Raw genomic sequence first — 97,152 nt, 5'->3', positions numbered from 1 at the left:
TGCCCAATGCCCAATGCCCAATGCCCAATGCCCAATGCCCAATGCCCAATGCCCAATGCCCAATGCCCAATGCCCAATGCCCAATGCCCAATGCCTCAGATTCTTTTCTATTCTGGTAATTTATATTGCCCAACAATACGCTTGGCAAACTCTGGAACGTGCGCTTCTAATTTCTCTGGATGATTCCGCTTCACATACAAATAATTCCGAGTAAAGTGAGAATCAATGGAAAACCGCGCATATTCTAAACCCTTGGGGCCGATTTTTTCAATTACCACACCCATCAGTTTTGCTGCCCACATGGGGAGAGTAACGCCTTTATCGTAAGCAGGAATACTTTGCTGTACAGCTTCTTTCCGGTTGCCTTTAGACATCACTGGTTGAGTATCTAACTGGTCTTTCACTAAATCCAGCATTTCTTTACCTGTGTCATTTCTAACTACAATCCACTGCCAGCCAAAGGGTGCGCCCATGTAGCCAACAACTAAATCTGCTAGGGAGTTAACGTAATCAAAACAACTCATACAGGATGGGGCAAAGACATCTTTAAGTTGGTTAGTCTTTAAGCCAAAGAAAGGCACAGTTTCTGATGAGCCATCCTCATGTTTGAAGTGAACGCGGAAGTCTTGCATGAACTCATAATGCACAACTGTATCAGGCGATCGGCTGGTGGTTTCTAAGAATTTTTGCAGTCCGGCGCGGTTAACATTATCTACGCAGGGCGTACCCAAAACATACAGCTTTTCTAAACCAAGTTGCTTTTCTACGGCTCGTAATGCCTGGATTTGGCAACCAACACCAATTACCAACAGTCGCTTCATCCCCGATTTTTCCACCTGTTCCAATACAGAAAGATTCGGGGAAAGTGTTGGTTTATTTACCCGTGCTGCTAGTATTTCTTCTGGAGTCCGGGCGATGATGGGCATGGGTTGAAAGCGGTCTTCTTTGGTATTTTGCACGCAGACGACACCTTCAACTAAGCCGCGATTGAGCATTTCAATGGCAATGCTGCTAACAATACCCGTCCATTGTGCGCCTGCGATCGCCTGCTGTTTCCGCGCCGCTATCATGTCTTGGTGAACACCAAAGTAGAGTTCATCAGAGTTGTCGAGATGGCGCGATCGCGTGTGCGTTTCTGCTTCAAGTTCGCCTATTTGCTGATTAATAAAAGCGCAGGCTTCCTTGACATAGTGAATATAGTATGTATCGCATAGTCCGCACTCGCTACAGAGTTCTTTAGCAGGGCGGCGGCTGGTAGGTTTAAGGGCTTTAGCTTTTTTGTGCTTGCTAGAATCAACTGAAGTCATATAAATTTTTTGTTTTATTTCAGGAATCGCTTTTATTACAATACCTTCATCGGCTATGAACTTCACGATGATCAAGGGTTTTCAAATGCCCAAAGTTTCAGTTACCGTGAAAATAATATTTGATTTGAATGATCGTACTTGCCTCAAGATAGAAGATATTTCTCCCAAAAGAGTTGTATTTTGGTAAGAAAGCCTATCTATGAGGTTGACAATGGAGGCAAAAAGTGAAACCTTCAACCGACGCGCACCGCTAATTACTGCTGGAATTTGTCTTGGTGTGGGTCTTGGAGGATTTCTTGATGGAATATTACTGCATCAGCTCCTCCAGTGGCATCATATGGTCAGTAGCATTCGACCTCTGACAAACACGGCGAATATAGATTTGAACATGGTATGGGATGGGTTATTTCATGCCTTGGATTGGGTATTCACCGTGGTAGGAATTGTGTTGCTATGGCGTGCAGGAGGGCGTGATGATGTTCCTTGGTCATTACAAACCTTTATTGGGTCAATACTGATTGGAACTGGGTTGTTTGACTTTGTTGAAGGTTTAATTGACCACCAAATTCTCGGTATCCATCATGTGAAACCAGGCCCAAATCAGTTAATTTGGGATTTAGGATTTCTTGCATTCGGTGCGCTACTTATTGTTATCGGCTCGATAGTGATAAAAAAAGAGTCAGTAGTCAATAGTCAGTAGTCATGGGGCATGGGGCATTGGGAAGAGGCAGAGGGGCAGGGAGCAGGAAGCAGAGGAGAAAGAGATAATTTTTATTCTCCCCCTTGCCCCTTGCCCCCTGTGCCTCCCCTACTTCCCCTACTTCCCCTACTCCCCACTCCCCACTCCCCACTCCCCCCTATGACAGATACTTTTGAAAAAACTAGTTGGAGTTGGCAGTTGTCTCAATTTCAACAACAAGCGGGAGAATGGTGGGAATACCAGTTTTACCGCTTTGAACAGGCTTTGCCCGAATTGCCTACTAGATGGTCGATTAGCCCAAGGCTTGGTGAGTTGCTGAAATTCCTGTTTTGGCTGGTAATAGGCTTATTTATAGCTTGGGTGGGTTGGCGATTATGGCGAGAATTCAGTCCTTATGTATATTCTTGGCTAAATAGAACTGGCAATCTCACTGATTTTCGCGTAAAAACTCGCTCTAGTGAGTCATCCATAGCCCTTTTGTTAGAGCGATCGCAAGAATATTACCGTCAGGGTAACTACCGTGAAGCTTGCCGTTGTGTCTATTTAGCAATGTTGCAGCAGTTGCATCAAAAAGCGATCGCACCCCACAAACTCAGCCGTACAGATGGAGAATATCTGCAATTACTGCGATCGTCTGTGACTCCCATCCAGCCTTATGAAACTTTAATTACCACTCACGAGCAATTATGTTTTGGTAATGGCGAAATTTTGCCAGACAATTATGAACAGTGTCGGCAAGCTTATCGGGAAATTTCCCCAGAATGAAAAAGGCGAATAGAATTCGCAGCTACACAAACAAGAGCTACAGCTACCTGGACTAAGAGAAAATTAAGGTTTTTTAACCCGCCTGCGCGGGTTAAGCCTGTGTAGACGCGGTTTCTAACCGCCCTTTTATACTTAAGTTGACTTTGTGAGAGTTGCGATCGCCTTTTCCACAGCTTGCAAGGCAGTGTTTACTTCCGCCTCTGTGACAATTAGTGGTGGCACAAACCGAACTACTTTTGGCCCGGCTGGTACAAGCAATACGCCCTCGTTGATAGCAGTATTCACGATATCGGCTGCGGTTAGCCCAATGTCGGCTCGCAACTCCAAACCGTTGATTAAACCCCAACCGCGAACTTCGCCAATGTGCTGAGGATATTTCGCTGCGATCGCTCTCAATCCAGTTCGCAATTGTTCACCCCTGTCTTCCACATTCTGCAAAATATTTTCCCGCTCTAATGTCTGGCAGACACTGAGTGCCACACCACACACAAAAGGATTCCCGCCAAAGGTGCTGGCGTGTTCCCCTGGTTGAAAAACATCACAGAATTTCTTACTCATCATTGCACCGATGGGAATACCGCCACCTAAGCCTTTGGCACTGGTGAAAATATCCGGTTCAACGCCGAGATGTTCGTAACCCCATAACTTGCCACTGCGCCCCATGCCAACTTGCACTTCATCGAAAATCAATAAAACGCCAGTTTCGTCGCAAATCTGCCGGAGCTTTTTGAAATAGGCAACATCTCCTGGACGCACACCGCCTTCTCCTTGCAATGGCTCAATCAGAATCGCCGCTACCCGATAATCGCCTTCATCCAACTCGCTAATCGCCACTTCCACAGCATTAATATCGTTGTAATTTACGTAGTGGAACCCAGGAACCAAGGGATCAAAATACTTTTGATACTTCGGTTGTGCCGTGGCGGTAACGGTCGCTAAAGTCCGTCCGTGGAAACTGGCATGGGCGGTTAAAATAATCGGTTTTTCAATGTCTAATACTGTGTGAGCATATTTCCGCGCCAGTTTAATAGCGGCTTCGTTAGCTTCAGCTCCAGAGTTGCAGAAAAATACGCGATCGGCACAGGAATGATCAACGATCCATTTTGCCAATTCACCTTGCTCAGGAATATAGTACAAATTAGAGACATGGTGGAGTTTCTGGATTTGGCGTGTCACCGCTTCTACCATAGCTGGATGGGCATGTCCTAAAGTGCAAGTGGCAATTCCGGCCACAAAGTCCAGATATTCTCGCCCCTGTGTATCCCAAACCCGGCATCCAGCACCCCGTTCTAGGGCTAAGGGAAACCGGGCGTAGGTAGACATGACAGCTTCATTAAAGCTATCTGCATCAAAGGGACTGGATGCTGACCCTGAATCTGGGGGGATGGTGGCTTGGTCAACGAGAGTTTGTAGGCTCACTACCGCTCCTCCTGAAAGTTTTTCATTATATAGTTATTTACTAGTTTCCTAGAAATCCCTAAAAATTACTTTTTATTTAGCACAACTCGTACTTCTTCTTAAGCTAACGCTTATATCACCTCGAACGCACGGCGGTGGTGAAAAAAAGTTTGTACTCAACACTTGAGCAAGAGTATGAGTGACAGGCAATTTACGTAGGCGCAGCCCAATCTAGGCATTGCAAGTCTTGGGAAGAGTCCAGGAGTTTTCTCACTGATGTTCAAGCCTGACTCGTCAAATGCTAGCCTGTGGTTTTGACGGCGCTAGGACAGATGACGAAATTTCCCTTGCTGTCTGCGGGAAAACTGCAAGGGAGCTAAAAGAGTTGGAAGTTATTGACGGTGATCTATACGAATTATGAATTAGTTATGATGCCTTAAATCTCTGGTTAGAATTATTTTTCTGTGATTTTCAGTTCATCAATATTCCAAAAAGTTTCCCCCAAGGCAGAAAACTTGATGGGATTGACACGTTCACGCACCGCCTGAAACGAGATTGGATTCACAAGGCAGAATATCGGCAACTGTTCAGCAACGATTTGCTGAAATCTGTCATAAATCGCCTTACGCTTGCTCTGGTCTAGTTCTTTGAATCCGGCGCCAAAAAGACTGTCAATTTCTCTCTCCCATTCAGAAACTACCCATCCTTGCAATGGGGGTTTTCCTGGTAGAGCACCTTGGTTGAACTGATGAAATGAGCCTTGACTAGTCCAAAATAAAGCTAGAAGATTAGGTTCAACATCTGCACCGGGAACACCAAACGCACCGACATAACAATCCCAATCTCGACGAGAGAGAAGCTTTTGCAATACTATGTTAAAACTGACTACCTGCATATCTGCTTTGATACCAATTTGACTGAAGTCTTGTTGGATTTGAACTGCGGCATCGATTCTTGATTGATCTTCCGATTTCACTAAGAGATTGAATTGCACCCGATTTCCATCTTGGTCTAACAGTTCTTTTTGAGAGTTGTAGCTAAAACCAGCCTCTAACAACATCTGCCTAGCTCTCTGGGGATTATAATCATAAACTTTTAACCCTGCTGCTGGGGACAAGTAATAGGGACTTTGAATAGCAATTGGCGAATGTTGTATTTCACCTAAACCGCGATAGATATTAGTTTTAATTCGGTTGCGGTCAATGGCATAGGCAACTGCTTGCCTAAAAACTAAGTTATTAAACCAGCGAGATTTGATCGGGTTTATAAAAGGCTTACCTTTGGAATTACGAGCTTGGTTGAGATTGAAACCCATAAGGCTAAAACCCTCAGTAGGACCACCATTGTAAATAATGAATTTTCCTCGCTTTTCCTCTTTCTTGAGTAACCCAAATACTGCTGGAGTCACATTCAAAGTATCCAGTTCCCCTGAGCGAAATCTTTGTAACTGATTTTCTGTAGAAGAAATAATTTGCCAGACAATGCGTTGAATATAAGGCTGAGGATGTCTTTGAACATCTTTGCGCCAATAATAGGGGTTGCGTCGTAAAATTACCCGTTCAGCAGGAGTATAGCTTTCTATTTGGTAAGGCCCATTGGAGATAATTTTTTGCGGATCAGTATTGGTTCCCCACATTGAGAGAAACTGAGGATTACCATTGGCATCATTGGATAGTACAGAAGCACGCAAGGCATGAGATGGCAAAATTGCTAGTTTTTCAGCGTATCTCAAAAAAGGGGCAAAAGGTTCCACAAAAGTAAACTCAACTCGCCGCTCATCTAGTTTCTGCACTGACGGGAAAGTTTCTGTGTTGCCAATACGCAAAAAATCTCTATATAAAGTGGGAATTTTTTTATTCAGATAAATGTCCCGATAGGTAAAGACGACATCATCTGCCGTGAGAGGTTCACCATCTGACCATTTCAACCCTGTTTTTAAGGTAAAAATAATTCGCTTTTGATCAGCAGATATTGACCAAGATTCTGCCAGTGCCGGCTCTAACTTGGTAGTTATAATATTCTCATCGAGCAATCCCTTATAAATTAAAGAAAAAACACTGTATGGAGAATCATTAATGGCAAAGTTAAAAGTAGTCGGGTCATTTAGCGAAACTAGAACTAATTGAGCTACCTGAGATGCTTTGCTTTTCATCTGTGTCGGGTGACAGCTTGTAAGCAAGAAACAACAAGATAGCAGCAAACCAATTACCAAATTCAGAGGTCGAACAACAGCAGCAATCATCTCTAGTTATCTACCTTGCAGCTACTATCTACACAGTACAGTATGGTGATTGCTCAGTACTAGAAAAATGTCAGTAGACCGAAAAATTCTGCGTTAGCGTTCGCGCAGCGTTCCGCAGGAAAGCTCACCGCTGGCGTAGCCTCTCGTAGAGAAGGTATCGCCTACAGTGAGCGCTCTGGTGTAGTGACCTGCAATAGCTGATTTTTACCAAAAAAACCGTATTCCTTAATACAGTTTTTTTTGATAATTACCTTGGGCTTGTATTATCAGTAAAGCTATAAATTAATGGAAGAAGCAATACCAACACTCTCTCCCAAACATGCTTCTGGGCATTAAAGCTTCATGTAAAGTTAAAGATGAATATTTTTAAGTCTTAGGAGTATTGACTAGAGTTTAGACTAGTCAGGAGTGCGAAACTAAATTTTCAAAAAATGAGGATATGGATTTAAGCTATTTCCAGCAACCTCAGCCAAGGTTTTTGGGTTTTATAGAATAAGCTTTCTGAGTTTCGCACCGATAACTAGACTAATCAATGCAAAGTAATCCAGCGCTGCTGAGTTAATAATAGACTTGCTGAAAGTATGAACAATCTTTGATATTAAACCGCAACAGGTGGTTTTTTACGTGGTGGTGTTGCTGTTTTTTTAACTATTGGATAGCGGTTTTTGCGTACACAGGTTTTTCCTAGAGTCCAGCCTGAAGACTTTCCACGAGGTTTGGGTGGACGGAAGTTAACGAATCAGCTTAATAGCCTGTTTGCTCTACTTTGGGTTTGTGCTTCAACTGTGCCAAATTGAGCCATAATCAGAATGATTAGTAATATTAATTTATCAACAAAAAATAAATGAGCCAAAATATTGCCACAATGCAAGCGCTGGTTTTAAGTAATATTAATGAACTCAGACTATGCCAAATTCCTTACCCAAAGACTGGAAACCATTCAGTCTTGATTAGAGTTTCTGCGGTGGGAATTTGTGGAACAGATTTTCACATTTTCTCTGGGATAGCTAATTACAATACAAATAAACAAGGTCATCCGATTGCGCTGACACAGCAACCTCAAGTCTTAGGGCATGAAATTGTGGGAGTAGTAGTAGAGGTAGGCAAGGAAGTTCGGGATTTAAGGATTGGAGATCGTGTGGTGATAGATCAAGGTTTGAATTGTTGGAGTCAACAGCAGTCCTTGTGTGAATATTGTACAAGTGAGGACTCTCATCAGTGCCAATATTATCGTGAACATGGGATTACAGGACTAGCTGGAGGGTTTGCCGAGTATATATCGATTCCGGCTGTGAATGCAATTTGCATTAAATCTGGTTTAGATGATGTACAGGCAGTATTAACTGAGCCATTAGGATGTATCATACACGCCGAAGCACGAGTTGCAAAGACGCGAACACGATATGGTTTAAGTAGCTTGGATAATTGGCGACAAGCACAATCAGTACTAATTTTTGGTGCAGGGCCAGCAGGATTGTTGTTCATTCAGTACTTACGAAATGTCCAGAAATACGAAGGTCTATTATTAGTAAGTGAACCAAATCCAATTAAGCAAAAATTAGCAGTAAAGTTTGGAGCAGAAGTTACTGATGCGATCGGAAATGATTTAGTAGAAATTGTGCAAGAAAAAACCAAGGGACGATTAATAGAGTATGCAATTGATGCGTGCGGTGCAGGGACAGTAATGGCATCATTATCGGGACTAATTCGCAAACAAGCTACTGTGCTGCTTTACGGTTATGGTCATGCAGGTGTGGATTTGAGTATTTTAAACAACTTGCAATTTCTGGAAGCAACACTGGTATGCTCAACAGGAGCATCAGGAGGATTTGATGCTGATTTACGTCCAACGACTTATCGTAAAGCTTTGGAGTTAATAACAACTAAGCAAATTGAAGTAGCATCTTGGATTACTCATCGTTATCCATCACTAGAATCTCTGAGTGCTGTGTTTAACGGCGAATATCGCGATCGCAATTACATCAAAGGCATTTTGACTCTTAAGGAATAGACGATGTTTTCAAAGAGTCTAGAAATCTGACAAAACCTGATTGTGATCGCACACTTAGTAGCAGTGCAAACACACAGCGATAGGTTACAACGCAAGCAGCAGAAACTGAGTTTAGTGTGGAAATTGTACCAGCAAGGATTTGAACGTGAAGATGTTCTAAAGACGGTCAACATTGGTCGGGATGCTTTCGTCATTGCCCCAAAATTCATCTCATCGCTCTATAAGTACAGATAAAGCGAGAGGCTTCTTTTGGAATTAGCTAAAAAGGACGAATGGTATAAAGTTAGTAGAAAACTAGAAAAAGTAGGCTAAAAATACTATTGTTACCTCATTCTCAACACTTGAGCAAAAATATCAACGTATCCAAAAGGAGTTAATGGCTGGGGCGATCGCTCTTGGCGGTGTTTTCATCATTGGCACTTTGTGGTATCGAATAATAGAGGGCTGGTCATGGGAAGACGCAGCTTACATGACAGTCATCACTTTAGCGACTGTAGGATATGGAGAGACGCACCCACTGGGTAGCCGAGGACGATTGTTTACAATTGCCCTGATTTTATTGGGTGTGGTGAATATCGGTTACATTGTCAACAGATTTACAGAAGCGATCATTCAAGGCTACTTTCATGAAGGAATTCGGCTACAGCAGCAGAGGCGGTTAATGGAATCCCTATCAGAACATTACATCATCTGTGGATTTAGTCGGACTGGTCGTCAAATTGCCAAGGAATTTCAGGCAGAAGATGTACTTTTTGTGGTGATTGATTCGGAGATGGAATCTGTGCAAAGGGCGCAGATGGAAGGTTACACGGCATACCAAGGTGACGCTACCCTAGATGATACACTCCTGAAAGTTGGTATTGAAAGAGCAACTTGTATCGTTGCAGCACTTCCTTCAGATGCCGAAAATTTATATATAGTATTATCAGCAAAAACACTGAATTCGGGAATTCGAGCGATCGCCCGGGCAAGTACAGAAGAAGCTTTGCAGAAGTTACAACGTGGTGGTGCAGATGAGGTGATATCACCCTATATTACTGGTGGGAAGCGGATGGCTGCGGCGGCACTCAGACCCCAAGTGTTGGACTTTGTAGACGGGATTTTGACAGGTGCAGACCGCCAATTGTATATGGAAGAATTTTTACTCGACCCGGCTTTTTGTCCTTTTGTGGGTCAAAGTTTGCAAAAGGCGAGATTGCGATCGCAAACTGGGGCATTAGTTCTGGCAATTCGCCGCCTTGATGGGACTTTAATCGGTGGTCCTACTGGTGATACAGTTTTAATGTCAGGAGATCGGCTAATTGGGATGGGTACAGCCGAACAGTTGCGTGACCTTAACCAAATTCTCGGCCCAATTGGTTCTCAGAAATTGCGTAAACCTAAGAATAATAACTGATAAGTACTTAGGCATTGATCAAAAGAATTTATTTTTTTTTATTTCACTTTGAGTAACGCTGAATTTCGTTAAAATTCACAACCATTAATTAAATTCTACATCAGAATAAACCTGGTATAATTACGGAGAGCCAGCCTAATTTTTTCGAGTTCACTGTTAACAAATTGTTCTGTGGTGAGGTTGGATTCCACCCAATACGGTTCAGTTAAGGTTTTTTGATGAAAATTCTAGATCACAAAGACGCGATAAATTGCTGTCAATAAGCAATCCTTCCTAGAAACGGCGATTTATCGCGTCTCTTGCCTTAACCGAACCGTATTGGGATTCGATCTGTATTCAGATAATCATAAATAAAACGCAAAAATTATCATGAACTTAGATTTACAGAGGTTCTTTGATGCCTGCGATCCCAGTAGAACATTAGTGCTAGCAAATTCAGCGGATGAACTCTACTATATTGACTTTGCTGCCGTGCGGGGTGGCAAGATTATTGATGCCCTGAAGCGAACTATCACCCGATTATCCCCTAATAAACCCACTTGCCAGTTATTTACTGGACATATTGGTTGTGGTAAATCTACTGAGTTATCGCGATTGAAAACGGAGTTGCAAAGTGAGGGATTTCATGTAGTTTACTTTGAGTCTACCGAAGACTTAGATGAAACAGATGTAGATATTACAGATATTATGCTGGCGATCGCCCGTCGGGTAGGTGAAAGTTTAGAGCAGGTTAACGTTACTTTGCAACCCCAAGGTTTTAAATCTTTCCTCGATGGCGTATGGGAGTTTTTGCAAACACCAGTAGTAGTGTCGGCTGAAACTGAGTTGCTAGGAGCTAAAATCAAGGGCAGCACTGAGGGTCAACTAGAATTTTCTCTCCCCGCAGGTATTGGCAAAATCACGGCGAAAACGAAAGATAGTCCCAAATTACGTTCTAAATTAAGGCAGTATTTGGAACCGCAAACGAATAGAATTTTGCAGTTTATTAACGAAGAGATTATCAAAGTTGCTACTGAGCAACTAAAGCAACGTGGTCAAAAAGGACTGGTGGTGATTATTGATAATTTGGATCGAATAGACAATCGACCCACTTCATCAGGGCGATCGCTACCAGAATATCTTTTTATTGAGCGGGGGGAACAGTTACGCAAACTAAATTGCCATTTGGTTTATACTTTACCGCTATCGTTGATTTTTTCTAATGAGTGCGAAGTGCTGAAAAACCGCTTGGGTGGTGGAGTTGAACCAAAAGTTTTGCCGATGATTCCAGTGCAATTCAGAGATGGATCTGAGTATTTTGAAGGAATGCAGCTATTGCAGCAGATGGTTCTGGCCAGAGCCTTTCCGGATATTCAGCCAGAGGAACGACTAGGATTAATTACAAAAGTTTTTGATTCTCCTGATACTTTATATCGGTTATGTAGCGTTAGTGGTGGTCATGTACGAAATTTGCTAGGAATGCTGTTTCGTTGTCTCCAGGAAGTAGATCCGCCAATTTCTCGGAGTATTCTAGAAACTGTAATTCGGGACGCCCGCGATCGCCTCACACTTTCCGTTGATGATCAAGAATGGGATTTGCTGTTTCAGGTAGTACAAGAGCAAAGAGTCAAGGGAGACAAAGAATACCAAACCCTGTTGCGTAGCCTGTTCGTTTTTGAATATCAGGATAGTCAAGGGCGCTGGTTTGCTCTCAATCCACTTTTGACAGAAACGGCAAAATTTAAGTTATGGCAGCAGCTAAGGAAATGAGATCATGGCTAAATCAGACCGACTAGAAAATATCTTGCCAGATAATGAGCGATCGCTGCGAACATTGGCACGCACACTCAAACTAACTCAAAGACGATTTTCCTTAATTTTGGTGCGGTGTAATTACACTAGCTTTCGAGAGCAGATACTCCAACGGTTACGCCGAGAATGCACTGTTGAATTTGCCGAATTAGTCCTACCGTCATCTACCACAAAACTTTATAGCAGCATCCTGCACCAAGTAGAAAATCAGCCGCCAGCCGCTTTGATGGTTTTGGGTTTAGAGTCAGTTCAAGCACTCGATGATCTACTTGTTGCTGCTAATAAGGCGCGAGATAAATTCAAGAGCGATTTTGCTTTCCCGATAATATTGTGGGTCACAGATAGAATACTGCATAAATTGGGGCGGTTGGCACCAGATTTCAATAGCTGGGCTAGTCCACCGATTCAATTTACCATTGCACCCGATGATATGGTGAATTCCTTACGCCAAAAGGCAGAGCAGGCCTTTACTGGTAATACTGACTTTACTTTAGATGGTTACGACCTAGAAGCTGTACAACAGGATTTAGCTAGCGATCAACAAGAATCAGATCCAGAACTCCAAGCTAGTTTGGCATTTATGTTGGGCTTGCTGGACTATAGAAATAATCGGCTAGATTTAGCGATCGCACATTATCAGCAAAGCTTGACTTATTGGCAACAAAATAACCATTTAGATCGCCAAGGAATATTACTACTGAATATCGCCTTAGCATATTACAGGCAAGCCGAACAGCAGCGCACAGAAAATCAAAATCAAACTTCTTGGAAAGAAACGAGAAATTATCTTCAGCAAAGCCTAGAGATTTTTGAACAGGCTCAACATCCCGAATTAGTTGCTAAACATATTAGTCAACTTGGGGAAGTTTTGCGCCGTTTAAAAGCTTGGGAAGAACTACATAAACTGGCTCACAAAGCACTGAAACTGCATCAAAACTATGAGATACCCAACCAAGTTGCTCAAGATTATGGCTTTTTAGCGGAAGTTGCCCTAGAACAGTCACGCTGGAATGATGCCTATGAACTGGCTCACAAAGCTCTAGAAATATTAGAGAAAATCCCTAACTTTCTACCACAAGAACAGGGACAATATCACTTTTTTTTAGCGAAAAGTCTGCGAAAGTTGGGGCAAATTCATGAAGCTGTTAATACTTTAGAAACAGCTAGTAATGAAAGTCAGCCTCAATATAATCCGCTGCTTTATATTCAGATTTTGGAAGATTTGCATAGCCTTTACTTTGAGCAAAAACAATACAAACAAGCATTTCATTTGAAGCAAAAGCAGCGTGAAATAGAGAGCCAATATGGGTTTCGAGCTTTTATCGGTGCGGGGCGTTTGCAGCCACGACGACAGGTAATTAGCCCAGACAACTCACCCAATCAACAATCAAAAGAGATAGCTGGGGAAGTTGTAGCAGCTTTTGGGCGACAGCAGGATATTAAAAGCCTACTGCATCGCATTGGGAGAACAGATTGTAAACTCACCATAATTTACGGACAATCGGGAGTGGGTAAAAGTTCGATTGTGCAGGCTGGGTTATTGCCAGTCCTGCAACTTACCCCATTTGATGGACGGGAAACTCTACCAATTTTAGTACAAGTTTATACTGCTTGGGAGAAGGAATGTGGCAGGCTTGTGGCAGAAAAACTGGAGGAAGTGAGATATCTCCGGTTGTCTGCACCAGTTGAAACATCAGCAGCGATTATCGAACAGTTACAGCAAAACGAAAATCGTAATCTGTTGACAGTCCTAATTTTTGACCAGTTTGAAGAGTTTTTCTTTACTTACAAAGACCAAGCTAGCAGACGACCATTTTATGATTTTTTGCGCGATTGTCTAAATATTTCCTATGTAAAAGTTATCTTATTACTCAGACAGGATTATCTATATTACTTATTAGAGTGGAGTCGCACCACAGAATTACCAATCATTGATGATGACATTCTAGATAAAAATATCCTGTACTACTTGGGTAATTTTTCACCATCAGTCGCTAAATCTGTCATTCAAAGCTTCACTGAAAACTCTCAATTTTACCTAGCACCTGATTTGATAGATGTGCTGGTAGAAGATTTAGCAAGAGAGTTGCGAGAAGTACGTCCTATTGAATTGCAAGTGATAGGGGCACAACTGCAAACAGAAAAAATTACAACATTAGAACAGTATAGAAAATACTGGTTAAAAGAAAAATTGGTAGAGCGATTTTTAGAAGAAGTCGTTAAAGATTGTGGCTTTGAAAATGAACGCGCTGCCCAGTTAGTATTGTATTTACTGACAAATGAAAATAACACCCGCCCTCTCAAGACTCGCGCTGAATTAGAAAAAGATTTAGCAACAGAGGCGCAAAATTTAGACTTAGTGCTAGAGATTTTAGTGGGTTCAGGGTTGGTGTTTCGGGTACTAGAAACTCCAGCTAACCGCTATCAATTGGTGCATGATTATTTAGTGCCTTTCATCCGCCAACAACGCAGCGCAGAATTGTTGGCAAAAATCAAAGAAGCAGAAGAACAGCAACAGCGCACTCAAGAAGAACTTAATAGGGTTCTGCAAAAGCAACTACGAGATGCACTGAGAGCTGGAATTGGACTGGCGGGATTAGCGGCCGTAGCTAGTGGGTTTGCGATCGTTTCCTTCTTGGCATTGATTAATGGCAATAATTCTGAGCTAAAGGCCATGAGTGCAGTTTCAGACGGGCGTTTAGCTGCTTATCAAGATATGAAGGCACTGATACAAGGCATTAAGGCAGGGAAGCAATTACAGTGGTGGAACTTTTGGAAATTTGGAATTAAAGATAATACTAGGAATCAGGTAGTTGCAGCTTTACAATCAGCAAGTTATGGAATTAGAGAGAGCAATACATTAGAAGGACATAGCGGTGCTGTTAACACTGTTAGTTTTAGTCCTGATGGCAAGTTTATTGCCTCAGGTAGTGATGACAAAACAATAATAGTGTGGCATTCTGATGGCAGAAAATTTGGAAAGCCTATTAAACACCCCAATAGCATTACTAGTCTTAGCTTCAGCCCAGATAGTAAAATGATTGTTGCTGGCACTAGGAATGGAATTGTGAAGCTCTGGAAAATTGACGGTACAGAAATTCCCACGAATATCAATACTTTTCAGAATAATAAAAAAGAGGTTAGTGCCAGTAAGGATAAAAAACAAAATCTTTCTGACCATGTAAATTCAATTCAACAAGCCCAAAATATTCAAGCTAAAGCCAGCGCAAATCCTAAGAATGATCATGAACCTATTACTAGTATCAGTTTTAGCCCTGACGGAAATATGATTGCTTGGCTTAATGAAGCCGGAACTCTAAAACTCTGGAATAATAATGATAAATTAATTAAAGAATTTAAAGATACTGAAGATGAAATAATAAGTTTCATTTTTAGTCGTGATCAAAAGAAAATTATTTCTATAAATAATATTAATGGGTTAGAAAATAGTGTAGAAGTATGGGATATTGATGCTAAAAGTAGTAAAAAAATTCAGTTCGATAACGATGTTATTGGTGTTAAGTTAAGCAATGATGCTAAAAGCATTAATCCTTTTCGATTAGGTAGCTTAAAGCTGTGGTATAGCAATATTAATTTGAGAGATAATATATTATTATTTAATAATATTAAATTTAGCCCTGAAACTCAAATTTTAGCTTCCTTTTTAACTTCTGATAGTAGCATTTCACTCTCTTCGCTAGGATATTTGCCAAAAAATCAGCTTATAGGAGTTGCATCACTCAATGGACATACACAAGGGGTCACTAGCTTAAGTTTGAGTCCAAATGGGAAAATGCTTGCTTCAGGGAGTAATGACTACACAGTAAAATTGTGGAATGTTGAAGGTAGGAAATTCCAAACCTCTGATGATAGTCTAGTTAAAACCATTAATTTTAGCCCCAACAGTCAAATAATTGCCTCCACTAGTGAGAAGAACAGGGTGCAACTTTGGCAACGTGATAGTAAAATCCTACTCACCACTCTCCCAGGTAGTAATTCGGCAGTTAGTTTTAGCAAAGATAGTCAGATACTTGCATCTGCAAGTGAAGACAGTATGGTTCAACTCCGGCGGCATGATGGTATTGTTGTAAACACTCTTGAGGGAAAGGTTATCGACGGAAGTTTTAGCCCCGATGGGAAAACTATTGCTCTCATTAGTAACGATAACTATAGTGTGAGATTATTTGGAAGTGATGGGAAGCTAATCTCAACTCTTACAGGACATAAGGATACGGTTTACAAAATCAGTTTCAGCCGCGATGGACAAACTATTGCTACGGCTAGTAAAGATAAAACTATCAAACTTTGGAAACAAAATGGTAAAGAGATAAAAACCCTGAAAGACCACACTGATTCTATTAAGAGTATGGGTTTAAGTCCTAATGGCAAAAGCCTCATCATTTTAGACGGGGATAACACTTTGAAATTCGTGCAACGAGATAACGAATCAATTCATACTATCCCAGGAAAGGGCAGTAGTTTGATAAAAATCGATTTCAGTCCTGATGGAGAAACACTAGCCATTCGCAATCTAGATAATAAAGAAAACATGGTGCAACTATGGAAGATTAATGGTATACCCTGGAAAATACTTTCAGAAAAAAACCAGGAGAGTATAAAAAAAATAGTTTTCAGCTCTGATAGTCAGACAATAGGTATCCAATATAGCACATACATACAAATATGGAAGATTGATGGCACTAAAATTGCAACTTTTGATACCCAAGATAGCATTTATGACAAGGTGAATGAGAACATAAGTAACATAGTTTTCAGTTCTGATCTTCAGATAATAGGAATTGAATATCAAACCCATATACAAATTCGAAGGATTGATAGTACTATAATTCAAACTATTGATACCTCAGACAGTATTTATAGTATAAATTCCCAAATCTTGGTTACTTATAGCGATAGGAATGGAATACGATTTTGGGGGGACGGCAAATTAATTACTATTCCCGATAACAACGAAATTATAGCCGAAAATTTCAGCTTCTCTTCTGATGGTAAGACCTTAGGAATCCATACTAATGAAAAGGAAGTAAAACTCTGGCAGATTGATGGTAAACAAATTAAATATTTACCAAATTTTAAAAAAGAGTCTGATATCAATCGCATCAGTGATATAAACTTTCTTTCTAACAGCGACATAATAGCTATTGTTGGGGTTCGTGATACTGTAAAACTCTGGCAAATTCCAAACAAGCCGGGTAGAGAAGTAGAGTTTCTAGAAACTTTTCCTAAACATCAGGATGTAATCGACAGTGTGAGTATTAGCCCTGATGGTAAGACGATCGCTTCAGCCAGTAAAGATAAAACTGTTAAAATCTGGAGACGCGATAGAACTCAGAGTAAAACTATACAAGAGAAGGATGAAGTCAATAGCGTTAGTTTTAGCCCAGATGGTAATATTATTGCCTCAGCTAGTGACACAACTATCAAACTTTGGCGGAGTGATGGTACACCAATCACAACAACACCTATACAGCATGACAGTAAAGTGAACCGTGTAATTTTTAGCCCAGATGGTAAGATGATTGCCTCAGCTAGTGATGATAAAAAGGTTAAGCTTTGGAAGTGGGATGGCACTTTTATTAATATCTATAAGACACTTTCAGAAACCGATAAGGTAAGTAGTATTAGTTTCAGTCATAATGGTAAGATGATTGTCTCAGGGACAGAGAACACAATCAAGCTTTGGAATGTTGAAGACGGTGAATTACTCAGTACTTACCAACGTTTTGGGAGAGGAGATGTGAGTTTTAGTCCTGATGGTAAAAGTATCGCTGCTGCTGGTAATGACACAGTTGCATTATGGGATTTTGATTTAGATGAACTCCTACAACGAGGTTGTAATTTGGCGCGGGATTATCTGAACAGTAACGAAAATACAAACGAGAGCGATCGCCATCTATGCGATGATATTCTCACTAATAAATCAAGCAATATTTCAACACTTGACCCTTGACTATTGATCAATTTCTTTCCACCCATGCATAGCTGCTATGCCTTTAGTAACCCATTCGATCACAATTGGGGGAGCTTCTGATATCAAAATGCTAGGATAAACTGCTGCACCCCAGTCGGGATGCACTAGCACACGGCATTGATTTTTAATCACTGGATAGTTGAGCAAAGCTTTGACAACTGCTGTGTCATCGTGGGGAATTGCTCCGGGATGGGACATTAAAGGATAGCCTGTACGAGGGTCGATCAGGTCAGTTAAATAGCCGCGATCGCGCAGATTAAATGCCAAATCGCAGCCAAATCTCATAAACTTTTCTCGTAAGCGTTCTTTCTCTGTCTCTACTTCTGCCGTCTTTTCAACTAGTTGATAACGCGATTGCTGTAAGACAATCACTACTCGTAAAAATGGCTGCCGTTTCCAATCTGGTAATATCCGTTCGCAGTTGGCACAGATATATTGACTGGGAGCATGAATTGAAATTTGAACCGCTTGTCCCGTTTCGGCAATTAAGTTAATGGGACAGGCTTGCTCCGAAGTGTAAACCTTGGGATAGTTCACTAAATTGATTCGGTTTATGCAAGTTTTTTAATTTAATCTCCGGTATAGATGATAGCTCTTAAAAGTTCCAAAAAATCATCAATTTTCTCTAATATGTCACTTTCTTTAGAAGCAGTTGTTAATAATTTGATAATTTTAATCCGAATTTTATCCTTTATTAACCTGTTCTAATGGGATTTGCGGCGATCGCTCGCTGTAGGCGTTGGCATAGATGCAGCGTGTGCTAGACAAGCGATGCCTATGGCGGGCTACGCCTACGCTCCTGAAATTTGGTCGATCAAAATCCCAAAAAATGACCCGAATTAATTGAGTTTTAAAGAATTCACTGGCACTTCATCCCAAGAATCGACTGTCCGCAATCGTGCTATCCAACCTGCTGCCTTTTGCGTCTCGGTCAAATTATTCTCAAAGGAATCATGACAATCTTTAGCTTGAGATTCATTACAACAGGCAATACAGGCATGAATCATCCCAGACGGATCAATTTGCTCATTTACCCAAATAGTCATGGAGTATTCCCTCAAACACTTTAGCGAAAAAAGCTATTCGTCATTTTAGAATATTATTAGAGTCGAAAATTAGAGAGCAAAATCAGTAACAAGTAGTGAACTAATCCCAATTATCGATTACTAATTTACATTACCCAGTTCCGCTTCATCTGCTAGGCACAGCACTAATTACATTATCAAGGCGATAAAGCTGTAAGTAGGGAGGCACAATTAAATATAAGATAAAACCTCTCCTTACCAAGGAGAGGGAAGCCGGAGGCAGGGTGAGGTTTTATATTTAATTTGACCCACTTACTTAGCACCTCCTTGTTTTGGCGATTATTTATCCTTGCCCAAAAGCTGATACGTTCGATAATCAGCGCCACCGCTAACAAGGAGAACCCCAGCAGAGTCCAGATGACCACGCCACCTGCTGTAAACAGATTGCTAATTTCCATCTACTCTTTTTTAACTCTTCAACAACGCTAGGTTAACAGATCGTTGTTTGAGCGAAGTTGATATCATTTCCCAAAAGGAATTGCTCTGCAAGTTTTAAAGTGTTAGCGGCAAGTACGGCTTGCCAAAGCTGCATAGATGTTTAATAGCGATTATCAAATTTATAAGATATACTGAATTTAAGATAAAAGTCTCGCTGCTCCTTTACAGGAGTCGTAACAGTGAGTAGGCTCGTTGCCCTATAACAGGGGTCGTAACAACGAGAAGTATCTAAGTAACTGTTCTAAAAAGGTAAAAGTCGATGCACATAAACGCCAAAGAAATACTTAATAAAGGCTCAACCAATGCCCAAGTTTCACCACGAGAAGAAATTGTATTGCTCGCACTCTACAACAAAGAACTCTATGGTCTGCAAATTCCGCAGGCTATGGAAGAGGCTAGCGGCGGTAACACTAAGATGGGGATTGGCACCCTTTACCCTGTTCTCCATTCTCTGGAAAAGAAAGGGCTTGTCGAATCCCGTTGGGGAGATGAAGGGCGTGAAGAACGAGGTGGAGCAAGACGACGCTATTACAAACTTACAGGTAGCGGCGTTGCGACTCTCGAAGCCGTCCAGTCTTTCCGCTCTAACCTACTTACTTGGCAGCCTGGTTAGTGAAACAGCAGGCACAGAAATTGAAGATAACGATTGGGAATTTACTATAAAAGAAATTCAACTCAAGACACAACACCTGGAGGCCATAACATCTTTAAAATCAGAGGAAATTATCAAAGTTGTGGAAGAGTTGATAGTTCAGAAAGTGGTGAACGATTTAGAAGACTCAGTAGAAAATCTAGAGAAGCTCTCTAAGTTAAAGAAAAGATTACGCAAGTATAAAAAATCTGATCCTGCTGAAACTTGGGCTAGTAGGTGGATAGCTTCCCCAATTGCTTACCTCTTCCCCCCAGAACGACGTGAAGAATGGCTAGGGGATTTGTACCAAGTCAATAGGGAGATGCTGCACAAAGACTATCCCCGTTGGCAGGTTAATCTTAATAATGTTTTGAAAACTGTCATCCTGGTAATTTCTGCTTTAAAAATAAGGCTGTCAGATTTCTTTTCACTAGGTAAAGTCAAGAGCTAGTAGAGAAAAATACATTCTCAAGGATGGCGTAAAGTAATTTATAGCGTTTCCTAATCACATGAGGTACATCATCACCCCCTCTTCGCTTGCGGGGAGGGGGTTGGGGGTGGGGTTCTTGTACCTCACTCAACCGAGAACCGCTATACCACTACGCCATTTCCCTTTTATCTATTTTGATCTCTTGGAGATGTCCATCGCGGTGCATCACAGGTTATTGAGAATTTCTTTTTAGCAGTAACTTTAACAAATATTAAGGAGTTCAGATTATTCCTACACCAGAACAAAAAACACAGTGCTATATATTGTGCTGCTGGTTTATTAAGCTTTACTTGCCTATTAATATCGTTCGTATAGATGAACGCACAAAAAATCTATTCTTCTTGGCAGGTGAGGAAAATATTATAGAGATATCCCTAATGGTAAATGGAGATATATAGGATGAGCAAGCCTAATTTTCATGCAATGAGTCAGAAAGAGTTACATGATTACGTTGTTGCTCATCGGGAAGATCAGCAAGCCTTCTACGCTTATGTGGATAAGCTGCATGTTGAAGGTAATTGGATTGAAATGCCACCGTTACAGTCAGAACAGGATTTAGAAAATTATCCTAAGTTCATTGAGCGTATTCGCAGCAGTTCTGAGCCACGAGATGGAGCAGTTTAACGTTGCATTCATTGCAGTTACAGCAGCTTTTGGGCTATCCTCAACTTGGCCGATCGCGATCGCGGATTCCTCTGAATTTCCTCTTCTTGTGCAATAATCGGCTTTTTTGTCAAGACTTTTAACAAAGGTAAATTTCTTAAACCATGCTTCACCGGGCGATCTTCCAAACTGTGAAAACTGATAATCACAATTCTGCCACCAGGGACAAGGGCATTTGGGGCTTTATCTAGAAAGGTTTCTAGGGATTTTAACTCGTCGTTGACGACAATTCGCAGAGCCTGAAAAACACGGGTAGCGGGATGAATTCTACCATAACGGTATTTCGGGGGAACTGAAGAAGCGATTGCTTCCGCCAATTCTGTAGTCGTGTGCAACGGACGACGTTCAACAATGCGTCTAGCAATGCGCCGCGATAATCGTTCTTCACCGTACTTAAAGAAAATATCTGCTAAATCCGCTTCATCCCAATTATTAATCACATCGGCAGCAGTTAGCGATCGCCCTCGATCCATTCGCATATCCAAATTTGCGGCTTGGCGAAAGCTGAAACCCCGTTCTGGCTGATCTAAATGGTAAGAACTCACCCCCAAATCAGCGATAATACCGTCGAAAGTGTTAGGGGTAAACTCGTAGGCAGCAAAGTTACTATGAATAAATTGTATGCGATCGCTATATTCAGCTAAGTTCTTCTGCGCTGCTGCTAAAGCATCTTCATCTTGGTCAACAGCCGTTACCCGCACATCCGCCGCAGCTTCTAAGATCAGGCGACTATGACCACCACCACCTACCGTCACATCTAAATAATGCCCGCCTGGACGCACCGCTAAACCCTCAATTACTTCTCGCCCCAAAACGGGAATATGGGAAAAAGCTAGTTCTTCTAAATCTAGCGGTATTTGTGAATCTGATTTCATCTTTAATTTTATTTTTGATGAAGAAATGGGATAGACTAATTTCTTATTCTTGCTGCTATAAATTTAATTATCTGATTTGTAATAATTCACTTTTTTAACGAACTACAAAGGCGTAGAGGACGCAGAGAAAATAAAGTAGGAAGATTCACGATTTAGGGATTCAACATAATTTTGCGAGCCGGAGACAACAAAGAGTTAATGACTGGTATTAGTATAAGCAGTTTTAACACCCTCACTTTAGCAAAAACAGGCGATGCCTGCGGTGGTAACAGAGCTTTGTCGTACCCCTACGGGGAAGCAAGCTACGCGCAGCGTCTGGTAAAGAAGTGCGGGCTATTCGGCATCGCCTTTGTCAAGTGAGATAAATTAAGCGATCGCTTCCTCAGAGGATGTTTGAAAAGTATTGGGCGAACAGAATAGAGCCTCCGGCACGCTGACGCAAACGCTACTACACAAACTTTCGTCTTCCTCCGTGGACTAAGAGAAAATCAAGTATTTTTAACCCAGGTCGGTGGGTAAAGTCTCGTGTAGCCAAGCCAGTGCGGTCTTGGGGGTTTCCCCCATGAGCAACTGGCGTGCGATTTCTAATCGCCGGCACTGGTATTAATTTAGACTTTTCAAACATCCTCTCAGCTTAATAGACAACAATCATTATGCCTACAGTATAGTAATCCAATGGTCAGATGAGGATAATTGCTACTTAGTACACTTACCGAAATTCTCTTGGCAGCAATTCCCCACTCATGGTAAGACTTATGAAGAAGCCGCTAAAAATGGACAGGAAGTGATTGAGTCTCTGATTAATGGTATGGAGAGCAAGGAAAACCTTTGCCAGAGCCAATAACTTTTCCTCAAAAACCTTTAAAAGTTGCTTAAATCTTTTTTAGATGCTTTGTACAAGTAAAGCGATCGCAGTTTTCATCTCTCCACAACGATTGCTTACCTATCTTGCTCAATTAGTTAGTTAACAATATCTACCATTAATCCACGCAAGGCTACAAAATTTGATGAATACTTTCTACAACCTGCCCAATAAAATCTACTGTATCACCAACCATTGATTCGTCGATATCCCAGCGATTACCTATGTTGAGGGTGGGATCTATATCTGCTTCATGAGCAATTTTGTTTCTGCGATCCACAATTAAAGTAAGTTGTTGCTTAATATTTTTAGGAGGTTTACTCATTTTACTAGCAACCTCATCCCACAATTTTTTATCCAAAATTTGCCTAATTGCATCAGCTATTTTATCAGGCTGCTGAAAGCTTTGATAACTTAGACGTTCTCGAATCTCATCTTCTAACCATGAATTATTGTTTAATCTATTCAAAATACTATTTGATATAGCTGGAATTAAACCAGAAATAGTATAAGACTGCTGTAAAAAGTTAGCTCCATAAACCTGCTGGATATCACTCTCTATCCAAGAGGCGATATCTATAGCTATTCTTCTATCCTCACAAGCGCTTCCCAAGGAAACTTTAAAACTGGAAAAGGCTGAAGATGCTGGTTCAGCACGTTGTCCTCGATGAATTTCCAGCATACCCAATGTGACAACCTCATGGATGTAATAATCCAAGGCACTAACAGTTAAAACTAGGGCAGCTCGTAAAATGTCTGAAAGATCCAGAGCAGCAGTAGCTTGAGCTTTAACAGAAGTATGAAGAGCAATCAGATCCCGAACACGCTGAATACTAATGCGAAATTGGTCAAGCGCTGATTGCATAACTTGATGAGAGTGCAATAATTTTATCTGCTAAATCAGAAAAAGTTGTTTTAAATTCCTCTTGCTTTCTTTGATTATTCTCGCGTACTATACCAGTTTGTCTTAATTGTTCCGTTGTCAGCGCATAAACAGGTGTACTGTGTTCCTGTGATAGAGCAATTAAACTGTTAAAATTAGAAATTTTTGTCAGAGTACAACTACCATTCATACCCAGTTCAGTATAGACTGCTTTAGGTAATAACAGATTATTTTTATCTAGAATTGGTACTAGTTTATCAAATACTGCATCCTCAATTTTTTCTATCCATGTTTGAAATGCTGCTGTTTCTTTACCCCTAATAATTCTATAGTTCTGAACTATAATTCCTAAAAAATTCAAGTTAAATTCTGGAAATGGATAAGTAGCTTCTTTTAATATAGGGTTTACGCTTGCCATCCTTGCCCAACTACACCACTTTGATAAAATTCTAGACAAAGAATCAATTGCCATAACAGAGAAAAAATCAGCCGTTGTAGGTACTAAGAAAAAGTCACTTGTCATCAGTAAGTTCTGATTGATTGCTCCTAAACTTGGACTCATATCAATCAGAATATAGTCAGCATTAAATTTATTAGCAGTTTTTTCTAAAAGATCAGAAATAGCACCTGGCAAGTTTTTGAGTGTCTGAATTGAGCCACTGAGTTCCTGTGCGATACCTAATGTTACTTCGTATTCAGCAAAGCCAACATGACCAGGTAATAAAAATAAACCTTCTTGTCCTTCTATCGGAATACAATCTACAGCTTCAATAGCCCGTGGCTGTGACTCAAAAGCAGGAGCCAAGCCAGTTTTGATATTTGAATGTGTGTTGTAGATGTTTTCTATTCTTGCTTCGTCATCTTCAGTTTCTTCTTTTAGAGCTATTCCTGTTAGATTACATTGAGGATCAGTATCTACAAGGATAACTCTCTTACCCTTTGAAGCAAGCATCCAACCTAAGTTAAAAGTCGTTGTGGTCTTACTGACACCACCTTTGTGATTGAACAAGGCAATCTTGTGAACCATCTTATTTTGCTTTTGATACTTCTGAAATCTTTTGAATACAGGTATCATTTCAGAACCTGTCTAACTTAAGTATAGCTTCTAAAAAGCTTACAGAACAGCAAGTCAATCGTGTTTTGAAGCAACTAGGCGAAATAGAGGAAGAATAATGAGCGATCGCTATAGTATGGTAATTCAATGGTCAGATGAGGATAATTGCTACTTAGTACAATTACCGGAATTCTCTTGGCAGCAATTCCACACTCATGGTAAGAGTTATGAAGAAGCCGCTAAACATGGGCAAGAAGTAATTGAATCTCTGATTGAATGGTATGGAGAGCAAGAAAAACCTTTGCCAGAGCCAATTACTTTTCCTCAGAAACCGTTAAAAGTGGCTTAAATCTTTTTAAGATACTCTGCACAAGTAAAGCGATATCTCCGATGGGCTACGCCTACGCACCTTACCCCAATTCCTCAACATCAGCACTTTCCCCTTCCGACTCAACAGGCTCAAACTTCACCTTGTTATATAAATCTTGTAGGGAAATCTCAAATGGTACGGTTACAAGTGCGATCGCTTGGTCTTCTTCGTCATATTCACGAAGCGTCCATTGCTTTTTTCCAATTTTGGAAAATTGATCTACATGAATCCGAGTTTGGTCAATTAATAAATATTCTTGGAAAGTAGAAATAGTTCGGTAAGCCTGAAATTTATCCTCGCGATCGTAGTTTTTAGTAGATTTAGACAAAACCTCAACAATAACTTGGGGATTTGTAATAATATCTGTACGGTTGTTGAAAAATTCTGGTTCACCGGCTATTACTGTCACATCTGGATACGTGTAGATACGATTTTGGTTTATCCACAGACGCATATCGCTATTAAACACTTCGTACTCTTGTTGTCTGAATGCGAAGTTTAACACAGCATAAAAATTACCAGCTATACGATTGTGATTCGCTGTTCCACCCGCCATAGGAATTATTTGCCCGTCAATGTATTCACTTTTGTACTCAGCAGCTTCTTCTAGCTCTAAATATTCCTCTGGAGTATAGTATCGCTTTTGTGTTATTTGCATAGTTTTATCCGGTAACAATGTTTAACGATACGGGGCGTCTAGGCACTAAAGATATTTTATCCATGTTTACCGAACGGGTAAACAGGTTAGATAGAGGTTTTATGTGCTTTCTACAAGGTGAGCGTAGGCGCAGCCCGCCGTAGGCATCGCTATCTCAATTCAAAAGCAACTCCTAATCCTATTTCCTATTGATAACCAGCTGCTTGTAACAGAAACAACTTGGCATAACGTCCTCCTAGCTGTAACAATTCTTCGTGAGTTCCCTGTTCTATAACTTCCCCGTTTTCTATTACTACGATTTTGTCAGCCATTCGTACTGTCGAAAAGCGATGGGAAATCAAAAGTACCATCTGATTTTGAGTAATAGTGCGAAAATGATTGAAAATCTCAAACTCAGCTTGGGCATCTATTGCTGACGTTGGTTCATCTAATACCAAGATATCTGCTTGCGATCGCATAAAAGCACGAGACAGAGCAATTTTCTGCCACTGTCCCCCCGAAAGTTCCTGTCCTCCCTTAAACCAACGACCAAGTTGAGTCTGGAAGTTGTGGGGTAATTGGTCAATAAAAGATTGGGCCATACCTTTTTGGGCAGCAGTTTGCCAACGGGTTTTGTTTTCGAGATGTTCTACATCGCCCACGCCAATATTCTCCCCCACAGTGAATTGATAGCGGACAAAGTTCTGAAAAATCACACCAATGCGCCGCCGCAGCACATCCACATCCCATTCCTGCAAATCCAAGCCATCTAAGAAAATTCGCCCAGAGTCTGGGGTATAGAGTCGGGTAAGTAGTTTGATTAAGGTAGTCTTACCAGAACCGTTTTCACCCACAATTGCCAGTTTCTCTCTGGGTTTCAAATGTAGCGAAATGTTTCTCAATGCTGGTTTGGAACTTCCTGGATAAGTAAATGATACGTTCTGAAAACGGATACCATCTTGGGGATTTAAACCAATGGTTGCCTTACCCCAAGACTTTGGTACTTCCTCTTCGAGGAAATCGTAGAGATTTGATAGATATAGGTTGTCTTCATACATCCCTCCAATAGAGGTGAGGGCATTGGAAAAAGTAGACTGTCCTTGACGAAACACAGTCAGATACAGTGTCATATCTCCCAAGGAAATCTTACCTAGCACTGTTTCCAGCACAATCCAAGCATAAGCTAGGTAAAAAGCACCAGTACTGACTAAACTTAGGAGATAGCCCCACAATCCTCGTCGTAGAGTCAAATCGCGGTCTTCGCCATAGAGTTGATCGAACAGGTTGCGGTAACGTTCTAGCAGCATCTCTCCCAGCTGGTAGAGTTTGACTTCTGTGACAAAATCTTCTCTCGCTAGCAGATTTTCTAAGTAGTTCTGTTGGCGGGTTTCTGGCGCACGCCAACTAAACAAGCGAAAACCTTCCCCAGCAAATTTCGTTTCCGCAATAAATACGGGCATAGCTGCCACAATCAGCATTACCACCGCCCAAACTGAGAAATTTACTAGCAAAATACCGTAGGTGACAAGGGAAAGAGCATTTTGCACTAACCCAAAGGTGCGGTTTACTAAGGAAAGGGGACGAACTGATGCTTCTCGTCGTGCATTGGTCAATTTGTCATAAAATTCTGAGTCTTCAAACTGCCTAAGATCCAGTTTCAGCGCCTTTTCTAAGATGAGTACATTCACACGCTGACCCATTAGCGCCCGCAATAACGACTGACAGATGATCAGTCCACGCTGACTGCCTGCTAGTAAAATTACAGCGATCGCTTCTAATCCTACATAAAATAGAGAGGGATAAATATTGACGAAACCATTGCTGTCTGAATTAACTTGAGAGGCAAATACCACCGCATCAACAATTAACTTACCGATGTAAGATATCGCCGCCGGTAAAACACCACCCATTAAAGTTAAACTAGCCAGAAGAATAGTAAGCGATCGGCTAGTAGTCCATACTAAGTTTACAGCCCGTCCACTGTAGCGGAAAACCGTCAGTGATTGGCGTAGGATATTTCTTTTTTTTTAATTTTCATCTTTCTTGCCGCGAGATACCCCAGATTCAGCGGATCTTCCTAACTCTATTAATCTTTATTAATTTTACCAAAAAAGAACTCAGAACTCAGCACCTAGAATGACGAGTATGCAACTCGGTGGTGACTCCCATGCTTAGGTTAACGGATATTCAGAATTCTGACTCCTGAATTCTGACTCCTGACTTCTGAATTCTGTTTGCATTTTTATGCCCACAATCTCCTACCTACTTTCCCATTTAATCTTTCATGAGTATCTTCCAATAAAGCTGGAATATCTAATTTTTCTGGACACCGAGGCAAACAGTCACCACATTCTGTACATCGGTTGCCTTTCATGCCAGGGAACCAGTGACCAGCATTTTCAAACATTCCATAACGATATTGCCCATAGTCTTTCATGTCGTATGCGACTGCGAGATTACGTAACCGCAATACCTCTGGAATATTGATATTTTCTGGACAGGGCAAACAAGCATAACACTGGCTACATTTGTCAGTTCCCAAAGCAACTTTTTGGTGATTTTCTAATTGCTGGAAAGCGGAAATTTCTGCTGATGTTAACTCTCCATCATCGTCAGCGACTCGTAAAGGTTCCTTTAATTCATCTGGGTTTGCTGGCCCTATACTCAAAGTATTAATACGGTGATCAGCAAGTAAAAATCGATAGCTCAATTCTAAGGGTGAATACGGCTGACATAGGTCTTTTAGGGTTTGGGGTGGCGTGTAGAGACGTCCTCCCTTATCAGCAGGGGAAATAATAAAAATCCCCATGTCTTTTTCGGCAGCTAGTTGAATCGCTGGTGCGTGCCGTTGAAAAAAATAGTAATAATGCAGATTGACAAATTCAAACAAATCTGTATTAATTGCAGCCTGAATTACCTCTAATGGCCCGTGGGTGGAAAAACCAACGTGTCGCACTCGGCCATCAGCAACAGCTTCCTCCACAGCTTGCATACAGCCATTTTTGGCTTGCACCAATTCCAAATGTTGCCAAGTGTTCAAACCATGAACCCCTAAGCAATCTAAATAATCTAGTTGTAATCGTTCTAGCGACTCGTCGATGCACCGACGCATGGTGTCAGCATCTGCTGTGGCTGAGATTTTGCTAGTGACATAAAGCCTCGTTCGGGGTACTGACAACCCAGCTTTTAGCACCCTACCAAGATACTCCTCACTTTTGCCGTAACCTCTAGCGGTTTCTAGATGATTAATTCCTAGCGCTAAGGCTTGTTCGATGGTCTGGTGAGCATTTTCAAAAGAAGCCAAGTAGCGCATTGTTCCCAAGGAAAAAACCGAGAGGCGCAGATTCGTTTTCCCAAAGCGTCGGTATTGCATTTTTAACAAAGAGTTAGGAGTTAGGAGTTAGAAGTTAGGAGTTGAAGGAAGTAATTCATAACTCTTAACTTCTAACTTTTTTAGCTTAGGAGTTAGGAGTCGAAGCAAAATAACTCAGGACTTATGCAAAAAAGTTCTGAAGTAGCGGTAATTCATGAATTATCGCTACGACAAATCAGGTTTTTGAGACAATTTTGTGTAACTCCTATAACTCATAACTCCTAACTCCTAACTCATAACTCTTTTAGCTGTCGCCATTACCAAAGCGCTTGATCAAATCTTCAGGACGGAGATTGGAAATAAATTCACGGAAGGCTTGCTGTTCGGCTTCATCTGCATCGCGATCAACAGGGATAGAGGCATCAGCAACGACTTCTTCCATTACCCAGATGGGAGTATTTGTACGCAGGGCAATAGCGATCGCATCACTAGGACGCGCGTCAATTTCTTTTTTGACTTCGCCTTGCTGGACGATTAAAGCTGCATAAAATGTATCCTTTTGCAGGGAATGAATGATCACCTTTTCTAGAGTCATATTCCAAGTCTCTAGAAGATTCACAATCAGGTCGTGGGTTAAGGGTCTAGGAGGCTTCTGATTCTCCAGTGCCCCCATAATTGCCCTAGCCTGTTCTTGACCGATGTAAATTGGCAAAGCCCGCCGATCTGAAGAATCTTTCAAAAGGACGATCGGGCTGCGGGTTATGGCATCTAAAGCTATGCCAGCGACTTTCATTTCAATCATTGGCTAAGCCTCTACAATCCTTTGAGAGTCTTGGATGCTGTGTAATAAATAGCACCCTTCATTGGGCGGTTTGACGACAGTAATAAACATAAGCATTCGTTCTCTATAATTGCTTCTATTAAACTCCGAACTTGTGGTGAAAACCAGAGTAAGTCAAATTGGCCTTCTTAGACAATAACCTTCTTACCCAAGTATGCCTTGTGAAGGATGCTAATGTGTTAATATTCCTAGACTAAAAAAAGTCAGAAAATATACTTGGATATTCTAGATTTCTGTGACAATTACCAATTGATTTCAGGCAAAATTAGGTAATAAATAGAGTTAGTTTGACAAAAAAGCCGTGTTTACAGGATTAATCCAGGCATTAGGAACGATGGAACCCTTAGGGGGCGATTCTTGGCAAATTACTTGTGTAAGCCAGTCGGGTGAAGTAATTATGCAAGATTTGGCTTATGGTGACAGTGTTGCTGTAGATGGTGTTTGCCTGACAGTGGAAAAAGTTTTAAAAGACGGGTTTATTGCCACTGCTTCACCGGAAACTCTACGCCGCACAACGTTGGGAGGTGAGCAAACCCAACAGAGATATGTCAATTTAGAAGCGTCGCTAAGGGTGGGCGGCAAAGTTGGTGGTCATTTTGTGATGGGTCATGTAGACGGCATTGGTCGATTGCTAGTGGCAGAACAAACGGCTAGTTCTTGGGAAATGACCTTTATTGCATCCGAGGCGATCGCCCGGTACATTGTCCCTAAAGGTAGTATAGCGGTCAATGGCATCAGCCTCACAGTCGCCGCATATGAGCCAGAACTCTCCCAATTCAAAGTGGCGGTAATTCCTCTCACCTATGCCGAGACAAATCTTCGCTATTTGGTTCCTGGGAGTTTGGTGAATCTAGAAGGTGATATTCTTGGCAAATACGTCGAAAAATTACTTTACTCTGGCAACCCACACACCCCAGCCCCTGATAACAATAGTATAGATGGGATTACACCCACATTCTTAGCAGAACATGGGTATCTCTAACTAAAAAAGTTAGGAGACGCGATTAATCGCGTCTGTACAGGAGTTAGGAGTTTTAAATTAATAACTCATAACTCCTCACTCCCCACTCTTAACTGCTAACTTTTCCTTAGCTGCCTGGTTGCTGGCTTACCTGAGCAGTTTGTAAGCCTCGCACTAAGTGGCTGAGGGCGGACTGTAATTCCACACCTGAGTCAGTAGCAACCCACCCATCTTGTGTCAGGTGGCGAACTTCAAAGTGCAGGTGAGGGCCTGTGGAGTTCCCGGTGCTACCAACTAGCCCGATAACAGTTCCAGGTTGTACCCACTGACCGGGTTGAACAAGGATTTCTGACATATGACCATAGAGAGTTTGTTCAGCAGATTTGTGATTCAGAATAACGGTTAAACCATAACCACCCACCCAGTTAGCAGTTTCCACTTGACCAGCAGCAGCTGCCAAAACTGGTGTTCCCGTAGGCGCACCTAAGTCTGTACCAGCATGGAAGCGGCGATCGCCTGTGATTGGATGAATTCGCCAACCAAACAACGAGGTAATGGGAGCGGGAATAGACAATGGATACATCATTCCCGTACCGCTAGAGGCGACTATCGCCGTGTAAGGGATTTGCGGCAATACTGATGCCAGTGAGAAGTCGTAAGCTACGGTGCTGGGGCGGGGTGCAATGTTGCCATCTGCCATTGGTGGAGGTAAAGTACCGCCACTAGGCGTGATGGGAGTTGCACTCACTGTTGTGGGACTGAACTCGCCGGGACTCGGGATAAACCGATTCGGGCGATATGCGCTCTTGGTGTCACCACTAGAACCACTTTGAATAGGATGCCATCTGCTGGTTTTGCCAGTAGTTGCAATCTGCCGCACGGGTGGAACTACTGCTAACTGTGCATTTTGACTTCTTCTGAGCCAATTAGGTGCTGGTTTACCATTAGAATCAGCAACATTCCTTTGGGGTACTTTGGCGCAAACGCCGCCTAATACACTTTGCCCTGATGGCAAAATGGCTCGACAACCACTGGAACGGTCTGTGAGAATTACAGAATTTGGTGCTTGATAAGTACCTGTGGCACCACTGTCATAATTATTAGGATCAATATAGGCGTTATTATAATCCTTGGTTTTCCCCGCCGTTGCACTGACAGTACTGTTCGAGTTATTTGCTGGTTGAGCAACTTCTGGGAGTTTTTCAGGTAAAGAGCGGACAGGGGTATTGCGTTTTTCCAGTCTCACTCTTGCAGGAGTAACCTGGGAGGTTTCTACTTTCGGCTTTGACTGTCTGATAATCACAACAGGTTGGGCAGCTTCGATTTTGGGTGTAGACTGCCTAACTGGCTCTTTTGATTGAGCAACCTCTGGCTTGCTTAATCTCTGTCTGAGTTTGGCTCGCCGTTGGGAAAATTCCGGTTGTGCTGACACGGCTTCGGGCGCAACAGCCTGTTTTTTAACTGGATTTGTAACTGCTGTTGACTGCGAACTTTCAACAGTGGGAACGATGTTATCTATTTGTGTTTCCGTTTGGGCAAACACGAAGCCGCCACTGAGGAGGCTAACGCTACTCAGCCAGCAGAGGCTCTGAGCTGGTAGTGTCGAGGCAAAGCGTTTTTTTGTCAGACATCGCTGCCATAAGTAATGCAAACGATCATGGGCAGAATTATTGCGCTGCGTCATTTGTTCTCTCAGTTGTGTGTAATTAGCCTAAAGAGATGATGCTAGTGGTTTGTCTTGCCCTAAGAGCTAAATTTTGAACAAACCTCAAATTTAAACGGAAGATTTATGGTATCCCAAACTGATTGTACCGGGTTGAATATAAATTTCCGGTGTAATTAGTTCCTTTGTATCATCTGTTTCCAAATCAACTCGTAAATTTCCTTGAGATGTCATCCCAACTACAGTACCTGAAAGATTATTAACGTACACTTTATCACCCATATTTGTAAGCAAATCTAGATAGCGAGACAAGAGTATGCTTACTCCTTCTTGGCAAAGGCACTCCATACCGGATTCGATTCCCAGCAAGACTGTAGAGGTGAGCATTTCCAGACAAGAAATTGGTGTGAAATCTTGGGAAGCTTGCCACGATTCCAGGTTGATTCCAGTTTCGGGTACTGGGTTTGTCCAGTTAATACCAACACCAATTACTGCTTGCGTAATTTGTCCTTTGTTTACTTTGGTTTCTGTCAAAATGCCGCCTAGTTTGCGGCCATTTAAAACTAAATCATTGGGCCATTTTATCCCAACATCTACACCGCGCTGGCGCAATTGAGACGCAATTCCCCAAGCGGTAGCAAAAGTTAGCTGATAGCTGTCAGTAGCCTCTATTTTGTGGTCGAAAGAAATCCCCACGGAAACATATAATCCTCCAGCAGGAGAAATCCATTTACGTCCCCATTGTCCCCGCCCAGCAGATTGCACAGCTGCAATTACTACTGTTCCTGAAATAGCCCCTTGGTTGAGTAAGTCCCAGAGGGTCTGGTTAGTTGAAGAGACGCTTTCAAAAAAGTGGAGAGAAAATGGTATATGTGTATACTTACGCCCTGCTTTCAACGCCGCTTCCAAGTTTTGCAGATTAAATCCCACAGCAGTTAACCCAAATTCCGTTGTTCAAGTTAGCATTGATTGGCTGATGAGTGATTTGCCGTTTAGGTTTGGTTGAAGATGCACACTTGGTACTGGCGCAATTGGGAAGGACTGCCCTATCTAACTTGTAGTATTCTGGAAGATTGGCATCACGGCTTCTTTACCCAACAGTTTTGGCCGCGATCGCCACAAGTTCTCACAGAAGTATTGCAACCAGAGGCATCAGTCTATCGCTTAAAGCAGGTTCATGGCAATACTATTCTCACCCCTAAAGAAATTGACAGCATCTTTTGCACTGATGGGGAGGATTTAGCATCGGCGGATGGTTTAATGAGCGAACAGCCTCTACAAGCTGTTTGGGTAGCTAGTGCAGATTGTACACCTGTGCTGATTGGGGATGTGAAAACCGGACGGGTGGCAGCATTACACGCAGGTTGGCGGGGAACTGCTAAAAAGATTGTGCCTCTTGCGATCGCTCGGTTACAATCTCAAGGCAGCAAACTCGATGATTTACGCATTGCAATCGGACCAGCGATCGCTGGTGAGGTTTACCAAGTCTCTATCAATGTGGCGGCTGAAGTCGGGGCTAGCATTATACCACATAACGAAGAACAAAAAATTATAACTGCATTACATGAGCTACCAAATTCACCCTTACTGGAAGATCCTAATCCGGGAAAGGTACGGCTGGATGTCCGGCGAGTGAATATTTTACAGCTGGAAAATATGGGGATTAGTGCAGAACAAATTGCGATCGCTCCTTATTGTACTTTTCAAACTCCAGAGCATTTCTTTTCTTACCGTCGGGAGAAAGAGAAAAAAGTTCAGTGGTCAGGAATTGTTAGCGGCGAAATAAGTCACTAGTCTATATTCTCATTACAGGATAGTTAGGATGTTCAGGATTCGGGAGAAGTCGCTGATTTCTACAGTCGACCAGTAAATCCAGCGTTTCTAGAACCGTCTGTCCAATCAGGACTATATTACCTGTAACTAATGTGGCTTCGGTAATTTCCCGTCCTACTAATTCAATAATTACGGGTTCAGTCACGCCTATAGATTCTTCATTACCATTGGCGTATTGAGCAATCTGCTGCCCTCGAATTCTTAGACCAAGTTCCAGGGCAATAGACATAGGTAGTACAGTACGTACTGCCCCAGTGTCTACTAATGCTTCAGTTTCATAAATCCGCAGCAAGCATATTTGGATTGAGCATTCCTCCGCTGACAAGCGCTTCATCAATGGCATTGGTGAGCTTGACTTTGACTCTAACTGCACCCATAAGTTGATTGCTGGCAGAATTTGCACGATTGATATCAACCATAATCTGTGTAATTTTGGGAAATTCTTTAAGACTCTTGATGTTCTAATTTGACACCCGATTCAAAGGTTCAAATTTCATCACCTGTTTTTGACGCAGGGAACTAATTGCTAAGACTGAAATACTTACGGTGATTGCTAAAATGGCATAACTCGGTAGAGCGAAGATAGTTACTTTCATAATGTATGGTAATTCCCCTGCTTTCACATTCCAGTGATTTGCTAGAGAACCGATGAGCCAGCCATGAATAACTGCTGTTTGGATTGCAAGAGAGCAAACTCCTGCTAACCAAACAGACATTCTTTTCATAGAAAATGTACAATGCCTAATTTGATACAGCAAATCATTTAGCAAAAAAACAACAGCAGGTATTAACATCACAGAACTAGTTTCCTGTGAATAGTTGATGGCAATACTCAAGCAAGAAACTAGCACCATTTCTGCTAAGTAGATTTTTTTTGACCAGCCTGTGAGAGATTGTTGTAGATACCAATACCAACCCACCAAACCAACAAGCATTAGAACAATTAAGTCTGACAAAAGCTTGGCAACGAATGGGTTATTGGGAAATAATCTCGGACCCACAACTATCAAATCGAGGCGACTAATCGAAATATAGGGGCTAACTGATGGATCATTTAGCCACAGTGAAAATCCCCGAGCTGCATCCGACAGGAATTGTGTCAAAGAATTGCCTGTCAAGGCTAGACCTAAAAATATTAGAGAAGTAACTGTGACAACAGATATAAAAACTAGAGAAAACCGTCTTTTCAGTAGAAAATACAAAACGAATAATGCAGCTAATGTTGGTTTACAAAGCGCAAGCCCCAAGCAAACTCCTGCTGGAATATCCTGATGTTTTCTAGCAAAGATAAACATCCATAAGATCAGAACTGCAATGAAAATGGCAACATTACTAACTTGAAGATCGCGAACTAAGCCATAAATCAAGGCAACCGAGATTGTGCAAATAGTTCTGAAAGCTGGTGACTTCGACTCCAGCAGGATATTCGCTCCCCATAACGCCAAACCAATTGCTAATATATGCATCACAATCCAGATTGTAAATGCAGTGTTAATCGAAAAATAACCGAGAAACCAGATGAGAGGAATAATATTAGGTGGATAGACAAACGGTGGAATAAAGCCACATATCTTAGTTAGGGTACAGAAACTTTGATTAAATATCTCGACATTAAATGGACTCAAATGCTGATGAGCCAATTTACTCGCCACATAATACCACTTAAAATCCCATAAGGGTGGATTTGGTTGATTTAGGAAATAAACTAACCAACCTGTATAACAGAGGAATCTTGTAACGACTAATACAACACCTGCTTGGACGAGAAAGTTAACAATTGGTTGACGAAAAAATTGCATCAACTGTTGGATTACAGAAGATTTTAAGAATAAAGAATTTTTCCAGGCTGCTTTCTCATCATCTAATCGCCAATTATTTTTGAGAACTAAAGCAACTACAATTACTATAATTAGGTTCCAAAAGCCAAAGCTTACCATTATAATGATCTCAAGAATTATTTCTGTATATCGTAAATAATATCGCGGAAGCAGTCGTTATAAACGATACTTAAGTATTTTTATAATCAATTTACGAAATTTTGAAAGTTAGTCTCTTACCGCCATAAGAGGATGTTTGAAAAGTCGTAGAGTATACCAAAAAGCCCGCTTGGATTCCTCTCTCCACTTCGGCTAGGGTGTACACATAAGTGTCTCTAGACACAATTTACGGTTTCTCGAATAGCTCAAGAAAACCTCACCCTGGTTTATGCTACGCAAAACCTGTCCCTCTTCTTAGTAAGGAAAGGGATTAAAGTCAGGACAGTGTGAGGTTTTTGGGTAATTTGAAGACTTGTGTGTACACCGTAGCCCCGCTTGGGGAAGAGGCTTTGAAACCCCCATTCCCTTGTAGGTAAGGAACGTGGATTAAATAAAATGCAAAACTTCATCCTGTCTTTAGCTTCCCTCTCCTTTATAAGGAGAGGGATTGAGGGTGAAGTAAGCCAAGGACATAAATTGTATGTTATTTAATTCTGATCCCTAATGCTTGTTCGGGGGGTTAGGTTTCTGAGGTTTTGATGTTAGCAATAATACTTTTCAAACATCCTCTAAGATTACCTGTAGCGGTTCTCGGTTGCGTGCAATATGCCCAGTTATTGGGGTTTTTGTCTTAATTATTACAAAAAGTTTGACTCAATAACTCGCGGTGAATTAAAGCTCCATCCACCAAAGATTGGATTTTCTCTGATGATAGAGGATCACCATTGGCGTAATGCTCCATCCAAGTCAGACTAATCAAATTGGGGTCATCTGGTAAACTCGCCAAATCCCACCCAGGCATTTCCAAATCTTCCATGAGCCGATTTACTTTCGGGTCATAACTGAGAGCAAAGCAGCGACAACCTTCAGCAGCAGCCATAATCAAACTGTGTAGACGCATCCCAATTACCATCTCGACACCGCGAAACACACCTTTTAAAAGTTGCGGATCTTCCAGACATAAAATCTTGCTGACATCTTTAAGATGTGGTTGAATAGCTTTGGCAATACTTAAATCTTCACTTTTTTGAAACGGCAGTAGTAAAATAAATGCTTGCGTAGCTTTTTGAAAGTCAACTATAGCACGGGTTAAGTTTGCTAGACGTGTTTCTGTAAGTTGGGGATGCGATCGCAACGTTACCGCAACTCTCGGCGCAGGTAAATCCCAAAGTCCTGGTACTGGTTTCGATTCCAACGCCCAAACTGGGTCAGGAGCTATAATACAAGGAATTTGCCAATCAGACAATAAAGCAGCACTGGCGCGATCGCGGACACTAATTTTGGTACAATTAGCAAAGGTTTGCCGTGCCATCCAGCGAGTTTGCGGACGCAGTAAGGGGCCAATGCCCTGCGCCCAAGCAATGGTTTTCAAACCCATTTTCTGCGCCAATGCCATCAGTCCCCCATAATAAAATGGGCTGATAGTACTGGTAACATCTTGAATGAGACTCCCGCCGCCCCAAATCAAAGCATCGCAAGAGCGTAAAGCTTGAAGTACAGGTAAGGGAGCCATGCGATCTGAGGTTTCTACATTGTAGCGATCGCGCGTTGACTCTGGATTACCAGAAAGCACCACAGGCGTTACATGAGATGGTAACATTTGCAAAAGCGTCGCTAACAAAGCTTCGTCACCACCGTTACCTTTACCGTAATATCCAGACAATAACGCTCGCATCTTGACCATTTTAGATTTTAGATTTTGGACTTGGGCTTACCTCGACTTCGCTACTTCGACGCCGCTCAGTACAAGTCGGTACAAGTCGCTCAGTCAAACGATTTTAGATTATCAGCTTTTTTATACAGAATATCTGTCGTTGATACAGATAGTAGACTCATTCACAAGTTCTATTTTCAAACTTCGTAACAGAGGAAGATAGAAAAGACTCCTAACTCCTAACTCCTAACTTTCTTATGCACGCCCTATCGATTCCCACCTGGATTATTCATATTTCTAGCGTTATTGAATGGATTGTCGCCATTTGGTTAATCTGGACTTACGGCGAACTCACTAATAACCGCAATTGGTGGGGATTATCCCTGGCCATGTTACCAGCTTTAGTCAGCGCCATGTGTGCTTGTACCTGGCATTATTTCGACAACGCCGAATCTCTGGAATGGCTGGTAACACTTCAAGCTACCATGACCTTAATTGGTAATTTTACACTTTGGGCAGCAGCGTTTTTGATTTGGCGTTCTACGAAATCTCCAGTTGAACCAAAACCTATCAAATTAGAGCAATGATTTCTAAAGAAACCCTGTTTGCACTTTCACTGTTTCCATATTTGGGTTTCTTGTGGTTTATCAGCCGCAGTCCGCAAATGCCGCGTTTAGCGCTGTATGGATTTTATGGGACTCTCGTCTTTGTTGCCGTCACCATCCCGGCGGGGATTTATGCTGTATTGCATTATGGCAAGTCTTTGGCAGATGTGGATTGGTTGCACGGTGGTGCAGAAGTATTTTTGACGCTTTCTAACATCTTGCTTGTGCTGGGTTTTGGGCAAGCTGTAAGGCAATTAAAAATGAAAAATGAAAAATAGGAAATATAGCTCTAGCAGTTGAGTCCAATACAGACCTAATCCCCAACCCCTTCCCTACAAGAGAATGGGAGTAAGGCTCAAAGCCTCTCTCCTTTTAGGAGAGAGGAATGGAAGTGAGGTCAAAACCGCTATAGTGTTTGATTGCATTGAGTTATGAGGAAAAGGTAAATGGACGTAATTCCAGCGATTGATTTACTAGAAGGTCACTGTGTACGACTGTATCAAGGAGACTACGATCGCTCGCAAGTTTTTAGCGAAAATCCTGCTGATGTTGCCAAACAGTGGGTAGATCAGGGTGCTACGAGATTGCATATAGTTGATTTAGATGGTGCCAAAGCAGGTAAAGTAGTAAACCTGGGGGCAATTGAAGCGATCGCACATGCGGTGTCAGTGCCCATTGAAATTGGTGGAGGATTGCGCGATCGCGCCAGCGTACAACAAGTATTCAATCTGGGCGTACAGTGGGCAATTCTCGGTACCATCGCCGTCGAACAACCCCAGCTAGTGCAAGAACTGTGTGAAGAATTTCCCGAACAAATTATCATCGGTATTGATGCTCGTAACGGACTTGTAGCAACTCGCGGTTGGTTGGAAACCTCGGAAGTTTTAGCAACTCAACTAGCTGTACAAATGCAAGAATTGGGTGCAGCCGCCATAATTTACACAGATATCCAGCGTGATGGGACACTTACAGGCCCCAATTTGGAAGCTTTGCGAGAACTTGCAGCAGCAATTTCCATCCCGATAATTGCCTCTGGCGGGGTAAGTTCTGTCACCGACTTGTTGAGTTTGTTGGCATTAGAACCTCAAGGCGTGACTGGTGTGATTGTCGGACGTGCCTTGTATACTGGGGGTATTTTACTCAAAGAAGCATTACGAGCGATCGGGCCTGGGCGGATTCAGGATATTCCACCGAATCTAGATTTTTCTACCTTTGCTTGATATTTTCTGTCTTTGGTGATAATTCACCTCGGTACTCCGAATACAGGGGTGGCTCCAGTACTGTTCGGTTAAGGCAAGAGACGCGATAAATCGCCGTCTTTACAATAATCAGTCCTTCGTCCTGACAGCGATTTATCGCGTCTTTAGGATCATATTATTTTAATCAAATAACCTTAACCGAACCATATTGGGGGTGGCTCTCTTAAGCAGTTTCGCTATTTGTTTTAAACAGTACGGAGGATGAAATGGTTGTTACACTGCAACTGCGCCAGATAGACGTTCAACCAGGGCAATGCTTGATATTGCGCGAGATCAGTTGGGCAGAGTTTGAAGCAATTCTAGAGGAACTTGGAGAACATCGCGCTGCACGAGTTGCTTACTATCAACGGGTGTTAGAGATTCGGACGCCTTCACCAGAACATGAAGTTGATAAAGAATTAATCGGCGACATGGTTAAAATCCTACTTGATGAGTTAGAACTTGACTGGGAACCTTACGGTTCGACAACATTTAAGCGATCGCAAATGGCAGCAGGTGTAGAACCGGATACCTGTTTTTATATCCAAAATGCTCGCCAAATGATCGGCAAGCGACGATTAGATTTGTCAATTGATCCACCACCAGATTTAGCAATTGAAATCGATGTTACCTCAAAGACCCAGCTTAGTGCTTATGTGGCGTTGGGTGTACCTGAACTTTGGTGTTACGGAGATGGCAAGTTGCAAATATTTGTCTTAAATCAAGCAGAATACGTTGAAGTGGAAACTAGCCCCACATTTGGGAATTTACCTGTGATTGAGGGAATATTGCAGTTTTTGCAATTCAGCTTGACAGAAGGATCTAGTACAGCACGACGAGCATTTAGGCAGTGGGCGCGTGAAGTATTAGCTAAATAATATCAGTTCCTAAGAAAGAAATAGATGATATTTTGGATTTAGTTGTCAGAGTGAGATGTAATTTAGCTCATGGAAATGTTTCTTTTTCTGATGTTTAAAACCAGATTTATTGGGAACAGATAGTAGATAATAAAGAAAAAATAGTTCAATATTTAGAGAATCTGTTGAAGAATATTGACGATTTTATTAATGAAAAGAAATACAAAATTGAAACATTATAAAATTTATAAAAATTAGTTGCTAATCCCCTATTCTCCAGATGCTACCACGCAAAACCGAATACTTGAATAGCAGAAACTGGCATGATAGCAATTTTGGTTTGAATAAATTGCTCGTATTCCGCTTTAAGTTGGATGTTCATAATTTTTACGTATAGTTAATTGAAAGCGTTACCTAGCAACATTTTCAGAGCCGCCGCCAAGATATTTCTGTTACTAGGAAAACTAAGAAGCGAGTTTTGTCCGATACCTAATTTCTAAACCATTGTTCACATCTGGGTGCAATGTCTTAATCTATAGCGTAAATCCTGCCCTATTTTTGGGAACACTAAGTACTGGCGTCTCAAGGATTAAACCGTATGGTTAGTATTCCCGGATATCACGTTAGCAAAGAACTATACAACGGTTCGAGAACCTTAGTTTATGGCGCTAATCGAGAAACTGACCAAAAATCTGTGGTGATTAAGCTGATGAAAACTGCTTATCCCAGCTTCAGTGAATTGGTACAGTTTCGCAACCAGTTCACCATCGCCAAAAATCTGAATCTACCTGGAATCATCCAAACCTATAGCCTGGAACCCTATCAGAATGGCTATGCGTTAGTCATGGAGGACTTTGGGGGAATTTCCCTCAACCAGTGGGAAGGGAGAGGAGAGAATGGGGGGATGGGGGGAACACCAGAAGCTCTGATTGAGTTTTTACAAATAGCGATCGCTCTATGTAATGCATTAGATATTCTAATTCGTAATCGGATCATTCACAAAGATATTAAACCCGCCAATGTTTTAATTAATCCAGAAACTAAAGAAGTTAAGTTAATTGACTTTAGTATTGCATCTCTGCTGCCACGCGAAACTCAAATCTTGATGAGTCCTAATGTACTAGAAGGGACACTCGGCTATTTATCTCCAGAGCAAACTGGACGGATGAATCGGGGAATTGATTACCGGACTGATTTTTATTCACTTGGTGTAACTTTTTACGAGTTACTAACAGGGCAATTACCATTTAAATCGCAAGATCCGATGGAGTTGGTACATTGTCATATTGCCAAACTTCCGCCTTTAGTACACGAGATTAATCTGCAAATTGCGCCTGTACTCTCATCTCTTGTCAGCAAACTGATGGCAAAAAATGCCGAAGACCGCTATCAGAGTGCATTCGGGCTGAAATATGATTTAGAAAATTGTTTGGCTCAACTCAAGGAAATGGGTAAGATTGCAAGTTTCCTAATTGCTCAACGGGATGTGTGCGATCGCTTTATTATCCCAGAAAAACTCTATGGTCGTGAGCATGAAGTTGAAACTCTGCTAAAAGCATTTGACCGCGTTACCAACAATCAGACGGAACTCATGCTGGTGGCTGGTTTTTCTGGTATTGGTAAAACTGCCTTAGTCAACGAGGTTCACAAACCCATTGTCCGCCAGAGAGGCTACTTCATCAAAGGCAAATTTGACCAATTTAATCGTAATATTCCCTTCTTTGCTTTTGTCCAGGCGTTTCGAGACTTAATGGGGCAATTGCTGAGTGAAAGTGATGCCCAATTGTCAACTTGGAAAAATAAAATTTTACAAGTGCTGGGCGATCAGGGGCAAGTCATTCTTGAGGTAATTCCCGAACTAGAACAAATTATTGGTCAACAACCACCTGCAACCGAACTTTCACCCAGTGCAGCACAGAATCGCTTTAATTTACTCTTTCAAAAGTTCATTCAGGTATTCACCACAAAAGAACATCCATTAGTAATTTTCCTTGATGATTTGCAGTGGTCCGATTCTACATCACTCAAATTGATGCAGTTGCTGATGAACGAGTTAGGAAGTGGAGCTTTACTTTTAATTGGAGCTTATCGAGATAATGAAGTTTCTGCTGCCCATCCATTGATGTTGACATTAGATGAAATTGCCAAAGCCAATTCTACCATTAACAAAATTACATTATCTCCACTGAGTGAACCCAGTTTAAATCAACTGGTTGCTGATACCCTAAATTGTTCACTAGAAACTACAGAAAAACTCACACAATTAGTTTATCAGAAAACCAAGGGTAATCCATTTTTCAGTACGCAATTTTTCAAAGCACTGCATCAAGATCAACTAATTAAATTTGATTTAGATAGCGAAACTTGGCAGTGTGATATTGCCCAGTTGAAGGTGTTAGCCTTGACAGATGATGTGGTTGATTTTATGGTGTTACGGTTGCGAAAATTGCCAGAACCAACGCAGGATGTTTTGAAATTAGCGGCTTGTATTGGTAATCAATTTGATTTGGCAACATTGGCAATTGTTTCAGAAAATTCCGAAACCGAAACAGCAACATACCTCTGGAAAGCATTACAAGAGGGATTAATCCTGCCACAAAGTGAAGTTTACAAATTCTATGTCGGGCGGGAAACACAGGATTTAGTACAAAGTTCGCTAACTGTAAACTATAAATTTTTACACGATCGCGTTCAACAAGCGGCTTATGCGTTAATCCCAGAGTCAAAAAAGCAATCCATCCATCTGCAAATTGGACAACTATTATTAAGCAAAATACCGATTAAAAAGCAGGAAGAGAGAATTTTTGAGATTGTTAATCAGTTGAATATTGGTGTAAAGCTAATCACTCGGCAGTCTGACCGAGATAAATTAGCACAGTTAAATTTGCTAGCTGGGCAAAAAGCCAAACAATCCACTGCTTATACTAATACAATGGAATATATTAGTTGCGGGATTCAGCTATTGACAATAGATAGCTGGCAACAACAATATTCACTCACATTAGCCTTGTATGAAGAAGCTGCTTCGGCAGCATATTTTATGGGTCAATTTGACCAGGTAGAAGAGTTTGTTAAGCAAGTCCAACACCATGCTAATGTCTTACTAGATCAGGTGAAATCGATTGAAATCCAAATTCAATCTTATTTAGCTCAGAGTCGTTTTGATGATTCGATTCGGACTGCGATCGCACTGCTAAATCTCTTAGGTATAAAACTATCTCATGAAGCAAATAAAACGCAAACATTCCTCAGTTTAGCCCAAACAAAATTACGACTTTTAGGTAAATCTCCTTTAACTTTGATTGATTTACCTGACATGACAGGGGACAAACATCTGGCAGCAATCCGAATTCTAGCTAGTACGAATTCAACGGCTTATATTGGCCGTCCAGATTTACTGCCACAAATAATCTTGAGCGAAGTCAATCTATCGATGCAGTACGGCAATGCGGCAGCATCGGCATTTGGCTATGCTTGGTATGGATTGATTGAGTGTGGGATGCTGGGAAATATTCAGGCAGGTTATGAATTTGGTCAATTAGCATTACAAGTTATCGAAAAATTCCATAGTAAGGAATTCAAAGCTAGAACCGTCTTCATTGTTCAAACATTTATTAATCACTGGCATGAACCCCTTCAGGACACAATTGCACCGTTAACCGAAGCCTATCAAGTGGGGTTAGAAACAGGAGATATTGAATATGCTGCTTGGGCTAGCTATGTCCGTAGTTTTCATGGATACTTTATCGGGCAGGAATTGGCGGAGTTAGAAAAACAGATGGGTGATTACGCTGAAGTCTACAGCAATTTCAGACAAGAAAAACCTCTGATGTATACTAATTCATTTCGTCAAGCCATCTTGAATTTGTTAGGAGAGTCTACTAATCCCAGTTACTTATCAGGTGCTGTTTATGATGCACAAACTATTCGCCCATTGCAAGAGCAAGCAGGCGATCGCACTGGATTGTGCTTTAGCTATGCCAATGAACTGATACTTTGCTACCTGTTTAAAAATTATACCGGAGCATCTGAGGCAGCAATTAATGCAATAACCTATTTAGATGGGGTAACATCGGCAGCAGTTGTACCAATAGTTTATTTTTATCAGGCGCTAACCCAATTAATTCTCTATCCAACAGCAACGGCTATCAAACAAAAACAGATTCTTAAAAAAGTAACATCCCATCAGAAAAAGCTGAAAAAATGGGCGCATCATGCCCCAATGAATCATCAACACAAATTTTATTTAGTCGAAGCAGAATGGCATCGGATTTTGCTGCAAAAAAACAAAGCAATGGAATTGTACGATCGCGCTATTTCTCTAGCTAAAGAAAACGAATACATCCAAGAAGAAGCCTTGAGCAATGAACTAGCTGCTAAGTTTTACCTCGACTGGGGCAAAGAAAAAATTGCTCAAGTTTATATGCAGGAAGCTTATTATTGCTATGCCCGTTGGGGCGCTAAAGCCAAAACCGAGGACTTAGAAAAACGCTATCCTCAACTCCTGGCTCCCATCTTACAACAGCCACTTAATCGCTTTCAACTAAATTCAACTGTCGATAGATCATCATTCCCACATCAAACCATCCATACAAACCTTTCTAACAGCAGTATTTCTGAATCTATCGATTTTGCCACCATCTTTAAAGCCTCACAAGCTCTCTCCAGTGAGATCCAATTAGAGCAATTACTCACTATCCTTTTGCAAGTGGTGATGGAAAATACTGGGGCACAAAAAGCTGCCTTGCTTGTACTCCAACAGGGGAACTTAGTAGTTAAAGCCTTAGCCACCATGAATGAAGGAGTCACTCTGGTATCTGTACCATTGTCAACCAGCGAAGCTATTCCGATTACACTGGTAAACTCTGTCAAACGCAGCTTAAAAACTGTTGTGTTCGATGATGTAACAGCACAAACTAATTTTATCGCCGATCCTTATTTCATCCACCAACAACCCAAGAGTGTCTTGTGTACGCCGATGTTAAATCAGGGTAAACTCATCGGGCTGGTATATCTAGAAAATCCGCTAACAATTGGTGCATTTACTCGCGATCACACTGAAGTTATCCAACTGCTATGCACCCAAGCCGCCATCTCTCTAGAAAATGCCCGTCTTTATCAAGAATCTCAAAATTATGGACAAGAGTTAGAGCGATCGCTGCAAGAACTTGAGCAAGCCCAATTACAAATGGTGCAAAATGAAAAAATGGCAACCTTGGGCAATTTGGTTGCTGGGGTGGCACATGAAATTAATAATCCCATTGGATTTCTCGAAGGCAGTCTCAACAATGCCGAAGAGTATACTCAAGACTTACTCGCTCATATCCAATCCTACCAACAACATTATCCCACTCCTGCAATCGCAGTTATTGAGCATGGCGAAAAAATTGACCTAGAATTCCTGGTTGAAGACTTCCCAAAGCTAGTAAGTTCGATGAAGGTGGCTTCAAAACGGATTAGAGACATTAGTACCAGTCTTCGCACCTTCTCCAGAGCCGATACAGCCGAAAAAGTTGCTTGTAACCTCCATGAAGGAATTGAGAGTACGCTGTTGATTTTGAAGTATCGCCTGAAAGCTGACGAAAAACGTCCAGCGATCAAAGTCATCACCGAATATGGAAAATTACCGCCTGTTGAGTGCTTTTTAGGACAGCTCAATCAAGTATTTATGAACATCCTCGCTAATGCAATTGATGCCTTCGATATATCCATTCAGGGGCATTCTTTTGCCCAAGTGCAAGCCGATCATCAGCAAATACTGATTCACACCGAAGTATCCAGTGACCAACACACGGTAGCAATTCGCATCAAAGATAACGGTCAGGGGATGCCAGAGGAGATTAAAGCACGGATCTTTGACCACCTGTTTACAACTAAAGAGGTGGGGAAAGGAACAGGATTAGGATTAGCGATCGCTCGTCAAATCGTCGAGGAAACCCACAATGGGCGGTTGAGTTGCAATTCTGTGCTTGGCGAAGGAACAGAATTTGTCATTGAGATTCCAGTATCTTAATGGCTACTACTCCGATTTTAAGAGTACAAAACTGTAAAGTAGACGAGTATCTTAGTACCAATTATGTAAATCTACCTAGCGATGGCTGACTCATATATTAAGATTTGTCTTTATTCTGTTAAAAGTGAAGCTTTCTACAGGGGTAACATTATCTACCAAACTTTTTTTGTTTCAAATGAAATTTTCGGCGATATGTTTCTGTAATCGACAATACCCGTAATGTAGATTAAATTGTAGGAGAAGTTCAAAATTTAGTTTAGTATTATGTCTACTCAAGAACAAAATTCTAACCAAGCATTTAATCAAACCCAGGCTAAAGCAACAAAGAAGAAGAAACTACAACCTCCCACAGATATCAAAAAACCAAATAAAACTGAATAAAAAGCTTTATAGTTCAATACGCTTGGGTTAAAGGCAAAAACCAAAACTAGCGTAGGTTGGGAAGCCACTGCGCCCTTACGGTTTCCCGACTTGTCGCTTGCGCCTCTGTCCGCAGGAGTTGCAAGTGGCGTTTGAGGAACGAAACTCAACATTTTTCGTGATTTGTTGGGTTTCACTACAAATATCCTTAACCTAAGCGTATTGGTTTATAGTCCCTTGTAGAGACTTAAATTAAATTAAGTCTCTACAATTATCATCAAAAATAAATCAGCTTATTTATTTTTCACTTGAGTTTTTGCCTGTTCTAAAGCTATTTCTTTGATTACCTGATACGAATTAACATTTGAATTACCTTCAATAGCTTTAACTGCCAAATCCTGAACTTGTTTGAGAGCAGATTCAAGTTGCTTAGAAAGATTTTTAATCCGCATCTCTTGATTAGTAATAGTTTGTTCTAGAGATTGTAGTCTTTGTTCATAGAAACGCTTTTGCCCTTCCACTTCTTTAGAATATAAATCTGATTTTACTTTAGCTTGGTAGTCGGCGATGCCTTTGCCTCCTTCTGTAGCTTTTTTTATAACTGCTTCCTCGTCTTTCGGAAAAGCCTCTACCTTGGCTTTTAATTCTTCAAATTGTTTCTCTCTCTCAGAAATTGCTTTCTCTCGTTCAGCCCACTGTTTTTCTGTTTCTTGTAATAATTCTTCTAGTTGCTTATATAGTGCTTTCTGCTCTTGTTCATATTCGTCAGTTTCTAGTTGTCGCTGGAGTTCTAAATTATATTTATACTCTGAAGCATTACGTTGTCGAGTTTTATTTAAGTTTTCATTCCGTTTTTTGATCGCCCGTTGCTGTTCCTCCTGTTCTTTTCCCCAAGTATTCCTTTGCTCTAGTATTTCTTGGAATAAAACTTCAGAACGCTGGCTATATTCTTCCTGATAAGCTTTAGTATTATCTTCATAGGCTTGGATGACAGTATCCAAGACATGATCAGAAATTTCCAAATTGTGCAACTGTGTTAATTGTTGGATTTCTTCTTCTAAAGTTCGCCTAATTTCTTCTAATTTAGAAGCTTTTGTGGTTAGCTGTTCCGACAATTCATTAGTATAACTGCCAAAATCTAATTGAATTTTCTCCAAGCTTTCAATTGTATTGCTTATCTTTTCTTGGACACTATAAAGCTGATTTATAGCTATTCTCTGTTCTAATTTAGGCTGTTCTTTAGTTCCAGACTGGTTTTCTTTGCCAATTTCATCGAGTTGCAATTTCAGCGTTGCTTTTTCCTGAGCTAACTCCTCATACGCCTGAAGAATTTCTACTTTAGTATTCTTATCAGTCGGTTTTTTTCCCACCACAATAAATCTCCTCTTCAGGAATTAAAAATGATTAATATCCTACAAATCCATAACTATTTAGGATTAGAACTACCAAAAGCTCTGATCACTAAATCTTGTGATTGTTTTAATGCAGTTTGCAATTGAGCAGAAATACCTTCTATTTGCTCAGATTGTTTCTTAATTGTTTCTTCCAGAGATTGAATTTTTAGTTCATAACTCTGTTTATTAGCTTCCCACTCTTTATCAAATAAATCAGCCTCAATTTTAGCTTTTTGGCTTGTTTCTTTAATTGCCTCTTCCCTAGCTTTATTAACGGCTTCTTCCAGTTCGTTAGGAAAGGTAGCTACTTTTTGTAGATAGTCCGCAAAGAGTGGTTGACGTTCAGCGAATATCTTTTCTCGTTCTGTCCAATCTTTCTGTTTATTTTGATAATTTTCTAGTATTTCCCTTTGTTGTTGGCGTTTTATCGCTTCGTAACTATCTGTATTAAGTTTACGATTAGTTTCTAACTTATACTGAGATTCTTCTTGTTCTTGTTGGCGATCTTTAGCTAATAAATCGTTATATGCTTGGAGTTCTTCCTCATATTCTGCTTGCTCTTTTTGCCATTCTTTCCGCCTGATTGTAATTTCTTTCTCTAGTCCTTCCCTTTTACTGACAGTATCTTGTTCTAAGGTTTTTAATTTTTCTTGGTGTTCTTGACTTAAAAGGTCTAAAGTTTCCGCTACATCTCTGATTTGTTGAAACTCTTGTAGGCGTTGAGTTTCAATTTCTATAGCTCGGTTCAATTCATCTAATTTGGAATTTTCCTCAGCTAGTTTTTCAGAGAAGGCGTTAAAAATACTGCCAAACTCCAATTGTAAATCAGCTAAACCTTTGACAATACTATCAACTGTATATGTAGAAGCTGCTTGCAGAATTTCTTGACTTTTTGCCTTTTCTGCTTCCTCTTGTTTGGTTGCTATTTTAGATTCCAGCTTTTTTCTTTGGATAATAATTTGTTGAAATGCTTGCATTAGTTGTTGTTTGCTGTCCTTGGCTCCAACTATAGTCATCTTCTAACTCCCTTCAATAGGCAATCATTTATTGGGTAGCAAGCCATACCAAGAACTACCCTATGCAGATATCAGGGTAGCCTTTAAATCAACATTTTTAGCCCAGTGGAAATACTGAAATATTCCACATCTGACACTTAGTTGGGGTACTATTTTTCTACACAAGTGTCTTTCTGGGTATATATTACTTTTTGTAAATAAAATCTAAAAGAATTAACTTTAATAGAAGCGCGGTTGCAGTAAAGCTAGATAATAGATTCAATCATGCTAATTGATACAAGCACAGTCCCCGACTTTTGTGATATCAATGTATACCAGTGAATCGACCAAATATTCTGCCAGAACGGACATTGGACAAACCAGCCGTATTTTAGTAGTAGAAGATGAAGAATTAATCCAGGAAATGCTAGTTGTAGCCTTGGAAGAAGAAGGTTATGGGGTGATAACTGTACCCGATGGGCGGTCTGCTCTAGAGTATCTCAAAAATTTTGAAACCAATTCAGGGGAACTTTCTTTTGATCTGATCATTCTTGATTTGATGCTGCCTCAAATCAATGGGCTAGATATTTGCCGTTTGTTGCGTCATCAAGGAAACCCAATACCGATTTTAATGCTCAGTGCTAAGGGTAGTGAAACTGACCGCGTTCTCGGTTTAGAAGTGGGAGCAGATGACTACCTGACCAAACCCTTTAGTATGCGGGAGTTAGTAGCTCGTTGTCGCGCTTTACTGCGCCGCCAACGCTTAAGTAATTTACCACAAGTACCAGTATTAAAATTCAAGGATGTCACCTTGAATCCCCAGGAATGTCGCGTGCTGGTTCGTGGTCAAGAGGTGAGTCTTTCCCCCAAAGAGTTCCGTCTGCTGGAACTCTTTATGAGTTATGCCCGTAGGGTATGGTCACGGGAACAATTGCTCGATCAGGTTTGGGGACCAGATTTTGTCGGCGATAGTAAAACCGTAGACGTTCACATTCGGTGGTTGCGCGAAAAATTAGAGCAAGACCCTAGTCATCCCGAATATATTGTGACTGTAAGAGGTTTTGGCTATAGGTTTGGATAATTAGTTTGGATAGTTGTTAGTTTTTAATAGTTACCAAAAAACTAACAACTCAAATGCACTTATTGGGATTTTTTCTGGGTTTAGCGGTAGGCATTGGGTTTTGGGTTTGGCAACAGGTTCAACTTCACCGCTACCTGGGGCATTTACGCCGACCATTAACCTCGCATTTTTACAAGATGCGACTGCTGCTGATTCCTAGATTGCGGCAGGAAATAGCGATGGTGAAACAGCACGAGCAAGATTTGCAGCAGTTGTTGCAAACTTACCAAGACCTGCTAAATTTTGCACCAGTAGGATATTTGCAGGTGGATGAGGAAAATCAGCTGCTATGGTGTAATCGACAGGCGCAGGAAATTTTGTATCTGCAAAGTTGGCAACCAGAACAGGTACGTTTGTTACTAGAGTTGGTACGGTCTTACGAACTTGACCATTTAATTGAGCAAACTCGTGATTCCCAAAAACCGCAGATGGGAGAATGGGTATTTCATCGATCTTGTGAGGATGCCGCAGAGATGCCAACAATAAAATCTCTGGCTTTGCGGGCATCTAGCTTGCCTTTACCCAATGGACAAGTGGGAGTCTTTTTAGAAAATCGTCAACCCCTATTAGATATAAATCAAATACGCGATCGCTCTTTTTCTGATCTAGCACACGAACTCAGAACGCCCTTGACTTCGATTCGCTTGGTTGTGGAAACGTTACAAAACCGCTTGGAACCACCTTTAAATCGCTGGGTTAACCGCCTAATGCAAGAAGTTGACCGACTGATTAACTTGGTGCAAAGCTGGTTAGAACTTACCCAAATGGAAGCAAACCCAAATATGCAATTGCAAGCCAAAGCTGTAGAATTGCGATCGCTGATTGCATCTGTTTGGGAAACACTAGAACCCTTAGCACAGCGCCAACATCTGTCTTTTTCTTATTCGGGCCCAGAAAATCTTTGGATTAAGGCAGATAAAGCCCGGATTTACCAGGTTTTTCTCAACTTGCTAGACAATAGCATTAAGTACAGTCCTCCTTATACAAATATTCAGATTCAAGCAAAAATCTTATCAACGAAGGATAATGATCCTGCTTCCCCAATTCTCGAAATAAATCTTATTGATTCTGGAGTTGGATTTTCTGAGGCAGATTTACCCCACGTTTTTGAGCGATTTTATCGAGGAGATAAAGCGCGATCGCATTCCCCCCAAGATGATAACTCTATAGGGGCGATCGTTGGAAATGGGTTAGGTTTAGCGATCGTTGAGCAAATTCTGATCGCTCACGGTGGTTCCATCAAAGCCATGAACCATCCAGAAACTGGCGGTGCGTGGATGCAACTTCAATTTCATGAAGTTATGGCAAACTCCTTAAGCCAAGACTATAGTTAGTAATATCTTCACCTTTGAGACAACAAGTGTGAAAGCTGTCGATTATAGTCCCAATCCTCAAAGACCCCAACTCGCACGCGCCATTAGGCGCTTAGAACGTGATGTATTACGCATGGGTGCTTTGGTAGAACAATCATTTCGCCTCAGTCACCAAGCGTTATTTGCTCGTAACTTAACAGCAGCTGGGGAACTTCCCCGATTAGATAAAAAGATTGATCGCTTTTATAGACAAATAGAATCAGACTGTACGGCGATTATGACGCTGCAAGCGCCTACGGCTCAAGATTTGCGCTGTTTAAGTGCCTTTATGCAGTTGGTGCGAGACTTAGAGCGCATTGGCGATTACGCTGAAGATTTAGCTGAGATTGCGGTTAAAATTTTTCCTTATCCGCCTCATACGTGTTTGCCAGACATTGAAGCTATGTCCCTTCATGCGCAGGCGATGCTAGCAACTAGCTTGAAGGCTTTGGGAGATTTCGATGAAGCCGGTGGGCGTCGTTTAAAGCACCTAGATGATACTGTAGACGATGCTTACGATCACGTTTATCAGACTTTAGCCCAACAACGGGATGTGCCTGGTGTCGTCGAGCCAATTATACTGCTAGCACTGGCAATTCGTTGCCTGGAACGCATGGCAGATCACGCCACTAATATCGGTCAAAGGGTAGCATATATTGTCACCGGTCAACGCTCTTAATTGACGGTTGATTAGTCCACAGCCTAAAGCCACTACCTCTACAAACAAATGCTGACGACTCAAGCGACTTAGTACAGCTTTGCGTAAAACCGTGGCAAATTGAGGGTTGAAAGTTAAACGCTCCAACAGCGCTGACTTTTTAAAATTGATTCGCTACGATTTGATCAAATCTTGTAGTTATATCATGTCCGCTTGATTACTTATTAAACCCGAAGAACCCCACCCCGACAAAGCTGCGTTTTGTCTCCCCTCCCGAAGAGCGGGGAGGGGATTAAGGGGTGGGGTACAATGACTATGGGATCAAAACTAATTACCCAGACATGATATTAGTCTTCAGAAAATACCAAATAATTACAGCAGAATTCAAGTATTTGAACCCCATCTGTCGTCAGGGCACAGCAATGCTGTGCCCCTACCGCGTGGTCTATTTACCTGCAAATAGCTGTAAAAATAAGTTAACTAAATATTTTACTAAAAGCTTACCTCTTCTTAAACTTGCACAATTAAAGTAACGGATAAACAACTGAAAAATTCCACTCTATCTCACTGATAGAAACCTCAAACCAGAAGTTGTCTCTTTGAAAAGATTTTGAGTTAGTCTCTAACTCTGATTGAGAACAATACACCTTCAGACATATAGGTAAAATTTGATACAAATTATTAGAGTTTCTTAATCATTGTAAATAGCGAGATTCCCTGATAATTATGTAGTTACGGTTAATGATGTATTCCACAAGTCCGACTTCAAACTCTTCTGCCGTGTCAAATAGCTCTGCTTTAAGCGGACAATTACCCCAGCAGATATTTACCCGTAGGGAAGTAATTCCACTTCAAAATGACGTGCTTTGGCGGATTGATCGCGGTGCAGTTCGTACCTTAACGTGGAGTGAAGACGGAACATTCATCACTCTCGGTTATTGGGGACTGGGCGATCTGATTGGCTATCCTTTGTCTAGGGTCAAGCCCTACCAGATTGAATGTCTCACAGGCGTGGAAGTAAGCATTGTGCCACCTCATTTGTGGCATCAAAATATTAATGCTTTGTTGTCTCATATTCAACAGGCAGAGGATCTACTAAGCATTGTGCATCGAAAACCAATTTCGCTACGCTTATGGCAGTTTTTAGTCTGGTTAAGTGAAAAATTTGGACGTGATGTAGATAAGGGCAAGCTAATTGATCTAAATGTTACCCATCAAGATATTGCTGAAGTCTTAAATACCACACGAGTAACAGTTACCCGGCTCCTACAACAGTTGGAGGAAGAAGGAACGGTTTTACGCCACAAACGCCGCATTATTTTGCCCTTAGCAAATATTGAGAATTATAGTTCAGCAGTATGCTAACTGACTTGCTTGTAATAATCACAAAATATAATGTATAATCGTCGCTGTGATTGTGTGTAGAATCCCCGAAAGTAGAGTGCTATAAGACTTTTATCAAGACTGGATTATCTAGGTGTGAGTGAGAGTAAAAACATGACAAAACGATTCTGGAATCTGATTAAGGTTAGTCCGGTTGTTGTAGCTTCTGCATTTTTCGTGGCGAATAGCGCCTTAGCTGCGGAAGTAAACGAACCAGTAACAAATGTTGCTAATGTTGCTCAGTTATCTGATTCTCAAGATTCAAATAACATGAGTCAGGTAACATCAGTTTCGCAATTTTCTGATGTCCAGCCCACAGATTGGGCATTCCAAGCTTTACAATCCCTGGTTGAGCGCTACGGCTGTATTGCAGGTTATCCCAACGGTACCTATCGTGGAAACCGTGCTTTGACCCGTTATGAATTTGCCGCAGGTTTGAATGCCTGTTTAAACCGGGTTAACGAACTGATTGCTACAGCTACAACCGATTTGGTCAGTAAACAAGACCTGGCTACTTTACAGCGCTTACAAGAAGAATTTTCTGCGGAACTAGCAACCCTGCGTGGTCGTGTCGATGGACTAGAAGCCCGCACTTCCGAGTTGGAAGCTAATCAGTTCTCTACTACCACCAAGTTGGTTGGGGAAGCAGTTTTCAGTGTATCTGATGTTTTTGGTGGAAATAGGGCAGTTGCTGCTGGTAATTCAAATCAAAACTTGGATTCTAATACCACTTTTTCTGACCGTGTTCGTTTGAACTTATACAGCAGTTTCACTGGTAAAGACCAGTTGCAAATTCGTCTGAATGCTGGCAACATCGTTTCTAATACTGGTGTGAGCGGTACTAACATGACCCGCTTGGCCTATGACGGTGTTACTGGCACTGGCAACTCTGTTGTCATCGACAAAATCAACTATGCTTTCAACTTCTCTGATGCAGTACGCGTAAAAATTGACGCTACTGGTGCTGAATTATACGAAAATGTCAATAACTTCAACCCTGACTTTGCAAGCTCTGGTAGAGGTGCGCTCTCCCGCTATGGGCGTTTCAGCCCCATATATCGTCAAGGTCAAGGTGGCTCTGGTATAACTGTTACCTTCAATCCTAAAGGCGCTATAAGCTTGAGCGGTGCTTATATAGCTAGAACTGCTAACGACCCTAGCCTTAATAATGGGCTGTTGGATGGTGATAACGCTATCTTCGGTCAGTTATCCTTCCAACCCAGCAAAGCTCTTAATATTGGTCTAACATACGCCCGCACTTATCAAACTAATGGTGCTAACAACAACCTTTTACAAAATACAGGTAGTGGTTTTGTTAACAATCCCTTTGGGAATAACAGTCGTACCGAATCCAACAACTACGGTGTAGAAGCTACCTTCCAACTTGGCTCTAAGTTGGCTATTAGTGGTTGGGGAGGTTATACAACTGCCGATGCTATAACTGGTGCTAATGCCGGTGCAGACGCAGATATTTGGTACTGGGCTGGATCACTTGCTTTGAAAGACTTTGGTGGAGAAGGTAACGTCTTAGGTCTTATCTTTGGTCAACCACCCAGAGTCACAGGTGGCAGCATTAAAACAGTCGCCGCCAATGTTAACTTAGACGACAATACCTCTTATCACTTAGAGGGCCTTTACAAGTTCAAGCTTTCCGATAATATTCAAGTGACCCCTGGCTTGCTGGTAATCTTCAATCCAGAACACAACGATAACAACGACACTGAATATGTAGGCACTCTACGTACTACCTTCACCTTTTAAAATGGGTGATGAAATATACAGCATAATTCGGAATTCAGAAGTAGAACAGGGTTTATACCTTGCTTTCGGACTTCACTTTCCTTGAAATCTGCTGTAAAACTCAGAATTAGATAAACAAAACCCCACTTAAAGGTGGGGTTTTGTTTAGATTTTTCAAATCTAATGACTAATTCGCTACTTCAGCCAGTTCAATAACGCGCCCTTCATAGTCCTTGACCAAAAAATTTAGGGGCTTCTGGTTACGAATCTTGAATTTCAAACCGCGCATTTCGACTCGCATTAAAATCATTTCCAGGCAGTCGTGGTCAAAACAAACGTGGCGCTGCTGATTTTTGCTACCTAAACTTGCGCCAGTAATGATGTGTAGCTGGGTATTTTTCTTTAATTGATACCACAGCCCATCATTGGCATTATTCAGCATTTTATTAGACAAGCTGGGCCCTGTAGACATATATAGTGGATCAATGGCAGTTGCGCCGATAGTTTGTTCGTAGTTGTAGTAGTAGTGCAATGGCACCTCAGCTGCTGGCAAATCTAGCAGCCCTTCATACAACTGTCGGGCAATCTCCAAATCTGACACCATTACAGTGTGTACTTTTGGGGCACTGGTGAGGAACATCCACATCGCACCACCGTAAGCTGCTAGCAGCATTACCATAATGCCTTGGGTGGAGAACAGACTATCTAAAGGCAGAGAAGGCAGAAAGGAGCCTAAAGTAAGGGGACTGAGCAGGAACGATATCACACTAACCGCTATAACCATGAACAAATAAGGATTCTATAAGTGAGCCGATTTTATGATTGTCGATTAAGACTAAAATTAAGTCCTTGTTTCTAGTTTATCAATACTCAAGTAGTCTGAGTCTGGGCTACAAACTGGGTAACACCAAGATATTATGCGATTAACTACCGGAGTTCAATTCCCAAAACTATTTTAACAACTATCAACTCAAAGACTTGTGCAAATTCCTCATTTTCCTGAAGCTAATCACCCCCTGGTGAAGTCGCTGTTTCATCACAGTGACGATGAACTATTGACTCTATTTCAGCGTTATCCAGATGCAGGGAAGTATTTTACGGTGATTTTTTGCCGCTATAGTCCCATAGTCTATACCTTAATTCGGCATTCGGCGCGATCGCCTGTGCAGGCAGATTATCTGTTTGCCCTCACCTGGCGACATATTTACTACGAACTCGGTGGACTACATTTAACCGACTCTGAATCAGATGAGCAAGCCTTAACCATGCAAAATTGGTTAATTAATATGACAGCTTTCTGTATTAACGAGATTAAACTACCACCCACAGAAGCAATTCATTATTCTCTCCAAGCGACTTCACCCCCACTATGGTGCTATGTAGAACAGGCGTTAGACCAATTACCGCCAGTTTTGCGATTAATGGTGTTAATGGCTCAAACTTTCCACTGGAGCGAAACTAGAATCGCTGCCTATCTGCAAGCCGAAGGAGAAGCGATCGCTCCAAATGAAGTAGCCAATTCTCTCCAGGAAGGCTATCGTATGTTAGAAGAGAAATTACCCACAGATATTCGCGCCATATACTTTGGGGAATATTTAAGTCAATCATAACTTAAGTATAAACGCGTATATTGATTGTCTTAAATTTAAAAAATTACAACTTCTTCTTAGACCTTCTGCTTAAACCCGCAACTTTACGGGTAATTTTTATGAAACAACGGCTTATATTTCCCAGGCAAAAGCTAGGCTTAATTTGTGTAGGTAAGCCAGTGCGTTGCTCTAGTCAAGAGAGTTGTAGTAACTGGCGGGCGATTTCTCGTCCCCAGATACTTTTACACAGTATTTTACTGGTTACTTTTTTGCTGAATCCGATCGCGGCGGGTGCGGTTGATATTACGCAACAACTCCATCGCCCTTTAAATAGTTCCGTTGGGCGACAATCAAGAGATGAAGCAGACAGCTTGCTGGGTATTGGTCAACAACAATACGCTTCCGGATCTGCCGATAAAACAATTACGTCTTGCTTACGGGCACTAAAACTATATCACTCAATTGGCGACCTGAAAGCACAAGGTCAGACTTACAATTTGCTTGCTAAGGCTTATGTCCAGCTAGGTAATTTTAAAGAGGTGGAAGATTCTTTACGGCGAGGATTAGCGATCGCTCGTGATACTCAAGACTTCCAATCTCAGATTTTTGTGCTGAATAATATCGGTACATTTCTGCTGCAACAAGGCGAATCGGCTGCTGCTGGTAAAACAGTTGAAGATGCACTCACAATTGCTCACAATGTCAAAAACATTGAAGGTGAAGGATTATCTTTGAGTAATTTGGGTCTAGTAGCAGCTAGGTTGGGAGATTATGACAGAGCAATTAAATTGGATGAAAATGCTTTAATTTTCCGCCGTCAGACTGGCGATGCCATCGGTGAAGCAAATACCCTAAATAATTTAGGTGATGCTTATTTAGCATCTAGAAATTATCAGGATACCATTGCCACTTATGGTTTAGCAATGCAGACAGCTAAAACTAACCGCGATCGCACTAATGAATTACGGGCAATTGACGGTTTAGTTATTGCTCACAGTGCTGTAGGACGCTACGAACGGGCTTTTGATTTACTAGAGCAACGTTTAACACTCGCTCAAGAGTTGCAAAGTTTGCCAGAAGAATTAAAATCTTTTAAGTCTTACGCTCAATTATACGAGCAGCAAGGTAATTACTTAACTGCCCGCAATTTTTACGAAAGGGCGATTATGCTGGCGCGGACATTAGAAGACAGCAAACAAGAAGTGCAATTGCTGGATCGACTAAGTAAAATGCTGCGGCAAAAGTAGGGGCAATTCATGAATTGCCCCGACTATAATTTCAGGGCTATTTCATTCTCATCTAGCCTGATCTCACTCCTTCCACAAGAATATAGAAAATCGCATTCAGAACTTCCCACATATCGACAGAGCGCTTGCGACCACCTGGTTTCGCTTCTGGAATCAAGTCCCTAAGAAATTCATATTGTCTGTGGGTCAGGTTACTGGGGTAAGCTTTACTCATGTCACTCTCTCAGTGCTGTTTATTATCTATTCACAGCGTATACTGAGAGGGCTTTTTTACAACATACCCGACTTTTCAAACACCCTCTTACCCTGCCGCACTTTTGGATGAGTTTCTGTGCGCCTGCCTATTTCACGCGTAACAATGCTGTATTGGTTTTCCCGTTGACGGGAATTTTTTAAGCGATCGCCATCTGTTGGCATCTCAAAAAGTGCCATTAAAATCGAGACACGCATCTTGCCCTGCTGCCAGCTTTGAGCTTATCTTCCGGGACGTGGATCTACGTGACTGGTTTGAGGCGAGTAGTACCATTTCTCCCTAGAGGAATTTTCGCCAACGTAGCAGTTCGGCTCCTGCCCACCTGGTTTAGCGTATGCTGACCTCCCTTCACAGAGACTATTATTTATGGCGCGGTCGTCGGGGCATGTACAACCCTGCCCTTGGTGTGGTTCAAGGGTTCCACTGGTTTATCCAAAAATCTATATCGTTAATATACAAAAGTATCTATCATGTGAATTTTGGAATAACCTTTAATGTTTATCTCTCAGTGATTATTCTTATTTTGTATATTTAAGTAGTGATATTAACTGCATCTCTAATCCTAAATTGGTTGAGTTAAAAATGCAGTACTACTTAGGAACCACAAGTTTTGCAAAAAAAATATATTTTTTACGGAAATTAAATATGAAATCCATAACTGATTCATTAGTTCAAAATAAAAACACATTACTGGCAAATGATTGGCAGCGTCAGTGGCTGCAAGGTGCAGTCCTCGAATCTCAGCTTGATTATTGGAAGCAGCAGTTAAGTGGCAACATACCTATACTACAACTGCCCAGCGATCGCCCACGGACACCTGTTCAAACTTACTCAGGCAAAATCTGTCGCCAGATGCTACCGCAGGCGTTGACTGATGACCTCAAGGCTTTGAGTCAGCAATCAGGGGTAACACTGTTCATGACTTTATTAGCAGCCTTCAAGGTATTGCTCCACCGCTATACAGGACAAGAGGATATTCTTGTTGGCTCCCCAATTGCCGGTCGCAACCAGGTAGAAACCGAAGGATTAATGGGTTTATTTGTCAATACCTTGGTAATGCGGACTGACCTTTCCGGCAATCCCAGTTTTCGGGAAATACTCAATCAAGTACGTCAGGTTGCCTTAGGTGCTTATGAGCATCAGGATTTACCTTTTGAAAAACTGGTGGAAGAACTCAAGCCAGAACGCGATCGCACTCATTCACCACTGTTTCAGGTGATGTTCGCTATGAACCCCCCTTGGACAAAGGGAGCAGAGCGAGAACTACCAAGTTTGAAAATTGCCCCCACCTTTGGATACACCCATAGCAGCACGGCAAAATTGGATTTAACCCTGGTGATGCGGGATACAGGCAAAGGATTCAGAGCTTCTTTAGAATACAATACTGACCTATTCGATGAAGCCGCGATCGCGCGGATGCTTGGACATTTTGAAACAATGCTTGCAGGTATTCTTGCTAACCCAGAGCAACGCATCTCGGAATTACCGCTATTAACGCCAGGGGAACGGCAGCAGTTACTTATAGAGTTGAACAATACTCAAACTGACTATCCCCGGCAAGCGTGTATTCATCAACTATTTGAGGCACAGGTAGAAAGTACACCCGATGCGGTAGCAGTAGTATTTCAAAACGAACAACTTACCTACCGTGAACTCAATAGTCGTGCCAATCAATTAGCTCATTATCTGCGCTCGTTGGGAGTTAAAACTAACGAGCTAATAGGCATTTGTCTAGACCGTTCTTTAGAAATGGTAGTGGGGGTATTAGGCATTCTCAAAGCTGGTGCAGCTTATCTGCCACTAGATCCAAACCATCCACAAGCGCGTATGGCATTTATGCTGGAAGACTCGCAAGTGAAGGTATTATTAACTCAACAACGGCTTGTAGAGTTTTTGCCCAAACATATCGCTAAGTTAGTAGAACTTGATACTGATTCTCAGTTTATTGTTCAGGAGGATGAAGAAAACCTAGTCTGTGGCAAAGACACAACACCTGAAAACCTCGCCTATGTAATTTATACTTCCGGCTCTACAGGAATACCTAAAGGAGTAAAAGTTCCTCACCGAACCGTTGTTAACCTCCTAGCAAGTATGCGTGAGCAACCAGGCTTAATTCAGCAAGATATTCTGCTATCCGTCACCACACTCTCTTTTGATATTGCTGTTCTGGAAATATTCTTGCCGTTAATTGTGGGGGCAACTACTTTTATAGTCAGCCGTGAAGTCGCTACAGATGGAGAGAAACTGCTCACAGCTCTCAACCATTCCAAAGCAACAGTCATGCAGGCTACTCCTGCAACCTGGCAACTGCTGCTAGCTGCTGGATGGCAAGGTTCCCAACATCTAAAGATTCTTTGTGGCGGGGAAGCTTTGTCACCAGCTTTAGCCAAGGAATTGGTGAATCGTGCCCAGAGTGTCTGGAATATGTACGGCCCTACCGAAACAACAGTTTGGTCTACTTGCTATTCGATTCCAGAAGATGGAATTCCTCTAATTGGTCAGCCCATTGCCAATACTCAAATTTATCTGTTGGATGGCTCTTTGCAGCCAGTGCCTGTAGGAGTTCCTGGTGAAATGTATATCGGCGGTGCTGGTATAACACTGGGTTATCTGAATCGACCTGAACTTACTAAAGAAAGATTTATCTCTAACCCATTTAGCCAAGAGCCGAATGCTCGACTCTACAGAACAGGCGATTTAGCTCGCTATCGCACCGATGGGAACCTTGAGTATCTGCAACGGATTGATGACCAGGTGAAAATTCGCGGTTTCCGCATCGAACTGGGCGAAGTGGAGTTAGCCCTAGCCCAATATCCTGGGGTACAGCAAGCTGTAGTCATAGCGCCAGAAGTTGTTCCCGGAGAAAAACGCTTAGTTGGTTATGTAGTTCCTAATTCAGAGCAGATAATTGCGATCGCACAACTGCGTAATTTCTTGCAGATGAAGCTACCGAGTTACATGGTTCCCTCGGCCTTTGTCATACTGGATACTTTGCCACTTAACACTAATGGCAAAGTAAATCGGAAAGCTTTACCTATAGCTAATTTAACTAATACTGAAACAGAAAAAACCTTTGCCACAGCAGAAGATTCATTGCAACTTCAGTTAACAGAAATCTGGGAAAATATTTTAGGAATTCATCCGATTGGAATAACAGACAACTTTTTTGATTTGGGTGGACACTCACTGCTGGCAGTCCGTCTGTTTTCTCAGATTGAAAAGATAGTTGGCAAAAATCTACCTCTATCTATCCTCTTGCAAGCCCCAACTATTGAGCAATTAGCTAATATTGTTGAGCGAGAAAGATGCTCAAAATTTGGGATTGCGGCAACATCAACAGCTGATGTCAAGTCTGAAACATTAATTCCTTGGTCATCTTTGGTAGCTATTCAACCTAACGGTTCTAAGCCTCCTTTCTTCTGTGTACATGGTTTGGGTGGAGAAGTTCTACGTTTCCGTGAATTGGCATTGCATTTAGGATCAGATCAACCATTTTATGGACTACAACCACAAGGGTTAGATGGAAAACAGCTCCCTTATACCCGGATTGAAGACATGGCAGCGCACTACATTCAACAAATCCAAGCTATTCAGCCCCATGAGCCTTATTTTATCGGCGGATACTCTGCTGGAGGTATAATTGCTTATGAGATGGCTCGGCAATTGGTCATGCAAGGTAAGAAAGTAGCTTTGCTAGTTTTATTTGATACCTACAGGTTAAGAAAAAGCGAATCTTTGCCATTGCAAAAACCAGCCTCTCGCCATTGGAAGAGTCTTTTAGCAATTGCATCTAACTATGTTATTGAGCAGGTAAAAGGAAATAGAGATCTGCTTAAGTATAAGATCAAAGAGATACTCTGGCGATTTGTCTTTCAGCTTCACCTGAGCCTGGGACGCCCCTTAGCTTACTCCTACCGGAAATTCATGGTGGAAGAGGCCACCAGACAAGCGCTAAGAAAATATGTCCTACAAGTTTACTCAGGTCGAGTAACCGGATTCCGAACAGAAGATAGTCTTGTAGTTGGACAACAAGAGGCTGCTCCCAAAATGGGTTGGGGTGAATTTGCATTAGGGGGAGTGGATATCTATGATATTTCTGGAACTCATAATTCCATTTTTAAAGAACCCCATGTAGGATCTGTGTCCGAAAAAATGAAAGCTTGTATAAGTAAGTCGGCGTGAAAAAACCCATAGCACTCATTCCTCTCAAGACGACTAGAAAAGGTTACAGTGCGTTAAAACGTACTTTAGCTATAAGAAAAGGAACTTTAGTTGTGGGCGGTTTATCTCTAGAACGAAATAGCCCTACTACAATTTTCGCACTATTTGATTAATTCAAGAAGACTGAACCGTTTCGTTCAATTCTCATAGCACTTCTACCCTGTGCTGCATCGGTAGCTTCATTAAATCTAACTTCCAAGCTTCCTGGCTCTGAAGAGGGTTGTGGAGTCACTAGCAACTGTCCGCCATCTTCTCGTTGAAATGTCACCGTTATTGGTGCCTTTAAACTTTGCAATATTACATCTGACTTACCTTGTAGCGATCGCGGTGCCGTATCGCCAATCACTTGATAAGTTATATTAGCCACAGTATCATTAACAAACCTGATATTAACTTTACCATTATTCAGTGCGATCGTCGCGATCGGTGTTTGTGGTGGTTGGTTAGTGGAACCCCCCTCTGGTATGGGCTGTTGACCTTGATCTCCAGGGGCTGGGACTGGTGAACTGACGCCTGGTTCTGCTGGAACTTGACTTTGGCTTTGTGATGGGGTAGCAGGGACAGGAAGAAGTCCTTGAGCAGCTAGTCTTTGTGTTAGCGCATTGGGAGGACATCCCTGTGGTACTACAACCTGACTATTATGTGGTTCTTCGTAAAAAATCTTCGGACAAGGGTTAACTTTGGGAGTAGATTGTTGTGCTAATGTTTGAGGAATTGCTGACAGACTAATCAGTAAGCCCCCACAAATAGCGCCAAATAACTCAGAGGACTTAGGAAATTTTTGAGACTTCATAATTGACTCCTAGAAAAAATTGATTTTTCTCTCTTAAATGTTTTTTAAAGCAGTAAATTAAATTAGGCTTAACCCGCCAGAACACACATCCAACCTTAGCAAGTAACTCTATTTTTTGTATCTAACCAGAGACTTGAAAATACTCTAAAGTTAGACAGAACTTTTTTATCCCCAAGGCAGAAAAAGCTGAATCATTAGTGAGAAAGCCAAAAATTAACCAAAAAATGTAATGAGTTATGAATCTAAAATAATTCATAACTCATAACTCAAGAATTTTAGCTACAATATTTCAATAGCTCAATGGCTTTAAGCTTCTTCCCAAAGCTGGCGAACTTGATCAGGTAGCCAGCTAGCAATTTCTTGAATTCGTTCTGGCGATAATTCGTCTTTAGTTGCAGAAAATACCGCTTTAACTACCTGTTCGCGTTCTACATTTGGTGGCATTCCCCCTTCATTTGCCACCCGAAATAAAAAGCGATCGCTATTAATTTTAAAGATGCCAGGACCTTGCCAAGGTGGACGCACTCGACTTAAAAATCCGACAATTGGATTTGTATCGTGCCACAGGTCTGCAATATCCATTTGCAGCGATTTATCATCGGTGATTTCAGCTGGTTTTTGCAGTTCTTCCTCAACTCGGTCAGCAGCTTCTGTAGTCATCAGATCGCGCATTACCCGGAATACTACTTCGGTGATGTCCCTAGCATCGTAAAGATCAGGCAAACCACTTTCAGCCTTGACTTTTTCCAAAAATGGTATATCTTTTTCCTTTATCTCACTGGAAGAAGTTGGCATTTAACCCTCCAAAATATTATTATTGATAGATGCATATTTGCCAAAATAAAATATCAGCGTTTATAACTACCCCAGCAAATAAGGAAGAGTATAAATATCAAACTGTAGCAATTCAATAAATGGCTAAACATTGCAACTGTTGTTATATAAAGTAGTAAATTTATTTACTTTTCTACATCTATCACAGGAAACAAAAATTTCTCACCGAATTAAGACTCAAGAGTTATTGGTAAAGTGACAGTAAACGTTGTACCAATGCCTTGGGTACTTTCAACTTGAATATGGCCTTGGTGATGTTCGACAATAGCTTGAGCGATCGCTAATCCCAATCCTGAACCAGTAGCGCTGGCTGTAGCTGTATTCCCAGTTGTATGAGTACGTGCCGGATCTACCCGATAAAAGCGGTCAAACAAGCGTGGTAGTGCTGACGCTGGAATTCCAACTCCGGTATCACTCACTTTAACTTGCAATTGGGCGCTGGTGTAACGTAATCCAGAAACGCGATTTATTCCCTCTATCCGCGCCAATTCAACTTTCACCCGCCCACCTGCTGGACTGTAATGCAAGGCATTAGCAATTAAATTTGTGAACAGCCGCACCAGTTGATCCCAATTGCCCACAAGGGTAAACCAATTTTCTAGTAATTCGGGACTAGTTTCGGAGGCGGGAGGATCAACTAAGTCTAAAGAAAGGGCGATTTCTTTTTCAGGGACTAACAATTGTTGTTCTTCAACCACCTCCATTAGCAAAGCGTCCATCGGACAAGCTGAAAAAGTATCTTTGCTAATACCACTATCCTGCCGTGCTAGGAACAGTAAGTCATTGACTAACTTACCCAAACGCTGCGTTAACCGTTCCACCATCTTTAATTGTTGCCGATACTGCAAAGAAGTAGTCGCTTCTGCCTCTGCTAAATCCAAGTCAGCAAGGGCAACTTGCACATTTGTTTGAATCAAAGTAATGGGACTTCTAAGTTCGTGAGAAGCATCAGCAGTAAATTGTTTGAGGCGTTGATAAGACTCATCTACAGGTTCCATCGCTTTACCCGAAAGAAACCAGCCACTTGCGCCGACAGAAAGCACCATTAACCCAATACCTAGCGCCAAATCAAAAATTAACTGGCGACTGGGTTTAGTGACTTCAAACCAGGGATGACTAACACGCAGATATCCTAATACTTGTCGTCTCACTTCTACCCGTTGTGTGACTTGGCGTAATAACAGTGGGGAGTAGGGGGTGGGGAGTGGGGAAGGTGGGGTCCCCTCTGGGGATAAGGGGTAATGGGGAGTGAGGAATTTTGAATTTTCACTCTCTCCCTTGACTACGCGGACAGTTTCACCAGTTGGGTTGGCATGAATGGGAATATTTAAAGGTTCGGATAAAGTTGACCAAAGTAACTTACCAGTCGGACTAAACCACTCTAGGTCAATGTGGTCATCTTCTACAGTGCCGGTATTGTCACGAAAACTAGCTTCTACATTAATGCGGAATCGATCAGCATGGTTGTTGATTGGCTCAATCACCAAAGATCGCTCGACTATTTCCACTACATGGTTAAGGGTATCATCAATCCGCTCAATCAGTGTACTACGGACATATAAATAAACGCCACTGGCAAACAGTAGTAGTAATACGGCAGTGACGGCAGTATACCAAATTGCCAGACGGCGGCGAGTAGCCTGAAACATATTTTTTGACTGAATATCCCTACATTACAAGTAACTCACTTTTCTAAAGGCGAGTGGGTGGAACAACAGTTACGTGGCTATCGCCTGCGGGGAGAAATCTACGAACCTATACAAGATGGACGCAGTGAACCGTTACAACTGCACTTGGTGGTTGAGGGAATGCTAATTGGGTTTTATCGAGAGGATACAGGGGAAAAATTACTGATTCCTGATGAACTGGTACAGGCTTTACGGCAGGAAGTTTTAGGAAGACAGCAGGCAGAAGAACTGGTAGAACAGGAACGCCAACGAGCTGAACAGGCAGAATTGCAGATAGTATCAGTTAAAGGCAAGATTACGATCGCTCAATGTAGACCCCGATAATATTCAGTAATTCCAGGGTATGAAAAAGAGGGGGAAAGGGGAAAGCTTTTTCTACTGAGTATTTTTTACTATAAATGAGTGTGGCGATCGCTGCTGAAGGCGTTTAAAACAGCAAGATTTTCATCACTATAACCATAGCCCTGCTCAATTGTTGAGTGGGCAGCGCTATTTTCTCGCCCTCACTCTGTCAACCAACAACAACTCTGACCAATGTGCTAACCTAGTATGGTTAACTAATCTCGCACATCTAAGAATTCGGGTGTTTCCCAGTTGGGAGATGCACTTGGATGGAGGTTTAACCCGAATCGGAGTTAGAAAATATATGCCAGTCGTTTCATTGGCTCAAATGATGGAGTCAGGGGTTCACTTTGGGCATCAGACCCGGCGTTGGAACCCAAAAATGTCTCCTTACATTTACACTTCCCGCAATGGTGTGCATATTATCGACTTGGTGCAAACTGCCCAGTTGATGGATAATGCCTATAACTATATGCGATCGCACGCTGAACAAGGGAAGAAATTTCTTTTCGTCGGCACCAAGCGGCAAGCAGCTGGAATTATTGCCCAAGAAGCCACCCGTTGTGGTTCCCACTACATTAACCAACGCTGGTTGGGCGGAATGTTGACCAACTGGGCAACCATCAAAACACGGGTAGACCGTCTGAAAGATTTAGAACGCCGTGAGGAAACTGGCGCACTAGATTTATTACCGAAAAAAGAAGCATCAATGCTACGTCGTGAAATGACGAAGCTTCAGAAATACTTGGGCGGCATTAAAACAATGCGGAAAGTGCCTGATATCGTGGTAATTGTAGACCAACGGCGGGAATATAACGCAGTTCAAGAATGCCAAAAGCTGAATATTCCGATTGTGTCTATGCTGGATACAAACTGTGATCCAGATGTAGTAGATATCCCCATCCCAGCAAACGACGATGCTATCAGGTCAATTAAGCTGATAGTCGGAAAATTGGCGGATGCCATTTATGAAGGTCGTCACGGTCAGCTGGATGCTGAAGAGTATGACGAAGATTACGAAGGCGGTGAGTATGACGAAGACTACGAAGAAAGCGAATATACTGACGCCGTAATTCCCGACGAGGAAGTAGAGGAATAAGTAAAGCAGGGGTGAAGCAAATGTCCGAGGGAGGGCGGTGGCTGGCAGAATAGCAGCAAGCCGCCCTAGCCTGCGGCAACTCGTAGGCTAAGGTATAGGTCAAAAAACTCATACCTTATAACTTCATTATTTTTTCTCCCCCAGCCCTGAGTAAGATAGAAATACTCAACACCCGTGAGCGATTACAACTCGAGGTCAAGTTAGGAATTGAGGCAACATGGCGGAAATATCTGCAAAACTCGTCCAAGAGCTACGCCAAAAAACTGGTGCCGGCATGATGGACTGCAAAAATGCGCTGAAAGAGACTGACGGCAACATAGAAGAAGCCGTAGACTGGCTACGGAAAAAGGGCATCTCTACGGCGGGGAAAAAAAGCGATCGCATTGCGGCAGAAGGTCTAGTAGACACTTACATTCAGCCCGGAGGTCGGGTGGGTGTACTCATAGAAGTCAACTGCCAAACCGACTTTGTAGCTCGTAACGAGGCTTTTAAAGCTTTAGTTAAGAACCTAGCAAAGCAAGCAGCGACAGCCGATAGTGTTGAGTCTTTGTTGGCTCAACACTATATTGATCATGAAAGCGTGACTGTAGAAGAATTTATCAAGCAAACCATTGCCACGCTTGGTGAAAATATCCAAGTGCGTCGCTTTGTCAATTTTGCAATAGCAGAAGGCACGCAAGGTATAGTAGAAAGCTACATTCACACTGGCGGTCGAGTTGGGGTATTGGTAGAACTGGGTTCCCAAACTGAGGGGGTGGCTGCTAATCAAGAGTTCCAAACCTTGGCACGGAACACTGCAATGCAAGTTGCAGCTTGCCCAAATGTCGAGTATGTGAGTGTAGACCAAATCCCTAGCGAAATTGCCCAAAAAGAAAAAGACATTGAAATGGGCAAGGATGATTTGGCGAACAAGCCAGATAACATCAAAGAAAAGATTGTTCAGGGACGGATTGAAAAACGCTTGAAAGAATTGGCTTTGCTCGATCAGCCTTACATTCGCGATCAAAGTATTTCCGTGGAAGACTTGGTGAAGCAAGTGAAGGCGCAATTAGGCGAAGACATTCAAATTAGTCGCTTTGTCCGCTATATACTGGGCGAAGGCATTGAAAAGCAAGAAAGTAACTTTGCTGATGAAGTTGCTGCCCAAATTGGGAGCATGTAATATTAGTTACGAGTTAGGAGTTAGGAGTTAATAGGAAGTTAGCTTGATAATTCATAACTCATAATTCTTAACTCCTAACTGCTTAAAGGACAGGTCAAGCAAATAGCCTGACCTGTGTTTTTTTTAGTAGAGACGCGAAATATCCCATTTAATCTAAAATCTAAAATCCTCTGGAAAGTTATACTAAAATAAATTCGTACATTTGTACTATGTAATAGTTCACATGGGCAAGAACGAAAAGATATGGCAAGAGCAATCGAGCGAATTGAACGGGATATTGCAGCACTCAAAGAAGCGATTCGGGCGATCGCAACAGAACTACAAACCGCTTATGGTAGTTATCTAAACATCTTGGGGCTAGCTGTACGAAAACAGTTGATTCTGGCGAGTTACCACCTTTGTACTCAGGGGTATCCCGAAAACTTCCTGCATTTATCATTGAATCAGCGCCAACAATTGCAACAAGCAATCCGCAAGTTGGGTCAACTGGCATCTGAGGAATTGCTCACTTATATTAAAAGTGAGGAAACAGGGGGAGATGAAGGAGATGAGGAAGATGAGGGAGATGAAGGAGATGAGGAAGATGAGGGAGATGGAGGAGTAACTCCTGTGATTCTGGGCACATCTACCCCTGAGCCTCTTACCGCCGATACCTCTAATCCTATAGAACTGGCAAAATGGCAACAGAACTTAGAAGAGGTAACGCAAGAGATACTGAAAAAACTTTCGCATGATGCTAATCTTTTATTACAAAAAGCTGGGATATTGCCCAAAAAATTGCCAGAACCGATTTTAGCAGCTGCGGCTGCGGCTGCATCAGAAGCATCTGCTGAGGTAATGCCAGGACCACCCAACTTATTAAACTTAGTAATTGAAATTGAAAATGAGCAGCAGTCAGAAGATTCGGGACTGACGCAAATCATGGCTATTAACCTGCGGCTAGGGGAAATTGAATTTGCTGATGTGACACTCTCCTCTGAGCGCAGGCAAATCCGCAGTATTTTAGTTCAGCTAAACAAGCTAGGACGAGAGTATCAAAAGAAACATCGAGAAAGAGCGATCGCTGATGCTGAAGCTGCATGGCGTGCTAGTTGGTTTGAATAAAGTTATGAGTTATGAATTATGAGTTATGAGTTATTTATTCCTAACTCCTAACTCCCCACTCCTAACTCCTAACTCCTAATTCTGCTGACCAATGACTAATGAAAAACCAGACTGGATAAGATTGCACAAAGCCTTGGCAATAGAAGCCGAACGTGGCTTTATAGACTTGGTGGGCAGACAATACCGCTTCAGTGAATTTCTGAGCCTAACTTTGGGCAAATTCCCAACAGGCTTACCCCAAACTGAACGCCGCCGTTGGCAAGGACTAGCGGTGCAATTTGCTAGTTATCCACATCTTGCACTGGAAGAAAGACAACACTTAGTAGCAGAGACTCGTAGGTATCTCTCCCAACTGGAGCAGGGGGAGGAGGGGAGTAGGGGAGCAGGGGAGCAGGGGAAAAAAATCCAAAATCCAAAATCCCCAATCGTTGCTGAGGTGAGTCGGAGGCTTGCACCGAAAATTGAACAAAAACTCAGCGATTTACCAGAAATAGGCTTCAAAAAAGCTGATAATTTGGCACGGCTTGGTTTACACACCGTCCGCGACTTACTTTTTTACTATCCTCGTGACCACATTGATTATGCGCGTCAGGTGAATATCCGTGAGTTACAGGCGGGTGAGACGGTGACACTAGTGGCAACTGTGAAGCGTTGCAACTGCTTTAGTAGCCCTAAAAATCAGAAATTATCAATTTTAGAACTGGTTGTCAAAGATAACAGTGGTCAAATCAAAATTGGTCGTTTTTACGCAGGTACGCGCTTTAGCAGTCGAGCTTGGCAAGAAAGTTTAAAACGCCGTTATCCAGTAGGTAGTATTCTGGCGGCGTGTGGGTTGGTGAAAGAAAGTAAATACGGCTTGACACTGGATAATCCAGAACTAGAGGTTTTGGCAAATCCAGGAGATTCGATTGAGTCGCTGAATATTGGGCGGGTGGTACCAATTTATGGGCTGACTGAGGGCGTGGTGGCGAATACAGTACGACAGGCGGTAATTGCGGCTTTGCCTGCTGCGGCTCAGATGAAAGACCCCTTGCCAAGTGGTTTGCGACAGAAGTATGGTTTGATGGAATTGAAAGATGCGATCGCTAATATCCATTTTCCTAGTGATAGCGCCGCCCTACAAGTTGCCCGTCGTCGCCTAGTCTTTGATGAATTTTTCTACCTACAACTTGGTTTACTGCAACGTCAGCAGCAAGCAAGGGCGATTCAAACCAGCGCCATCCTTGTCCCACGCGGTCAACTTGTAGAGAAATTCCACGAAATACTGCCTTTTCAACTCACTGGCGCACAGCAACGAGTTCTCAACGACATTCTCAACGATTTACAAAAACCCGCACCAATGAATCGTTTAGTGCAAGGTGATGTCGGTTCTGGTAAAACGGTCGTCGCCGTGCTAGCTATCCTCGCGGCAATTCAATCCGGCTACCAAGCGGCACTGATGGCTCCCACGGAAGTTTTGGCAGAACAACACTATCGCAAGTTAGTTAGCTGGTTTAATCTCTTGCATTTACCAGTGGAATTACTGACAGGTTCTACTAAAACTGCTAAACGAAGACAAATACATTATCAGTTAGCAACTGGTGAATTGCCCCTGTTAGTGGGAACCCATGCTTTGATTCAAGACCCCGTAAATTTCCAGCAACTAGGGTTAGTGGTGATTGATGAACAGCATCGCTTTGGTGTAGAACAACGCGCGCGTTTGCAGCAAAAAGGCGAGCAACCCCATGTGTTAACTATGACAGCTACCCCGATTCCCCGAACCTTGGCACTGACGATACACGGGGATTTGGATGTCAGCCAAATTGATGAGTTACCACCAGGGCGACAAAAGATTCAGACAACAGTATTGTCGGGTCAGCAACGCAACCATGCTTACGACCTGATTCGCCGAGAAATTGCCCAAGATAGACAAGTTTACGTGGTTTTGCCGTTAGTGGAAGAATCAGAAAAACTGGATTTGCGATCGGCTATTGACGAGCATCAAAAGCTACAAGAAAGCATTTTTTCCGACTTTCAAGTGGGGCTGCTGCATGGTCGCATGAGTTCAGCCGAGAAGGATGAAGCGATTACCAAATTTCGTGATAACCAAACGCAAATTTTGGTTTCTACTACCGTTATTGAGGTTGGTGTAGACGTACCTAATGCTACAGTAATGCTCATTGAAAATGCAGAGCGGTTTGGTTTATCGCAACTGCACCAACTGCGGGGGCGTGTCGGTCGTGGCGCGGCTCAGTCTTACTGTCTGTTGATGAGCAGTTCTAGAAGTCCTGATGCTCAACAACGGCTGAAAGTGTTGGAACAATCTCAGGATGGTTTTTTCATTTCTGAGATGGATATGCGTTTTCGTGGACCAGGGCAAGTACTGGGAACTCGGCAATCTGGAGTGCCAGATTTTACCTTGGCGAGTTTGGTTGAGGATGAGGAAGTTTTACTTTTAGCGCGGCAAGCAGCTGAGAAAATAATAGAGATGGATGCAACTTTAGAGCGCTGGTATTTGATGAAAGAAGAGTTGAAGTATCGGTATGAGCGATTGATGGGTGGGGCGATTTTGACTTAATTTATCTTGTCTTGGTGATGAACAGCTACTAGATATAGATGGCACTACAATTTCTGATAGCTGGAACGATCGCAGAAGTGAAGCGGTAATTCGCAAGTTGGAGCAGGAATACAATTTGTAATCGGTGCAACCAAGTTGGGAAAAAGATAAGCACAATCCAACTACTGGCGAACGTAGGCACATTGCTAGAAGTGGAGAGGAAAGCGTTAAGTTAAACTTCAGCGATCGCTCCAAATTCACAGACAGTAGCGTGTGAAGAATTCTTTCAACTGTGTCTTCCCGTCTTGAGTAAAGGGATTATAAAACACCTCATCGCTATTACCCTGACTCCAAAAACGCAAAATTCTAGGGTAGTCGGCATAACGAACGTAAATTAGAGGAGTTTTTGTAGAGGCGATCATATCAAATTTGGTGCGATCGCGCCGTTGAGTATCTTCCAGATCATGCCAGGGAGACTGACATTCCAACATTAGACAAGCTTTACGGCAGTGTTCACCCAAATTAGGGTTCATCACAATAATGTCTACCCTAGAGTTAACCCAGAATTGCCACAAGGTTTTGTCCTCTAAGTAAACCCCTTCCCGTTTAGGACAGGCTATTTGCAAAGGAAATTCAGCGAAGTACCAGTAGTTTTCGCCCAAAATACCACGCACCAATTCCATGATAGATAGGGCGTAACCACTTATCAGTTCTCCTCGCTCAAAGTCGGCAGTGAAGAAATGCTTATCTCCACTAAAGAATTCAGATTGGTGAAAATCTGCCTGGTTGGATTTTGCATAGCTAGTGTAGACTGCGTTGTAATGATCCGTCATTTAACTTTCTCCAGATTCGTTTATTTATATGTTTACAACCTATCTGGAAAACCCCAACTAAGTCTCCCCACAAACGTGGGCAATTTTGTGGGTAATTTTGTGGGTGGTCTATCATCCAAAGAAATTGATAACCTTGAGCAGTAAATACAAAGACATTGAACCGATGCCAAAGTTTACAGATAAGTTAAAGGAAGACTCATCAGAGGTTTACCAGTTATACGAATGGGATAGATTTTACCAGGATCTATTGAATTGCAATGGTGGAGATGGATTGAATCGTCAACAACACAGATGTTTAAAAGCTATTGCTATTGGCTCACCTCACGATCAGATTGCTAAAGAACTAAACATTGCAACTACGGCAGTAACGGACTATTTAAAGAAGCCTTACGATCTTATTAAAATGCTTTTTCCGGATGAAACTACAGAGGGAAATATGACACCTACAAAAGCTCGTTATCTAATTCTTAGTAATTATAAAAAAATCTCTCAATCAAGTGTTTCTAGTTTTGATCAAAAAGATGAACCTAATTATGAAGTCAACAAAAACATAGAAGATATAAGCCTAATTAAAGAGTACACATGGCAGACAATTGAGCAAGTTCAACCCTATATTGATAATTTTCACAATCTCTGTAATTCTGAAAATTATACAAAAGCTTTTTACACAATTTTTGATACTGATGATTATGAAAATTGTGTTTATAAATTCTTGAGTTCGCATGGGTACTTAAATATCGTAATTGCTCTTTATGAGCGATTAATAGAATCTTGGATTCCCCGAAAAGGCGAAAAATGGGAATTTATAACTACACTTGCTTGTTTAGGCGATGCTCATGATCGGATGGGAAATCACGAAATAGCCATTGGACATTATCAAAATTGCTTGGAAATTGCTGAGGAAATTGATGATATAGATAACATTGCTGGTTCTCTTGTAAATTTGGGTCTCGCCTATTTTTATTTAGAAAACTATGAAGAAGCACTTGATTATAGCCGACTTGGTTTAGAAATCGCCAGAGAAATTGGTAACAGAGAATTTGAAGCGAATGCACTCAATAACTTAGGCTTGATTTACAGTAAACTTAAGCAGTACCAATTAGCTATTGATTATTATCATTTCTCGTTAGAAGTTAAATCAAAGCTTAATGATCCTCAAGGAGCAGCAGGGTCATTAATTAATATAGGCGACACATACTGCCAGCTAGAAAAGTATGAACAAGCTATTTCTTTCCTTCAGCGCGGAATAGAAGCTGCTCACCATAGTCATCATAATCAATTTGAAGTTAATGGTAGGTTTAATTTAGCATTGGCTCTAGAGTCTCTACACCATTATTCAGATGCTATTTCTGCTTATGAAGAAGCTTTTAAGCTGTATCAGCAAATGGAGATGATTGAAAATGCAAAAGACTGTAGAAAAGCGATTATCCAGATGAGCAAAGCCATTAAAGAGGACATTAGTGATTTCATGGAAAATGGCTGCAATACAGATGATTTTGAAAACGTTGATTTAAAAAACAATTTTGATGCAGAAACCAGCGAGAAATTGGACAATGAGGTAGATGATGACTTTGATCACAAGGAGTGAAGACGTGGCCTATAAAGAAATAGCTCCCAATTCCGTCATTGGTGAAGTCTTGCTGTGAGCATCATCCAAGGAGCGTTGGCAAGGCGATCGTGCATGGTTTGCTCATCTTTTGCTTTAGTTAATATCTTTGTATTTGAATTGTTGATATCATAGGCTTTGCTTCCCCATTTTTGATAAATATAGCAATCCTTGCAGGAGTTACTAATAAAAAGATCCCCGACTTCTTCAAGAAGTCGGGGATCTGAGCCTCTCGGTGTTTACGACTCAAATAGGATTGCTATAAAACTGACGATAATTTTTCTTAGTGGGACTTAAACAAAAATTATGCCTAAATGAAGCGCAAACTCATGATAATTGCTGCATTTGAGCATAAGCTTCATAAACACCCTTCACGTTGTACCAATTAAGAAAAATTCGGGCAATTTCTAAAGCTAATTGAGGTTTACCTAAATTAATTAGCCATTGCAAAAATGGAGCCATTGTCCGTTCATTAAGTGCGCCGTTTAGTGACAAAATTCCCCAAAGTAAGCGATGTAGCCAAGTCATTTGAATCATCATTCGCACTTCCCATATAGGATGCTTTTGATAAAATAAAACTCCCATACGTCCGCGTTGAATTTCTTGGTCAATTAATCGGGGGATTTGCTCTAATTTAAATGCTGGATGCCAGTGATATCCTACGGCTTCTGGACATTTAATTAGTGTCAAACCTAGTTTTTTCAGCCGCACGCCTAATTCTAAATCTTCCCAACCATAGAGTTGGAAACTGGTGTCAAAAAGTCCGGCTTTCTTTAGCCAATGTTTGGGAATTGCTACATTTCCAGTAGCAAAAAAAGCTGCTGAAAAATCTGTTACTTTGTAGGGTTCAGCCGTTGGGTTGTCGAAATTACAAGTATTAATAACTGCACCGTAAGTGAAAAAGCGATCGCTCCTCAATTTCTCCTGTCCCTGCATTAGTGCATTAGCATGAGCTTGCAGGAAATTTTCCAGCACCACTAAATCGCTATCAATAAAGATAATTGTGTTTCCTAGCGCCTGTTCTACCCCCAAATTCCGAGCTGCAGCTGGGCCAGCATGGTCTTGTTGAAACCAGCGTACATGGGGAAACTCCTCTTTGTGTTCTGTCAACCAATCCAATGTGCCATCAGTAGAACCATCATCCACCAAAACAATCTCGTAATTAGTAACCGAACTTGGCTGACTTAACTGCTGCATCTCCAAGGCGCGGAGGCACTTTTCTAAAATTGGTTGACGATTATAAGTCGGTATCACAATGCTGAAAAACACACTATCACCCACAACACTATTTACCCATCTCCAGGATAGGACAGATACAACACTGACACTGTTCCTTACTTGATTCTGGTTACAGAAATGGTGAATCTGCCGATAATGCAATTTTATAAGTTTAAAATGTTTGGATCAATCAAAAAGCGATCGCGTTACTTTTGGGGATTCAGCTTAAATTCATCAAACTTCAATACTTCCGAATCAGGCTTGCGGGTATCAAAGCGATAACTACTTATCGTACCTGTCCCCGTATCAAAGATACTGAAAACCGTAATATCATTACTCGTAATATAAGGCATTGGCTTCCCATCTTCACCCAGCAAGGGAGAAATTGTTGGCACTATCGGTTCTAAACCATTGGGATCACCAACCTTAACATAATCCTCTTGATATCCGATTGGCACTTCTCGCTTTCTGTTACCCCAAGCAGCACCGTAAGTATTGCCCACATTAGATGTTTCCAGAAAGTGCATTCCACTGGAACTAACAAAGCGGTTCCACAAATGGGAATGCCCATAGAATACCAATTGCACATTAGCTGCTTCTAGTAAAGGGACAACATCGCGGATAATATAATCTCCGTCTTTGGGGTACTCGTAACGCACTGCTTTGATATTGCTGTTATCCCGTTCAATTATCTGTACTGGTTCTGTATAAGCAGGAACTATATTATCACCCAGAGTATGGGGCGGATGATGAAACATCACAACTTTGTATTTTGCTTGTTTAAACTCAGGGCTGTTCAGTTCTGCCTCTAGCCAATTGTACTGCTTGGTGCCTTTAGCAATTGGCTCATAAATCAACTGTCCATAACCCCAATTTTCAGGATTATTTAAATCGTTTTCTGCTTCTCGATATCTACCCTTACGCTTTGCATCTAAGTTGGGAGTGCGCCACATATTCGTAGCGTACAGTACCACCAAACGCACATCACCAAAAGTAACTGCATAATACCTTTTTCCACCCTCTTTACTTTTTGGTAAAGAGAAAATCTCTTCGTAGGTATTAGTATTAAAAGAATTATCTATTAAAGATTTGTCTTGGTAGATTTTTTGAGCAACGACACGGGGAATTGTATCATCAAATTCACCATTTAAACTTCCCGTCCTGGCAAAGCGCCCCATCACTTCATGATTGCCAATGCAAGTAAACATGGGTGCGTGTTGAATTATTTGTCCACCAGTGTAGGTTGTCTTAACACCGTCGTGCGTCATTTCGTATTTGGCACGACCTTGTAAACCGGGAAACAACGCACCACCACTATTATCATCAAACCATTCTGAGGCGCGATCGCTAACATTGACCAAATCACCAGCAAACCACACCCCATCAACTCGTCCAACCGTTTCTACCACCTTTTGCAGATTTGCAGATGTCATCGGCTTTAACTGATGGTCAGAGGTCAGCAGAATTTTTAATGGTGTATCGGCTTCTGGAGTTGCTGCGAGGCTAAAAACATCACTGTTAGCACTCTCGCGGTCTTCTCGCACACTCGTGACAAGATAGTTTACCCGCAAACCAGGAGTTAATCCAGTCACCTCAGCCTCATGTCGCCAAATATCACGCTGGACGGGTTTTTGATAAACTTGACCGTCTTTGGTTTGGTTTGCAACTCTTGACTCTTGGTCTTCACACGTGCGACTGAGTTTGGTAGTATTTGCCTTAGCAGTGTGTTTGAGATTTTCCCCGTAGGTTACTGTGTGATTAACACCAGCAAATTCAGTAAACCAAACTACTCGCACTGAGGTTTCAGTTGGCAATTGCAAAAATGGGTCGGTGAGCAGTTGGGGTGCTGATGTCATAATTGTTTGCCCAAATGAACGCACATTTACCAGAGTAAAGCATATAACAAGTACAAGCATAGCCACCAAGAATATTTTACGGCTGCTTTTGCGTTTGAGCATGAGTAACATACCAAATTTTTTTAGGTGTCTGTGACTTAACGCAATTTTATTATTAGCCTTTTTGCGGACAGGATTAAAATTTTTCCTCGATCAAGCCTCTAGTTTCAGCATTACGCTTCATCTGTAGGCTTCTCCAGTTTTTATAAAGTTTTAGACTATATTTTTAGGAATAAGAATTAAAAACATCCAATTTCTGTCACTAGCTTACCTCACCGAATTTTAGATTTTAAATTTTGGATAATGGAAAAGAAGATTCAAAATCCAAAATTTAATGTATGTTTGAGAGCAAGCGTTTTATTCGCGAGAATAATTCTATTATCTAAAATCCAAAATTAAATGACTTGCCCCTGACTTGATTGCTCTTTTCAATCAAAAATTAAAAATTGCTTTCCCCTCAATCCCTCTCCTTATAAAGGAGAGGGATCGTGAGACAGGATGAAGCTTTGCATTTTATTTAATCCACGTTCCTTACTACTTAAATGTAATTACTGAACGAAATATCACATGAGTAAATTTAATTTAATTTGTATCTTTCTTGAAACAAACTATTTGTATAAATATCTCATTAGAGATTAATTGTTTTTAAGCTTCTTCAGTACCTGTTATTGGACTCATATAGCGGTTCTCGGTTGAGTGACGTACAAGAACCCCACCCCCTAAGAGCAAGCGAGGAGGGGGCTATGATGTACCTCATGTGATTAGGAAATGCTATATGTGATTTATAAATTATCAAGTATAAATACTTATCAAAATAGCCAATTTATGGCGAGTAGTGCAAACTTTTAAAAAGGTTTAACAGTGATTTAACACGGGCAGTTTTTTAAGGTTTATCAACTAAAAATCGCCCAAAAAGAGAATAAATAGCATTTTTTTGCTCCCTATCATAGCTGTTTCAGATCACAACCAACTTCTGAGAGCAGAGATAGATTGACCTCACGAAGTTTAGTGAGATAATAGAGTTGTGAGGGACAGAACGGACGCAACTTGATTATTAAGGGGGAAATTTATGAAACTCCAGCTATTAGCGGCCATGGCCTTAGCAACTCCCCTATTGTTTACTAGCTCGGTTAGAGCCGAGAATCCGCAGGACTTACAAAAGCTGCTTTCAACTGGGGAATGTATTAAGTGTGAGCTATCGGGAGCTAACCTCAGTGGCGCTCATTTAATTGGTGCTGACTTGAGAGGCTCGAAGCTCCAAAGAGCCAACCTTGTAGGGGCTAACCTCGAAGGTGCTGACTTAACTGGTGCAAACTTGGCAGGTGCTAACCTAACATCCGCTTATGTAACCAATGTGAATTTAAAGCAAGCCAATCTCAACGGGGTAAATTTTACTCGCGCTACGATTAACGATTCTAATGTCTATCAAGCATCAATGAATGATCTCAATCTCACTGATGCGAAAATATATAACACTGGAATCGGTATTGGTGGAGAAGATGCCGAGATACCCGATTGGAAATAGGCTGAACTTAGTAGGCAGGTTAAAATAAACACAACATAGGTTTTTGCAAGTTTTAAATCAGACAAACTGGTTTTTTGCCAGCATTATCCTTAAAATCTGCCTATCAAAAATAAAAAATGAACCCTCTCTGGCTTGTAATCACTTTACTATGACGAAAGCAGAGGGGGTTTCTTATGGGGATTGAGCCGATATTCACGCAAAAACGATCCTCTTCCTAATCTGTATGGAGTTACACATGTCAATACAGTAGGATTATCCAGGTAGCAACTACGATGACAACAGTAGGTGTAGAAAATCTACTGCTAAGGTGAAAGAAGGGGAATAATATCCGCCATCGACTCAACCCAATTAATTGAAAAACGCTGTAAGAGCGAAATTGCGAGGAAACCCCCTAAAAACAAAAAACCCGCCGTAGCGGGTTACACAACAAAACTATGAACATTGAAAACTTGATTTAGCTGGAATACCTCATCTCAGCTTCTAGTTGACGAATCAGTTGTTCGTCACCCTTTGCTCTGGCTACTTGCAAGCGATGCTCTAGGCTTTTTTGAATATTCGCTCTGTGCGTTTCTTGTCCTTTGCTCACACTTTGTAGTCTATTTTGACTCATACTGATTACCTTTTTAATTTTTCGCTTTATGTCTTGTATTCTTAACATAGCACACATTTTGTAGCTGTTGCTACAGAAAAATATTTTTTTATATAATGAATTTGGCTAAGAATTATGTACAAGAATCAGATAAATCAACAACCACTCGTGACTTTACTGAGCGATTTTAGCGATCGCAATGTTTATGTAGGTATAATCAAGGGAGTCATAGCCGAAATTAACCCTAGACTGACGGTGGTAGACTTAACACACCAAATTCCGCCGCAAGATATCGCCGCAGCCCGGTTTTGCCTGATGAATGCTTATCCCTATTTCCCAGTTGGGACAGTGCATCTGGCAATAGTAGATCCGGGTGTGGGAGGCAAGCGACGTGCGATCGCAGTAGAATTTGCTCAAGGGTTTCTGGTAGGCCCAGATAATGGTATATTCAGTGGCGTACTCAGTCAAAGTCCAGCGATCGCAGCCGTCGAACTCACAAATCTTAACTATTGGCGAACTCCTCAACCAAGCAAGACTTTTCACGGTAGGGATATCTTTGCACCAGTGGGAGCTAGTCTTGCTAGTGGTGTCCTTCTCAAACAGCTAGGACAAGAAATAGATCCAGCAAGTTTGGTAAAACTGGATGTAGGCGAGTGCAAGCAGACAACCACTGGTGTAGTGGGTTACATTCAATATATTGATCACTTTGGTAACTTAGTGAGCAACATTCCAGGGAGTTATGTACAAGACAAAACTTGGTATGTGCAAGCCGCACTTTTGAGTATACCAGGCTGTGAAACTTATAGTGATGTTAAGGTTGGAGAGGCGATCGCTTTAGTTGGCAGTCACGGCTGGGTAGAAATTGCCATTAATAGCGGCAATGCTCACTTACAGTTGCAGTTAAATTCGCAAGAAACGCTTCAAGTTATGCTAACTTAAATACCGCACTTGGTGAGTGCCGCATCAAGAGAAACATCAAAATTATATCCTCTTTCCACAGTTGGCAGATGTCCTGGGGGGAAAGTTTTAAAGTTTGGTTCCTTACCAGGTTTATACTCATATCTTTTAGTTTGCTGATTATAGTTCCACTGAATCAGCCACTCACCTGTTAACGTTTGCCATCCAACCGCGTCATACATCTTGCGATAGTCGTTTTTCTGTTCCCTCAAAATCTTTTCTTGAGCGCTAAAGCCCAACTTACCATCACTGGCTGTATTCCAAAGCCTGTCAATGGTTTTCAAATCAACACACGAAAGTGTATTCATTTCATCTTTCCCAATAGAACCCTCCGCTTGTGCCTTAGTCCCTGCAACATCTAGCATTCTCAGGTAAGTTTCTCGGTTAGCCTCTTGCCAATCTTTACTTTGCAAATATTTCTGCAACTGGCTGTAATCGACATTGCGGGCTGTGGTAATTTCTACTTGCTTAAATGAGCTAGAATTAGTAGTTTTGTTAACTAAATCACTGCTTCCTGGACTTTTGATCTCAGACTTAGACCGCGTTAACGAATAGCCAATCCAGCTTAAAACAGCAAATATACCGATAAGACTTGCTGTGATTAGTAAGGTTAGTGCCAGAACAGTCTGATTATTCTTTGCCATTTTGGATGCTTCTGATTACTTTGAACGCCCCAGATCGAATTTAGTCTAACTGCTACCACATAGATGTATATCTTAGCTTTTTGTCAGCGATCGCATTAGGGACTTCTAAATAAGAAAATACTCAAATCACGACTTTAACGGAAAAAATTGTGAGTTTAGGGAAAAATAGCGAGTTTAGTAACGATAGCTTCTACGTTTAGGGCAATACGCTTGGGTTAAGGGAGGAAACCCAACCTACACTGGTTTTGGTTTTTGGCTTTAACCCAAGCGTATTGACGTTTAGGGTGACAACTATTTATTTCTGAGGGAGTCTTATGTCTCTGGGACTAAGCATTTTCTAATACAAAGATATAAAATCATAGAAACCTGGAGAAAACTATGTCATTAGAAACAAAAACACTACAGGCGACAACACCAACTTCTAGTTTTGAGACACCAGAACAGAAGCAAGAATTTAACTGGAGGCAATGCTGGTATCCCATTGCCTTCGTGCAACACTTGCCTGCTAACCGCCCTTATAGCTTTTCCTTGTACGATGAACCCTTGGTTTTGTTCAAAGACCAAAATGGACAGTTTATCTGTTTAACAGATCGTTGTCCCCACCGTGCAGCTAGACTTTCTGATGGACAAATTATTGACGGCAAAATAGAGTGCCTATACCACGGTTGGCAGTTTGGCAATAATGGTCAATGTCTGCACATTCCTCAATTACCAACCGATGCCAAAATTCCGGTAAATGCTTGCGTGTCATCGTTTAAAGTCTTAGAACTTCAAGGTATCATTTGGATGTGGGCAGGGGAAGCCGAAACGGCTATTGATGAGCTAATTCCATCTCTACCAGATTGGAAAAAGCCGGACTGCTTCAATTTAGATTATGTACGTGACCTACCTTACGACCAAAGCTATTTTATTGAAAACGTTATTGACCCAGCTCACGTTCCAATCAGCCATGATGGCATCATGGGAAGTCGAAAAGATGCCCAAGCCCTGGAAATAGAAGTCATTGACAGCAACATTCAGGGAATTAAGGGAAGGTGGCGGCAAACACGCACACCCAATCGGCCTTGGATTTCATTAGATTTCATTGCTCCTAATTTGATTCTCTACAAATTTGGTAATGAACAGCAAGGTAAGTTTGGGGGTACAGCTTTGTATTCAATTCCACTAAGTAAGGATAGATGTCGAATTCTAATCAGAAATTATAGTAACTTCTTTAGCCAAAAAATAAAGCTGATGCCTCCCTGGTTAGATCACATCTTGATCCGAAACAAAATCTTGGAAGGTGATTTGCAATTAGTCGTTGAACAAAAGGCACAAATTGAGCGTTTGGGACAAAATCTCAAAGAAGTGTATTTCCCGCTCAAAACATCTGATACTTTAGTGGTTGAGTATCGCAAGTGGCTAGATAAATTTGGGTCATCTTTGCCATTTTATCAAGGTTATTCTACCTCAAAAAATGTTGGTAGTAGCGAGTGTGATCAAAAGTTGATCACGTTAGACCGATTCTCGCAACATACACTTCTTTGTAGTTCTTGCAATCGAGCTTATCAAGTGACAAATACGGTCAAACAAAGTTGTATAGGGGTAGCGATCGCTCTAACTTTTGTCGCAATACTTGCAGATGATTCTAGAATCCGAATAACAGCAATATCCCTTTCTATAGTAGCAGTTGTAATGTCCGCGATCGCTCAGACACTCAAAACTCATTTTGAGCGTTCCTACACTCGTCACTAAAATAGGGACTGGGGACTTGTACTGACTTGTACTGAGCGATGTCGAAGTAGCGTTGCCGTTGGCGCAGCCTCTCGTAGAGAAGTATTGAGGACTAGAAACTAGAATCAGAATTCTTCTCAATGCTTAATCCCTAACCCATAATCTTAGTCATGATCAAGTTAGCGGCTCTGCGCTAAACTAAAATATATTGGGATAAAAATCTCTGGCAGTAAGTTCAATACATCACTAATCTTTACCACTGCGGCGATCATGTCTCAAGATCATAACGAATTACTCCAAATTCAGGAGATTACCAAACTCAAACCGAAACACTTTGCCGATTTAGTCAGATCAGCACAATTGATTTTTGACCCCACAGCCGGAGTTTCGGGAAGAAATATCACAGTTGACTGGGAACAATTCGGGATTCCCCATGATGTGGCGGATAATCTCAAATCACTTGGTCAACAGTACCAATATGCATCTCCTCACATCCCTGTTGAAGACATTTGGAGTAAATTAACTCCAGAAACTCGTATTTGGTTTGTTGAAAATAAAGATAGGTTGTGGGAGCTTGAGGAAGTTTTCCCAGCCCTTGACGAAGATTAAACGGCTGAATCATTGAAAGAAATACCAATTGTTTGTCGGGGCACAGTGATTATTGTGCCCCTATCCTCTCTCTATAGGCATTTTTGTTTGAATACAACACGCGGTAAATTTAGACTTAGTACACTGCGATGGAAGTTTGCCTATCTTTAACAAGTTGTTTGGTTAATTGAGAGGATAGCTGGATTTACTCCGTGCTGTACTAGTTACAGCAGATTGCAACAAGCGCCTCTGTACAGATTATTGTCAGGGCACATCAATGTTGTGCCCCTACCTGTGTACCTCATTTACCTGAAAAACGCTGTATCTTGTGCGATCGCATTAGCTTGAGTACATAAGTTAAATTAATAAAAAAGCTTGTATCGATGAATGAAAGTGTAAGTGTTGCTACCAACCTGGAAGAACACACTCATGAAAATCCTGTTGTCACCAAACAACAGCTATTTGTAAAACAACTAATTGTCCTTGTCTTGGAAATACTTCTAGCATTTTCTCTGGGTTTAGTCCTGGCAAAGTTTCAAATTGGTAGGATTGCCTGGATCTTTGGCGGGATTGCTGCTGGTACAGTGGTTCTTCAAGGGTGTGGAATTTTTTATAAATATTCCCCTCAACCTAACCCCACTGCTAGAAAAGTGGGAATGGCACTTGTAGGCTTAACTGTCGGCGCTTCCAATGCCCACACTAATCTAGCTAGTGTTGCTTCTGGTATTCCGATATTTATTTTTCTGACTTTGTTTATGCTGCTGAGTGGTAGTTGTATCGGTTACATTTACTCCCGCGTCAGCAAAACCAACCTATTGACAGCAATGCTGGCTACTGTTCCTGGTGGTGTCGGAATTATGGCAGCGATCGCCGCCGATTACAATAAAAATGTCAGCTTGGTTGCCCTAGTTCAGGCGATTCGCGTTACCTCAGTAGTTTTTCTAATTCCCCTGATTGCTAGGACATCAGCTGGTAATTACTATCCCCAAACCCTGCCAATCAACGCTGCTTGGCTGAATCTCGATCCATCTCAACTAGGATTACTTTTGTTAGTACTGCTAATCACTGGTTTAGTAGTTTATCCAGCGATATTATTTAAAATTCCTGCTGGCGATTTCTTTGGTGCATTGTTGATTGGTATCGGGTTTAATCCTTTGCTACATTGGCTGCCTTTTATGGGTGATATTAGCTTTAGTCCGCCGCCTTTAGTTAACTTATTGGGTCAAATGCTCCTGGGAATTACTATTGGTGAGTATTGGGGAGACAAACCCAACTTTAATAAGCGGACTATCGGCTATGCCTTGATGTCTGTAGGCATGACCCTCGTAGCCGGAGCGATCGCTGCTATACTTGCGATGCAATTAACTTCTTGGGACTGGTTAACCTGTCTCTTAGTTACAGCACCGGGAGGATCAGCAGAAATGATCCTGGTTTCCCTGGCATTGAATCATAATGTTGAAATTGTCACAACTGGTCATTTAGTGCGACTAATTGCGATTAATAGTTCCCTACCACTTTGGGTATTTTTGTTTCGCCGTCTGGATGAGAAACTTTCAGAACCAGTTTAATTATGGTTTATCGAATAGCCCCTGAGATACCTCACCCTGGTTTTGCTTCCGCAAAACCTGTCCCTCTCCTTAGTAAGGAGAGGGATTAAAGTCAGGACTCTTTGAGGTTTTAAGGACTTTTAGATAACCGGAGATAAAACTCCTAACTCCCTTTCAAATACTAAGGATGCTTTAAATGGTTGCTCAAATCCAAGAACTTGAAGCGCAGCACTGGATTAAAACTCGTTCTTCCCTCGACTCTAGCGAATCCACTTTCCTGATTTGGAAAGGTAAAATTTACGCCTTTATTCCCGGTGAGAAAAGACAACTCCTGTTTAAGATTTTGGGATTGAGCGTTAGCCGATGTATTCCCACAGGAGAAGGTACTTGGGATTTTACTTCCAGAGAACTGACTTACTATCTCAACCCAAAAACAGATGAAGTCTTACCCAAATGGGAGAATCCTTGGACGGGCGAGACAGTTCCGGTGATTCACGTTGCCAATAATCCTGTGCAGGGTAAGTTTGAGGGAAATTTCCCCGCACAAGTAGATGGTGACAGCACAACCTTCGTTTTTGATATATTTCCCTATTACCCCAATCCTTTAGCAGACGATCCAAAATTTGCCGAATACAGCCCAAATCCAATTTATCAGGCAGCAGAATTATTTAAATTAACAGTGCCAACCGCAGATTTATTCAACACAGCACTTCCCTCAGTTTCTGAACTCAAGCTGAGTTGGGATAGAATTGGTCAATGGCTTCCCTGGATGAAAATGGGCGATCGCCCCGGTCAACTGATCTACAGTGCTACTGGCAGCAAAATCAATGGTTTAACAGAACTGCCGCCACTGCTGCAAGACGAAATTAATAACCGTATTCCTTTATATAAACAAGCCCCAAAAGCATTGATAGATGGGGAAGATATGACTTCCTGGTTGTACTTCCAAAAGCATTTTCAAGCTTACTTGGCTGGTGAAATCTTCCCACTTCCCCAAGCAGAAGAATTATGAGAAGGAGTCATTTGTCATTAGTTATTCTCTGCCCTATATGGAGTTAAGATTATGACCCAAACGTTGCCCAAATTACTCACCTTCAATCAATTTATCGAATAGTATCTCAATGATGGTAAACGCTATGAATTGCACAAAGGAGTAATTGTTGAAATCTTCGCCCCAACCGGAGCGCATGAGAAAGTTATTGCGTTTTTGTCGCGTAAATTAACCGTAGAGTTTGATCGTCTTAATTTACCCTACGGAATTCCCAAAACTGCATTGGTCAAAACTCCTTCTGCCGAATCTGCTTATTCGCCTGATGTGTTGCTGCTAAATCTTGATAATCTCGACAATGAACCGCTTTTTCAAAAACAGTCAACAGTAAACCAAGCAGCATCGGTTCCAATAGTTATTGAAGTTGTTTCAACCAACTGACGAGATGATTACTACAATAAACTTAGGGATTATGAAGAAATGGGCATTCCCGAATATTGGATTGCTGATTATGCTGCATTGGGTGCAAAAAAGTTCATCGGCAATCCCAAACAACCCACTATTTTTGTATGCGAATTAGTTGATGGTGAATATAAAATGACACCGTTTCAAGGTAACACCGCGATTTCATCTCTTACCTTTCCCCAATTAAATTTAACTGCACAGCAGATTTTTAATGCGGCTAAATAATTTATATTGCATCATTTATAACCCACATCCTGTCATAATTTATTATTAATCTGCACTAAGATATACAGCGTTTTTCAGGTAAATGAGGTACACAGGTAGGGACACAACAATGTTGTGCCCTTACTGCGTGGTCTATTTACCTAAAAATAGCTGTAAGCCGTAGTTTTTCAATCTCCCCCATCTGCAAGAGTTTGCAGTATAGGTAAAAAAATAGTTGGGCATTTTTTTTTAAGAATGCGAGGAAAAAAGAGTTTCCCAGTCAATCACAGGTGGTCTTTGTCCCTGGTTAACTATTTCAAAAATTTGTCTGGAACTATTTGGCTGAAAAAGACATTCTACACAAGCGCTGGCTACATCAATCCGGCTAGCATCACCCGAAAGTGTATCCCCAGTACCTACGACCACACCGTATTTACCTCCTGTTTTTGCCTTAAGAAGGGTGTTGAGGTCGTATGAAGTATATAGACCGTCAATGAGGCGTCCTGCACGGATAATAGTGTAGGGTAATCCTGAATTAATAATAGACTCCTCGCCCTTTTGTTTGGCATCCAACACGCCAAACGCATTAAGAATACTAAAAGGAAACTGATTTTTACGCAGAATTCCGCAGGAAGAGACGAAAACGAATCGCTGCAAATTCCGGGGTGCTGCTGCCACTAGGTTGCTGACACCTTGGGCATCGACCTTTGCTGGACTATTCTTTGCTTTTGCTTCACTAGATTTGGGATTAAGGTAAGTGATTCCCCATTCAATCAAGTTCGGGGGTTGGTCAAACTCCCATCGCGCAGAGGGAAAGGCAGTGGTTCCGGTACAACTTATGATGTGGGTGACATCTAGCGTTGCGGCTGGTAGTGTAGCTGGCTGGCGGATGTCACCAACGGCAATTTCCACTCTCTGGTTAAACATCTCTTCAGCTTTTGCGGCATTGCGTGTCAGGACACGAACTTTCAAGCCTTTCTCTAGCAGCTTGCCTACGACCAGTTGCCCCACTCCACCAGTAGCACCAGCAACTAGTACCAAATTTTCAACTGACGTTTCAAAAGAAGTCATAAAGTACCTGTGAGATAGTCTATGGCAATCCTATTTGATTTGTGAGAATTGAAATAAAACTGATAAGGCAAGATAAGTTCTTAGTTAAAGGCTAACTAAGGTTTTCTAACTTTTTGGTGTTTAGTCTTGGTTTTCGACTATTTCGCCGATTATACCTCGATTTTTGACCAACTACAATCACCAATGAAATAGGTTTTTGGCTATTTAGTTTTGCTCTGTAGCTTTCAGGCTGATAAGTGGGAATTTTAGGATCAGGGTAAACTCCGTAAATCTAACAGGATTTATGCAAAAAAGTTCTGAAGTAGGGGTAATTCATGAATTACCGCTATGACAAATCAAGTTTTTGAGACAATTTTCCCTAAGTCGTATCTAAATCAGCACAGTAGCCAGCCAGTACTTGAGGTTTCGAGCAAGGAATGAAAATTAGTCAAAAATTAATTTCGGGTATTCTAGGAATGGTTACTCTCTCAGGAATGATTGGTGCGATTAATGCTAATCAGCAATTGAAGATAGCTAAGTATCTTGCTCAACAAGAGGCTGAAGAAGTTGCTGGACTACTTGGATATTTCGTAAGTCATGAGTTTCAATACCACGAAATGCGATCGCGAGATCAGATACTAGCCGATTTGCAAAATCATGTTCAAGCACTACACAAGCAACATCAGCGTGATCTAGAGATTGTAGACCGTAATAAAATCATCCTGGCAGATGTAGTTGCCGAAGACATCGGTACGCGATTAGATCACGATCGCAACAATGAAGTTGGTAAAACTATTCACGATGGCATACCAAGAACCTATGTTGAGACTAGTTCTGAGTACCCAAAGGGGATTCAATTGATTGCTGTTGCTTTTAAGACTAGCAACGGTGAAATAATTGGCGCAGTAATTCTGGAATATACACCGCTTTACGAAGCCGCGCTAGCAACAGCCCATAAAAATATTGTTGTCACGTCGGTTATCAGTTTGGGATGTGGCATATTTGCATTAGCAGCAGGTTATCTGCTCTCCAGAAGCATCTCAAAACCGATTAAACAACTCCAGCAAGCTGTGGTATATCTGACTGAAGGTAAGCTGGATACCAGAGTTAATATTCGCTCCCAGGATGAGATTGGCGAGTTAGCGATCTCGTTCAACAAAATGGCGGACGATCTGCAACATTCCAGAGATGAGTTGGTCAAGGCTAACGAACAATTACGAGACGAGATTGTTGAGCGCCAACAGGCAGAAACAGAACTTCACCAAGCTCTAAAAGACCTGCAAAAAACCCAAGTCCAATTAATTCAAGCTGAAAAAATGTCGAGTCTGGGTCAACTAGTGGCGGGAGTTGCCCATGAAATCAACAATCCGGTTAATTTCATCTACGGCAATCTTCAATACACTGATGATTACATTCAACAGCTGCTGCTGTTAATTAAGCTTTATCAAAATTATTATCCCTACCCAGAGCCAGAAATTAAAAATGCTAACGAAGAAGCGGATATTGAGTACCTAATAGAAGATTTGCCTAAGATGTTAACCTCAATGAAAATGGGGGCTAAACGCATCCGTGAAATTGTTCTCAGTCTACGAATTTTTTCTCGTTTGGATGAAGCTGAGTTTAAAACGGCTAATCTCCATGAAGGAATCGACAGTACTCTGTTAATTTTGCAACACCGAATCAAGGCACAAAATAATCGCCCTGAAATTCAAGTGGTCAAAGAATATGGTGAAATGCCTAAAATCCAGTGTTTTGCAGGGCAAATGAATCAAGTATTTATGAACCTCTTGGCAAATGCAATCGATTCTTTAGAAGAGGGGTTCCAAAAAGAACTTTGTCCAAATCCTTTGATTCGCATTTCTTCAGAACAGGTAAATGAAAATGTCATCATTCGGATTGCTGATAATGGAGCAGGAATTCCAGAAGAAATCCAGTCGCGTCTATTTGACCCTTTTTTCACTACTAAACAAGTTGGTAAGGGGACTGGTATGGGATTATCGATCAGCTACCAGATAATTACTGAAAAGCATGGTGGCTCTTTGCAATGCATTTCATCATTGGGACAGGGTGCAGAGTTTGTAATTCTAATCCCGATGCGAGCAGTGAAATCAGCACAATTATCAATAGATATCTCCAGAAATTAAATATGCGTTATCCAGAACCTTTGTAGAGAGACGTAGCACTGCTACGTCTCTACATTCTTTTTCACCAGATGTTTAATCTGCGATCGCACTTATAGGGGAAATTGCGCCCGAATTGTTCGGTTCTACCACTATCACCAGTACACAAATAGCTATAACCTTTTAGGTAGTAGTGAAATGTCTAGCCTAGACGCTGTTAGTCGCTCTTGAATTAAGGGGGTGAAAACCTGTGTATAAATGGATATTGCCAAGCCTGAGCGAAATCTTGGCCCAAAATCAATCAAGTGTCGCTAAATGTTCCCCTGCGAAAGCAGAGCGGCAGTGGCGTGTCAGCCTAGCAGCGACAGAACATTTGCTATTAAATACTTTAGCAGATCCTTCAGTTGACACAACCCAAGGATTAGTTTTAGCTGCACCAGCACCCTTATTTAGTCAGCCAAAACTGACTCAAAGCTTACAAACAGTAACTTTTACGGCAAAACCATTTAATCCCTTGGCGCTGATGCCATTTCAGATGCCAGATCCGATGCCTGGGTTGGGCTACGCTAACGCATCTGTAAATGAAGAAATCGCTCCCCATGAATCGATACTTCCCTTATTACCCGCCGATCCGCTAGGGGCAGAGCAGTTTTGCTTAGTTTTCACAGATAAATTTAGATTAGTGCTGGTTTTAGCAACCCACAAAAACGGTAAAAAAACCTTTTCATTTTCTTTTGAGCCAGAGGTAGTGCAGCAAGCTTGGCGATCGCTAGGAGCAAGGGTAATGCTGGCTAATCCAGAATTTTTCGCCCGCCTAGACGCATTAGTAGAACAGTATTCTCCGGTAGCACCAGATTACCGCATCATGATTGAGTTTAGCCAGCTGTTGCTTCAGGAATTAACAGAAGCCGAAGAGACTAGGGACAAGGAGGACAACGGGGACAAGGAGAATAACCCATACCCAATTCCCAATGCCCAATCCCCAATCCCCAATCCCCAATCCCCAAATCCCGATATAGAATTGCTCCAAGCTTTCGCTCACGAAGTCCGCACACCTTTAACAACTATTCGCACCATGACTCGTCTGCTTTTGAAGCGGCGAGACTTAGATGCCAGCGTGATCAATCGCTTAAAAATTATTGATCACGAGTGTACCGAGCAAATTGACCGCATGGAGTTGCTGTTTAAGGCAGCAGAATTGGAAACTACTGCTTCAACAAAATCCTCAAAAACTCAACTCACACCGATGTCTTTAGATCAAGTGTTGCAGCAGAGCATTCCCCGTTGGGAACAAGCAGCGCATCGGCGGAACTTAACTTTAAATGTTGTTTTACCCCAGCAATTACCAACAGTGGTGAGTAATCCTACGATGCTGGATCAGGTACTCACTGGTTTGATAGAGAATTTCACTCGCAGCTTACCTGCTGGCAGCCATATTCAAGTTCAAGTTATCCCGGCTGGAGATCAACTGAAATTACAATTATCGCCCCAATTCGGGTGCAAAGATTCCAATAAAGCCGCCACACCTGCAACGCCACCAATTCGGAAAGCTCTAGGTCAACTGCTGATGTTCCAACCAGAGACGGGTACGATTAGTTTGAATATCGCTGCAACTAAGCATTTGTTTCAAGCGATCGGTGGAAAACTGATTGTGCGCCAGCGTCCACATTATGGGGAAGTTTTGACGATTTTCCTACCTTTAGAAGTTAGCAAGCAGAAGCCGGCAGTTAGCAGTTAGGAGTTAGGAATTAGGAGTTTGGAGTTATATGATCTCCGGGCTATTAAGCATAATATTTGGAACCCCACCCCGCCGGCGGGGCTACGGTGTATACACAAGTCCTAAAATCCTTGCCTGGTAAGATACAAGCCTTAATGGGCAAGGTTTTGATTTGATCAAGTTGATTATCAATAGTGTCAGATTATTGATAGAGGCATAACGGAAAATCAAGGATTTTAAAAATAATTTTCCGTTCTTTTCTGTCCATTTGATTGCCAACTAGACTTGTGTATACACGGTAGGCTCTTCGGGAGGGGATTAAGGGGTGGGGTTCTTCGGGTTTAATAACTAATCAAACGGACATGATATTACAGCTATTTTCAGGTAAATAGACAACGCACTAGGGGCACAGCATTGCTGTAGCCTTACGACAGATGTAGTTCAAATATTAGTCTAAACTCCAGTCATAACTGATCACTCATTTTGTGTAGCGATCGCTCTTGGCGTATCGCCAACACTTCTCAGTTGCACTGTAAATGTGGAACCTTCATTTAATTTACTTTTTACAGAAATAGATCCGCCAGAGCGCAGCAGCAATTGCTTTACAATTGTTAACCCCAACCCAGCACCACCATAATCTTCAGTTGCGGCTGTACGCACACGATAAAACCGATCAAAGATTTTGGGAATCTCATTTTCGGCAATACCGATACCTGTATCGCGGAATTCTAATTGGACATAATCGCCTTGAATACGGGCACGCACCCATACTTGACCACCAATCGGGGTAAACTTAATGCTGTTGTGCAGTATATTTATCACAATTTGCCTCAAACCACCGCTCACGCACCAAACAGATGGGAGTTCAGTGGGTACAGTATAGGTTAAGATAATCCCTTTTTCTTGGGCTACTGTTTGATAGGTACTGACTACTCCAGGTACAATATCTGAGAGACGCACCGACTCCAAAGCCCTCCCCTCCAAATTCCGTTCTAGCTGCACCAGTTCCAACAAACCAGTAATCAGGGAATTTTGCTGATCGCACTGGGTATTTAACATCTGTAAATAACGTTGTCGTTGGGGAGGTTTAAGATTAGGGGAATTCAATAACGAAAGTGCTGTCTTCATGTGCGTCAAGGGTGTACGCAATTCCTGACAGACATTTTTCAGGTATTCATCTTTGAGTTGCTCTTTGTTGTGGAGTTCTTGATTTTGCTGCTCCAACTTGGTGGTGCGTACTGTGATGATTTGACGATTAATTTCATCTTGTCGCAGAAGTTGTTTTGCCAACAGTTGATTCATAAGTGCGGCTTGGGGCGCACTTGGACAAATAAAACTAGCAGGTAAAATTGGGGATGATTCTGGTGTAATCGCTTTTTGGATACCATTTAATACTTGCTGAATTACTCTCCCCTCAACAGTAGTTATAATCAGCAACGGCTGGTTTTTATTAGTATTTACCTTCGCCGATATCTGATTTTTGCGTTTTTTAAGTGGTCGATGAGCCAAAATTAAACTGCAAAACTGGGGCGATAATACCATCAGAAAGTTTTCCCGTCGCAGTTGGCTATTTGCTGGGAGGTAAAGAGAGACATGATGAGAGGATGAGGCGGTATTTTCTTTACCTGTTCTCTCATCTCCCCCTTTCTGGCTCTCCTCAATCTGGCAAGTATAAATGAGACTAGACGCACCTACTGAGGATTTATAACGCGCTAATTCTGATTGCCAAATTTTATCCGGTGGTAGCTTCACCCACAAAGTTGCTGCAATTTGCTGCTCAATTAGTAAGTCAATTTGCGCTCTCACCAGTGATAGCAGAGTAGCAGGACTGAGGGACAATGGTTTAGGAGGCACTTGCACTCCCATAACCAGTTGATAAACAGACAGATCCTTAGCCAGAGATACATTCATGAGTCAAGCACAACAAGGATGAAGCAAGAAATAATTCTGTCTTCGATTTTCACCTTTATGTGTGCATTTTTTACAAATAGCCACGGAAAGAAACAGGAACAATCAATTATGGGCAATTTTAATTGTGTGGAATACACATTTTAGGGTAGCACAGCTGTGCTACCTTTGGAATTAGACTTGGATGTTCAATCTTTGGTGTAAAGCGTCGCGTGCGTGTTCTCGGTCGTCAAAATGGATTTTTTCAGTACCGAGAATTTGATAATCTTCGTGACCTTTACCAGCAAGCAAGACTCCATCACCTGGTTGTGCTTGTAAAATAGCGGTACGAATTGCGATCGCCCGATCGCAAATTATAGTTGGCTGCACTGTGTCAGGAATTCCCGCCAAAATATCTGCCAAAATCCGTTCTGGGTCTTCAGTGCGGGGATTATCCGATGTCACCACCGCCACATCAGCTAATTCGGCGGCAATTTTACCCATTATTGGGCGCTTAGTGCGATCGCGATCGCCACCACAACCAAATACACAAATCACCTTTCCAGGTATAAACGGACGTGCAGCTTTCAGTAAATTTTCTAAACTATCGGGTGTATGGGCATAATCCACAATCACGCTAATATCTTGCTCAGGAATAATCTGCACCCGTTCCATCCGTCCGGGAACTCCTGGAAACTCAGGTATCACAGATACGAGTAACTGCAAATCTAGCCCTAAGTGTAAAACTGCTCCTACGGCTGCGAGAAGATTTTCTAAATTATATTGTCCGACTAGTGGCGATCGAAAAGCCACGTCACGATGAGGTGTATGTAATGTACCACTGACACCATTCGGCTCGTAACTTAAATCACTCATCCATAAATCAGCGCTGTTGTCGTTGACACTATAACTCCAAACCCTTTCGGAATCTAAAGAGGCGATTAACCGTTTGCCATAGGAATCATCAGCATTAATTATTGCCCGTCCCTTGAGATAATCCGGGCTAAATAACAACGCTTTGGCGGCAAAATAATCTTCCATGTCGCTGTGATAGTCGAGATGATCTTGGGTAAGATTACTGAACACCGCCACCTCAAATTGACAACCCAACACTCTACCTTGGGCCAAAGCGTGAGAACTTACTTCCATCACCCCGAACTCACTACCAGCATTTACAGCCTCTCTTAGCTGTTGTTGCAGTTCCACCGCAAACGGCGTAGTGTGGGTAGCAGTTTGCTCAAAACCTGGCCAACGAGTGTAGAGAGTTCCCATCAAAGCTGTAGCTAGATTAGCTTTGATCAGCAGAAATTCAATTAGATGAGTAGTTGTAGTTTTGCCATTTGTACCAGTCACGCCTACCAGCTTGAGTTTTTGTCCCGGATAACCGTAAAAAGCACTGGCTATCTGGGCACAAGCTTGAGTTATGTTACTTGCACTGATGACTACAGCCTGATTTGTGGGAGGATTTTTCTGTGCAGCTTCCGGAGAAACGATCGCAGCTACGGCCCCCGATGCGATCGCACTTTGCCAAAATTCCCCACCATCAACCCGTGTTCCTGGCATCCCAATAAACAAATCTCCCACACGACAAGCATGGGAATTTGTCTTTAAACCCCTAACTTCCACATCCTCCAAAGTAGGATAGCTAGGCAATTGCTCAACACTGTCTACCGCCGTTAGTAATTCCCGCAATTTCATCTTGTGAACCTCGTCAGATTCTTAATCTTGCGCTTATTCTGCATTATTTTTTTCTAATTGGCTAAATACTTACGCAACATTTGCTCCAACTGCTGCACACTAGCACGAGGAGAAGGACGCGGCAATAATTTCTCACTCCTCTCTTCTCCCTTTGCGCCTCTGTGGTTCGATAAATAAAGTACTGGCACCTCATACTGATACGCAGCAAACCAATCTTCACGAGTCGTAATATCCCTAGTTTCTAACTCGAAACTGAGATTTTGGATTTTTTCTAGCTTTTCTTGCAAGCCTTCACATAAATGACAGCCCGGTTTACTGTATAAAATTAATTGCATTGTTTATTTGAGTTGGCGCAAGAAGTTATAAGTTCACAATAACGTAGACGTGTAGCGGCAAGCCGCAGGCTACCGCAGAGGCACAGAGGACGCAGAGCAGTCTAGCTATGCTGTTACTGGCTCCGTTTGTCCTTATCATGGCTGCAATAGTTATAATTATTCGCGGTGCATTATAAAACGACTATAAGCTATATGAACAGGTGATATTCCTAATTTATAAAACTCGATTATTTTTGGTGCATCGTCAATAGCATCAGCAAACAAGTTAACCCTTGCTTCCTCATGAGTAACATTCCAATTGTTAAGGATCGCTTGTTGAGCAACCACTCCCCCTGGGCGTGTAATCTTTTCTAATATATTTTTGAGAGACAATTTTGTTCGCACTTTCTTGGCAGTTTCAACGCCGTTGAACCTTACATAACAGTGCGCTGGTAATCCAGCCCTATTTCTTCGATTTGGATCTATTACTTGTAATTGCTGATACAACCTATTCCATGCTTCAGCATTAGTTCGGTCTGAATGATAGACATGGGGATCTAGAATTGCACCTACATCTTGTAATGCCGCTAATTCTAAATCAGTTAGCTGTTCTATGTACAAATCGCCTGCCATTTGAGTGCATCCATTTATGTTTGTGTACGATCTTGCAGCTTTAGTTCTGCTTGCAATTAACTATAGGAATCATATTTGATTTTTGAACAAAATTAGGTATTGTAGGGTGTGTTAGAACGCAGTTCGTAACGCACCAAACCCTTGATGATGGTGCGTTCTGCTGTCGCTAACACAACGCCAGTTGCTACAACGGATAGCGCAGCGTTAGCGAGTCATCGAGCGTCGGGAACCTCCGCAACGCACTGGCTCCCCTACGTATCTTTTCAGAAATCAAATACTAGTCCTATATATACTTGATAACTCTTTCTTTTTGTAGCTGTCAAATATTGTATTATTTGGTGATAAATAGTATAAGTATAAACTTAAGGCGGGAAAAAACACGGAAGGAATGAGAAGTATAAATAAGCACTAAAACTCTTGCAAAAGTCTTTTGTGGTACAATGAAAAGTTTAACCATTTGTGATTAGGACAATGATATCGCAGTGAAAATAGAGAAAGCCAAACAGCTTACTTCAAAGAAATTTAAGCGTATGACTGGAGTAAGTCG

General features: G+C 41.7%; 76 protein-coding genes and 5 pseudogenes. 43 read left to right on the top strand and 38 right to left on the bottom strand.

Features of this window, described 5'->3' with window-relative positions; genetic code table 11:
• Positions 1-107: 107 nt before the first annotated feature.
• Positions 108-1,307 (bottom strand): Coenzyme F420 hydrogenase/dehydrogenase, beta subunit C-terminal domain, encoded by a 1,200-nt coding sequence (locus V7K36_RS27190; RefSeq protein ID WP_335120786.1) that lies wholly within the window; start codon positions 1,305-1,307, stop codon positions 108-110.
• 211 nt (positions 1,308-1,518) lie between these two features.
• Between V7K36_RS27190 and V7K36_RS27185 the strand changes: the two genes are divergently transcribed.
• Positions 1,519-2,007 carry a DUF2243 domain-containing protein gene (locus tag V7K36_RS27185; RefSeq protein ID WP_334830373.1) on the top strand — a complete coding sequence of 163 codons (489 nt, stop codon included), beginning with the start codon at positions 1,519-1,521 and terminating at the stop codon, positions 2,005-2,007.
• A gap of 159 nt (positions 2,008-2,166) precedes the next feature.
• Positions 2,167-2,772 carry a DUF4129 domain-containing protein gene (locus V7K36_RS27180; RefSeq protein WP_335120785.1) on the top strand — a complete coding sequence of 202 codons (606 nt, stop codon included), beginning with the start codon at positions 2,167-2,169 and terminating at the stop codon, positions 2,770-2,772.
• A 132-nt stretch (positions 2,773-2,904) separates the two neighbouring features.
• Here V7K36_RS27180 and V7K36_RS27175 read toward each other — a convergent pair whose 3' ends face one another.
• Complete coding sequence (locus tag V7K36_RS27175) at positions 2,905-4,191, bottom strand: aspartate aminotransferase family protein (protein WP_335120784.1); 1,287 nt, start codon at positions 4,189-4,191, stop codon at positions 2,905-2,907.
• Positions 4,192-4,624: 433 nt separating this feature from the next.
• Positions 4,625-6,412: an ABC transporter substrate-binding protein gene (locus V7K36_RS27170; protein ID WP_442948520.1), complete on the bottom strand. Its 1,788-nt coding sequence runs from the start codon at positions 6,410-6,412 to the stop codon at positions 4,625-4,627.
• An 844-nt stretch (positions 6,413-7,256) separates the two neighbouring features.
• Here V7K36_RS27170 and V7K36_RS27165 point away from each other — a divergent pair.
• From V7K36_RS27165 to V7K36_RS27145, 5 genes are all read left to right on the top strand, one after another.
• Positions 7,257-8,423, top strand: a complete 1,167-nt coding sequence (locus tag V7K36_RS27165) for a zinc-dependent alcohol dehydrogenase (RefSeq protein WP_335120782.1) — start codon at positions 7,257-7,259, stop codon at positions 8,421-8,423.
• Between the two features lie 42 nt (positions 8,424-8,465).
• Entirely contained in the window at positions 8,466-8,657 is a 192-nt protein-coding gene (locus V7K36_RS27160) for a hypothetical protein (protein WP_335120781.1), read from the top strand.
• A 142-nt stretch (positions 8,658-8,799) separates the two neighbouring features.
• Positions 8,800-9,819, top strand: coding sequence for a potassium channel family protein (locus V7K36_RS27155; protein ID WP_335120780.1), 1,020 nt, complete (start codon positions 8,800-8,802; stop codon positions 9,817-9,819).
• A gap of 369 nt (positions 9,820-10,188) precedes the next feature.
• Positions 10,189-11,568: a P-loop NTPase fold protein gene (locus V7K36_RS27150; RefSeq protein WP_442948519.1), complete on the top strand. Its 1,380-nt coding sequence runs from the start codon at positions 10,189-10,191 to the stop codon at positions 11,566-11,568.
• A 4-nt stretch (positions 11,569-11,572) separates the two neighbouring features.
• Positions 11,573-17,581 carry an nSTAND1 domain-containing NTPase gene (locus V7K36_RS27145; protein ID WP_335120778.1) on the top strand — a complete coding sequence of 2,003 codons (6,009 nt, stop codon included), beginning with the start codon at positions 11,573-11,575 and terminating at the stop codon, positions 17,579-17,581.
• Here the strand turns inward: V7K36_RS27145 and V7K36_RS27140 are convergent, their stop codons facing one another.
• The 3 genes and pseudogenes from V7K36_RS27140 to V7K36_RS27130 all read right to left on the bottom strand — a co-directional run.
• Entirely contained in the window at positions 17,582-18,139 is a 558-nt protein-coding gene (locus V7K36_RS27140; RefSeq protein ID WP_335120777.1) for a methylmalonic aciduria and homocystinuria type D protein, read from the bottom strand. It lies immediately after the preceding gene.
• Between the two features lie 302 nt (positions 18,140-18,441).
• Entirely contained in the window at positions 18,442-18,648 is a 207-nt protein-coding gene (locus tag V7K36_RS27135) for a glycogen debranching protein (protein ID WP_335091882.1), read from the bottom strand.
• Positions 18,649-18,947: 299 nt separating this feature from the next.
• Positions 18,948-19,085 (bottom strand): annotated as a pseudogene (locus tag V7K36_RS27130) (MotA/TolQ/ExbB proton channel family protein); the annotation flags it as partial.
• Positions 19,086-19,384: 299 nt separating this feature from the next.
• On the opposite strand from V7K36_RS27130, the gene V7K36_RS27125 reads away from it, so the two are divergent.
• The 4 genes from V7K36_RS27125 (at position 19,385) to V7K36_RS27115 (ending at position 20,870) form a co-directional block, all read left to right on the top strand.
• Entirely contained in the window at positions 19,385-19,738 is a 354-nt protein-coding gene (locus V7K36_RS27125) for a PadR family transcriptional regulator (RefSeq protein WP_335120776.1), read from the top strand.
• A complete protein-coding gene (locus tag V7K36_RS27120) occupies positions 19,677-20,207 on the top strand; it encodes a hypothetical protein (RefSeq protein WP_335120774.1) in 531 nt (176 codons plus the stop codon). Before V7K36_RS27125 ends, V7K36_RS27120 begins: the two co-directional genes overlap by 62 nt.
• 302 nt (positions 20,208-20,509) lie before the next feature.
• Entirely contained in the window at positions 20,510-20,644 is a 135-nt protein-coding gene (locus V7K36_RS34310) for a DUF6888 family protein (RefSeq protein ID WP_442948518.1), read from the top strand.
• A 1-nt stretch (position 20,645) separates the two neighbouring features.
• The gene (locus V7K36_RS27115; RefSeq protein ID WP_335120773.1) at positions 20,646-20,870 is read left to right on the top strand and encodes a DUF6887 family protein; all 225 of its coding nucleotides are present in this window, start codon (positions 20,646-20,648) and stop codon (positions 20,868-20,870) included.
• 17 nt (positions 20,871-20,887) lie between these two features.
• Here the strand turns inward: V7K36_RS27115 and rsmH are convergent, their stop codons facing one another.
• Positions 20,888-21,784 carry a 16S rRNA (cytosine(1402)-N(4))-methyltransferase RsmH gene (rsmH, locus tag V7K36_RS27110; protein ID WP_335120772.1) on the bottom strand — a complete coding sequence of 299 codons (897 nt, stop codon included), beginning with the start codon at positions 21,782-21,784 and terminating at the stop codon, positions 20,888-20,890.
• Positions 21,785-22,232: 448 nt separating this feature from the next.
• A complete protein-coding gene (locus V7K36_RS27105; protein ID WP_335120771.1) occupies positions 22,233-22,409 on the bottom strand; it encodes a hypothetical protein in 177 nt (58 codons plus the stop codon).
• A 12-nt stretch (positions 22,410-22,421) separates the two neighbouring features.
• Here V7K36_RS27105 and V7K36_RS27100 point away from each other — a divergent pair.
• Positions 22,422-22,660, top strand: a pseudogene (locus V7K36_RS27100) (type II toxin-antitoxin system HicB family antitoxin).
• A 119-nt stretch (positions 22,661-22,779) separates the two neighbouring features.
• Here V7K36_RS27100 and V7K36_RS27095 read toward each other — a convergent pair.
• Together V7K36_RS27095 and V7K36_RS27090 are read right to left on the bottom strand one after the other, a co-directional pair.
• Positions 22,780-23,511: a HEPN domain-containing protein gene (locus V7K36_RS27095; protein WP_335120770.1), complete on the bottom strand. Its 732-nt coding sequence runs from the start codon at positions 23,509-23,511 to the stop codon at positions 22,780-22,782.
• Entirely contained in the window at positions 23,495-24,556 is a 1,062-nt protein-coding gene (locus V7K36_RS27090; protein ID WP_335120769.1) for a ParA family protein, read from the bottom strand. Before V7K36_RS27090 ends, V7K36_RS27095 begins: the two co-directional genes overlap by 17 nt.
• Positions 24,557-24,701: 145 nt before the next feature.
• Between V7K36_RS27090 and V7K36_RS27085 the strand changes: the two genes are divergently transcribed.
• Positions 24,702-24,932: a type II toxin-antitoxin system HicB family antitoxin gene (locus tag V7K36_RS27085; protein ID WP_335120768.1), complete on the top strand. Its 231-nt coding sequence runs from the start codon at positions 24,702-24,704 to the stop codon at positions 24,930-24,932.
• Positions 24,933-24,993: 61 nt separating this feature from the next.
• Here V7K36_RS27085 and V7K36_RS27080 read toward each other — a convergent pair whose 3' ends face one another.
• The 4 genes from V7K36_RS27080 to V7K36_RS27065 all read right to left on the bottom strand — a co-directional run bounded on the left by V7K36_RS27080 (position 24,994) and on the right by V7K36_RS27065 (position 29,705).
• On the bottom strand, positions 24,994-25,611 hold the full coding sequence (locus V7K36_RS27080; RefSeq protein ID WP_335120767.1) for a Uma2 family endonuclease: 618 nt from the start codon (positions 25,609-25,611) through the stop codon (positions 24,994-24,996).
• A gap of 185 nt (positions 25,612-25,796) precedes the next feature.
• Positions 25,797-27,500 carry an ABC transporter ATP-binding protein gene (locus V7K36_RS27075; RefSeq protein WP_335120766.1) on the bottom strand — a complete coding sequence of 568 codons (1,704 nt, stop codon included), beginning with the start codon at positions 27,498-27,500 and terminating at the stop codon, positions 25,797-25,799.
• Positions 27,501-27,832: 332 nt separating this feature from the next.
• Positions 27,833-28,963, bottom strand: a complete 1,131-nt coding sequence (locus V7K36_RS27070) for an aldo/keto reductase (RefSeq protein ID WP_335120764.1) — start codon at positions 28,961-28,963, stop codon at positions 27,833-27,835.
• A 244-nt stretch (positions 28,964-29,207) separates the two neighbouring features.
• Positions 29,208-29,705, bottom strand: a complete 498-nt coding sequence (locus tag V7K36_RS27065) for a bifunctional nuclease family protein (protein WP_334830337.1) — start codon at positions 29,703-29,705, stop codon at positions 29,208-29,210.
• Between the two features lie 340 nt (positions 29,706-30,045).
• Here V7K36_RS27065 and V7K36_RS27060 point away from each other — a divergent pair, with 340 nt between their 5' ends.
• Entirely contained in the window at positions 30,046-30,726 is a 681-nt protein-coding gene (locus V7K36_RS27060; protein WP_335120763.1) for a riboflavin synthase, read from the top strand.
• A gap of 106 nt (positions 30,727-30,832) precedes the next feature.
• Here the strand turns inward: V7K36_RS27060 and V7K36_RS27055 are convergent, their stop codons facing one another.
• Together V7K36_RS27055 and V7K36_RS27050 are read right to left on the bottom strand one after the other, a co-directional pair.
• Complete coding sequence (locus V7K36_RS27055; protein WP_335120762.1) at positions 30,833-32,389, bottom strand: M23 family metallopeptidase; 1,557 nt, start codon at positions 32,387-32,389, stop codon at positions 30,833-30,835.
• Between the two features lie 90 nt (positions 32,390-32,479).
• Positions 32,480-33,298: a biotin--[acetyl-CoA-carboxylase] ligase gene (locus V7K36_RS27050; RefSeq protein WP_335120761.1), complete on the bottom strand. Its 819-nt coding sequence runs from the start codon at positions 33,296-33,298 to the stop codon at positions 32,480-32,482.
• 78 nt (positions 33,299-33,376) lie between these two features.
• On the opposite strand from V7K36_RS27050, the gene pgeF reads away from it, so the two are divergent.
• Positions 33,377-34,162 (top strand): peptidoglycan editing factor PgeF, encoded by a 786-nt coding sequence (pgeF, locus tag V7K36_RS27045; RefSeq protein ID WP_335120760.1) that lies wholly within the window; start codon positions 33,377-33,379, stop codon positions 34,160-34,162.
• Between the two features lies 1 nt (position 34,163).
• Here the strand turns inward: pgeF and V7K36_RS27040 are convergent, their stop codons facing one another.
• The 4 genes from V7K36_RS27040 to csaB all read right to left on the bottom strand — a co-directional run bounded on the left by V7K36_RS27040 (position 34,164) and on the right by csaB (position 37,861).
• Positions 34,164-34,493: a retroviral-like aspartic protease family protein gene (locus V7K36_RS27040; RefSeq protein WP_335120759.1), complete on the bottom strand. Its 330-nt coding sequence runs from the start codon at positions 34,491-34,493 to the stop codon at positions 34,164-34,166.
• Complete coding sequence (locus V7K36_RS27035) at positions 34,477-34,620, bottom strand: hypothetical protein (RefSeq protein WP_335120758.1); 144 nt, start codon at positions 34,618-34,620, stop codon at positions 34,477-34,479. The genes V7K36_RS27040 and V7K36_RS27035 overlap by 17 nt, the downstream gene beginning before the upstream one ends.
• A 42-nt stretch (positions 34,621-34,662) precedes the next feature.
• On the bottom strand, positions 34,663-36,138 hold the full coding sequence (locus V7K36_RS27030; protein ID WP_335120757.1) for a glycosyltransferase family 87 protein: 1,476 nt from the start codon (positions 36,136-36,138) through the stop codon (positions 34,663-34,665).
• Between the two features lie 670 nt (positions 36,139-36,808).
• Positions 36,809-37,861 carry a polysaccharide pyruvyl transferase CsaB gene (gene csaB / locus V7K36_RS27025; protein ID WP_335120756.1) on the bottom strand — a complete coding sequence of 351 codons (1,053 nt, stop codon included), beginning with the start codon at positions 37,859-37,861 and terminating at the stop codon, positions 36,809-36,811.
• Between the two features lie 227 nt (positions 37,862-38,088).
• Here csaB and V7K36_RS27020 point away from each other — a divergent pair, with 227 nt between their 5' ends.
• From V7K36_RS27020 to V7K36_RS27000, 5 genes are all read left to right on the top strand, one after another.
• A complete protein-coding gene (locus tag V7K36_RS27020) occupies positions 38,089-38,418 on the top strand; it encodes a DUF2499 domain-containing protein (protein WP_335120755.1) in 330 nt (109 codons plus the stop codon).
• Positions 38,415-38,714 (top strand): DUF3593 domain-containing protein, encoded by a 300-nt coding sequence (locus V7K36_RS27015; protein WP_335120754.1) that lies wholly within the window; start codon positions 38,415-38,417, stop codon positions 38,712-38,714. Before V7K36_RS27020 ends, V7K36_RS27015 begins: the two co-directional genes overlap by 4 nt.
• A 168-nt stretch (positions 38,715-38,882) precedes the next feature.
• A complete protein-coding gene (gene hisA, locus V7K36_RS27010; RefSeq protein ID WP_335120753.1) occupies positions 38,883-39,656 on the top strand; it encodes a 1-(5-phosphoribosyl)-5-[(5-phosphoribosylamino)methylideneamino]imidazole-4-carboxamide isomerase in 774 nt (257 codons plus the stop codon).
• Between the two features lie 245 nt (positions 39,657-39,901).
• The gene (locus tag V7K36_RS27005; protein WP_335120752.1) at positions 39,902-40,552 is read left to right on the top strand and encodes a Uma2 family endonuclease; all 651 of its coding nucleotides are present in this window, start codon (positions 39,902-39,904) and stop codon (positions 40,550-40,552) included.
• A 577-nt stretch (positions 40,553-41,129) separates the two neighbouring features.
• The gene (locus tag V7K36_RS27000; RefSeq protein WP_335120751.1) at positions 41,130-46,544 is read left to right on the top strand and encodes a trifunctional serine/threonine-protein kinase/ATP-binding protein/sensor histidine kinase; all 5,415 of its coding nucleotides are present in this window, start codon (positions 41,130-41,132) and stop codon (positions 46,542-46,544) included.
• Between the two features lie 653 nt (positions 46,545-47,197).
• Here the strand turns inward: V7K36_RS27000 and V7K36_RS26995 are convergent.
• Both V7K36_RS26995 and V7K36_RS26990 read right to left on the bottom strand, forming a co-directional pair.
• A complete protein-coding gene (locus tag V7K36_RS26995) occupies positions 47,198-48,277 on the bottom strand; it encodes a hypothetical protein (RefSeq protein WP_335120750.1) in 1,080 nt (359 codons plus the stop codon).
• Between the two features lie 53 nt (positions 48,278-48,330).
• Positions 48,331-49,314, bottom strand: a complete 984-nt coding sequence (locus V7K36_RS26990; protein WP_335120749.1) for a hypothetical protein — start codon at positions 49,312-49,314, stop codon at positions 48,331-48,333.
• Positions 49,315-49,621: 307 nt separating this feature from the next.
• On the opposite strand from V7K36_RS26990, the gene V7K36_RS26985 reads away from it, so the two are divergent.
• The 5 genes from V7K36_RS26985 (at position 49,622) to V7K36_RS26965 (ending at position 55,567) form a co-directional block, all read left to right on the top strand.
• A complete protein-coding gene (locus V7K36_RS26985) occupies positions 49,622-50,374 on the top strand; it encodes a response regulator transcription factor (RefSeq protein WP_335120748.1) in 753 nt (250 codons plus the stop codon).
• A 53-nt stretch (positions 50,375-50,427) separates the two neighbouring features.
• A complete protein-coding gene (locus tag V7K36_RS26980; RefSeq protein WP_335120746.1) occupies positions 50,428-51,747 on the top strand; it encodes a sensor histidine kinase in 1,320 nt (439 codons plus the stop codon).
• A 28-nt stretch (positions 51,748-51,775) separates the two neighbouring features.
• Entirely contained in the window at positions 51,776-52,444 is a 669-nt protein-coding gene (gene phoU, locus V7K36_RS26975) for a phosphate signaling complex protein PhoU (RefSeq protein ID WP_335120745.1), read from the top strand.
• Between the two features lie 720 nt (positions 52,445-53,164).
• On the top strand, positions 53,165-53,788 hold the full coding sequence (locus tag V7K36_RS26970; RefSeq protein ID WP_335120744.1) for a Crp/Fnr family transcriptional regulator: 624 nt from the start codon (positions 53,165-53,167) through the stop codon (positions 53,786-53,788).
• A gap of 132 nt (positions 53,789-53,920) precedes the next feature.
• The gene (locus V7K36_RS26965; RefSeq protein ID WP_335120743.1) at positions 53,921-55,567 is read left to right on the top strand and encodes an iron uptake porin; all 1,647 of its coding nucleotides are present in this window, start codon (positions 53,921-53,923) and stop codon (positions 55,565-55,567) included.
• A 166-nt stretch (positions 55,568-55,733) separates the two neighbouring features.
• On the opposite strand, the gene V7K36_RS26960 is transcribed toward V7K36_RS26965, so the two are convergent.
• Positions 55,734-56,330, bottom strand: coding sequence for a glyoxalase-like domain protein (locus V7K36_RS26960; protein ID WP_335120742.1), 597 nt, complete (start codon positions 56,328-56,330; stop codon positions 55,734-55,736).
• 196 nt (positions 56,331-56,526) lie between these two features.
• On the opposite strand from V7K36_RS26960, the gene V7K36_RS26955 reads away from it, so the two are divergent.
• Both V7K36_RS26955 and V7K36_RS26950 read left to right on the top strand, forming a co-directional pair.
• The gene (locus V7K36_RS26955; RefSeq protein WP_334830287.1) at positions 56,527-57,156 is read left to right on the top strand and encodes a sigma-70 family RNA polymerase sigma factor; all 630 of its coding nucleotides are present in this window, start codon (positions 56,527-56,529) and stop codon (positions 57,154-57,156) included.
• Between the two features lie 98 nt (positions 57,157-57,254).
• Positions 57,255-58,382, top strand: a complete 1,128-nt coding sequence (locus tag V7K36_RS26950) for a tetratricopeptide repeat protein (RefSeq protein ID WP_335120741.1) — start codon at positions 57,255-57,257, stop codon at positions 58,380-58,382.
• 61 nt (positions 58,383-58,443) lie between these two features.
• Here V7K36_RS26950 and V7K36_RS26945 read toward each other — a convergent pair.
• Together V7K36_RS26945 and V7K36_RS26940 are read right to left on the bottom strand one after the other, a co-directional pair.
• A pseudogene (locus V7K36_RS26945) lies at positions 58,444-58,596 on the bottom strand (transposase); the annotation flags it as partial.
• Positions 58,597-58,652: 56 nt separating this feature from the next.
• Complete coding sequence (locus V7K36_RS26940; protein ID WP_335120740.1) at positions 58,653-58,832, bottom strand: hypothetical protein; 180 nt, start codon at positions 58,830-58,832, stop codon at positions 58,653-58,655.
• 448 nt (positions 58,833-59,280) lie between these two features.
• Between V7K36_RS26940 and V7K36_RS26935 the strand changes: the two genes are divergently transcribed.
• Entirely contained in the window at positions 59,281-62,817 is a 3,537-nt protein-coding gene (locus V7K36_RS26935) for a non-ribosomal peptide synthetase (RefSeq protein ID WP_335120739.1), read from the top strand.
• 148 nt (positions 62,818-62,965) lie between these two features.
• Here the strand turns inward: V7K36_RS26935 and V7K36_RS26930 are convergent, their stop codons facing one another.
• The 3 genes from V7K36_RS26930 to V7K36_RS26920 all read right to left on the bottom strand — a co-directional run bounded on the left by V7K36_RS26930 (position 62,966) and on the right by V7K36_RS26920 (position 66,132).
• On the bottom strand, positions 62,966-63,649 hold the full coding sequence (locus tag V7K36_RS26930) for a hypothetical protein (protein ID WP_335120738.1): 684 nt from the start codon (positions 63,647-63,649) through the stop codon (positions 62,966-62,968).
• 306 nt (positions 63,650-63,955) lie between these two features.
• Positions 63,956-64,444, bottom strand: coding sequence for a DUF2267 domain-containing protein (locus V7K36_RS26925; RefSeq protein WP_335120737.1), 489 nt, complete (start codon positions 64,442-64,444; stop codon positions 63,956-63,958).
• A gap of 209 nt (positions 64,445-64,653) precedes the next feature.
• Positions 64,654-66,132 carry a sensor histidine kinase gene (locus V7K36_RS26920; protein WP_335120736.1) on the bottom strand — a complete coding sequence of 493 codons (1,479 nt, stop codon included), beginning with the start codon at positions 66,130-66,132 and terminating at the stop codon, positions 64,654-64,656.
• A 45-nt stretch (positions 66,133-66,177) separates the two neighbouring features.
• Between V7K36_RS26920 and V7K36_RS26915 the strand changes: the two are divergent.
• The 5 genes and pseudogenes from V7K36_RS26915 to recG all read left to right on the top strand — a co-directional run.
• Positions 66,178-66,505: pseudogene (locus V7K36_RS26915) on the top strand (Uma2 family endonuclease); the annotation flags it as partial.
• Positions 66,506-66,817: 312 nt separating this feature from the next.
• Positions 66,818-67,612 (top strand): 30S ribosomal protein S2, encoded by a 795-nt coding sequence (rpsB, locus tag V7K36_RS26910; protein WP_300415762.1) that lies wholly within the window; start codon positions 66,818-66,820, stop codon positions 67,610-67,612.
• A gap of 217 nt (positions 67,613-67,829) precedes the next feature.
• A complete protein-coding gene (tsf, locus tag V7K36_RS26905) occupies positions 67,830-68,774 on the top strand; it encodes a translation elongation factor Ts (RefSeq protein WP_334940695.1) in 945 nt (314 codons plus the stop codon).
• Positions 68,775-69,017: 243 nt separating this feature from the next.
• Positions 69,018-69,878 (top strand): hypothetical protein, encoded by an 861-nt coding sequence (locus tag V7K36_RS26900; RefSeq protein WP_335120735.1) that lies wholly within the window; start codon positions 69,018-69,020, stop codon positions 69,876-69,878.
• Positions 69,879-69,969: 91 nt separating this feature from the next.
• Positions 69,970-72,435 (top strand): ATP-dependent DNA helicase RecG, encoded by a 2,466-nt coding sequence (gene recG, locus V7K36_RS26895; protein ID WP_335120734.1) that lies wholly within the window; start codon positions 69,970-69,972, stop codon positions 72,433-72,435.
• Positions 72,436-72,671: 236 nt separating this feature from the next.
• Here the strand turns inward: recG and V7K36_RS26890 are convergent, their stop codons facing one another.
• Positions 72,672-73,247 (bottom strand): hypothetical protein, encoded by a 576-nt coding sequence (locus V7K36_RS26890; RefSeq protein ID WP_335120733.1) that lies wholly within the window; start codon positions 73,245-73,247, stop codon positions 72,672-72,674.
• Positions 73,248-73,380: 133 nt separating this feature from the next.
• Between V7K36_RS26890 and V7K36_RS26885 the strand changes: the two genes are divergently transcribed.
• The gene (locus V7K36_RS26885) at positions 73,381-74,835 is read left to right on the top strand and encodes a tetratricopeptide repeat protein (RefSeq protein ID WP_335120732.1); all 1,455 of its coding nucleotides are present in this window, start codon (positions 73,381-73,383) and stop codon (positions 74,833-74,835) included.
• 345 nt (positions 74,836-75,180) lie between these two features.
• On the opposite strand, the gene V7K36_RS26880 is transcribed toward V7K36_RS26885, so the two are convergent.
• Together V7K36_RS26880 and V7K36_RS26875 are read right to left on the bottom strand one after the other, a co-directional pair.
• On the bottom strand, positions 75,181-76,122 hold the full coding sequence (locus tag V7K36_RS26880) for a glycosyltransferase family 2 protein (RefSeq protein ID WP_335120787.1): 942 nt from the start codon (positions 76,120-76,122) through the stop codon (positions 75,181-75,183).
• Positions 76,123-76,277: 155 nt separating this feature from the next.
• A complete protein-coding gene (locus tag V7K36_RS26875; RefSeq protein ID WP_335120730.1) occupies positions 76,278-77,927 on the bottom strand; it encodes a metallophosphoesterase in 1,650 nt (549 codons plus the stop codon).
• A 1,108-nt stretch (positions 77,928-79,035) separates the two neighbouring features.
• On the opposite strand from V7K36_RS26875, the gene V7K36_RS26870 reads away from it, so the two are divergent.
• Positions 79,036-79,491, top strand: a complete 456-nt coding sequence (locus tag V7K36_RS26870; RefSeq protein WP_334830265.1) for a pentapeptide repeat-containing protein — start codon at positions 79,036-79,038, stop codon at positions 79,489-79,491.
• Between the two features lie 454 nt (positions 79,492-79,945).
• On the opposite strand, the gene pirA is transcribed toward V7K36_RS26870, so the two are convergent.
• Positions 79,946-80,101 carry an arginine synthesis PII-interacting regulator PirA gene (pirA, locus tag V7K36_RS26865; RefSeq protein ID WP_334830263.1) on the bottom strand — a complete coding sequence of 52 codons (156 nt, stop codon included), beginning with the start codon at positions 80,099-80,101 and terminating at the stop codon, positions 79,946-79,948.
• 114 nt (positions 80,102-80,215) lie between these two features.
• Between pirA and V7K36_RS26860 the strand changes: the two genes are divergently transcribed.
• Positions 80,216-81,019, top strand: a complete 804-nt coding sequence (locus V7K36_RS26860; protein ID WP_335120729.1) for an SAM hydrolase/SAM-dependent halogenase family protein — start codon at positions 80,216-80,218, stop codon at positions 81,017-81,019.
• Here V7K36_RS26860 and V7K36_RS26855 read toward each other — a convergent pair.
• Positions 81,016-81,681 (bottom strand): GUN4 domain-containing protein, encoded by a 666-nt coding sequence (locus V7K36_RS26855; protein ID WP_334830259.1) that lies wholly within the window; start codon positions 81,679-81,681, stop codon positions 81,016-81,018. The genes V7K36_RS26860 and V7K36_RS26855 overlap by 4 nt on opposite strands.
• Positions 81,682-82,059: 378 nt before the next feature.
• Here V7K36_RS26855 and V7K36_RS26850 point away from each other — a divergent pair, with 378 nt between their 5' ends.
• The 5 genes and pseudogenes from V7K36_RS26850 to V7K36_RS26830 all read left to right on the top strand — a co-directional run bounded on the left by V7K36_RS26850 (position 82,060) and on the right by V7K36_RS26830 (position 87,207).
• Positions 82,060-83,415, top strand: a complete 1,356-nt coding sequence (locus V7K36_RS26850) for an aromatic ring-hydroxylating dioxygenase subunit alpha (protein WP_335120728.1) — start codon at positions 82,060-82,062, stop codon at positions 83,413-83,415.
• A 249-nt stretch (positions 83,416-83,664) separates the two neighbouring features.
• Entirely contained in the window at positions 83,665-84,003 is a 339-nt protein-coding gene (locus tag V7K36_RS26845; RefSeq protein ID WP_334830253.1) for a hypothetical protein, read from the top strand.
• Between the two features lie 362 nt (positions 84,004-84,365).
• Entirely contained in the window at positions 84,366-85,550 is a 1,185-nt protein-coding gene (locus tag V7K36_RS26840; protein WP_335120727.1) for an AbrB family transcriptional regulator, read from the top strand.
• 175 nt (positions 85,551-85,725) lie between these two features.
• Positions 85,726-86,541, top strand: coding sequence for a DUF1838 domain-containing protein (locus V7K36_RS26835; protein WP_335120725.1), 816 nt, complete (start codon positions 85,726-85,728; stop codon positions 86,539-86,541).
• Between the two features lie 51 nt (positions 86,542-86,592).
• Positions 86,593-87,207: pseudogene (locus tag V7K36_RS26830) on the top strand (Uma2 family endonuclease).
• 228 nt (positions 87,208-87,435) lie between these two features.
• Here the strand turns inward: V7K36_RS26830 and V7K36_RS26825 are convergent.
• Positions 87,436-88,257, bottom strand: coding sequence for an SDR family oxidoreductase (locus V7K36_RS26825; protein ID WP_335120724.1), 822 nt, complete (start codon positions 88,255-88,257; stop codon positions 87,436-87,438).
• 416 nt (positions 88,258-88,673) lie between these two features.
• On the opposite strand from V7K36_RS26825, the gene V7K36_RS26820 reads away from it, so the two are divergent.
• Together V7K36_RS26820 and V7K36_RS26815 are read left to right on the top strand one after the other, a co-directional pair.
• Positions 88,674-90,380 (top strand): sensor histidine kinase, encoded by a 1,707-nt coding sequence (locus tag V7K36_RS26820; RefSeq protein WP_335120723.1) that lies wholly within the window; start codon positions 88,674-88,676, stop codon positions 90,378-90,380.
• 226 nt (positions 90,381-90,606) lie between these two features.
• Complete coding sequence (locus tag V7K36_RS26815; protein WP_335120722.1) at positions 90,607-92,094, top strand: sensor histidine kinase; 1,488 nt, start codon at positions 90,607-90,609, stop codon at positions 92,092-92,094.
• A 453-nt stretch (positions 92,095-92,547) separates the two neighbouring features.
• Here the strand turns inward: V7K36_RS26815 and V7K36_RS26810 are convergent, their stop codons facing one another.
• From V7K36_RS26810 to V7K36_RS26795, 4 genes are all read right to left on the bottom strand, one after another.
• Positions 92,548-93,984: a DICT sensory domain-containing protein gene (locus tag V7K36_RS26810; RefSeq protein ID WP_335120721.1), complete on the bottom strand. Its 1,437-nt coding sequence runs from the start codon at positions 93,982-93,984 to the stop codon at positions 92,548-92,550.
• A gap of 171 nt (positions 93,985-94,155) precedes the next feature.
• Positions 94,156-95,658, bottom strand: a complete 1,503-nt coding sequence (locus V7K36_RS26805; protein ID WP_335120720.1) for a UDP-N-acetylmuramoyl-L-alanyl-D-glutamate--2,6-diaminopimelate ligase — start codon at positions 95,656-95,658, stop codon at positions 94,156-94,158.
• A 53-nt stretch (positions 95,659-95,711) separates the two neighbouring features.
• Positions 95,712-95,993: a glutaredoxin family protein gene (locus tag V7K36_RS26800; RefSeq protein ID WP_335120718.1), complete on the bottom strand. Its 282-nt coding sequence runs from the start codon at positions 95,991-95,993 to the stop codon at positions 95,712-95,714.
• 156 nt (positions 95,994-96,149) lie between these two features.
• Positions 96,150-96,605: a hypothetical protein gene (locus tag V7K36_RS26795; RefSeq protein ID WP_335120717.1), complete on the bottom strand. Its 456-nt coding sequence runs from the start codon at positions 96,603-96,605 to the stop codon at positions 96,150-96,152.
• Positions 96,606-97,152: the final 547 nt, after the last annotated feature.

Source organism: Nostoc sp. (genome assembly GCF_036919555.1).
In the GTDB taxonomy this organism is placed as follows: Bacteria; Cyanobacteriota; Cyanobacteriia; order Cyanobacteriales; family Nostocaceae; genus Nostoc.
The sequence above is the reverse complement of the archived record's forward strand: the minus strand, read 5'-3'. Positions and strand labels throughout refer to the sequence as shown.

Excerpts from the sequence above, each read along its gene's own strand:
- V7K36_RS27080 (WP_335120767.1), bottom strand. The coding sequence starts at position 25,611 with ATGCAAATAACACAAAAGCGATACTATACTCCAGAGGAATATTTAGAG.
- V7K36_RS27020 (WP_335120755.1), top strand. The coding sequence starts at position 38,089 with ATGCACGCCCTATCGATTCCCACCTGGATTATTCATATTTCTAGCGTT.
- V7K36_RS27105 (WP_335120771.1), bottom strand. The coding sequence starts at position 22,409 with ATGTTTGAAAAGTCTAAATTAATACCAGTGCCGGCGATTAGAAATCGC.
- V7K36_RS26875 (WP_335120730.1), bottom strand. The coding sequence starts at position 77,927 with ATGACATCAGCACCCCAACTGCTCACCGACCCATTTTTGCAATTGCCA.
- V7K36_RS27030 (WP_335120757.1), bottom strand. The coding sequence starts at position 36,138 with ATGGTAAGCTTTGGCTTTTGGAACCTAATTATAGTAATTGTAGTTGCT.
- V7K36_RS27135 (WP_335091882.1), bottom strand. The coding sequence starts at position 18,648 with ATGACTATTTGGGTAAATGAGCAAATTGATCCGTCTGGGATGATTCAT.
- V7K36_RS26980 (WP_335120746.1), top strand. The coding sequence starts at position 50,428 with ATGCACTTATTGGGATTTTTTCTGGGTTTAGCGGTAGGCATTGGGTTT.
- V7K36_RS27155 (WP_335120780.1), top strand. The coding sequence starts at position 8,800 with ATGGCTGGGGCGATCGCTCTTGGCGGTGTTTTCATCATTGGCACTTTG.
- V7K36_RS27190 (WP_335120786.1), bottom strand. The coding sequence starts at position 1,307 with ATGACTTCAGTTGATTCTAGCAAGCACAAAAAAGCTAAAGCCCTTAAA.
- V7K36_RS27170 (WP_442948520.1), bottom strand. The coding sequence starts at position 6,412 with ATGATTGCTGCTGTTGTTCGACCTCTGAATTTGGTAATTGGTTTGCTG.
- V7K36_RS27075 (WP_335120766.1), bottom strand. The coding sequence starts at position 27,500 with ATGGGTGGTGTTTTACCGGCGGCGATATCTTACATCGGTAAGTTAATT.
- V7K36_RS26970 (WP_335120744.1), top strand. The coding sequence starts at position 53,165 with ATGATGTATTCCACAAGTCCGACTTCAAACTCTTCTGCCGTGTCAAAT.
- V7K36_RS27085 (WP_335120768.1), top strand. The coding sequence starts at position 24,702 with ATGAGCGATCGCTATAGTATGGTAATTCAATGGTCAGATGAGGATAAT.
- V7K36_RS26870 (WP_334830265.1), top strand. The coding sequence starts at position 79,036 with ATGAAACTCCAGCTATTAGCGGCCATGGCCTTAGCAACTCCCCTATTG.
- rpsB (WP_300415762.1), top strand. The coding sequence starts at position 66,818 with ATGCCAGTCGTTTCATTGGCTCAAATGATGGAGTCAGGGGTTCACTTT.
- V7K36_RS26925 (WP_335120737.1), bottom strand. The coding sequence starts at position 64,444 with ATGCCAACTTCTTCCAGTGAGATAAAGGAAAAAGATATACCATTTTTG.
- V7K36_RS26805 (WP_335120720.1), bottom strand. The coding sequence starts at position 95,658 with ATGAAATTGCGGGAATTACTAACGGCGGTAGACAGTGTTGAGCAATTG.
- pgeF (WP_335120760.1), top strand. The coding sequence starts at position 33,377 with ATGCACACTTGGTACTGGCGCAATTGGGAAGGACTGCCCTATCTAACT.
- V7K36_RS26860 (WP_335120729.1), top strand. The coding sequence starts at position 80,216 with ATGTACAAGAATCAGATAAATCAACAACCACTCGTGACTTTACTGAGC.
- V7K36_RS27185 (WP_334830373.1), top strand. The coding sequence starts at position 1,519 with ATGGAGGCAAAAAGTGAAACCTTCAACCGACGCGCACCGCTAATTACT.
- V7K36_RS26940 (WP_335120740.1), bottom strand. The coding sequence starts at position 58,832 with ATGCGTGTCTCGATTTTAATGGCACTTTTTGAGATGCCAACAGATGGC.
- V7K36_RS26935 (WP_335120739.1), top strand. The coding sequence starts at position 59,281 with ATGAAATCCATAACTGATTCATTAGTTCAAAATAAAAACACATTACTG.
- tsf (WP_334940695.1), top strand. The coding sequence starts at position 67,830 with ATGGCGGAAATATCTGCAAAACTCGTCCAAGAGCTACGCCAAAAAACT.
- V7K36_RS26850 (WP_335120728.1), top strand. The coding sequence starts at position 82,060 with ATGTCATTAGAAACAAAAACACTACAGGCGACAACACCAACTTCTAGT.
- V7K36_RS27035 (WP_335120758.1), bottom strand. The coding sequence starts at position 34,620 with ATGGTTGATATCAATCGTGCAAATTCTGCCAGCAATCAACTTATGGGT.
- V7K36_RS26825 (WP_335120724.1), bottom strand. The coding sequence starts at position 88,257 with ATGACTTCTTTTGAAACGTCAGTTGAAAATTTGGTACTAGTTGCTGGT.
- recG (WP_335120734.1), top strand. The coding sequence starts at position 69,970 with ATGACTAATGAAAAACCAGACTGGATAAGATTGCACAAAGCCTTGGCA.
- V7K36_RS27005 (WP_335120752.1), top strand. The coding sequence starts at position 39,902 with ATGGTTGTTACACTGCAACTGCGCCAGATAGACGTTCAACCAGGGCAA.
- V7K36_RS27070 (WP_335120764.1), bottom strand. The coding sequence starts at position 28,963 with ATGCAATACCGACGCTTTGGGAAAACGAATCTGCGCCTCTCGGTTTTT.
- V7K36_RS26920 (WP_335120736.1), bottom strand. The coding sequence starts at position 66,132 with ATGTTTCAGGCTACTCGCCGCCGTCTGGCAATTTGGTATACTGCCGTC.
- V7K36_RS26820 (WP_335120723.1), top strand. The coding sequence starts at position 88,674 with ATGAAAATTAGTCAAAAATTAATTTCGGGTATTCTAGGAATGGTTACT.
- V7K36_RS26810 (WP_335120721.1), bottom strand. The coding sequence starts at position 93,984 with ATGAATGTATCTCTGGCTAAGGATCTGTCTGTTTATCAACTGGTTATG.
- V7K36_RS27115 (WP_335120773.1), top strand. The coding sequence starts at position 20,646 with ATGAGCAAGCCTAATTTTCATGCAATGAGTCAGAAAGAGTTACATGAT.
- V7K36_RS27000 (WP_335120751.1), top strand. The coding sequence starts at position 41,130 with ATGGTTAGTATTCCCGGATATCACGTTAGCAAAGAACTATACAACGGT.
- V7K36_RS26845 (WP_334830253.1), top strand. The coding sequence starts at position 83,665 with ATGTCTCAAGATCATAACGAATTACTCCAAATTCAGGAGATTACCAAA.
- V7K36_RS27065 (WP_334830337.1), bottom strand. The coding sequence starts at position 29,705 with ATGATTGAAATGAAAGTCGCTGGCATAGCTTTAGATGCCATAACCCGC.
- V7K36_RS27090 (WP_335120769.1), bottom strand. The coding sequence starts at position 24,556 with ATGGTTCACAAGATTGCCTTGTTCAATCACAAAGGTGGTGTCAGTAAG.
- V7K36_RS27145 (WP_335120778.1), top strand. The coding sequence starts at position 11,573 with ATGGCTAAATCAGACCGACTAGAAAATATCTTGCCAGATAATGAGCGA.
- V7K36_RS26835 (WP_335120725.1), top strand. The coding sequence starts at position 85,726 with ATGGTTGCTCAAATCCAAGAACTTGAAGCGCAGCACTGGATTAAAACT.
- V7K36_RS27180 (WP_335120785.1), top strand. The coding sequence starts at position 2,167 with ATGACAGATACTTTTGAAAAAACTAGTTGGAGTTGGCAGTTGTCTCAA.
- V7K36_RS26900 (WP_335120735.1), top strand. The coding sequence starts at position 69,018 with ATGGCAAGAGCAATCGAGCGAATTGAACGGGATATTGCAGCACTCAAA.
- V7K36_RS27095 (WP_335120770.1), bottom strand. The coding sequence starts at position 23,511 with ATGCAATCAGCGCTTGACCAATTTCGCATTAGTATTCAGCGTGTTCGG.
- rsmH (WP_335120772.1), bottom strand. The coding sequence starts at position 21,784 with ATGAAATCAGATTCACAAATACCGCTAGATTTAGAAGAACTAGCTTTT.
- V7K36_RS27125 (WP_335120776.1), top strand. The coding sequence starts at position 19,385 with ATGCACATAAACGCCAAAGAAATACTTAATAAAGGCTCAACCAATGCC.
- V7K36_RS27015 (WP_335120754.1), top strand. The coding sequence starts at position 38,415 with ATGATTTCTAAAGAAACCCTGTTTGCACTTTCACTGTTTCCATATTTG.
- V7K36_RS27055 (WP_335120762.1), bottom strand. The coding sequence starts at position 32,389 with ATGACGCAGCGCAATAATTCTGCCCATGATCGTTTGCATTACTTATGG.
- hisA (WP_335120753.1), top strand. The coding sequence starts at position 38,883 with ATGGACGTAATTCCAGCGATTGATTTACTAGAAGGTCACTGTGTACGA.
- V7K36_RS27150 (WP_442948519.1), top strand. The coding sequence starts at position 10,189 with ATGAACTTAGATTTACAGAGGTTCTTTGATGCCTGCGATCCCAGTAGA.
- V7K36_RS26855 (WP_334830259.1), bottom strand. The coding sequence starts at position 81,681 with ATGGCAAAGAATAATCAGACTGTTCTGGCACTAACCTTACTAATCACA.
- V7K36_RS26930 (WP_335120738.1), bottom strand. The coding sequence starts at position 63,649 with ATGAAGTCTCAAAAATTTCCTAAGTCCTCTGAGTTATTTGGCGCTATT.
- V7K36_RS26795 (WP_335120717.1), bottom strand. The coding sequence starts at position 96,605 with ATGGCAGGCGATTTGTACATAGAACAGCTAACTGATTTAGAATTAGCG.
- V7K36_RS26990 (WP_335120749.1), bottom strand. The coding sequence starts at position 49,314 with ATGACTATAGTTGGAGCCAAGGACAGCAAACAACAACTAATGCAAGCA.
- pirA (WP_334830263.1), bottom strand. The coding sequence starts at position 80,101 with ATGAGTCAAAATAGACTACAAAGTGTGAGCAAAGGACAAGAAACGCAC.
- V7K36_RS27165 (WP_335120782.1), top strand. The coding sequence starts at position 7,257 with ATGAGCCAAAATATTGCCACAATGCAAGCGCTGGTTTTAAGTAATATT.
- V7K36_RS26840 (WP_335120727.1), top strand. The coding sequence starts at position 84,366 with ATGAATGAAAGTGTAAGTGTTGCTACCAACCTGGAAGAACACACTCAT.
- V7K36_RS26985 (WP_335120748.1), top strand. The coding sequence starts at position 49,622 with ATGTATACCAGTGAATCGACCAAATATTCTGCCAGAACGGACATTGGA.
- csaB (WP_335120756.1), bottom strand. The coding sequence starts at position 37,861 with ATGGTCAAGATGCGAGCGTTATTGTCTGGATATTACGGTAAAGGTAAC.
- V7K36_RS26950 (WP_335120741.1), top strand. The coding sequence starts at position 57,255 with ATGAAACAACGGCTTATATTTCCCAGGCAAAAGCTAGGCTTAATTTGT.
- V7K36_RS26965 (WP_335120743.1), top strand. The coding sequence starts at position 53,921 with ATGACAAAACGATTCTGGAATCTGATTAAGGTTAGTCCGGTTGTTGTA.
- V7K36_RS26890 (WP_335120733.1), bottom strand. The coding sequence starts at position 73,247 with ATGACGGATCATTACAACGCAGTCTACACTAGCTATGCAAAATCCAAC.
- V7K36_RS26800 (WP_335120718.1), bottom strand. The coding sequence starts at position 95,993 with ATGCAATTAATTTTATACAGTAAACCGGGCTGTCATTTATGTGAAGGC.
- V7K36_RS26960 (WP_335120742.1), bottom strand. The coding sequence starts at position 56,330 with ATGGTTATAGCGGTTAGTGTGATATCGTTCCTGCTCAGTCCCCTTACT.